This is a genomic window from Acinetobacter brisouisimilis, from assembly GCF_000368265.1.
GTDB lineage: Bacteria > Pseudomonadota > Gammaproteobacteria > Pseudomonadales > Moraxellaceae > Acinetobacter.
The window spans coordinates 41,492-133,318 of record NZ_KB851217.1 but is presented as its reverse complement, the minus strand read 5'-3'; the positions used below and the strand labels follow the sequence as shown (position 1 = coordinate 133,318).

67 protein-coding genes and 11 pseudogenes are annotated in these 91,827 nt (G+C 39.1%); 38 read left to right on the top strand and 40 right to left on the bottom strand.

Features of this window, described 5'->3' with window-relative positions; all coding sequences use genetic code 11:
• Positions 1-376: 376 nt before the first annotated feature.
• From F975_RS01375 to F975_RS15425, 4 genes and pseudogenes are all read left to right on the top strand, one after another.
• Positions 377-943 carry a recombinase family protein gene (locus F975_RS01375; protein ID WP_004749647.1) on the top strand — a complete coding sequence of 189 codons (567 nt, stop codon included), beginning with the start codon at positions 377-379 and terminating at the stop codon, positions 941-943.
• A 198-nt stretch (positions 944-1,141) separates the two neighbouring features.
• The gene (locus tag F975_RS15975; protein WP_228127397.1) at positions 1,142-1,345 is read left to right on the top strand and encodes an MBL fold metallo-hydrolase; all 204 of its coding nucleotides are present in this window, start codon (positions 1,142-1,144) and stop codon (positions 1,343-1,345) included.
• A 6-nt stretch (positions 1,346-1,351) separates the two neighbouring features.
• Positions 1,352-1,441 (top strand): MBL fold metallo-hydrolase, encoded by a 90-nt coding sequence (locus F975_RS15970; protein ID WP_228127399.1) that lies wholly within the window; start codon positions 1,352-1,354, stop codon positions 1,439-1,441.
• 430 nt (positions 1,442-1,871) lie between these two features.
• Positions 1,872-2,533: pseudogene (locus tag F975_RS15425) on the top strand (IS6 family transposase).
• A gap of 111 nt (positions 2,534-2,644) precedes the next feature.
• On the opposite strand, the gene F975_RS01360 reads toward F975_RS15425, so the two are convergent.
• On the bottom strand, positions 2,645-3,544 hold the full coding sequence (locus tag F975_RS01360) for a LysR substrate-binding domain-containing protein (protein ID WP_004749645.1): 900 nt from the start codon (positions 3,542-3,544) through the stop codon (positions 2,645-2,647).
• A 575-nt stretch (positions 3,545-4,119) separates the two neighbouring features.
• Between F975_RS01360 and F975_RS01355 the strand changes: the two are divergent.
• A pseudogene (locus F975_RS01355) lies at positions 4,120-5,431 on the top strand (ISNCY family transposase).
• Positions 5,432-5,813: 382 nt separating this feature from the next.
• Here F975_RS01355 and F975_RS01350 read toward each other — a convergent pair.
• The 6 genes from F975_RS01350 to F975_RS01325 form a co-directional block, all read right to left on the bottom strand.
• On the bottom strand, positions 5,814-7,073 hold the full coding sequence (locus tag F975_RS01350; protein WP_004749641.1) for an OprD family outer membrane porin: 1,260 nt from the start codon (positions 7,071-7,073) through the stop codon (positions 5,814-5,816).
• 86 nt (positions 7,074-7,159) lie between these two features.
• Positions 7,160-8,509 carry an MFS transporter gene (locus F975_RS01345; protein WP_004749640.1) on the bottom strand — a complete coding sequence of 450 codons (1,350 nt, stop codon included), beginning with the start codon at positions 8,507-8,509 and terminating at the stop codon, positions 7,160-7,162.
• 110 nt (positions 8,510-8,619) lie between these two features.
• Positions 8,620-9,321 carry a fumarylacetoacetate hydrolase family protein gene (locus F975_RS01340; RefSeq protein ID WP_004749638.1) on the bottom strand — a complete coding sequence of 234 codons (702 nt, stop codon included), beginning with the start codon at positions 9,319-9,321 and terminating at the stop codon, positions 8,620-8,622.
• A 31-nt stretch (positions 9,322-9,352) separates the two neighbouring features.
• On the bottom strand, positions 9,353-9,991 hold the full coding sequence (maiA, locus tag F975_RS01335) for a maleylacetoacetate isomerase (RefSeq protein ID WP_004749637.1): 639 nt from the start codon (positions 9,989-9,991) through the stop codon (positions 9,353-9,355).
• Positions 9,988-11,208 carry a 3-hydroxybenzoate 6-monooxygenase gene (locus tag F975_RS01330; protein ID WP_004749636.1) on the bottom strand — a complete coding sequence of 407 codons (1,221 nt, stop codon included), beginning with the start codon at positions 11,206-11,208 and terminating at the stop codon, positions 9,988-9,990. Before F975_RS01330 ends, maiA begins: the two co-directional genes overlap by 4 nt.
• A gap of 25 nt (positions 11,209-11,233) precedes the next feature.
• A complete protein-coding gene (locus tag F975_RS01325; protein WP_004749635.1) occupies positions 11,234-12,271 on the bottom strand; it encodes a cupin domain-containing protein in 1,038 nt (345 codons plus the stop codon).
• Between the two features lie 149 nt (positions 12,272-12,420).
• Here F975_RS01325 and F975_RS01320 point away from each other — a divergent pair, with 149 nt between their 5' ends.
• The 6 genes and pseudogenes from F975_RS01320 (at position 12,421) to F975_RS15410 (ending at position 16,466) form a co-directional block, all read left to right on the top strand.
• The gene (locus F975_RS01320) at positions 12,421-13,320 is read left to right on the top strand and encodes a LysR family transcriptional regulator (protein ID WP_004749634.1); all 900 of its coding nucleotides are present in this window, start codon (positions 12,421-12,423) and stop codon (positions 13,318-13,320) included.
• A 127-nt stretch (positions 13,321-13,447) separates the two neighbouring features.
• Positions 13,448-14,043 (top strand): annotated as a pseudogene (locus tag F975_RS15420) (transposase).
• Positions 14,044-14,065: 22 nt separating this feature from the next.
• Positions 14,066-14,186: pseudogene (locus F975_RS15965) on the top strand (IS5/IS1182 family transposase); the annotation flags it as partial.
• 300 nt (positions 14,187-14,486) lie between these two features.
• Positions 14,487-15,449: a glycosyltransferase family 2 protein gene (locus tag F975_RS01310; protein WP_004749632.1), complete on the top strand. Its 963-nt coding sequence runs from the start codon at positions 14,487-14,489 to the stop codon at positions 15,447-15,449.
• A gap of 157 nt (positions 15,450-15,606) precedes the next feature.
• A pseudogene (locus F975_RS15415) lies at positions 15,607-15,787 on the top strand (IS982 family transposase); the annotation flags it as partial.
• A 38-nt stretch (positions 15,788-15,825) separates the two neighbouring features.
• Positions 15,826-16,466: pseudogene (locus tag F975_RS15410) on the top strand (IS1595 family transposase).
• Between the two features lie 3 nt (positions 16,467-16,469).
• Here the strand turns inward: F975_RS15410 and F975_RS01305 are convergent.
• The 4 genes from F975_RS01305 to F975_RS16115 are packed head-to-tail and all read right to left on the bottom strand — an operon-like array spanning position 16,470 to position 19,405.
• Positions 16,470-17,429 carry a glycosyltransferase gene (locus F975_RS01305; RefSeq protein ID WP_004749631.1) on the bottom strand — a complete coding sequence of 320 codons (960 nt, stop codon included), beginning with the start codon at positions 17,427-17,429 and terminating at the stop codon, positions 16,470-16,472.
• The gene (locus F975_RS01300) at positions 17,426-18,541 is read right to left on the bottom strand and encodes a DegT/DnrJ/EryC1/StrS family aminotransferase (RefSeq protein ID WP_004749630.1); all 1,116 of its coding nucleotides are present in this window, start codon (positions 18,539-18,541) and stop codon (positions 17,426-17,428) included. Before F975_RS01300 ends, F975_RS01305 begins: the two co-directional genes overlap by 4 nt.
• The gene (locus F975_RS16120; RefSeq protein ID WP_004749629.1) at positions 18,534-19,004 is read right to left on the bottom strand and encodes an acyltransferase; all 471 of its coding nucleotides are present in this window, start codon (positions 19,002-19,004) and stop codon (positions 18,534-18,536) included. The genes F975_RS01300 and F975_RS16120 overlap by 8 nt, the downstream gene beginning before the upstream one ends.
• The gene (locus tag F975_RS16115) at positions 19,001-19,405 is read right to left on the bottom strand and encodes a sugar 3,4-ketoisomerase (protein WP_004749628.1); all 405 of its coding nucleotides are present in this window, start codon (positions 19,403-19,405) and stop codon (positions 19,001-19,003) included. The genes F975_RS16120 and F975_RS16115 overlap by 4 nt, the downstream gene beginning before the upstream one ends.
• A gap of 205 nt (positions 19,406-19,610) precedes the next feature.
• Here F975_RS16115 and F975_RS15955 point away from each other — a divergent pair.
• The 4 genes and pseudogenes from F975_RS15955 to F975_RS01280 form a co-directional block, all read left to right on the top strand.
• Positions 19,611-19,929: pseudogene (locus F975_RS15955) on the top strand (IS982 family transposase); the annotation flags it as partial.
• Positions 19,930-20,470: 541 nt separating this feature from the next.
• Positions 20,471-20,617, top strand: a complete 147-nt coding sequence (locus F975_RS15680) for a hypothetical protein (protein WP_004749626.1) — start codon at positions 20,471-20,473, stop codon at positions 20,615-20,617.
• 95 nt (positions 20,618-20,712) lie between these two features.
• Positions 20,713-22,395, top strand: a pseudogene (locus F975_RS01285) (NRAMP family divalent metal transporter).
• A 523-nt stretch (positions 22,396-22,918) separates the two neighbouring features.
• Positions 22,919-24,328 carry a carbohydrate porin gene (locus F975_RS01280; RefSeq protein WP_004749622.1) on the top strand — a complete coding sequence of 470 codons (1,410 nt, stop codon included), beginning with the start codon at positions 22,919-22,921 and terminating at the stop codon, positions 24,326-24,328.
• A gap of 637 nt (positions 24,329-24,965) precedes the next feature.
• On the opposite strand, the gene F975_RS01275 is transcribed toward F975_RS01280, so the two are convergent.
• The 5 genes from F975_RS01275 to F975_RS01255 all read right to left on the bottom strand — a co-directional run bounded on the left by F975_RS01275 (position 24,966) and on the right by F975_RS01255 (position 32,555).
• On the bottom strand, positions 24,966-26,144 hold the full coding sequence (locus tag F975_RS01275) for an acetyl-CoA C-acetyltransferase (RefSeq protein ID WP_004749621.1): 1,179 nt from the start codon (positions 26,142-26,144) through the stop codon (positions 24,966-24,968).
• 102 nt (positions 26,145-26,246) lie between these two features.
• Entirely contained in the window at positions 26,247-28,022 is a 1,776-nt protein-coding gene (gene phaC / locus F975_RS01270; protein WP_004749620.1) for a class I poly(R)-hydroxyalkanoic acid synthase, read from the bottom strand.
• Between the two features lie 118 nt (positions 28,023-28,140).
• Positions 28,141-28,470: a phasin family protein gene (locus tag F975_RS01265; RefSeq protein ID WP_265596612.1), complete on the bottom strand. Its 330-nt coding sequence runs from the start codon at positions 28,468-28,470 to the stop codon at positions 28,141-28,143.
• 96 nt (positions 28,471-28,566) lie between these two features.
• Positions 28,567-29,313, bottom strand: coding sequence for a beta-ketoacyl-ACP reductase (locus F975_RS01260; protein WP_004749618.1), 747 nt, complete (start codon positions 29,311-29,313; stop codon positions 28,567-28,569).
• A 542-nt stretch (positions 29,314-29,855) separates the two neighbouring features.
• Positions 29,856-32,555, bottom strand: a complete 2,700-nt coding sequence (locus F975_RS01255) for a bifunctional diguanylate cyclase/phosphodiesterase (RefSeq protein WP_004749614.1) — start codon at positions 32,553-32,555, stop codon at positions 29,856-29,858.
• A gap of 874 nt (positions 32,556-33,429) precedes the next feature.
• Between F975_RS01255 and F975_RS01250 the strand changes: the two genes are divergently transcribed.
• Positions 33,430-34,677 carry a glycosyltransferase 87 family protein gene (locus tag F975_RS01250; RefSeq protein WP_228127395.1) on the top strand — a complete coding sequence of 416 codons (1,248 nt, stop codon included), beginning with the start codon at positions 33,430-33,432 and terminating at the stop codon, positions 34,675-34,677.
• 285 nt (positions 34,678-34,962) lie between these two features.
• Here F975_RS01250 and F975_RS01245 read toward each other — a convergent pair whose 3' ends face one another.
• From F975_RS01245 to F975_RS01220, 6 genes are all read right to left on the bottom strand, one after another.
• Entirely contained in the window at positions 34,963-36,162 is a 1,200-nt protein-coding gene (locus tag F975_RS01245) for an MFS transporter (protein WP_004749611.1), read from the bottom strand.
• Positions 36,163-36,370: 208 nt separating this feature from the next.
• Positions 36,371-37,177: a thioesterase family protein gene (locus F975_RS01240; protein ID WP_004749610.1), complete on the bottom strand. Its 807-nt coding sequence runs from the start codon at positions 37,175-37,177 to the stop codon at positions 36,371-36,373.
• Positions 37,178-37,355: 178 nt separating this feature from the next.
• On the bottom strand, positions 37,356-38,666 hold the full coding sequence (locus F975_RS01235) for a DcaP family trimeric outer membrane transporter (RefSeq protein WP_004749609.1): 1,311 nt from the start codon (positions 38,664-38,666) through the stop codon (positions 37,356-37,358).
• A gap of 235 nt (positions 38,667-38,901) precedes the next feature.
• Positions 38,902-39,888: a biotin synthase BioB gene (gene bioB, locus F975_RS01230; protein ID WP_004749608.1), complete on the bottom strand. Its 987-nt coding sequence runs from the start codon at positions 39,886-39,888 to the stop codon at positions 38,902-38,904.
• A 116-nt stretch (positions 39,889-40,004) separates the two neighbouring features.
• On the bottom strand, positions 40,005-41,693 hold the full coding sequence (locus tag F975_RS01225; RefSeq protein ID WP_004749607.1) for an AMP-binding protein: 1,689 nt from the start codon (positions 41,691-41,693) through the stop codon (positions 40,005-40,007).
• A gap of 108 nt (positions 41,694-41,801) precedes the next feature.
• A complete protein-coding gene (locus F975_RS01220; RefSeq protein ID WP_004749606.1) occupies positions 41,802-42,431 on the bottom strand; it encodes a TetR/AcrR family transcriptional regulator in 630 nt (209 codons plus the stop codon).
• Between the two features lie 146 nt (positions 42,432-42,577).
• Here F975_RS01220 and F975_RS01215 point away from each other — a divergent pair, with 146 nt between their 5' ends.
• The 7 genes from F975_RS01215 (at position 42,578) to F975_RS01185 (ending at position 50,578) form a co-directional block, all read left to right on the top strand.
• The gene (locus F975_RS01215) at positions 42,578-43,750 is read left to right on the top strand and encodes an isovaleryl-CoA dehydrogenase (protein ID WP_004749604.1); all 1,173 of its coding nucleotides are present in this window, start codon (positions 42,578-42,580) and stop codon (positions 43,748-43,750) included.
• Between the two features lie 42 nt (positions 43,751-43,792).
• Positions 43,793-45,394 (top strand): carboxyl transferase domain-containing protein, encoded by a 1,602-nt coding sequence (locus F975_RS01210; protein WP_004749603.1) that lies wholly within the window; start codon positions 43,793-43,795, stop codon positions 45,392-45,394.
• Between the two features lie 10 nt (positions 45,395-45,404).
• Positions 45,405-46,199 (top strand): enoyl-CoA hydratase/isomerase family protein, encoded by a 795-nt coding sequence (locus tag F975_RS01205; RefSeq protein WP_004749602.1) that lies wholly within the window; start codon positions 45,405-45,407, stop codon positions 46,197-46,199.
• Positions 46,200-46,216: 17 nt separating this feature from the next.
• A complete protein-coding gene (locus F975_RS01200; RefSeq protein ID WP_004749601.1) occupies positions 46,217-48,211 on the top strand; it encodes an acetyl/propionyl/methylcrotonyl-CoA carboxylase subunit alpha in 1,995 nt (664 codons plus the stop codon).
• On the top strand, positions 48,208-49,110 hold the full coding sequence (locus F975_RS01195) for a hydroxymethylglutaryl-CoA lyase (protein WP_004749600.1): 903 nt from the start codon (positions 48,208-48,210) through the stop codon (positions 49,108-49,110). The genes F975_RS01200 and F975_RS01195 overlap by 4 nt, the downstream gene beginning before the upstream one ends.
• 86 nt (positions 49,111-49,196) lie before the next feature.
• Positions 49,197-49,904 (top strand): CoA transferase subunit A, encoded by a 708-nt coding sequence (locus F975_RS01190; protein ID WP_004749599.1) that lies wholly within the window; start codon positions 49,197-49,199, stop codon positions 49,902-49,904.
• Positions 49,905-49,906: 2 nt separating this feature from the next.
• Positions 49,907-50,578, top strand: a complete 672-nt coding sequence (locus tag F975_RS01185; RefSeq protein ID WP_004749598.1) for a CoA transferase subunit B — start codon at positions 49,907-49,909, stop codon at positions 50,576-50,578.
• A 994-nt stretch (positions 50,579-51,572) separates the two neighbouring features.
• On the opposite strand, the gene F975_RS01180 is transcribed toward F975_RS01185, so the two are convergent.
• The 3 genes and pseudogenes from F975_RS01180 to F975_RS01175 form a co-directional block, all read right to left on the bottom strand.
• The gene (locus tag F975_RS01180; RefSeq protein WP_004749597.1) at positions 51,573-52,013 is read right to left on the bottom strand and encodes a GNAT family N-acetyltransferase; all 441 of its coding nucleotides are present in this window, start codon (positions 52,011-52,013) and stop codon (positions 51,573-51,575) included.
• 63 nt (positions 52,014-52,076) lie between these two features.
• Positions 52,077-52,178: pseudogene (locus tag F975_RS15675) on the bottom strand (transcriptional regulator); the annotation flags it as partial.
• Between the two features lie 99 nt (positions 52,179-52,277).
• The gene (locus tag F975_RS01175) at positions 52,278-54,842 is read right to left on the bottom strand and encodes a bifunctional diguanylate cyclase/phosphodiesterase (protein ID WP_004749596.1); all 2,565 of its coding nucleotides are present in this window, start codon (positions 54,840-54,842) and stop codon (positions 52,278-52,280) included.
• Between the two features lie 326 nt (positions 54,843-55,168).
• On the opposite strand from F975_RS01175, the gene F975_RS01170 reads away from it, so the two are divergent.
• The 3 genes and pseudogenes from F975_RS01170 to F975_RS01160 all read left to right on the top strand — a co-directional run bounded on the left by F975_RS01170 (position 55,169) and on the right by F975_RS01160 (position 61,163).
• Positions 55,169-58,435: a diguanylate cyclase gene (locus F975_RS01170; protein ID WP_004749595.1), complete on the top strand. Its 3,267-nt coding sequence runs from the start codon at positions 55,169-55,171 to the stop codon at positions 58,433-58,435.
• A gap of 331 nt (positions 58,436-58,766) precedes the next feature.
• Positions 58,767-59,369 carry a GTP cyclohydrolase II gene (ribA, locus tag F975_RS01165; protein WP_004749594.1) on the top strand — a complete coding sequence of 201 codons (603 nt, stop codon included), beginning with the start codon at positions 58,767-58,769 and terminating at the stop codon, positions 59,367-59,369.
• A gap of 347 nt (positions 59,370-59,716) precedes the next feature.
• Positions 59,717-61,163 (top strand): annotated as a pseudogene (locus F975_RS01160) (GGDEF domain-containing protein).
• Positions 61,164-61,546: 383 nt separating this feature from the next.
• Here F975_RS01160 and F975_RS01155 read toward each other — a convergent pair.
• Together F975_RS01155 and F975_RS01150 are read right to left on the bottom strand one after the other, a co-directional pair.
• Positions 61,547-65,011: an MASE3 domain-containing protein gene (locus F975_RS01155; RefSeq protein ID WP_004749589.1), complete on the bottom strand. Its 3,465-nt coding sequence runs from the start codon at positions 65,009-65,011 to the stop codon at positions 61,547-61,549.
• Positions 65,012-65,762: 751 nt separating this feature from the next.
• A complete protein-coding gene (locus F975_RS01150; RefSeq protein ID WP_004749588.1) occupies positions 65,763-66,347 on the bottom strand; it encodes a TetR/AcrR family transcriptional regulator in 585 nt (194 codons plus the stop codon).
• A gap of 82 nt (positions 66,348-66,429) precedes the next feature.
• On the opposite strand from F975_RS01150, the gene F975_RS01145 reads away from it, so the two are divergent.
• The 6 genes from F975_RS01145 (at position 66,430) to F975_RS01120 (ending at position 71,505) form a co-directional block, all read left to right on the top strand.
• A complete protein-coding gene (locus F975_RS01145; protein ID WP_004749587.1) occupies positions 66,430-67,131 on the top strand; it encodes an SDR family NAD(P)-dependent oxidoreductase in 702 nt (233 codons plus the stop codon).
• Positions 67,132-67,211: 80 nt separating this feature from the next.
• Positions 67,212-67,829: an FMN-dependent NADH-azoreductase gene (locus F975_RS01140; RefSeq protein ID WP_004749586.1), complete on the top strand. Its 618-nt coding sequence runs from the start codon at positions 67,212-67,214 to the stop codon at positions 67,827-67,829.
• An 86-nt stretch (positions 67,830-67,915) separates the two neighbouring features.
• The gene (locus F975_RS01135; protein ID WP_004749584.1) at positions 67,916-68,593 is read left to right on the top strand and encodes an AAA family ATPase; all 678 of its coding nucleotides are present in this window, start codon (positions 67,916-67,918) and stop codon (positions 68,591-68,593) included.
• 49 nt (positions 68,594-68,642) lie between these two features.
• A complete protein-coding gene (locus F975_RS01130) occupies positions 68,643-69,548 on the top strand; it encodes an AvrD family protein (RefSeq protein WP_004749582.1) in 906 nt (301 codons plus the stop codon).
• On the top strand, positions 69,548-70,597 hold the full coding sequence (locus F975_RS01125) for a zinc-binding alcohol dehydrogenase family protein (RefSeq protein ID WP_004749581.1): 1,050 nt from the start codon (positions 69,548-69,550) through the stop codon (positions 70,595-70,597). Before F975_RS01130 ends, F975_RS01125 begins: the two co-directional genes overlap by 1 nt.
• Before the next feature lie 209 nt (positions 70,598-70,806).
• The gene (locus F975_RS01120; RefSeq protein ID WP_004749580.1) at positions 70,807-71,505 is read left to right on the top strand and encodes a hypothetical protein; all 699 of its coding nucleotides are present in this window, start codon (positions 70,807-70,809) and stop codon (positions 71,503-71,505) included.
• Positions 71,506-71,955: 450 nt separating this feature from the next.
• On the opposite strand, the gene F975_RS01115 is transcribed toward F975_RS01120, so the two are convergent.
• The 6 genes and pseudogenes from F975_RS01115 to F975_RS01090 form a co-directional block, all read right to left on the bottom strand.
• On the bottom strand, positions 71,956-72,447 hold the full coding sequence (locus F975_RS01115) for a flavin reductase (RefSeq protein WP_004749579.1): 492 nt from the start codon (positions 72,445-72,447) through the stop codon (positions 71,956-71,958).
• 196 nt (positions 72,448-72,643) lie between these two features.
• Positions 72,644-73,675 carry a methionine synthase gene (locus F975_RS01110; RefSeq protein ID WP_004749578.1) on the bottom strand — a complete coding sequence of 344 codons (1,032 nt, stop codon included), beginning with the start codon at positions 73,673-73,675 and terminating at the stop codon, positions 72,644-72,646.
• Positions 73,676-73,712: 37 nt separating this feature from the next.
• A complete protein-coding gene (locus F975_RS01105; RefSeq protein ID WP_004749577.1) occupies positions 73,713-74,705 on the bottom strand; it encodes a DUF1852 domain-containing protein in 993 nt (330 codons plus the stop codon).
• Between the two features lie 950 nt (positions 74,706-75,655).
• Entirely contained in the window at positions 75,656-76,384 is a 729-nt protein-coding gene (locus F975_RS01100; protein WP_004749576.1) for an ABC transporter ATP-binding protein, read from the bottom strand.
• Positions 76,377-77,519 carry an ABC transporter permease gene (locus F975_RS01095; RefSeq protein ID WP_004749575.1) on the bottom strand — a complete coding sequence of 381 codons (1,143 nt, stop codon included), beginning with the start codon at positions 77,517-77,519 and terminating at the stop codon, positions 76,377-76,379. The genes F975_RS01100 and F975_RS01095 overlap by 8 nt, the downstream gene beginning before the upstream one ends.
• A gap of 77 nt (positions 77,520-77,596) precedes the next feature.
• Positions 77,597-78,823: pseudogene (locus F975_RS01090) on the bottom strand (efflux RND transporter periplasmic adaptor subunit).
• A 349-nt stretch (positions 78,824-79,172) separates the two neighbouring features.
• Here F975_RS01090 and F975_RS01085 point away from each other — a divergent pair.
• The 3 genes from F975_RS01085 to F975_RS01075 are packed head-to-tail and all read left to right on the top strand — an operon-like array spanning position 79,173 to position 80,927.
• Positions 79,173-79,745, top strand: a complete 573-nt coding sequence (locus F975_RS01085) for a hypothetical protein (protein ID WP_004749573.1) — start codon at positions 79,173-79,175, stop codon at positions 79,743-79,745.
• On the top strand, positions 79,715-80,212 hold the full coding sequence (locus F975_RS01080; RefSeq protein WP_004749572.1) for a chalcone isomerase family protein: 498 nt from the start codon (positions 79,715-79,717) through the stop codon (positions 80,210-80,212). The genes F975_RS01085 and F975_RS01080 overlap by 31 nt, the downstream gene beginning before the upstream one ends.
• Before the next feature lie 19 nt (positions 80,213-80,231).
• A complete protein-coding gene (locus tag F975_RS01075; protein WP_004749570.1) occupies positions 80,232-80,927 on the top strand; it encodes a response regulator transcription factor in 696 nt (231 codons plus the stop codon).
• Here F975_RS01075 and F975_RS01070 read toward each other — a convergent pair.
• The 7 genes from F975_RS01070 to F975_RS01040 are packed head-to-tail and all read right to left on the bottom strand — an operon-like array spanning position 80,924 to position 88,393.
• On the bottom strand, positions 80,924-82,252 hold the full coding sequence (locus F975_RS01070) for a sensor histidine kinase (RefSeq protein WP_004749569.1): 1,329 nt from the start codon (positions 82,250-82,252) through the stop codon (positions 80,924-80,926). The two genes, F975_RS01075 and F975_RS01070, sit on opposite strands and share 4 nt — an antisense overlap.
• Positions 82,253-82,280: 28 nt before the next feature.
• Complete coding sequence (locus tag F975_RS01065; protein WP_004749567.1) at positions 82,281-83,330, bottom strand: SAM-dependent methyltransferase; 1,050 nt, start codon at positions 83,328-83,330, stop codon at positions 82,281-82,283.
• A gap of 8 nt (positions 83,331-83,338) precedes the next feature.
• Positions 83,339-84,118, bottom strand: a complete 780-nt coding sequence (locus F975_RS01060) for a DUF1295 domain-containing protein (RefSeq protein ID WP_004749565.1) — start codon at positions 84,116-84,118, stop codon at positions 83,339-83,341.
• 27 nt (positions 84,119-84,145) lie between these two features.
• The gene (locus F975_RS01055; RefSeq protein ID WP_004749563.1) at positions 84,146-85,345 is read right to left on the bottom strand and encodes an SAM-dependent methyltransferase; all 1,200 of its coding nucleotides are present in this window, start codon (positions 85,343-85,345) and stop codon (positions 84,146-84,148) included.
• Positions 85,346-85,351: 6 nt separating this feature from the next.
• Positions 85,352-86,137, bottom strand: coding sequence for a DUF1365 domain-containing protein (locus F975_RS01050; protein ID WP_034425511.1), 786 nt, complete (start codon positions 86,135-86,137; stop codon positions 85,352-85,354).
• Between the two features lie 19 nt (positions 86,138-86,156).
• Positions 86,157-87,422, bottom strand: a complete 1,266-nt coding sequence (locus F975_RS01045; RefSeq protein ID WP_004749561.1) for an NAD(P)/FAD-dependent oxidoreductase — start codon at positions 87,420-87,422, stop codon at positions 86,157-86,159.
• Complete coding sequence (locus tag F975_RS01040) at positions 87,419-88,393, bottom strand: acyl-CoA desaturase (RefSeq protein WP_004749560.1); 975 nt, start codon at positions 88,391-88,393, stop codon at positions 87,419-87,421. Before F975_RS01040 ends, F975_RS01045 begins: the two co-directional genes overlap by 4 nt.
• 929 nt (positions 88,394-89,322) lie before the next feature.
• Between F975_RS01040 and F975_RS01035 the strand changes: the two genes are divergently transcribed.
• The 3 genes from F975_RS01035 (at position 89,323) to F975_RS01025 (ending at position 91,623) form a co-directional block, all read left to right on the top strand.
• A complete protein-coding gene (locus F975_RS01035) occupies positions 89,323-90,582 on the top strand; it encodes a M20 family metallopeptidase (RefSeq protein ID WP_004749558.1) in 1,260 nt (419 codons plus the stop codon).
• A gap of 18 nt (positions 90,583-90,600) precedes the next feature.
• Entirely contained in the window at positions 90,601-91,218 is a 618-nt protein-coding gene (locus tag F975_RS01030) for a trimeric intracellular cation channel family protein (protein WP_004749556.1), read from the top strand.
• 159 nt (positions 91,219-91,377) lie between these two features.
• Positions 91,378-91,623 carry a TIGR03643 family protein gene (locus F975_RS01025; protein WP_171063126.1) on the top strand — a complete coding sequence of 82 codons (246 nt, stop codon included), beginning with the start codon at positions 91,378-91,380 and terminating at the stop codon, positions 91,621-91,623.
• Positions 91,624-91,827 lie beyond the last annotated feature (204 nt).

Genomic DNA, 91,827 nt, shown 5'->3' with positions numbered 1-91,827 from the left:
CATAACTTCATAACTTCATAACTTCATAACTTCATAACTTCATAACTTCATAACTTCATAACTTCATAACTTCATAACTTCATAACTTCATAACTATGTCAGCTTACTATTTTTTAGCTGGTTAAATTTTTAATCTTTATATTCGATTAAATATAAAATAATCATCTATTTTATGAAATTAATCTTATTTAAATATGGATATTTTTTAATTTTATATTTATAGTTACTTTAGAGTATACCCTAAAGATACATATTTTTATCCAAGCAAACAATGTTTCTTTTAAATGTTTTTTGATCATACGTGACATGTTATTTTTAAATCTATTATTTATAATAGATAAATTGGGTTGTTTTTAGTCTATTTGGAGCGAAGTGCATGAAAGGTCAAAAAGTCGGCTATGTCCGAGTCAGCTCAGTCGAGCAAAATACTGGACGCCAACTTGAAGGCATCGAAACTGACCGACTGTTCATAGACAAGGCTTCGGGTAAAAATACAGACCGCCCAAAATTTCAAGAAATGTTGAACTATGTTCGGGAAGGGGACATGGTGGTGGTGCATTCCATGGATCGTTTTGCTCGAAGTCTTAAAGACTTGGTTGAAGAAGTAGACAAATTGGTTAAGCGCGGTATTGCAATTCAATTTATCAAAGAAAAAATTACCTTTACTGCCCAAGCCACGCCGATGGATAACCTGATGTTGCAATTGATGGGAGCTTTTGCTCAGTTTGAACGTGAAATTATTTTAGAACGGCAAAAAGAAGGCATCAAGCTGGCAGCGGCTCAAGGTAAATATAAAGGTCGGGTACATAAACTCAAATCTGATCAGGCGGATGCTTTACGTCAGGCTTGGGCAGAAGGTAAATATAGTTCGAAGGCTGCTTTGGGGAAGGCTTTTGGAATTAGCCGACAGGCTGTTTATCGGTATTTAAAAGCCGATAAGTGAGTCAATTGAAAGTTGCGACTGAATAAGTCATACAATTAATGATAAACTATTTTCAGACTCTGTATTTAAGAGCTAAACAAGGAAAAGTTATGAATAAAAAAATAGTAACAGTAGCTTATGGTCTTACTGTACCTTTACTATTTACTGCTTGTGTTCATACCCATACATTGTGTTTCACAAGACAAAACCAAAGTAGTAATGAGTAATCATGAATATTTGCACCTTGCCAGTACTCATCCTGCCCATATTGCTCAAAATAAAGATGAAATGCGTGTAATTTTATTGGGAACAGGCAGTTCTGTCCCAAGTGAACAACGTTTTGGTATGTCCACATTGGTACAAGCTGGAGGATATAATCTTGTTTTTGATGCGGGGCGAGGGGCAGTCATTCGTTTAACCTAGGCGGGTATACCGTTAGGAAAGATAGATGATGTTTTTTTAACCCATTATCATTCCGACCATGCCAATGGTCTTAGTGATATGGTGTTGATTTATTGATCCATAAAGTCGCAGAGTTTCAAGATACGCATGCCTTGCCACAAGTGTATGCTCACTATACCAATCATTTGACAGGTAGGTGAAATTCTTAATCAAACCTAAACTCACAGTAGATAGTCACATTGTAAATGGAGTTTCATCTAGAATTATTGGTATTTCTGATGAGGTGTTAATCCAACGGACTAAGGTCAATTATCAAGGTCCATTGGTCGTGGAGCGAGACTTGATGAGTTTTTTATTAACGCCCACTAAAATAGAGACTTACACACCTTAATTTTTCTAAGTCATCTTTATTTCAATCTCGACAATGACTAAGCCAAAAAAACAAAGTTTTTTATGTGAATAAATTTTATGTAACCCCCCTGTTTTTGTGAAACTATTGTAAATGACCTTTGATGGTCAGCTTAGTTTTTAGCTAACGGCTCAGTATATGAACCATAGTCGGCATTTTCAAGGCGAAATCATTGCTTGGGTTGTGCGATGGTATTGTAAATGTAAATATGGCATGAACTATCGTGAACTTCAGAAAATGCTTGCCGAAAGTGGTGTGAATGTTGATCACACCACTTTTATCGTTGGGTTCAATGTTATGTTCCTGAAATAGAAAAATACTTACGCGAGTATTAGTGTAACCCTACAGATCTGAGCGGTGGTCTTATCTGTATCGTGTAGTCGATCAACTAGGTTATATGATTGATTTTTATCTTTCTTCTAGATGTAATACCAAATCAGCATATTGTTTTCCTGGAAAATTTTTAAATAATCTAAATAAATGGAAAATTCTACATGTGATCAACACGTACAAAGCACTCCACATATGGAGGTGCTTTGTCATGAATAAAACGGGAAGGAAAATGTCCATCAGACCTTGAGTACAGGCAGATTAAGCACAAAAACAACCTGATCGAATATGATCATGGCAAGCTAAAGCGCATCATTATGGTCACGTTAGCATTCAAATCGATGAAGTCGGATGCCACAATTAAAGGCGTTCAAGTCATGTGCGCATTAGGTAAAGAACAAGCTTCATCATTTTATGATGATCAGCCTCAGGGTGAAGTGTATCTAGTTAATAGAGTTTTCATTCTCTAAATTTTTTTAAAGAGAACCTCATCGACTCAAATTTCTATTCGCAACAGTACCCTAAAAATGCCCTCATTTCTCTGCGAGCTCATCGCATCTTTCAATAACATGAGTTTCTGGCTAAGGAAGTGCGCTGAATAAATCAAATATTACTTTTCTTAACCACTGGTTACTGCTCTGATGATGACAAGAAGTATGCCAGTATTGCCGTACAGGATAAGTCGGGAAGTCTAAGGGCGCTTGTAATATTTTTAGATTACCCCGCGAGAGTAAAACTTCACTGAGATAATAAGGAATCGTGGCAATAGCATCAGTTTCCTGTACCACCAGCCCAACACCAAGATAACTGGGCAAAGTCATTAAAATATTACGCTTTAGACCTCGGCTGATTAATTCATTTTCAATGTGATAATGACCAATACTGGTATCCACATCGACATGCGACTCACGAATGTAGGTTTCAATGTCTAGATGGTCAGATTGAATTCGTGGATGATCCTTGCGGCTAATCACCACATAATATTGGGAAAATAATTGTTGCTGATAAAAGCCTTGATCAAACTCTGGTAAAAAGCCAATGGCTAAATCAATTTCACCATTCGCCATCTGATAGCTGGTTTCACGGCTGATTGGGCGGACTTTTAATCGAATAGAGGGAGCATATTGTTTTAAGTATTTGGCGAGTTTTGGCAACAACACTAAATGTGACACATCGGTCATGGCGATACTAAATAACTGATCAGACTGATTCGGAGTAAAATCAACTTTAAAATTATTCACACTTTCAATCTTGCCAATAATTTCACTGATTGGAGAAAATAATTGCTTAGCCAACTCGGTTGGCACCATTTCATTGCCCACGCGTAAAAATAGTGGGTCATTAAAATGTGTTCTAATTTTATTAAGACAGTTGCTCACTGCTGGCTGACTCAGTCCCAATGTTTCAGCCGCTGCAGAAACATTCTTATACTTGTAAATATAATAAAAAATCTCAAGAAGTTTGCTGTCTAGCTTAAACATGTTAATTATTCCATAATCACAATATGCTTTTCTTAACTGAAAATTTCGAAATACATTCATTCAGAAGGATGATTGTATCGAATATTCATATTATTACATGCCTTTTTTAGTACTGTAAGTTATATCTTACAAGCATAGAGGATAATGTCCCATATTCAAGCTGGGTCAAATTTCTTATTCTGAACTCATAGAGGAACAGGATGTTCCGGAACATCAAACAAAAATAATAAGTTCTCGCATCAGGAACGTGAGGGATGACAGGAGTTGACCCTAAACGTAAATATGGGAAAGCTGTATTATATTGGTTTTAGAAAAACTTAATGAAATTTATAGCTACTAAATTGGATTTTTGAATAACCTATTTAAGTCTGCGATTTAATGGACTTCTTTGATAAGTCAAAAAACATGCTACTTTAATGTAAAATTATATGGATGAGTTCACATTTTTAATATTAACATAATAGATCTTATACGAAATGCCTGTGTTAGAAACCATTTAAAGTGTCTGTATTCTCACCAATAAAAATCTCTGGTCTATGATGCACATCAACATCATGGGCTGGATATGAATTGAGATGCTGATCACTATGTCTGACAAGGAAATACAACGTCTTGTGGTTCTGCAAGACGTTCGAGATCAACGTATTACACAAGTCCGTGCTGCTGCAATTCTAAATCTTTCAACCCGTCAAATTACCCGATTATTACAGAAGCTCAATCAAGATGGTGTTTCAGGTCTGGCACATGCCAACCGTGGTCAACATGGTCATCGTCGCCATGACGACTTGTTAAAATCAGAATGCCTTTCCATTATTTCTGAACATTTTCTTGGCTTTGGTCCAACATTGACCCATGAAAAGCTGATGAGCATGTTTGGCCTGAATATCCCGGTAGAAACGGTTCGGCGCTGGATGACTGCAAATGACCTCTGGATTCATCGATCCAAGCGACAAAAACGTCCATATCAGCCTCGATATAACCGTGATTGCTTTGGTGAGCTGATCCAGATCGATGGCTCATATCACGACTGGTTTGAAGGACGAGCTGCCAAATGCTGCTTGCTGGTTTATATCAATGATGCCACTGGAAAGCTGTTACATCTGCTTTTGTGAGGCTGAAACAACCTGAGCCTACATTGAGCAATACGGCAAGCCTCTGGCTTTTTACAGTGACAAACACTCCGTATTCAGAGTCAATCAGGAATCCAAGCAAGACAGCCAGATCACGCAATTTAGACGGATTCTGAATGAGTTAAACATTGATATTATCTTTGCCAACTCACCACAGGCCAAAGGTCGTGTGGAACGTGTCAATAGAACACTCCATGATCATTTGATTAAGGAAATGCGTCTGGAAGGCATCTGCTCGATTGCCCAAGCCAATGCCTGGCTGCCCTGCTTCATTGAGCAGTTCAATCAGAAGTTCGCCAAATGTGCGCGAAACTCAAAAAATTTACATCGATCATTAACCGAATCTAATCTTGAACTGGATGATATTTTTACTTGGCAGGAACCACGCAAAGCCACGCATAACCTGACCATCACTTATGACAAGTGTATTTATATACTTGAGCCAACAGCACTGAATCATAAATTTGTTGGGCAATACATTTCATTTCTGGAGTATCCAGATGGAACTGTCGCCATCATGCATGAAGGACGAAAGGTCAACTACAGCATCTTCAATAAACTGGCTGGACTGCAGCAGACTGAAGTGGTTGAGAATAAAAGATTAGGTTCAGTCCTAGCCCATATTCAACAGCAACATGAAGAGTTGGAAAAACAAAATAAATGCTCTCGAGCCAAGAAAAGTATGCCAAGTCGTAAAGCTCAGAAAGCTGTTATTGAGCAAAGAAATTTAAATCCTGTTCTTGACTCTTGCAGTTAAAAACAGGGCATTTAAAATGGTTTATCGCATAGACATTTTAATTGGTGAATAACACAGTTATTTATTATTTTAATTCAGTATTTTATATGAAATACAGATTCTAAAAATTCGAGATTTTTATATGAATCTTACCATTCTACGCCGAATATTTGATCAATTCCCCTCATTTTGGGTTAGACTCTTTTATTAATATTATATAATCCATTTAGCTGACACAGAATTTTGAACACTTTCGACGGATAGGTGGCTCAATCAACACAAAGGGCCCACCTAATGGCTAAGGCGTGCTTTTAGTTAAATTGAAATGGAAAAAATTATTTTTACAAAAAGGTATTGAGGCAATCCTAAATTGAATCACCTCAATATATACATCATTTAAAGATTAGAACTTCTTACAATAATTGATAAAGAAACGGTCTTCACCAAAATCATTACCCGTCTTAATACCATAATCAATACGGATATATTGTAAAGACAAGCCCTTCAGATAAGGCTGCTGGAAAGCATAATTCACAATCACATCCGATTCGCTTTCCATATTTTTACTGCCGTTTGCAGCTTTAAAGTGATTGCCATACACATATTTCACCATGGCATTTAAACCTGGTACATAGTCTTTAAAATCATAACCGTAGATGAAGTGGTAAGATCTTTCGTCTTTCTTAAAGAACCCTGTGGTATTCCAGTTAATAAAATAGGTTTCAGGCAAGAATCCATCTGGAATCGGGTACGCTGATTTGCCTGTAATTTCTTGATAGCCCAAACCAAAGGTGTGATTTTGCACTTTTAACGTTTCAAGCAAGCCAATATTTTGAGCTTCAATATCAAAGCTATTGCCATCATTTTTGGCATAAAAATATTTAAACTTACTGTTTAAGGTGAAATTCTGTTGTTTCCAGCTGTGATCCAAGCCCACATAGTGTTTGTTAAACAGGTTTTCCATGTTGCCAAAGTAGTATTCGCCTTTCAGTGTTGGCGTAAATTGATAGCGCAAATCGATATAATTCAAGCCATCAGAATATTTGGTAACGCCATTGGCGGTAAATGCAAATTTGTGAAAACCTTCCTGGTTGCGCGGGGAAACTTTTTCGACCCGTCCGACTTCGACATTAAAACGGTCCGTGATTTGTGACTTGAGGTTTTCGCCCCAGTAGGAGGTGAGTAACTGGCGGCTATAATCAATTGAGGTCACAGGCAAATCTAACCAGAGTTCACCGACTTTCAGTAAGGTTTTGTCATAACCAAGTTTCAGTGTGGCACCATGTTTTAAATAGTCAGAGGCTTGAGATTTTGTCTGTGTGTCAAAAGGCAAGACAGTATCGGCTACATGTCTGTCATTACTTAAGCGTACCGCATATTGAACTGAAGCATCGACCCCAATAGTCAAAGGTTTATCAGCGATCTCTAAAGGTGTATCATGCATTTTGGAAGTGTAGAACAGAGAAGCCGACTGCGACCAGCTACCCGCATCCTTGATGGCAGGGTTTTCATAGTCACGGTTGATGTAGGCATTTTTAAGCGTGAATTTCCATTCATCCTCGTTTGGCTGCATAACACTATCGGCTGCATAACCTGATGTAGCGACGACAAATAATGAAGGAATTGCCAAATTTTTAAATCGTAATTGATAAAATAAGCGCATAAAGCATCCCTGCTTTCTGTGCAGCGAAGCACAGAAAGATCTTATTTAATTGTTAATGTTGAGCGAAGTAAACGTAAGTTATTTAATCAAGACAATTCGGAAACAGTCTGTGTCTGTTCTTTTTTTAACCGCTGAATCAAAAGTAACGAAATTGCCGCAAGTACCGCAGGTATCGCAAGTAAACTCATGATTTCAAGACTGGATAAGTTTAAAGACATCAGCCATCCTCCTACGACTGAGCCAATCACTGAGCCAGAACGACCGACTGCATTTGACCAACTGACTCCTGTTGCACGACAGTGGGTTGGATAAAAACCTGAGGCAAAGGCATTGGCACCCACTTGAGAACCACTAATTCCGACACCTACCCCAAACATTGCCAACATCAGGAGTAGTGTATTGGCCTGTTGAATGCCCATGCCCAAACCAACCAGACATAAACCACCCAATATATAAGCAGCACTCAGGATCTTGGTCGCATCTTGCTTATCCATCAGTAATCCCAAGACAATCGCACCAATGGTTCCTCCTACCTGAAAAATCGAAGTCAGCCAAGATGCGTTGGATAAGTTGAAACCTGCATTGGTGAGTAAGGTTGGCATCCAGCTAGAAATCATATAAATGATGAGTAGACTCATAAAAAAGGTAAACCAAATCAAAACTGTACCAAGTGCATAACTTTTGGCAAACAAGTCTTTAAGGCTTGATTTTTCAACTTCGTTGACGGTAGGAATGAGAGTCGGAATCGCGGTTTTTGCAGGTGTAATTCGAGCAGCAATTTTTTCAATTTTATCTGTGGCTTTCTTTTTTAGAACCAAAAAACGAATCGATTCCGGTAAAAAATATATTAAAAAAGGAACCAGCAATAACGGTAAAATTCCTCCGATCAGCAAGATTCCATGCCAGCCAATATGCGGCAATAATTGTGCCGATAGAATCCCACCAAAAGCCGAACCAATGGTAAACCCACAAAACATCATGGTGACTAAATTGGAACGACGTGATGTCGGGGCATATTCAGCCGTAAGGGTAATGGCGTTCGGCATGGCACCGCCCAAACCCAAGCCCGTGATAAACCGCAAAATAATCAGGGTATGTAAATCTGGAGAAAATGCAGAAAATACCGTCGCTAAACTGAAGACGATAACTGACCCCAGCAAAATGGGTTTGCGACCCAGTTTATCGGCCAATGGTCCAAAAATGAGAGCGCCTGCCATTAGGCCAAATAAACCTGATCCAAATAAAGGTGCAAGATCCGTTGCTTTGAGTGCCCATTCGGCTTTAAGTGCTGGGGCAATAAAACCAATTGCAGCCGTATCAAAACCATCAATTGCAACAATCACAAAGCATAACCACATAATGCTTTTTTGCAGCAATGACAGCGGGTTGGCATCAATAAAACTCTGAATATCGACTTTCATCTTATTTTGAGACATAGAACATCCTCACACCATGCAACATGGTGTTTTGCAATCCTTAGCAAAAGAGTACCCGACTGTATTTTTTATTCAGGTCAGGCACTCTATTTAAAAATCAAACCATTGATTTATTTAACGTTAACTGTAATTCCTGTTAATCCTGTAATATCAGCACGCATGACATCACCTTTCACCACAGCACCAACACCTTCAGGCGTTCCAGTGAAAATCAGGTCACCTGCTTTGAGTTCAAATAAAGTCGACAGATTGGCAATCGTCTCAGATACATTCCAGATTAAATGACTAACATCACTACGCTGTTGGGTCTCACCATTAACTGTCAAATGGATGTCAGCTTGATTGAGTTCACCTGTTTGAGTAATTGGATGAATTGGACCAACTGGTGCAGAAAAATCAAATGCCTTACCAATTTCCCATGGGCGACCTTTTTCGCGCATTGCCATTTGTAAATCACGACGGGTCATGTCCAGACCAACGGCATAGCCATAGATATAATCAGCAGCATCTTCTACAGAAATGTCTTTACCATCTTTACCAATCGCAACCACCAATTCAATTTCATAATGATAGTTGGACGTCTGCGCTGGATATGGAATATCAACTGCTTCTTGGTTTACTGGAACAATCGACTCCAGATCATTAGGTTTACAGAAGAAAAATGGTGGCTCACGATCTGGATCAAATCCCATTTCACGGGCATGTGCAGCATAGTTACGACCAACACAGTACACGCGGCGCACAGGAAATTTCTGGGTTGAGCCATCAATAAACAAACCCGCATGGGTCATCGGCTGAAAAATAAACGACATATCTTGTGTTCCTTGTCTCATATTTACTGTATTACAACGCGTCAGGTTGCTGTTTTGGCGCGGCATTTTGGAATGCTTCCAATGTCATACAGTGTTGATAAATTTCAAAAATATTAGGGTAAGATGTCAGATCCACCTGAAAACGCAGCGCTGAATCTACCTGAGGAATTAAGTAAGCATCTGCAATGGTTGGCTGGTTGCCATAACAAAACTTGCCACGCTCTGGATCTTGACTCAGCATGTTTTCTAAAGCTGAAAAACCACTGTGAATCCACTTTGCACACCATGCCAATACTTGTGTTTCATCCAAAGCGAGATCCTGACGTAAATATTCCAGAACGCGCTTGTTATTTAATGGATGAATATCACAACCAATTAAGGCAGCCATCGCACGAACTTTAGCCTTAGAAAATGCATCTTTTGGCAATAATGCAGGTTCAGGGTATTTTTCCTCCAGCCATTCAATGATAGCTGGGCTTTGCGTTAAATAACCTTGTTCGGTTTCCAGTACTGGTACAAAACCTTGTGGATTTATAGCCGTGAATGTACTTTGACGATGCTCATTTTTTGCCAAAGAAATAAACTCTTTGGCATAGCCTAAGCCTTTCAGATTAAAGACTATTCGGACTCGATGTGAACTTCCACTACGGAAAAACCCATAAAATTTCATGCCGCATGTCCTTGATAGTTTTTCACTGCATCCAGACAGTTACTCACGTTCCAGCCATACAACCATTCCATCGCATCATAGAAACGTTCTGCTGAACGACCACGCCACAAATCATTACGGACTAAGCGTTTTACACCCGAAGCATGGTAGAGTTTGCCCATTTCACGTGAAGACAAAACGATACGTGCTGTACGTGCTACACGGGCTTTTTGATACATATCCAATGCAGTCAACAAATCATTGTTGTTAACACGTAGTGCTTCGCCAAGGGTCACGGCATCTTCAAGTGCCATACATGCGCCTTGTGCCATGTATTGTGTGGTTGGATGAGCCGCATCGCCCAGTAAAGTCACTCGACCAAAAGTCCAGGTATCAATCGGTTCGCGGTCAGCCGTCGCCCAGCGACGCCAGCTTTTTGGCAGCTCAATCAACTGACGTGCTTTCGGACAGATATCCTGAAAATACGACAAGACTTCTTCTTTAGAACCATCAGTGACGCCCCACTCTTCCTGCTGGCGGCTATGGAAGGTCACTACCACGTTATATTCCTTGCCACCACGCAGTGGATAATGCACAAGATGACAGTTTGGACCCACCCAAATACTGGCAGCATTCCATTTTAAGTCATCTGGAAATTCACTTTCTGGTACTACGGCACGATATACCACATGGCCTGTCACCAAGGCAGGATCATGCACATAAGTTTCACGTACCACAGATTTCACACCATCGGCACCAATCAGAGCCTGACCAGTATAAGACTTACCATTTTGGTCATAGATGGTGACGCTATTTTCGTCCTGTTCAACCTTCTGAATGTGGCAATTGGTAATGATTTCAAGGTCGCCATATTTTTTGGCACCTTCTACCAACGAACCATGAATGTCCGCACGGTGAATCACGGCATAAGGGTTTCCAAAGCGTTGACGGAACTTTTCATCGGTTGGGATTTTACCAATCTGATATTCATCAATAGCGTCATGCATGACCATATAATCAGTATAAACTGCTTTACTACGGGCAATTTCACCAATACCAAGCGCATCAAAGGCATGAAAAGCATTTGGCCCAAGCTGAATTCCTGCACCAATCTCACCAATTTCAGGTGCTTGCTCAAAGACCTGAACCTTAAAACCTTGTTTTGACAACGCCAATGCTGCTGCAAAACCACCAATGCCACCGCCAGCAATTAAAACTGGTTGATCTTGATTTGACATGATTTATATCCTTATAAAATCTAAATTAATGACGTTCACGTACCGAATACACGCCCAGTTTTTTCTGAACAGGTGCTTCATCGGCAATAAATACATAACAAGGCTGGTCAGAAGTATTGATTAAATCAATTTGAGAGAAACAAGGTGCACAAGCTGTATCTGCTTTGCCGAGATCAAAAATTTTCTCATCTGTTTTCACCATGACCTGACCATCAATCACATGAAAGACCTGAGCGCATGAACGTGGCTGTAACTGAACAGTTTCATGTGGACGTAACATCAATGCGGAATAACCAATGATATTTTGGCAATCAGCGCCTGTTTCAGGATTGATATAAGTAACTTCAACTGGCCCTTGATGTTGCTGATCCTCAGCTAAGGCATGAAGCACTTTTCGTGTCTCTTTCCATGAATAGCGCATCATTGGATAAGAGGCGTTTTCACGGATAAAATGACAAGTTGGAACAACACCTACACCATAACGATGCGCATTTCCTGAACTGGTCACTTTCTGAATGTCGCCTGGCTGAACATAGGACGCTTCCATATAGTAGACCAATGGTAAATCCAGCACGTCTAACCAGATCACAGGCTCATTCCCATCATGACCATGTTCATGCCAAAGCCCTGATGGTGTAAGGATTAGATCACCATGTTCCATCAGACATTTTTGCCCTTCAACTGTGGTATAAGCGCCCTCTCCTTCAACAATCAGACGCACTGCATTCGGGGTATGACGATGCGCTGGTGCCCATTCTTTAGGTAGCAATAACTGCATCCCTAAATACATGACTGAGCTGGCTTTCATGTTCTCTAAACCATGCCCAGGATTGGCAAGTACCAAAACGCGACGCTCAGCTTTTTGAATCGGTGTGAGCTCACCAGCTTCTAAAAGTAAGGGCTTAATGTCTTTAAAATACCAGGCTGTTGCAAGGGTCTGAGGAATCGGTTTTTGTGGCGGTAAAACATTACGTAAGCTTGGCCATAAAGGAACCAGATTTGACTGCTTTAACTCGTGCAAATAGCGGGTTGGTAATTCATCCAATGTTGCTAACTGTTCCATAGCTCATCCTTTTTGACATCGATAACAACAATCCATTTTGTTGTATTGAGACTAAATGCTTCATTGATATCTAAGGTAACAACAGAATTTTGTTGAAGCTATGAGCAGAAATTAATACACTGTATTGATATTATCAATACAGAATAATCATGTTAGATATCGACTCCCGTTTATTAAAAATTTTCTTTGAAATCTATAAACATAACAGTGTTTCTAAAGCCGCTGAAAAGTTGGGAATTGGGCAGCCGACACTGAGTATTGCCTTAGGGCAGTTAAGAGAGCATTTTCATGACCCTCTTTTCGTTCGCATTGAAAATAGAATGCAACCAACTGAATTATCTAAACAAATTTATCCAATTGTATTTGAAGCCTTAAACAAGATTAAAGCCATTCAGGATTACAATATTGATTTTGACCCACTGACCTCAAATTACGAGTTTAAACTGAGCATGACGGATATTAGTCACTTGGTCTTACTCCCGACACTAATCAATTACTTACGGGAACATGCTCCGAATGTCCGCCTCGACATTCACCCAATTGACTTGAATACGCCAATGATGATGTCGAATGGAGAAATTGATCTCGCTATTGGTTTTTTGCCACAGCTCGAAGCAGGTTTTTATCAGCAAACACTTTTTCATCAACATTACATTTGCATTGCGAGCCAAAATCACCCTCGATTGGGCAACACCTATATTTCTGATGAAGAATATCGCCAAGAGATGCATGTCGATATTTTAGCAACGGGAGGGCATTATGCTTTAGAACATGAATTGCAAAAACAGGGCGTAAATCGTAATATTCTCGTGCGCCTGCCGAGTTATTTAGGGGTTGGGCTGGTGGTGCAAGACACTGATGCAATTGCAACTATTCCTCATTATCTGAGTCAGGTTTTATTAAACCGTGGTGGCTTAAAAATATTACAACCACCTTATGCATTTCCAAGTTACAGTGTAAAACAACACTGGCATGCGCGCTTTCACCATACGCCGAGTAATCAATGGCTTAGACAGGTTTTCTTTCAATTATTTTCTGGCATCTGCTAATCTTTTAGAACTGGGTATCAACATAAGAAGCATAAGGCTATATACATCAGAAACTCAATGAACGATATTGTGAATAAAGCTTGCATTAATCTAGGCAAATCGGCAATTAACTCTACTCACTGATGATATTTGGCAACAAATTCAGTCCACATGCAGTTTCATGGTTGTTATTGTTCAAAGAACAGTAGAAATATCATGGAAGCCATTTTATAGAAATGACATACAGGTGCAACATGGCGTGATATTTATGAAGAATACAGAAGCTACATACGCGCATCAGTATGCAAGTAGAGCTCGGCATGGTTTCGAGTGAACAATTGGACAATCAAGAGGTGGAAGAATCGCAAAAATTTATCTTGCAACAGACGCGTATGGATTACTGATTGATTTCAAAATCACTGAGGGTGAAGCCCACGATAGCCTTGCAGAGTAGTTGATCTGTGAAATAGGTCAGGCGGATTATCTTATTGCAGATAAAGGCTATGATTCAGAAAAATTAGCAAGGAAGCAAAATATTGTGCCAATCATTCCAATGAAATCAAATATTCAGAGAGAAAATAAAGAGTTTGATAAGTACTTATATTATTTAATGCGTTTAATTGAAAATGCCTTTGCGAGATTAAAACAGTTCCATGCAATAGCCACCAGATTTGATAAACTTGCCCGAAATTATCAGTCTTAATCTACATTGCCTGCATATTGATTTTGTGTAAATTCAAATGAAGGCATGCCCTAAAATTGTTTTTTTATTGATTACTGTCATATCCTGGCTCATCAACATGCCATAGGACTCAAGAATCGCTATTTTGAAAAGCATAGGTGGAAACAGATCTAAAATTCATTTGGTAGTAGATTTAAATGGGGATAGGAGGAGTGTTGTTGACCTACGCATTAATTTTTTTTATTGCTTGAATCTTCTCAAATGAATATATGATTTAGTGACAAGTAAAGCTCTAAGTATCTTAGGTTATTTTCATGAATTTATGTATCGCTATATTCTTATAAAATTTATCATCAAAATACAATGAATAAAATTCAAAAAACTATAGATAATTAATAATAAATATGTAGAATTAAAACTGAAAATCTAAACTTTATGATAATTTCCTAAAAATTTTACGTTATTTTTAGGCCTAATTATTATCCGCAATTCAGGTTAGCATAAAATGGTAGAAATTTCTGTTGTTGTACCTATCTATAATGGTATTCAATATTTAGAAAAATTAGTAAGTTGTCTTAAGGAGACGACGATTAAGAAAATAGAGTTTTTATTAATAGATGATTTTTCTACTGATGGAAGTTATGAATTTTTAGAAAGAAAAATACAAAATGATACTAGGTTTAAATTAATTTGTAGAGATAAAAAAAGTGGAAATGCTGTTTCAGCTATAAAATATATTTTACCGTATTGTAAAGGTAAATACTTTTTTTATTTGTCTCAAGATGATTTTTTTGATAAAGATTTACTTACGAAATTATATATAAAAATAAAAGAGACAAATGCTGATGCCGTTATACCTAATATGATTTGGTTTAAAGAAGGCGAAAATAACAATATGATATTACCACCTAATAATAATTATGAGTGTTTTTTAAATGGATCAGAAGCATTTAAACTATCTTTAGATTGGAAAGTACATGGATTTAGTTTAAGAAAAATAGAACTGTTAAGAGAAGTTGGTTTTGATGATTCCTATTTTATTGGCGATGAAATAACAACAAGGATATTTTATTTTAAATCAAAAAAAATAGTTTTTTGTGATACAAATTTTTATTATAGAATAGATAATATTAATGCTTTAACTAAAAAACTTAGACCAAATGTCACTGATTTTATAAAAGGAGATTTAATTTTATTAAATTTTATTAAAAACAACTATTATCAGGATACTTTATTTTTTGAAAATTACGATAAGTTTTTGAAAAAAACATACAATTTTTTAAAAAACTTAAATAAAGAAAATGTTATTTTTAATAGGTCTGAAAAAGAAGATTTTTTATATAGGCTTAATATATTAGAAAATATGATATTTGACTTATATATTAAAAATGAAAGAAGAGGAACATTTTCTTGGATTAAAATAAAATTTTACATATCAAAATTAAAAAATATTAATAGCTCTATATAGATAATTTAAAAATTCTATGAATTACCTATATAGATATTAATGATAAATTTTTATCTATACTCATCTTAACCCAAATTAAGGATAAGGCAGCCGCTTGAAAAGAAGATGGTTAGAGCCATTTAGAAAGTTACTACACAAGCCAAAGACTCTAGCCACCATGTTTGATTTTACAGAAATTTTCTGTACTGTTGATGATTTTTTAAAAAATTTGAACCCATCTATTGGAAATTTATTAAGCAAGAAAATAAGCGTAAACGAATTCGATTTGCAACTTTATCCCTCTTTGAAATTGTCATGATCGCAAAATTTGTTATAAAATATCTCAAGTAAATAATTTTGGGGCTGTACTAGATTAGCATTATGTTAATCTATGGAAATGAAGCTAACCAATTGTAAATTCAATAAAAAATACAGCTTAAGTTACTTAAGTTTTTGTATTTGAAGTAACTGCACGTTCAGCAGCAGATGTACTGGAAATACACCCCAATTCTGCCGCTCTCTTCTATATTAAAATTCGTAAGATTATTTCTTATTATTTAGAGCAAGAAGCTCTTGAAATATTAGATGGTGAAATTGAACTGGATGAAAGCTACTTCGGTGGCACACGTAAGGGAAAGCGAGGTAGAGGTGCTGCTAGTAAAGTTATTGTATTCGGGTTATTGAAGTGTAATAGTAAAGTTTATACGGTCATTGTTCCTGATACTAAATTAACTACATTAATGACTGTAATCTCTAAAAAATTATACCTGATAGTATTGTTTATACAGATTATTGGCATAGTTATAATGCTTTGGATGTTGCCATTACAGGATTAATGATTCAAGCCATTTTACAAATGGTCATAACCACATCAATGGGATTGAAAATTTCTGGAATCAGGCAAAAAGGATCTTAAGAAAATACAATGGAATTCCTAAAGATTCTTTTCACTTGTTTATTAAGGAATGTGAGTTTAGATTTAATTATGGTAGTCCAAAACAACAGCTAAAAATTTTGCGTATTTGGACCGAAGTTTAGACTTTATCTAGCACAGCCCCTTAATCTTTTAATTAGATATTTTAAAAATAATGGTAAATTCGATGTTTTTATAGCTTTATAAAGTAAATAGTGTACTTTTTCTCCCTTTATAAAAGCATATTCAAGATCTATTTTTGATAATTGAACTTTAATTTTTTGAATAGCCATTTCTTGTAATTTATTGTCTGCAATAAAACTTGAATCTAATAATCGTTGTAGTAATACTGGTTTCATAATTTTTAGCAAATTTTCTAATTTTTGTGCATTGCTTAGATCAGGATCCTGTGTAACATTAGATATACCAATGTCAATTCGATAATCTACTAAAGGTTTGTCTATATATAATAATCCATTCAAAATAGCACTACGATAAGCTAAAACAAGATCCTCATATGCACCTAACTCTTTTATATCACCAAATGTTGTGAATAAAGATTTATGCCAAGCATGAGATGCACCAATAATTAAACTTTCACTTAGTGCACAATCTAGGACAGAATGACCTAATTGTTCTATAGGTGGAATAAAAATATCAAGTAGCTTTCCATCAGGAGTTATTTTATTAACAGAAGAGTAAATAGATGTTGGCTGTTGTTCTGCTAACCTATATGCATCTATTATTTCAGTCACACGATTTGGGTGAGAAATATCATCACCGGCAGCAATTACAAGAAGTTCTGTATCAACTAAATTATTTACAAGATTAATATGTTTGATTAACCCTTGATTTACGGTATTTTTTTTGAAAAAAACTTCATGAGGCCCGTGATATTCTTGTAAAATTCCTTCAATAATAGAAACTGTTCCATCTTTTGAACAATCATCTGAAATAATTATTTTCAAAGGACTATAATCTTGATTTAAAGCAGAAAAAATAGCTTCTTTTATATAGTTTTCCTGATTATAACAAACGAGTACCATTGTGACAGATGGGGATGGACGCTTATATTCAATATTCATCATTTAAAGAAACTCATAATTTTTTCACAAACAAAAAATGCTTTATCTTCACTTAAATATGGTGAAATTGGTAAACTTAAAACCTCATTGTGGATTTTATCAGATATAGGAAATCTCAAATTATTCCATTCAGCATAAGCAAGTTGCTGGTGTGGTGGAATAGGATAGTGAATTAATGCTTGAATATCATTTTTACTTAAAAAGTGATGTAGTTTTTCACGCTGTTCAGAACGAATAACATATAAATGCCAAACATGTCTTAAATTATTAGGAATATCTTCAATTTTAGGTAATATAAGACCACTAATATTTTTCAAATTTGTTTGATACACTTGAGCAATATTACGTCTTGAATTAATCGTATCATCAAGGTATTTTAACTTTACGTTTAAACATGCAGCCTGAATCTCATCTAAGCGACTATTTACACCTTTATATTTATTTATATATTTCTCATGTGAGCCGTAATTTCTCAATGCCTTTAAAACTTCTGCAAGTGTGTCATTATTTGTGGTAATTGCACCGCCATCACCTAGAGCTCCTAAGTTCTTACCTGGGTAAAAACTAAAACCAGAAGCATCGCCCCAGTCCCCAGCTCTTGTACCTTCAATTTCAGCACCATGAGCTTGAGCAGAATCCTCTAAAACTAGAAGATTATATTTTCTAGCTAGTTGAGAGATACTTGGCATATCAGCCAATTGACCATATAAATGAACAGCAAGTATAACTTTTGTTTTTGAAGTTATTTTTTCCTCAACTAATTTAGGATCTAAATTATATGTATTAATATCGGGTTCGACTAAAATAGGCTTTAGATTGTTTGCTGAAATTGCCAAGATACTCGCAATATATGTATTAGCAGGAACAATAACCTCATCACCATCATTTAACTCTCCAAGCTCTTTCCAAGCACGAAGAACTAAAGTTAAAGCATCTAAGCCATTTGCAACACCTATAGCATGTTTAGCGCCACAATATTTTGCAAAGTTGTTTTCAAATAGGTCCAACTCATTACCATTAATATACCAACCTGAATCAATTACACGTGTACAAGCATTGATTAACTCTTCACGATACTGAGCATTAATTTGTTTTAAATCTAAAAAGTTAATCACGTTGAACTTGTCCTATAACTTTTGCTGGATTACCAGCTACAATTGAAAACGGAGGTACATCCTTTGTGACTACAGCCCCAGCTCCAACCAAACTGTATTGACCAATTCTCAGACCAGGTAAAATTGTAGCATTTGCACCAATAGATGATCCCTTTTCAATTAAAGTTGATAGAAACTGATCTGGATAATGTTTTGATTTAGGTTTTTTATCATTAGTAAAAGTGGCATTAGGGCCAATAAAAACATCATCTTCGATATGAATGCCATCCCATAGAAAAACACCCGATTTAACAGTCACATTATTTCCAATAACAACATTATTCTCGATTAAAGTATGAGCACAGATATTACAATTTTTTCCAATTTTAGCTTTTTCTAAAATTACAACAAATTGCCATATACGTGTATTTTCACCAATATTTTTCGTATGTACATCACTTAATGGATGAATGAAAAAACTCATTTTTCAACCTTAACAATCTTTAAAAATTCATCATAATCACGTATATAGTCAGATTCATCATAAAAATTATCTGCTAAAATCATTAAAACACAATCTTCAGAAAAATCTGACATTTCTCGCCATATGCAGGACTCTATGAGTAATCCTTGCGCAGCATTATCTAATAAGAAAGATACTTTTTCTTTTCCATCATCTAACATAAAACGGCAAGATCCTTTCACTGCAATAGCAACCTGTTTAAGTTCTTTATGTGCATGAAAACCACGTGTTACACCTTCTTTAGTATCAAAAATGTAATACACTCGTTTTATTTGAAAAGGAATATTTTTATCTTGTTCTAAAGATATTAGTGATCCACGATCATCACCGTGTGTTTGCAAAGGAAGTAATTTAATATTCATATGAACCCAAGAATTTATCTTATCTATCAATTCAATAAGCCAACCAAGTATTATTAGGCTTAACCTGATAAGTAGATATAGAAAATTTATTTAAACAAAATCATGCTATTATTATAACCCGAATCACGGGTAAGAAATTGACTTGAAAAAAGAGGATTAGAGCCATCAGTTGAGTGACTATACCAAACTCAAGACTCTCATCCTTATGTTCGATAGTACACAATTATTTTGCCTAATTGATGATTTTTTCTAAAATTTGAATCAATTTATTGAAAATTCTTAAAGCAAAACTTTAAATATTTAAGAATTAGCTCCGCACAGCTGGGTATTTCTGAAATTGTTTTTATTGCAATTTGGTATAATGCTCTCATTTTAACAGCAAAGCACTCTTCTTCTCATTAAGGTAAAATCAAAACTATTTATTCAAAAATCTACCTTGTTGCCAACGCATGATTTATCTAATCTACACTCAACTGGCTTTACATACCTCGTATTATGCTTTAATGAAAAAGCGTACAAGTGAACTGCCACCACCCTTCTAGGCAAATCGGCAATTAACTCGTTAGTTGGACTAGACCATAATTGATGAGCATTTTTTCCGATTAGAAATATTACACTTATGAGATGAAACCATCAGTATGTATCACCTTAGTGAGAATTTGATGTGAATCATATTTTTATTTCTATTGCATAAATAATAAAAAATAATAATTATCATCAACTTATTGCAATAAAATCTTCTCGGTAGAATTAAATTTTATTTAAGCGGAAGTATTGACTCGTTAAAATCTGAGGCGTATATTTGCCTCAATTTCCCCATCGGAGTCTAAATCTTGGACAGTAGCAGTTGTAGTTGTCGATCGACTATCTAAACTGACAAGCCAGTCTAGGGTTACTCCTTTCACTGCCTTGTCAGATAAAGACAAGGCAGTACATCGTAAAATGCTTACAGGTATTTCAATTCATCTTTCAGATGAATAACCTCTTTTTTTCAATGTGCTTGCCGAATACGGTCATTTGATATGTCCGTCATTATTTACGTTTCACTTCATTCGGAGGTGCAAAATGTTACGCGCACATTATATTAAAGATGCTCAAGGCAAATTGGTTCAAATCTGGGAAGACGAATCTGTTTCTAAACAGATTGGATCTTCAGTTGTTCCTGCTAAGGCAATTCTTAAAGTTCTTCCTAAGAAATCTATAGCCTCTTAAACGCCATTATTTCTATTGCTCATTAAGCAAGCCGATTAAGGTAAAAAAACCTTAATCGGCTTGTCATATTCAATTTTTAAATATCCAGGAGATGCATGATGAACCAGATTGTACCAAAATCTGAAATCCATGAATTTTCATCTCAAACAGATGCTGTACTTGATCAAGCCCATAAAGGTGATATTCATGGAGCTTTTGGGTCAATTGCACAACATGATCTAGGCGCACGTCAATCTATTGGTCATCGACTACGCACATTGCTTGCGATCATTGGCCCAGGCTTAATTGTGATGGTGGGTGACAATGATGCAGGTGCTTTTGGCACCTATACTCAAGCAGGGCAGAATTTTGGTATTACTTTGCTTTGGACATTATTGTTATTGATTCCAGTGCTGTATGTAAACCAAGAAATGGTTGTGCGTTTGGGTATTGTCACAGGTGTTGGTCATGCTCGTTTAATTTTCGCTAGATTTGGTAAATTTTGGGGAGCATTTAGTGTCATTGATCTATTTTTATTAAATGCTTTAACGATTGTGACTGAATTTATTGGCATTACAATCGGTCTGGATTATTTAGGGGTTAATAAATATTGGGGAGTTGGCATCGCAGCATTTATTTTAATGCTTGCTTCAAGCACAGGTAGCCTCCGTCGCTTTGAAAGATTTGCGATGATATTAGTTTTTGGTAGCCTGCTTTTAATACCTGTATTTTTGATGATTCATCCACTTGTAACTCAGATCACGCATAGCTTTTTTGTTCCAAGCATGCCTGGTGGAAAGTTAAGCGATATCATGTTAATTATTATTGCGATTGTCGGTACTACGGTTGCGCCATAGCAATTATTTTTCCAGCAAAGCTATGTCATTGATAAACGTATCACTCCTCGCTTCATGAGATATGAAAAATTTGATCTTATGATCGGGATCATCATTGTTGTGATAGGTGCTGCTGCAATTATGGGATTATCCGCAGCAACTTTTGCTGGTCATCCAGAGTTTAGCCATTTTACTGATGCTGGTGGGGTTGCTAGAGGCATTGAACATTATGTAGGCCATCTACCCGCTGTTCTGTTTGCTATTGCTTTGATTGATGCATGTATTATTGGTGCAGCAGCAGTTTCACTATCAACGGCCTATGCATTAGGTGATGTGTTTGCAGTGAATCATTCGTTACATCGTAAACCGACTGAAGCCAAGGGATTTTATGCAGTTTATTTTGGCTTAATTGCAATTTCTGCAGGGCTTGTGTTAACACCAGGAACACCGTTAGGACTATTGACGAATTTAGTTCAAACATTGGCTGGTGTTCTTCTACCAAGCGCAACAGTATTTTTATTGCTGCTTTGCAATGATCGAGAGGTTCTTGGTCCATGGGTAAATGGGAAATTAACGAATATTATTACTACAATCGTCGTTGCAAGTTTGGTCATGCTTTCTATCATTCTAACAGCAGCAGAACTCTTCCCGAATATTTCAGATGGTCAAATTCTAAGTATTCTTCTGGGTGGCACTGTTATTAGTGTAATGTTATCGGTTATGGTTCAACTTTATGTGAAATTTAAAGGGTTAAAAGCATCCAAGCCAGTTTTAATTCATTCACAAGAACAAAATGAACAAAACCGCATCCATTGGCGAATGCCCCCACTCAGTAAGTTGGCACCATTCAAATTAGGCTTACTAAATCGAATCTGGCTAGGTGTACTCCGATTATACCTTGTTTTGGCAGGAGGATTGCTTATAGTGAAGCTTGTTCAGATGGCACTACACGGCACTCATTAAATTCGCTCTAAGTAATGAATTTAATGTTTGTTTTGATTAGTGATTTTCGAGTCGTGCATACTCGCTTTAGTGATTGGGCTAAAGCGAGTATGGCAGAGCATCTTTAAAGCGCTGTCACATGATATTGACAATGAATACATCATGCTGGGTTTAAAACAATTCAGTTTTTCCGACTGGATGAGTGTCATGATTTCGTAATTCGTTGACTGCTGCACTATGATCCAGAAAAGAGCCAGTTCTTACATCTTAAAGCCCAAGGATGCATCTTGGTTGTTATCAATCAGTAGATCGTCTTATTTAGTATTTTGATAACTCACTATATATTATGTTGGTTTTCAAAATGATACAGTTAATGATTGGTCAATTAGCATGTAGCAGCCAACTTAATTGAATATTATTGACGATCTGATGCACCAGCCAATATACATTACGTAGTTTACGACTATTTATACCAGTCAAAACCAAGTATCTGAATTGTAATAAATATTTAATAGAATGAAATGATTAGAAGTAAGGGGATAGTATGAGCCAAGTGAAAAACCAACTGTGCGTATTGTTAGTCTGTTTAAGTAGTACCGCCATTTGTCCATTGGCATATGCCGACACATCTCCAAGCAGTACAATACAATCAACAGATACCGCAACAAATAGCGAATCACATTTTCAATTTCCAATTGAAGCCTCTATCAGCCCTTTTGTCGTTGGTCTACAAAGTACTTATATCTTTCAGCATAAAGATGCGTTTAATGCAGCTTATACAGGACCAAACAGTCTGTTACCAACACCTGAACGCAGCTATACCTTTACAGCAACTGCCTTGTTAGGCGCACGCTTGTGGCAAGGTGGTGAATTTTATATCACTCCAGAATTGTATCAGGCACATGGATTATCAGGCTTGACTGGGTTGGCTGGTCCCGTCAATGGTGAGCAGCAGAAAGGTGGCAGTTCACATAGTTTAAATCACTACATTCCCCGTACTTTCTTGAAGCAGACATGGGACTTGAGTGGTGACACTGTTAAGCTTGCTCCCAGCTTGACGCAATTTGCGGACACTGTCACGTCAAAGCGGTTGGTCGTTACGGTAGGAACAATGGCAATCACCGATATTTTTGATACCAGTCCAACAATAGGCGATCCCCGTAATAATTTTATGAACTGGTCATTTCTGACCTACGGTGCATATGACTATGCTGCAGACACGAAAGGCTATACTTCAGGAATTGCTGTTGAATATTACAATAATGACTGGGCAGTGCGTTATGGCCGATTTTTAATGCCGAAGCAATCGAATGGTTTTATCTTGGATGATCATATTCAAAATAGTTTTGGGGAACAGGTTGAATTTGAGCATGATCATAAGCTTGGTGATTTATCGGGTCTGGTTAAAGTCTTGATATATCGTAACGTTGCCAACTTTGGAAACTATCGCACTGCTGTCGATCAAGCTGCAGTGGAAGGCGTAACTCCTAGCATCACGGCATCACAGTCTAAGCATACAAAAGATGGTGTTGGCATTCATATCGAGCAGTATGTGACACCCGATATTTCTTTGTTTACCCGTTTATCAACGAACAACGGCAAATATGAACAATGGGCATTTACCGAAATTGATCAGCAAGCACAATTTGGGCTCACAGGTAATGGGAAACTGTGGGGACGAAACAATGATAGTTATGGTATTGCTTATGCCATAAATGGTTTGTCCAATTCACATAAAGATTACTTAAAAGCTGGTGGCTTAGGTGCTTTTCTTGGTGATGGCACACTACGCTATCATACAGAAGACATCTTTGAAGCCTATTATAATATTGCTTTAAATAACTCTTTACAGTTAACCCTTGACTACCAAAACATCGCTAATCCTGGGTATAACGCAAATCGTCATGGTCCAGTAAATGTGTTTGGCATGCGGGTACATGCTGCATTTTTCTAACGCCCATATTGAGCACAGTAAAATCAAATATTAGCCTAAGTTAGCGATAATATATTCGATTGATTATTAAGTTTAATTACAAGACTGAACCTAGTCGTCGTTTGGTCTTGAATATTCCAACTAGCCTCCCCTTTAAGCCTGACTTTCTTTCCATTCCAAAATGAACCGTACTCAGATTATCGGAGACCAATTTTCCTCAGAATGTGTAAATAAGAAATCAAAATATATTTTAGAAATTAAAGAACTAACTTTTCGCTTACTTCTTGAATATGAGAAAGATTATTTTTCATCTTGGGCTACCCCATCAAACACTTTGATCTTGGTATATAGACAATATATTGCACAAAATTTAGGTTAACAAAAACCAACTGCTGCACAACTCTTGTCAGATCAGTAACGTCTTAAACAACTGGAACGTAAAATAAAGAATGACTATAGGCGAATGAATTTTCCTAAAGCTTCAGCTTTTAATTTACCTAAATCACTTTTATCTATGTTCTGAAATATTTCATCCGTATTACTTATTATTTTATAGATAGTCGGATTTTTTCTATTTATTTTCTTATGCAAAACCTAGCTTCATATTTGGATGAGTATCCAGTGAAGTGATTCACTGGATACAATCAACAAGACGCGATTAAACAGATTCTACCGCCAAGGCAACACCCATACCCCCGCCGATACATAAAGTTGCTAACCCTTTTTTGGCATCACGACGTTGCATTTCATGCAATAAGGTGACCAGAATACGGCAACCTGAAGCACCAATCGGATGACCCAATGCAATCGCACCACCATTGACATTGACTTTATCCATGTTCAAACCGAGTTCTTTTGCTACACCCAATGCCTGCGCTGCAAAAGCTTCATTTGCTTCAATTAAATCAACTTCATCCAGACTCCAGCCAGCACGAGTCAAGGTTTTCTTCACCGCTTCAACTGGGCCTAGACCCATAATTTCTGGTGCAACACCCGACATGGCATAGGCTTTAATACGCGCCAGTGGCTGTAAGCCCAACTCTGCTGCCTTTTCTGCACTCATCACCAATACTGCTGCTGCACCGTCATTAATACCCGATGCATTACCTGCAGTCACGCTGCCATCTTTTTTAAATGCAGGTCGCAACTTAGCCAGACTTTCAGCATTGGTGTCAGCTTTAATATATTCATCACGATCAAAAACCAAAGGTTCGCCTTTGCGCTGTGGTACATAAACTGGTGCGATTTCCGCAGAAAACTTACCTTCAGCCTGAGCTTTAGCCGCTCGTTGTTGTGAAGTTAAAGCTAATGCATCTTGCTCTTCACGGTTAAGCCCGAGTTTTTCTACAATATTTTCTGCAGTAATGCCCATGTGATACTGGTTATAAACATCGGTCAAACCATCGTAAACCATGCTATCTACGAGCTGGGCATTGCCCATTTTCTGGCCATTACGCATTTGAATAAAATGCACACTTTGTGACATCGACTCTTGTCCACCCGCAACAACAATCTCAGCTTCACCTGAAACAATTGCCTGAGCCGCTAAATGAACAGCACGTAGCCCTGAACCACAGACCACATTTAAGGTTGACGCTGGTACCGTAATCGGAATTCCTGCTGCAATTGCTGCTTGACGTGCAGGGTTTTGCCCCACGCCTGCCGTCAAGACATTGCCCATAATCACCTGATCGACCTGTTCTGGCTTAACCGCTGCGGCATCTAAAACTGCACGAATGGCAACCTGACCAAGTTGAGGCGCACTGACACTGGCGATTCCACCAAGAAAACTACCCACTGCTGTACGCTTTGCTGCAACAATTACGACTTCTTTCATTGTGTTTCCTAGAATTTTAAATGTTTTTATTAAATAAAAATCAAATGGTGAATTGCATTTTTCTGTGAAAATGCAACCCACATCAATGACAAATTTGAATGCTTAAAACAGGTTAACCTGCACATAACGACCTGGAGCTGCTTCTTTTACAGGGTAGATTTCTGTGCCTAGAACACGTGCTGGCACTTGCTCTCCTGCATACGGTGCGACCCATTCCTGCCAGCGTAACCACCAGGATTCCGAATGGAACTGTGCACCATCTAACCACTCTTTGCTGTTGGTATAAGGTGCAGCATTGGTATAACAGCCGTATTTGTTACGGTTTGGCGGATTGATAATCCCTGCTACATGACCTGACTCACCCAGTACCAATGTTGATTCACCACCTAGGAAAGTTGCACCCTTAAAGCAGGCATCCGAAAGCGCAATATGGTCTTCTTGTGCTGCAATAAAGAAGTTTGGTGTTTTGACTCGCGACAAATTTAAACTAACGCCATTAACTTTAATTTTGTTTGGCTGAATCAAATCATTGTTCAAATATAGGGTACGCACAAGGAAACTATGGACTTTGGCTGGAATATTGGTGCTATCACTGTTCCAGTACAAAATATCAAAATCCGAAGGATCTTTACCTTTCAGATAATTTTCAATGTAATAGTTCCAATACAAGGTATTTTCACGCAACAAGCTAAAAGTCACAGCCAACTGACGACCATCAAAATAACCCGTTTGTTCATTTAACGCTTCAATACTTGAAACCACGTGTTCATTAATGAATACACCTAAACTGCCTGGGTTATCGAAATCTAGCAATGTCGCTAGATAAGTTGCACTTTTGACATGATTTTTCAAACGCTTACCGACATAATAGGCCTGTGTGGCAGCCAATAAAGTTCCGCCGATACAGTAGCCAATTGCGTTTGCTTCTTTTTCACCCGTTATTTCTTCGATAACCCGTAAGGCTTCGACAGCTCCAGAAACAACAAGATCATCAAAGGAGATATTTCTTTGCTCGAATTTAGGGTTACACCACGACATCATAAATACTGTATGCCCTTGGTGACGTAACCAGTTCACAAATGAATTCTGTTCACGCAGATCAAGCACATAATATTTATTAATGAATGGTGGAATGATCAGAATTGGCGTTTGATGAACTGTTTCGGTCACAGCTTCATATTGCAGTAACTGAAATAATTCATTTTCAAATACCACAGCACCTGGTGTGTATGCTAAGTCCTTACCCAAACTGAACGAGTCATTATTGGTCATGCGTACAGACAAATACTTTCCACTGTTCATTAGGTCATCATAAAACGTTTCCATACCTCGAACCAAGTTTTCACCTTGTTCGTTAATCGTTTGCTGAATCACTTCGGGATTGGTCCACAGGAAATTACCTGGTGCAAAAGCATTAATCATCTGACGGGTAAAAAAATGAATGCGGTAGCGAACTTTATCAGGAATACCATCCACGACATCCAGCATGTCCTGAACTAATTTGCTGAAATGCAAATAAGACTGGGTTAACAAGTCATAATTTGGTTCATCTTGCCACAATGGACTGGTAAACCGACGGTCACCACTTTCAGGTTTCACAAAGGGTTCCACCTGACTCCCCATTACGCCACGTAGCATGACATTTTGGTAAATCTGCATCTGGCCTTGCCACCATTTGCATTGCATTTCCATCAACCGCGTCGGATTCTTGGCCAAAGCTTCAAAGAACACAGTCATGTCTTCATTATTGACCTTTGCCAGTGCCTCATTTAATGGGTTTTTACCGTAATAAAATTCTTGTACTTTTTCCCACATATTTTCATGTACATTAAAAAAATTCTGTACATTCTGATTAAACTGAAGAATATTTTGCTGCATTTCACCTCTCCATTTGGTTAATGACCTTACCTTTGCATCAGCGACACTATGAAAAACGGGGAAGTGACTGGCACTTCCCCGCGTGTTGAGCTTGATATGTCATGGTCTGAGATTGGTGTTATTTAGTGTTTGGCATAGATTCGCTAACCAACTTGTCGAATTCAGATTTGAATTCAGCAGTTAGGCTAGCCAGTTTTTTGCCATCTTCAATCATTTGCTGGCTCAGCTTGGTCATGGTTTCCATTTGTTTGGTACAACAGCCGACCATGCTTTGCATGTCTTTAACTTCACTGTTTGCAAACACTTGTGACAAAGTAATGTCTGCATATTGACGCGCAGCATCTAATTGTAAATTGGTTAAATCAGCAAAGTTTTTAGCAACCAGACTGTTAAATTTTGCATAAGGTTCAAACATGTTTTTATATTGACTATTCATGTTTGCAAACATTTCGCCATATAGCATGAGCATTTTCTCCGTAGAATTATGATTTAGGATTATTACATTATTAAAAAAACATCGAATGAGTCATCAAGATGACACACATTATTGCATATACAACCCACCGTTCACGGATAGTGTTTCACCCGTAATATAAGCACCATTATCGCTTACAAGATATAAAACTGCTGCCGCAATTTCTTCTGGTCGAGCCAAACGTTGCAATGGAATCTGATCTTCAATACTCTTGACGACTTCTTCACGCATTGCGGTGACCATCGGCGTTGCGGTATAACCTGGAGCGACTACATTAACACAGATATTAGAACGTGCGCCTTCTTGTGCTAACGCTTTGGAAAAACCGATAATTCCAGCTTTTGTCGCTGAATAGTTTGCCTGACCAAACTGACCTTTCAAACCATTCACCGAACTGATATTCACAATACGGCCATTTTTTTGTTCTAGCATTTTTAGGAATACTGGCTGTGTCACTGTGAATAAAGTTTTTAAATTGGTATCAATGACTTGTGTCCACTGTTCGAAGGTCATTTTTTTGAAAGTGGCATCGCGGGTGATACCTGCATTATTGACCAGTACATCCACACGACCTTCTGCCTCAATTGCTTCGTTAATCGCTACCGTTGCTTCTTCATGCTTGGTCAGGTCAGTCAAAACGAAACGTACATCACTTTCATTAAAACCTTCATTAATTAACCATTGCTTTTCACGGTTTTCCTCACGTGGAACAACCGTAGCAATAATTTTGTAACCTGCAGCAACTAACTGGCGACAAATTTCACTACCAATCCCACCCAAAGCGCCAGTAACAAGTGCAACCTTTTTTTCAGACATACATTTTACCTTTAAAATCATTTATTTAAGTATTTAAAAAATAGATATTTATTTATTTTTTGTCGGTGTATAAATTAACCTTTAAGTTATTACGTCAGTATTACAATCACTACTTATTTTTATCGAAAAATGTAACTATTTTCTACCAGCACCTCTCAATCAAAACTTCTGCAGTATCTTAAATGAACTTAATTACTCTTTTCCTCATAACGATTGATGGATTATGATTTGCATTGTCAATGGGTCACAACTCTCGCAGTTCAACCATTTTTGGCCCTTGCGATTGTCGCCATTCAGGCATTAGTACCAGACAATATTCTTTTACTTTTAGAGATAATATGATCTCTGCAGATTGCCAGATTCAGGCGCTAAAGATTGATATTTTGCACAAACTGCAATCACAGGAGGATCTTGAGCTATTGAAAGATATGCTATTCAAAAAGATGGAAATACAATCAACCTAATGAATATAAAAAATATTTTTATGTTAACCAATCTAGATTCGGCGACAACTGTCGTGTTAACAATAGATACTCAACTATTTAATCCTGAGTCCGATGAAACAATAAATATTGCTCAAGCTCATGAATTGGCATCGGTTTAGCAAACAAATAACCTTGGTAATCATAACAACCATATTTTTCTAATACATCACGTTGAGCTTCAGTTTCTACACCTTCAGCCAGCACAGAAATTCCAAAAGTTTTTGTCAAGACAATGATAATTTTGGCAATTTCAGCATCGTTGGAATTGACCACAATATCACGTACAAAACTTTGATCAATTTTTAATTGATCAATTGGAATTCGTTTTAGATAGGCAAGAGAAGAATAGCCTGTACCAAAATCATCCAGAGAGAACATTACCCCGTAATGCTTAAGAACCATCATTTTTGCAATAACATCTTCTATACCCAGCACTAAGGCGCTTTCGGTGAGTTCCAGTTTAAGTAAATGTGCTGGAGCCTGTGTGCGTTCCAGAATTTCGATCACATCTTGGACAAATTCATCACGAGCAAACTGGCTAGCGCTTACATTCACGGCTATGCTGAGTTTGGCTGTTTTTGGATGTTTAGCCCATTGACTTAATTGCTGACACGCTGTTTCTAGCACCCACTTGCCCAGTGAAATAATAAAGCCATTTTCTTCTGCAATGGGAATAAACAGGGCAGGTGAAATGATTCCTTTGGTTGGATGTTGCCAACGTAATAAGGCTTCTACGCCAGTCATCTGTTGCCCACGATTCACTTGTGGCTGGTAATACAGCACAAGCTGATTTTTTTCGAGTGCCTGACGCAACCCAGCATCAATTTCGGCGCGTTCCTGAACCTGAGATTGAATCAGCGGATCAAAGAAACGATAAGTATTTCGACCATAGTTTTTTGCTTCCGACATTGCTATGTCTGCACGTTTAAGTGGATCCTGAACATTTTCATGCGCCTGCATCCCAAAGAGGCTAATCCCGATACTGGCAGAACTGCGATATTCTGAGTTTTCAAAAAAATATGGCTGAGCAAGTACCTGTAAAATACGTTTTGCGACCATTTCCGCTTGCTGGATGGCTTCTGATTCAGATGCACTTGTCTGATCAAGCAGTACCGCAAATTCATCGCTCCCAAGGCGGGCAATCATATGATTTGCGCCAACACACTCTAACAGGCGAGCTGCCACTTCTTGTAATAAGTGATCCCCTGTTTCATGACCTTTAGTGTCGTTTAAGGCTTTAAAATTATCCAGATCAATACACAGCAATATGCCAAGCCGCTTTTTCATTTCTGCATCTTGTATGCTCTGTTCAAGATGTTCTAAAAACAGGCGGCGATTTGGCAACTTGGTCAGAGAATCATAAAATGCCAGCAGGCGTACTTTTTCTTCTGACGCTTTATAAGCAGAAATATCGGTAATCGATGCGACATAATGGGTTGTTTGACCTTTTTCATCACGGACACTGGCAATCAGGATGTACTGTGCATACATATCTCCATTTTTACGTTTATTCCAGATTTCACCCTGCCAAGATCCTGTACTACGGATATGATCCCACATGGTGTCATAGAATTTTTTGTCATGCGTGCCAGATTGTAAGATTCGAGGGGTTTGTCCAATCAATTCTTGCTGACTATAACCTGTAATTTCTGTAAGAGCCCGATTGCTACGCAAAATTTTTAGGTTTGGATCAGTGATCAGCATCCCAACTTGGGAGTCAAATGCAGCCGCTGCAATACGCTGATTTTCTTCTGCTTTTTTACGTTCGGTAATATCGCGTGCAGAGCAGAAAAATACCTCGTAGTCATCAATATGTACCCGTACTAAACTGACTTCTACGGGATAGGCTTCACCTTGAGCATTATAGTAAAAAGTTTCAAAGCGGACACCTTCAGGCGTGCGAATACCATTTTTAATAAGGTCTTGAATCTCGGCTTTATTATAACAGGCATCCCAATAGGATGGCGTCTGACCAATCACTTCTTCTGGCGTATGACCGATCATTCGAAAGAATGACTCACTCGCTTCAGTGAGCCTTCCTTGTGCATCCAGAACATGAATACCATCATGTGCATTGCGCAATAATATCTGACTACGACGATTGGCAAAAAAACTCGCCTGAATTTGACGCCAAAGTAACCCAGCTGCAATCGTCGTCACCGAGAGGAAGATAAATTCTAACAACACGGCTTTGATCACGTCGTTATACCATTGCGCCAGATAATCTTGTTCAGCGAGGGCAACTACGACAAAAACAGGCATACCACTTAACTTACGAAAGGTACCAATACGCGGAACTTTATCTGTGGTACGTCGCGTATAAATGGTGCCAGACTGTATGCCAGAGTGAACCAGCCGAGATAGTTCCGGTGGACCACCAACAAATCCCACCTGACCATTCACGGTTTGGAGCAGCGGATTGCGTGCGATAATGCGCATATCCAGATCTTGAACCAGCACTACACCTTTAGAGCCTACATTCAGTTTCGTAATCAGATTATTAAAGTAGCTGGCTGGCAATGCGGCAGTAATAACTCCAGCAAACGTCCCATCAGGCTGGTTGTAACGTCGTACAAATAGATGAATCCAACCTTGACCATTAGGGTCTCTTATCAGTTTTGTGACAAACAGCTGATCCTCATTTTGCTGTTGGGCATCTTTAAAAAAACTATAATTTGCATAATTCAGTCTACGACTAATATCACTATGACCAAACTGGACTTGACCTTTTTCATCTGTGATATTAATTCTCGCCACATAACTGATCCAGTCTTGTTGTCTTTGAATTAAGTTATTAATTTCATTATTATTTATATATTTTTTATCACGTAATTCTTTTTTCTACATAAGCCTGTAGCGTATACAAAGATAGATCGATTTCTCTTGAGCTGACACTAATACTTTTTTCAAGTAATAAGGTTAAATTTTCTACATTAGTCCTAACTTCAGCTTCTTTGCGTTCACGTGAAGTGTGCAAAGTATAAGCCAATAAAGTGATTATGAAAATATTCATGATCACTACAGTGAGAACAATAAAGACAAAAATAGATTTGTTTTTTTGCAGCATATGCTCTCTGTGAGTTAGTTAGAATTCTATTTACGCTGTAATAGTGAACAGCACCCCAAAAATTAATCTTTTGGATCAAAGGTCAGCTTTAAAATCATGCAAAATTTAAAAAAATATACATGACAATGTCATTATACATTAATAAATAATGTAATGAATTTCCAATAATTAAGCTAGTCTTGTTTGAGCAGATATGAATATGCTTTATAAGGCTTTTAGGATCGAAAAAATCTACACTTCCTGCGGATAAAATTTGGATAATTTTTAAACGTTTTTTTGTACAACTCGCTGTATAGAAATTTAAGAATTTTATGGCTAGGGTAAAACTCAATTCACATACTAGTCGTTATGCGGAATAAGAAGAAGCCTAGGGACAGCCTAAGTCACTAAGCAAAAGAGCTGGTTGTGATCTACAAACCAACAATATATCACCCGTAAAAGCTATCAGAGGAGAATCAATAAAATTTGCGTAAAACTATACGAAGTATTAATTAATCCTTAATTTTCATATTGGATTATACCGGAGCAAATTATTTTCTAACCTACCAACTGATGCATGGACTAATGGCAAAATTTCGAACTTATTATTATGTGCTGATTACATTAATTATTTTAATCTTTGCATATTCAACAGTTTACAGAGTAGCTTGGAATGATATCCAGCGCACAGATTTTACCGTGTATACAGAAGCCGGCAAGGCGATTCTATATCAACTGGACCTTTATCATGTGCAAAATATTCGTGGCTGGCGCTATGTTTATTTGCCTCCTTTTGCTATTTGGATGGTGCCATTTAGTTTAATGCCTTTGGCTTTAGGTGCTTTTATTTGGTATGTTCTGGAAATTCTAGCGATCTACTTTAGCCTTGTCTTTTCCATCCGCATGCTCGGCATTGAAACTAAAGAAAATACCCGATTTTTGTATTTTGCCTTACCTTTATTATCCTTATGTGTCTTGCTATTGTCTGGCATTATGCGTTGTCAGGCATCTGAATTTGTTATTTTCTTTTCTATTGCAACTTTTTATTATAGCCAAAGAAATCAGGTCGTTTTATCAGCAATATCATTAGCTTTTGCCACATTGATTAAAGTTTTTCCTGCCAGTTTAATCCTGTATTTTATATTTAAGAAAAAATGGAATTATGCTTTTGCCTTTGGAGTTGCATTACTTGTTCTGGGGCTGTTATTGCCTTCTTTACAAATTGGTTTTCATACTACAATAACCGATTATATGAACTGGTTCCATGTGGTTGGCTCAAAGGCTGTTGAATCAAATGTAGACCGACAGTCAAATACTGATCTCTATCAACAGTTGCTTGATACGACCAAGTCACGAAATCAATCATTTGAAGCCCTGTTCTTGACCTTATCTGTTCCAGCAGCGTGGGTTAATTATTTCGTTGCAAGCATTGCTTTATTTTCTTTAATCTCTATGTATCGTTTTTCCATGCGTATACAAAGCCAGTTAGATCAAATACGTTTGATTAGTGCTTTTCTGATTTGGTCATTACTGATTACACCTATTGCAGAAAGCCATTATTTTGGTGTGCTTATTTTGCCGTTATTGACGCTGTCCTATATGATCTTGACGAGTCAATTGCCTGTAGTACAACAGCGCAAACTGATTACATGGGGTGTACTTATTTGCGTTGGCTGCATGATTCTGATTAGTTTTCCTGTTACGGAGAAATTACGACCACTATGCTGGTTATCCATGGCGATGTGGTATGTATTGATCTATGGTTTTAAAAATCCCGATCTCATCGCTGAGACGAGTTACAGCCAAGATCGTCTTTATGAAAATGAAGTATAGTTTTTAATTTTTCTATAACTCACAGAATACATTTACACAAATTTATTTTATATAAATCAATATTTTTAAATATCACTTAAAGCCTCATCCCTGATGAGGCTTTTTTATTTTATTATCAGGTTGCACACTGATGATTTGATCAATGTTTCACGCTTTATTCTATACACGGTGTTGTTGTTCATATTTTCATCTAAAAATTAATTTGTTTTTTAGATTCCATCCAATTTCGTCATGCTTTTTATCAGACATAGGAAATTTGCTTAAGCAGAATACCTTCAAATCAAGCTATGATTTCAGTATTTTCAGGATTGGCTGCCAGGCCAATCCTATGAGTGCGACGATACAAAAAGTTGCGCCTGCGTAGAATGTAAACGCTGCTCCGAGTCGATCCCATAACAGCCCAGCCAGTACACTCGCGAGTAGCATAGCCAACCCACTGACAAGATTGAAAAACCCATATGCTGTGCCGCGCAAGTCGGCGGGTGCAGTATCCGCAACCATTGTCGCCAGCAAACCCTGAGTCATCCCCATGTGGACACCCCAGAGGGCGACACCAGTCAGCATAACACTCCAGTGAGTATTGATTGCCAATACCAGATCGGCTGAGATTAATACAATCAATCCAAGTGCCAGCAGTACCTTATGGTTCATACGATCAGACAATTTTCCAAACGGATAAGCAGACAAAGCATAGACCAGATTCATCGCGACCATGACCAGTGGTATGAAGGCAACTGGTACACCGCTTTGCTGCGCACGCAAAACCAAAAAGGCCTCGCTAAAGCGAGCCAGCGTGAACACTGCCCCAATACTCACCACCCACCAATATGAACCACTTAGGCGTTTTAGGTTTTCCCGCTGAATGGGATTGGTGCGTTTAGGCGCCTCTTGGTGTTCTGGCTCTCGTATACCAAATAACAGCAATGCGACCGCCATCAGCCCTGGAATTACCGCGACCCAAAACACCGCACGGAAATCATTGGCCCACAGCAACATCAAGGCGGCTGCTAGTAAAGGCCCCAGAAATGCACCTACAGTATCAAGAGCCTGACGCAAACCGAACGCCGCGCCACGTATTTGTGCTGGTACAATGTCGGCGATTAAGGCATCGCGCGGAGCACCGCGAATGCCCTTTCCAGCACGATCTAATAGCCGAGCGGTCAACACAAGCCCAATCGTGGATGCTACAGCAAACAGCGGTTTAGTGAGTGCGCCTAGCGTGTAACCAATCACAGCCAAGCCTTTACGCTTGCCGATATAGTCACTGATGACGCCCGAAAATATTTTAATGATAAGTGCGGTAGCCTCGGCCAAGCCTTCGATCAGGCCAATCGCGAGTGCACTGGCTCCTAGTACCGTGAGCATGAATACGGGCAGGAGGCTATGAATCATTTCAGATGAAATATCCATCAGCATGCTGACAAAACCGAGTACCCACACGCCTGATGGTATTTGTTGCCTAGTGCTTTTTTGAGGTATTGTCATCGTCAAATTCATCCTGCGGCATCAATAGTCCATCACCGAATGCCGACACACAGGTTAATCTACAATAAAAACGACAGGTTAACAGCCCAAAGATTGTTTATTTATTAATCTACACCTAAGTGGGGCGAATTAATTTATTATTTTTACTTAGACTTAAAAAATACGGCACTGTTTGATTGTATCGAATCATACCCAAAAAAATGAATGCCTAAGCATTCATTTTTCGCAAAGTTAAAATCTGCTCGCTGCGACCAAAAGGGCCATGTACATCATGCAAGATACTACTGGTCAGGCCAATGCCATCATGACCGTATTGCTGTACGACTTCCAAGCCTAGCCATTGACCTTGTGGCCAGTGGTACAAATGAATTTGCAAGTCCAAATTAGGAAATGCCCACTTTGCTTCAGATGTCTGATCCCGAGGTACGACACCATTGGCAGTATCAACCATCCCCATAAGACGGACAAAATCGGTTGTATTGCACCCTTCAACCATATGCGTATCATTATGCAACCAGACAATGCCCTTACCTGACCGGCGTCGTTCGTCGGCACGTGCTTCCAGAGTTTGAATAAAGCCACCCGGCCAGGACTGCATGCCAGTCCATACCGGTAATTTTTCTGGATGCGCGACCTTGTCATCTTCCAATCCGGAAATCTCACTGGAATCCTGCGTCATCATGCGCCAGACGCGCGCCACAATACAGGTTTTACCTTGGGCCTGCATGGTTGATTCAATCAGTTCAATAGTTTTTCCCGGGCGCAGCAGCCGGGTTTGTATAGAAAACTCGCCAAAAGCAATCAACCCCCAAATATCCAGACTAATTCGACCAATGCGCATATCGGTTCTGGGCATAAACTGTTCAAGTTCAGTACACATAATCCCCGTGGCCGGTGCCATGTGCTGTTCATGGGCATTCCATGCGCCCTGACTATGAAGGGTAGAACGATAATGTGCAGTCGTTATGCCTTGTTCATCTTGTTCACGGCCAAGTAACTGGTAATAGGCTGGCATAAATATCCTTATTTTATTGATCGATTTTCATATAGTTCTACAAGGTCGTGCAGATCAAAAATTTACCTGTGACCTTGCATTTTGACTGTTATACGATAATTTGTGGCTTGGTCATTCTTTTTGGGAATCGAACAAGCCAGCAAATTAAATAATTTTGAATATAGCAATGCTGATTCAATTAAAAATCATAAATAATGGTCGCATTGATTCGGTTATCTAGACCATCTTTATTGTCAAACGTCTGGCGTTGCCCATACATATATTCAATGCCAATATTGACTGGTTTAACAGGGTTATAAAAAGCATTAATCCAGCCTTCAATTAATTGTTTATTCTGACTATGGTCATCGTGGACTAATCTTGCAAATGAATTATTGGTATTTGCACGCATGTAACCAAGACCGATGCTTGATCTGATTTTTGGCGTAAACTGCTGGGTCAAACCAACGGTGACAGCATCAAATTCATTTGGTTTTATATCTCCATTTTTATCAAATACATAAGCATAGTTCGTCCATAATAGGTTTTTAGTATCACCAAAAATATGATTGTAGTCAGCACGAAGTAATGTCGTTGGTGTTAACTGAATTTTCCCACCTAAACCAACACCCCATGCAATAAATTCATCATGATTTCCATACGTAGTTGCTTTTTGAGTGACAAAAGCTCGCCCAGAAACTACAGAACCATTATCAAATTTATAATTTAGTCGTCCTGTCAATGAAGGAAGTTTTAGTTTTGCATTAGGGTCAGTTTGAAAATTTTGTGTTCCTGTGGTGGTGACTGTTTCAGGTTTAGGATCTTCCAAGCTGACTGCAAAATTCATGTGTGGATTAATCGCATTGGAATATTTGAGCTGCGCTATACGTGTTAAAGAACCACCTACTGACAATGCAGCATCTACAGTTTCAGGAAAATATTCTACGGCATTAAAGTTAGACCATGTCTGACCGATTAACCAGTGATCATAAGTGATATAGGCATGACGTATGCGAAATGTATCTCGAGTACTGCCTCCCAAGAAGTCCATTTCTATCTTGCCACCTATATCGTGCCCCAAGCTTGTCGGTGCTTTAAAATTAAAACCCAAACGGGTGGCATTCAGCGAACTTTGAAATTTATCGGCATTGTTTGTTTCTGCAGCGGTATGTTCTAAAGGTACTGTGCTGATGTTATTAAACATTGCGCTAGGGCCTTTGACCTGATACGTGGCATCCGCACGAATATTGCCATAAAGTTCGAATTCAGCACCGCCCTTGGTCGTCAGATGCGTGAGATTTAAAGGAGATGCAGAAGTCGCTTTTTTTACTTTGGCTAATTCTTCTTGATCTGCTTCTTTTTGTTTTTGCATCATAACTTTCAATTCTTGAATTTCTTGCTCAAGTTTGGCAATTTGTTCTTCCGTTACCGCAGCATAAGTTGGAGAAACAAATATTAATGTTGCAAAACTCAATGCGCTTTTGAACAGAAAATTAGTCGATCCTTTCATATAAAACTCCATTTTAAGAATAAGCTCCGTTGCTTATTGTTTTGATTTATTGATATTCCATGCATAAATATGTGCTAAATCAGTGATGATTGGTTTTCTTTAAAAACAAACAACCCTATGATTTATCTAATTTATTTTTAAGTTGATGCGAATATCTAAAAATTAATTCATTGCAGAATATCTATTCAATACAATCAGTTATAAGATAAATTTTATGAAAATTAGCATGTGGAACCTAAGCCATTGCATCAATACCGAGCTGAGCAATGGTTGGTCGAGTTTTTTCCACCTGCAATCCTAATTTTTTAAATAACTGCTGATCTTGTCCTGCACCTGCATTTGGTGTAGTCAGCAGTTTTTCCCCAGAAAACAGCGAATTGGCACCTGCCATAAAAGCCAAAGCCTGATCCGAATCGCTTAATGATTCACGTCCTGCAGAGAGACGGATGTAACTGTTTGGCATGAGAATACGTGCCACGGCAATGGTGCGTATCCATTCTGTCACATCGAGTCGCTCTAGCTCTGCCAAGGGAGTACCTGCTATTGGAACCAGCATGTTGATCGGGACAGATTCGGGATGAATGGGCAAAGTCGAGAGTTCATGCAACAAACCGATACGATCCTGCTGGTTTTCCCCTAGCCCAACAATGCCGCCACTACAAACTTTCAGACCTGCCTGACGTACATGATCAAGAGTATTTAAACGGTCATCAAAACTGCGGGTGCTAATGATATGAGAATAATATTCACGAGAGGTATCTAGATTATGGTTGTAGTAATCCAGTCCAGCATCTTTGAGGCGTTCTGCCTGCGACGCATTCAACATGCCCAGAGTCATACAGGTTTCCAGTCCTAGGGCTTTGACCTCTTTTACCATTTCAAGTACATATGGCATGTCACGTTCATGTGGATTTCGCCAGGCTGCCCCCATACAGAAACGTGAAGAACCAGAAGCTTTGGCGATCTGCGCTTCCTGAACGACTTTTTCTACCGCAATACGCTTCTCAGCTTCCAGTTGAGAATCATAATGGGCAGATTGTGAACAGTACTTGCAGTCTTCCGGGCATTTCCCAGTTTTGATCGACAGTAAAGTGCTCACCTGTATCTGGTTAGGCTGAAAATATGCACGATGCACTTGTTGCGCCTGAAAAAGCAGATCCAGAAAGGGTTGTTCATATAAGTGCTGGATTTCTTCACGTGTCCAGTCATTCCTTGGTTGCATACTTTTTCCCTGAATATTGATAACTTATTATTAAAATTGGCAATTCCCCCTTTATTCCGTAGCATGTACTACAGAAATAAAGGGATTAGATTGACTCAAAAGAGCTAAAGGATGAATTAAGCCACTTCTTCCAGATTTAATTCCTTACGCATCAATTCACGTAATTTAAATTTTTGTGTCTTACCAGAAGTGGTCATTGGAAACTCGGTGAAAAACCGTACATAACGCGGCACCTTGTTATGCGAGATATGTTCTGCACAATAACGACGAATGCATTCTTCCGTTGTGGTGTGATGACCATGTAAAATAATGCAGGCGCATAGTTCTTCACCATATTTGGCATCTGGTACACCAATCACCTGTACGTCAGAGACATCCGGATGAGTATAGAGGAAATCTTCAATTTCTTTCGGGAACAGGTTTTCACCGCCACGAATCACAATATCCTTGATACGGCCTTTGATTTTGACAAAACCCTGATCATCCATTTCGGCAATATCACCCGTATGCATCCATTTGGCAACATCAACGACTTCTTTGGTTTTATCTTCATCTTCCCAGTAACCGAGCATCACGGAATAACCTCGTACACAAAGCTCACCGAGTGAACCGCGCGGAACCACTTTGCCCTGCTCATCCACAATCTTGATTTCCAGATGTGGATGCACACGCCCTACCGTACCGACTCGACATTCAATTGAATCATCAATATGCGTCTGGGCACTGACCGGCGCTGTTTCTGTCATGCCGTAGCAGATGGTGATTTCCGACATATGCATGCGTTCTATCACGCGCTGCATGATTTCACGCGGGCATGGGCTTCCTGCCATAATACCGGTACGCAAGCTGGACAGATCGAAATCTTCAAAGCTGTCCTGTTCTAGCATGGCAATAAACATGGTTGGCACACCATAGGCTGCCGTGCACTTTTCCTTCTGAATCGTTTTGAGGGTGTCAATCGGGTTAAATACAGCCGCCGGATACACCATAGTCGAACCATGTGTTAGGCAGGCCAAGTTACCCATCACCATGCCAAAACAATGGAATAATGGCACAGAAATGCACACACGATCTTGCGGAGTAAGATGAATCGCTTCACCGACAAAATAACCATTATTTAAAATGTTATTGTGGGTCAGCATGGTGCCTTTGGGGTTGCCTGTCGTGCCGGAAGTAAACTGGATGTTGATCGTTTCATCAAATTGCAGTTCATTGGAAATGCTGACCAGCTCATCGAGCTGCTTCTGACTTGGGGTAACCAGTAGGTCGTCAAAACGGTGGATACCCGGATGTTCTTGCTGATCAATTTTAATGACATGTTTGAGATAAGGTAGACACTCTGAGAATAGGACTTTATTGACAGCGTGCGGTAATTCAGGAGCAATATGGGTAAGAATAGCCTGATAATTCGTGGTTTTAAATTGCGAACCAATAACCAGTCCTTTGCAAGAGACCTTATTCAATACATATTCCAACTCATTACTTTTATAAGCTGGATTGAGATTGACTAAGATAATGCCCGCTTTAAAAGCTGCAAACTGTGTAATCGTCCATTCCACACAATTTGGCGACCAAATCGCCAAACGGTCCCCTTTCATGAGTCCTAATTTGAGCAAACTACAAGCAAAGGCGTTCACCTGTGCTTGTAATTCCTGATAAGTTAAACGCTTATTCTGATACACACTAATCACTGCATCATTATGGGCATATTGCTGGCAAGCTTGATCAAACTTCTCACCAATTGTCATGCCCAATAATGGCTGACTACTCGCACCATAGGCGTAACTTAACTTTGACTGTGTCATTGAATCCATCTCCTTGATTCTTTGTAATTCTGATTTTTACTGCACACTTTAATTTTGTTGTTGTGACTATTTCCAAACTGTCATCTATTTCTTTTTGTGATGATTAAATTAAATTTCCTCCTTTACGCTGACTGCATTGACACAAAAATCGGCGATCTGTTTGACAAAATAATCACGGTAAGACTGATCAAACATTACATTCCGAGATGGATTTAAAGGTTCAATTACCACAAAAGTCATGGTTCCCACGACACATAAAGCTGCTGTATTCAAATCTTCAAATCCAAACTCACCGGTCACTTTCCCTTCGGCAAGAATCTCTTTCATGCTCTGCTTAATAAATTGTTTACTGCGAAACCGCTCATGTTCAATCGCAGGATCAGCCGGTTCGAACATGAGCGAATACGCCAGTTGAGGGCTATTCAATGCTCGTTTTACAAATGCCGTTACTGCCTTGTGCAGTTTATCTTTCGGTGTAAGCGGACCCGCTGCAATGACATCTAAAATCTGTACCTCTTGCTTAATCGCTTCCGATAACACTTCAACGAGGATCTGCCCTTTATTTTCAAAGTAACGGTAGACCAACCCACTGGAAACACCGGCACGTTCGGCAATCGCGTGGATCTGTGCATCTTTCAATCCCCCCTGTGCAATCAATTCGCGAGCGGATTGCAAAATCGCTTTACGATTTTGTTCCATTCGGTCTTGCATCAATGAAGATCTCTTATAACCACTCATAGGCTTATTCTCAACCAGATAAAATGAATTGTAAATCATTTTGTGAATATTGATTCACTTTTTAAAAAAAAGATTGTATTGTAAAAATCAAGCACAGCAAAAATGCTTATGGAACAACAAATATAACCTCCAGGATGAATGAAGAAATGAATCTTAAAAGCTTAAATTTTGGTCTCGATGAAACGTTAATCGCACTTCGTGATTCAGTTTCCGCTTTCTGCGCAAAGGAAATTGCACCCATCGCCCGCCAAGTTGACCATGACAACCACTTCCCTGCCCATCTCTGGAAAAAGTTTGGCGATATGGGCCTACTCGGCATGACCGTAGGTGAAGAATATGGCGGCACCAATCTGGGATATTTGGCCCATATTATTGTAATGCAAGAGATTTCTCGTGCATCAGCAGCAATTGGCTTATCTTACGGTGCACATTCTAACCTATGTGTGAATCAAATTAATCGAAATGGTAATGAAGAACAAAAACAGCGTTTCCTACCAAAACTGGTTTCTGGTGAATATGTTGGCGCTTTAGCCATGTCTGAACCGAATGCGGGTTCGGATGTCGTCAGCATGAAACTACGTGCAGAACAAAAAGGCGATAAATTTATCCTGAACGGTTCAAAAATGTGGATCACCAATGGCGGTGATGCAGACGTCTTGGTGGTATATGCCAAAACCGACATCAATGCGGGTTCGAAAGGTATTACAGCTTTCCTGATTGAAAAAGATATGCTGGGCTTTAGTCATGGTTCACATCTCGACAAACTCGGGATGCGTGGCTCGAACACCTATCCGCTGTTCTTCGATAATGTTGAAGTCCCAATGGAAAATGTTCTTGGTGGCATCGGCAATGGCGTCAAAGTCCTGATGAGCGGTCTGGATTATGAACGTGCCGTATTAAGTGCTGGTCCACTCGGCATTATGGATGCATGTATGGATGAAGTCATTCCTTACATTCACGACCGCAAACAGTTTGGACAAGCCCTTGGTGAATTCCAGTTGATGCAAGGCAAGATTGCCGACATGTACTCAACTTGGCTAGCGTGTAAAGCATTAGTTTATGCAGTGGGTGCAGCCTGTGATCAGTTGGATCATGACCGTGGTCTACGTAAAGATGCCGCCAGTGCTATTTTATATGCAGCAGAAAAAGCTACATGGATGGCTGGTGAAGCAATCCAGACCTTGGGCGGTAATGGTTATATCAATGAATACAATACTGGACGTCTATGGCGTGATGCCAAACTCTATGAAATTGGTGCGGGAACTTCTGAAATTCGTCGTATGTTGATTGGCCGTGAAATTTTTAATGAAACGGCATAACTCGAATCAACCCGAAAAATAAAATAGCAAGGAAGTTTCTCTATGAATCAATTAAAAAGCAAAATAAATATTCGAAGTGAAGACTTTAAAATTAACCAGCAAGCCATGCAAACACTGGTAGATGATCTTAAAAATGTGACACAGCACATTGCTCTGGGTGGAGGCGAAATCGCCCGTGAAAAACATCTGGCACGCGGCAAATTATTACCACGAGAGCGAATTGATCACTTGATCGATCCAGGAACAGCTTTTCTCGAAATTGGTCAATTAGCTGCCTATAAAGTCTATCAGGATGATATTCCCGCAGCAGGTGTAATCGCAGGTGTCGGACTCATACATGGTGTGACTTGTATGATCGTAGCCAACGACGCTACGGTCAAAGGCGGAACCTACTATCCGCTCACAGTAAAAAAACATTTACGTGCACAAGAAATTGCCGAACAGAACCATCTACCCTGTATTTATCTAGTCGATTCGGGTGGTGCTTACCTTCCACTTCAGGATGAAGTGTTTCCGGATCGCGATCACTTTGGTCGTATTTTCTACAATCAAGCCCGTATGTCGAGCCAAGGCATCGCTCAGATCGCTGTCGTGATGGGGAGCTGTACTGCTGGTGGCGCTTATGTTCCGGCCATGTCAGATGAAACCATTATTGTACGTAATCAAGGTACGATTTTCCTCGGCGGCCCGCCTTTGGTAAAAGCGGCAACAGGTGAAGTCGTCAGCAGCGAAGATTTAGGGGGTGGGGATGTGCATACGCGATTGTCTGGTGTAGCAGACTATTTGGCAGAAAATGATCGGCATGCCATTGCACTTGCCCGTAATGTAGTAGCCAATCTCAATAAAAAACCTCAAAAAATAGACGAAAATATTGAAGCACCTTTATTTGATGCCAAAGAGCTCTATGGTGTGATACCTAGTGATGCACGTAAACCGTTTGATGTTCGTGAAGTCATTGCACGAATTGTTGATGGTTCACGTTTTGATGAGTTTAAAGCTCGTTTCGGCTCGACCCTAGTGACTGGCTTTGCCTCACTGTACGGTATGCCAGTTGGGATTATTGCTAACAACGGAATTTTATTTGCAGAATCGGCACAAAAAGGCGCACATTTTATTGAGCTATGTACCCAGCGGAATATTCCGCTGTTATTCATTCAGAATATCACTGGTTTTATGGTGGGACGCCAGTACGAAAATGAAGGTATTGCCAAGCATGGTGCCAAACTGGTGATGGCGGTCGCTAATGCGAATGTGCCTAAGCTCACTCTAATTATTGGCGGTTCTTTTGGTGCAGGTAACTATGGAATGTGTGGTCGTGCGTATTCACCACGTTTCTTATGGACTTGGCCAAACTCACGTATTTCTGTGATGGGCGGGGAACAAGCCGCGAGCGTACTTTCAACATTAAAACGCGATCAAATTGAACAGCGCGGTGAAACTTGGTCAGCAGAACAAGAAGATCAGTTTAAACAACCGTTCCGTGATCAATTTGAGAAGCAAGGCCATCCTTATTATGCCTCTGCCCGCCTGTGGGATGATGGTGTAATTGACCCGATACAAACCCGTCATGTGCTCGGTTTAAGTCTGGCTGCAGCCTTGAATGCACCCATCCATCCAACTAAATTCGGCGTGTTCCGCATGTAAGAGGTGTCACATGAGCTATCAATTTTTACAACTTGAACACCGTGACCAAGTGGCTTATATCTGGTTGAATCGCCCAGAATTGCATAATGCGTTTAACACTCAGGTGATTGAAGAATTACATCACTGTTTTACCCAGCTCAATGAGCGTGATGATGTGCGTGTGGTCATTCTGGCGGGACGTGGTAAAAGTTTCTCTGCGGGAGCTGATTTAAACTGGATGAAACATGCCGGACAAGCATCTCAGGCAGAAAATGAAGCAGATGCCTTGAAACTGGCAACGATGTTACATAGTTTGGCCACTTTAAAACAGCCAACCATTGCCCGAGTGCACGGAATAGCCTTTGGTGGAGGTATGGGTCTAGCATCAGCCTGTGATATTTGTATCGCCAGCACAGATGCTAAATTTGCAACTTCTGAGGTGCGTTTAGGTTTAGCACCTTCGACCATCAGCCCATATGTAATTCGCGCCATTGGCGTTCGTCAGGCATCACGTTACTTCCTGACCGCAGAACGCATTTCAGCAGAGCAAGCGCTCAATATTGGTTTGGCACATGAAATCACAACAGCAGATGAACTAGATCACAAAGTTGATGAAATCGTACAAGCTTTGCTATTGGGTGGTCCAGAGGCCCAAGCCGCATCGAAACAGCTGATTCAACTGGTCGATCAAAAAGAATTAACGCAGCAACTTCTTTTACAGACTGCACAACATATTGCTCATGTTCGCCAAGGATCTGAGGCGAAAGAGGGTTTAAATGCCTTTTTGAATAAGCAAAGCCCGACGTGGATTACTCCATCAGCATAAAAATAAGGAATAAGGATATGTTTGAGAAAATTTTAATTGCTAACCGTGGTGAAATTGCCTGCCGTGTGATCCGTACCGCGAAAAAACTCGGAATCGCCACAGTGGCTGTTTATTCAGATGCCGATGCACAATCGCAACATGTCAAATTAGCTGATGAAGCTGTACATATTGGGCAGGCTCCTGCAACACAAAGTTATTTACAAATCAATCGAATTATTCAGGCGGCACTAGATACTGGTGCACAGGCCATCCATCCAGGATATGGTTTTTTGTCCGAAAATGACCAGTTTGCCCTTGCTTGCCAGAAAAATAATATCGTGTTTATTGGCCCGCCAGTGGATGCAATTTTGGCAATGGGTTTGAAAGCAACCTCGAAAGCGCTGATGGAAAAAGCTGGTGTACCTTTAACCCCTGGCTACCATGGAAACAATCAAGATGCTGCTTTTCTGAAAGCACAGGCTGACCAGATCGGTTATCCAGTCCTGATCAAAGCCAGTGCCGGCGGTGGTGGTAAAGGTATGCGTCTTGTGGAACGCGCTGAAGATTTTTTGAGCCACCTTTCCTCGTGTAAAAGTGAAGCCAAATCCAGCTTTGGTAATGATGATGTATTAATTGAACGTTATGTGCTACAGCCGCGTCATATTGAAGTACAAGTATTTGGTGATACCCATGGCAACTATGTGCATTTGTTTGAACGTGATTGTTCAGTACAGCGTCGCCACCAGAAAGTGCTGGAAGAAGCACCTGCACCACAAATGCCGTCCAATAAACTAGCCACCATGCGTCAGGCTGCAATTGATGCGGCACGTGCCGTAAATTATGTTGGTGCTGGTACAGTCGAGTTTATTGTAGAGCAAGATGGTACAGCGTATTTTATGGAAATGAATACGCGTTTGCAGGTTGAACATCCAGTCACAGAAATGATCACGGGTGAAGATTTGGTAGAGTGGCAACTGCGCGTTGCCTTTGGAGAACCTTTACCTAAACAGCAACATGAATTGCAGATTCATGGTCATGCAATTGAGGCGCGTGTTTATGCGGAGGAACCAGGAAAGGGGTTCTTGCCTGCTATAGGTAAAATCAGCTATCTACACTATCCTGAACAAAATGCAGCGATTCGTGTTGATAGCGGAATTGTTGAAGGTGATGAAATCACGACCTATTATGACCCGATGATTGCCAAATTAATCGTTTGGGGCAAAAATCGTGAGGCTGCACTGATACAGATGCACCATGCCTTAAGTCAGTTTCATGTAGACGGCTTGGGCAACAACATTGCTTTTCTCGACCGTTTAGTACTCAGTAATTCTTTCAAACAAGCAAAACTAGACACGAACCTTATCCAGCGCGAGCATAATTTCCTATTCAATATAGCGCTAAAGATTGATGCTAAACTTGTGATCTTTGCTGCATTTATTGAACTGTTGACACTATTTAAGAAAAACACACAAACTGTTTCAGCAGTCTGGCAGGCACAGCCACTTTGGCGCTTAAATGTCAGTAGTCAATATCATATCGAATTGAAACATGGTCCTGAGACAATCAAAGTACAGTTTACTGTAGAAGAAGAAGGTTTTACTGCCCAGTACCTGCAACAATCTTACCGAATTTCGGGTAACTTGTTAGATCAAAATACCGTACATGTGCATCTGGATAACCAACAACAAAAATTGGCTTTTAGTCAGCAAGATCAACACTTCACCCTGTTTAAATCAGGTCAAAGTTATCAGTTTGAATATATCGATCCAGATTATGCTCAAGAAGATAGCGGCACAGATGATAGCAACCTGAAAGCCCCTATGCCGGGCGTGATTACCCAAGTGCTATTTACAGCAAATGATGAGGTGAAAAAAGACGACGTGTTAATGACACTGGAGGCGATGAAAATGGAATACTCCATTCGAGCACCAAGTGATGGCATTATCACCTCTGCTTACTTCCAAGTGGGAGACCAAGTCAAAGCTGGAGATGAACTTTTGGAATTCCAGCCTTTTGAGGAGGCTGTAGCATGAGTGAATTTGTCAAAATTGTCGAAGTCGGGCCACGCGATGGCCTGCAAAATGAAAAACAGCCTTTAACGATTGGCCAACGCTGTGACTTAATTCTTGATTTGATGAAAACTGGTCTGCGTTCAATTGAAGTGGGTTCTTGTGTTTCTGCCAAATGGGTACCCCAGATGGCATACAGTGATGAACTATACGCGATGTTACCCCAAAATGCGGATATCAGCTTTAGTCTGCTCACGCCGAATATCAAGGGATTCGAAGCAGCCAAAGCGGTTAATTGTCAGGAAGTTGCTGTGTTTACCGCAGCATCAGAAAGCTTTACCCACAAAAACATCAACTGCTCGATTGCTGAAAGTTTTGACAAGTTTGCCGATATTTTTCAGGCTGCCAAAAGCAGTAATATCCGTGTGCGTGGCTATGTCTCTTGTATGGTTGACTGTCCTTATGAGGGCGCGATTGATCCTCGTCAGGTTGCACAGGTGGTGAAAAAACTCTATGAGATGGGCTGCTATGAAGTCTCTCTCGGAGATACCATTGGCACAGCAACCCCAGATCGGGTGAAAAAAGTCTGGCAGGCTTGTCTGGCGGAGCTTGATGCTTCGGTGTTGGCTGGACATTTTCATAATACCTATGGCATGGCCATCGCCAATATTTATGAATCCTTGCAGCATGGAATCAGGGTGTTTGATTCCTCGATTGCCGGATTGGGAGGCTGTCCTTATGCCAAAGGAGCATCAGGCAATGTTTCTACCGAGGACCTATATTACCTGCTCTCACATATGGGATTTGAAACCGGACTGAATCTGGAGGCCCTGATGCAAGCGAGCCAGAATATTAGTCAGGTGCTACAGCGAGACAATCCATCCCATTATGCCAATGCTTACTGGCAAACTCGCTGCGCTTAAACAATACGGTTTCGTACTCATAGCCGTTATTGATGAGGAAATGCTCAGCACAATGCTGGAACAATAAAATAAGTAGAGAAAACAATATGTCAAATAAAGTATTTCAAAGTGCAGCGGATGCACTCCAAGACATCGTAAATGATGGTCAAACATTTGCAGTGGGTGGTTTTGGCTTATGCGGGATTCCAGAAGCCTTGATTGCTGCCTTAAAAGAAACTGGTGCCAAAGAACTAACCTGTATTTCCAACAATGCTGGTGTCGATGGCTTTGGTTTAGGGCTTTTACTGGAAACCAAACAGATTAAAAAAATGATTTCGTCGTATGTCGGTGAGAATAAAGAGTTTGAACGCCAGTATTTAAGTGGCGAACTTGAGGTTGAACTGACTCCGCAAGGCACACTGGCAGAAAAGCTGCGTGCTGGCGGTGCAGGTATCCCGGCTTTCTTTACTCAGACTGGTGTGGGCACTTTAATTGCAGAAGGTAAAGAAGTGCGTGAATTTGACGGCAAAGAATATATTCTAGAACATTCTTTAACCGCAGATGTGGCGCTTATCAAAGCTTATAAAGCAGATAAAGCCGGTAATCTGGTATTTCGTAAAACAGCACGTAATTTTAACCCGATGTGTGCCATGGCTGGGAAAGTGACTGTGGCAGAAGTCGAGCAACTGGTCGAAATTGGAGAATTGGATCCAGATGAAATCCATTTACCGGGCATTTATGTCAATCGTATTATCGTGAATGCGAATCCTGAAAAACGCATTGAACAAATGACTTTAAAAGCGGAGGTTGTGTAATTATGTCTTGGACTCGTAATGAAATGGCACAACGTGCCGCACAAGAACTACAAGATGGATTCTACGTCAATTTGGGGATTGGCCTACCCACTCTGGTCGCTAACTATATTCCTGCCAACATTAATGTCTGGTTACAGTCAGAAAATGGTTTACTCGGCATAGGTGAGTTTCCTACTGCTAAAACAGTGGATGCCGACTTGATCAATGCGGGTAAACAGACTGTTACTGCGAGTCCAGGTGCTTCATTTTTCTCCAGTGCAGAATCGTTTGCCATGATCCGTGGTGGACATGTCAATATCGCAATTCTGGGTGCAATGGAAGTCTCTGAAACTGGTGATCTGGCGAACTGGATGATTCCGGGTAAAAAGGTTAAAGGTATGGGGGGAGCAATGGATCTGGTGGCTGGCGTACAGAAAGTCGTCGTTTTGATGGAGCACTGCGCCAAGGATGGGACGCCAAAGATCGTCAAGCAATGTAGCCTGCCCCTCACTGGTAAATCTGTGGTTAGCCGAATTATTACCGATCTTGGTGTAATAGATATTACTGCTCAGGGTGTTGAGTTGATCGAACTTGCGGATGGTGTGAGTTTTGAACAGATTCAACAAGTTACTGGTGTGCAATTAATTAATAAATGTCAGACCCATCATGTGCATGCACAAACGGTCTGTGTTTAGTGCCGTCTACACAAAATAGCTGAAAGTTGCCGCAAGTCTTGCCTAACCACATGCCTTGTGGCCCAAAATAAATCGTGGTTTGAATACCCAAAAAATATTGTAAGTTAGCTTAGTTGATCAAAATAAAAATAATCTAATATATTGAGTCAATTAATAAAAACAGTAGGTTAAATTAAAAATAAATGTCTAAAAAATAGATGTTTTTCAACATGATAAAGGTATGTAATCCACAGTTTTCAGCATTTCTGCATAGGCTGATTTTTAAGGAGAAATGTAGTTTTGAACGTAATCCGTAAGTAAAAGCTCATACTTTTGCAAATATGCAGTTTCTTTCTATTACATCCTCAAAATAGGCATTTTCGGAAGTTTGTTACATATTCATTTGTAAATTATGACGCACAAGAAAAGGGAGAAAGGTTCAACAATTGACCACTAAAACAGCAGCATTCACCGAACAAGTTAAAATTAAATTGAATGATGCAGGGTTTGAGCATTTGCAGCAGTCAGATGATGCCAAATCTACTATTTGGGTCGATTAAAATAAGTTACATAGTGTTAGATCAGGAAGGTTTAAAATTACAGCCTACGTATGGCTACAACTCGAACATTACTGCATTTCAAGAACTGCCAAATATTTTTTATTCTGTCAAGATGGCTCATTTATCCAATCGGAATGCCGTTAGTTACCTGATTTCGTGTATGCATAAACTGTTGTATCATGACTAATGGTTGCCCTTTTGGGTGACAAGTTATCAGGATATTTCTCAAGTTGAGGACTATCTCTAATTACAGCCACATTTTGAGCATCTGATGGCGCTTGAATTCATTATGGCTTAGTGACCATATGTGCAATTTTTAAAGTACCATGGATGTAAGTGAACAACTAAATCCTAATAAAGATTTTGCTTATGACACTAATATCATAACCAGAAGTTAAATTTTCTAAGATAGAATACGAATCATGTGAAATGCGGATGTTAAAAACTGCATTTTACTAAGCTATATTTTTTCGATATTGAATAAAACCAGCATTGACCGCTACCTGATCATATAAGATTCTTGCTTGGTAGTTGGTTTCTTGAGTTAACCAATAGACTCGAGAACAATTTTTCTGATGAGCTTCGGCATATACTGCTTCTATCAAAATTTTCCCGCAGCCTTTGGCACGATTATCTGTTTTTACAAATAGGTCTTGAAGATAACAGTAATTCCCTTCTGTCCAAGTACTACGATGAAAAATATAATGTACTAGCCCAATTAACTCTTTATCTGCCTCAAGTACAAAACATCCCATCTCTTCGCATTCATCTAGAAGACGATTAAACGTTAATTGAGAAAGCTCTGATGTTAAATTTACCTTATAAAAGTTCTGATATCCTTCCCAAAGGCTTAGCCAGTTCTTATAGTCTTGTTTTAAAAGTTTTCTTACTTGCATCATCCTATCTCTTTAATTTTATTTAAATTAGTATAATACAGCTTATATGAAAAAGAGCACAATTAGTTTAGGATCTTTCCTGCATCTTACCTTGATCTTTTTACGCCTGATCGCTCCTGCTTCTTTCATCGAAGCAACCAAATCATCAAATAAGTCGTTATCTATGAAATTTTTCTTTCTCTAATTCGCACAGGCTCATGGTTTACTTTAAAAACCTGTTAAGCCTTGACCGAATTTCATCGAATTCGGGTTAAGAGAGCAGCATTACGATGGAGAATAACTTGTTTTTAAATTCTCAAGAGGGCTCGGATGAGCATAATAATACCCTTGTAGCATGTCACAACCATTTTGAGTTAAAAATATAGCCTGATCAGCTGTTTCTACTCCTTCAGCAACAACTTCTAGTCCAAGCTGATGAGCAAGCGTGATAATCGCTTGAACAATAGCGGCATCCTGACTGTTATGGGGAATATGTTTGATAAAACTTCGATCTAGCTTTATTTGGTTGGCAGGAAGGCGTCTTAAATAACTCAAACTAGAATAGCCCGTACCAAAATCGTCGATTGCAACTTGAATTCCTAAAGAGCGGATAGTTTTCAAAATTTCTATCGACCTATCAGCTTCTGCGATGAGCATACTCTCAATGACTTCAATTTTGAGTAAGTTTGCTGGTAAATTGCTGGCTGATAATGCTTTTTGCAGTTCATGCAGAAAACCATTACGACGAAATTGTAAAGGAGAAATGTTCACTGCAACATGTAAGGCAGTATTATTTCGTATGTTCCAGTTAGCAATATCCAAACAGGCCTGCTGAAGTATCCATTGACCAATTGCCACAATTTGCCCCGTTCTTTCGGCAAATGGGATGAAAGTGTCTGGTGACATGAGCCCCTTTTGTGGATGTTCCCAACGGATTAAAGCTTCAACTGCTTTAACTTGTCCTGTTAACGGATCAACGAGAGGTTGATAATAGATTTTAAATTGCTTTTCTTTCAAAGCATCTATCAGGTCATTGCGTAAACTAAGATAATTAATTTGATTTAAATTTTTCTTATCCGCTTCATACCAATGCCATGTATTTCGCCCTCGTCTTTTTGCTTCGTTCATTGCCAATTCAGAATGATGCAATAGATCGTTTGGATGTTGTGTATTGGCTGTATTATCTATAATGCCAATACTGGCAGTAATATAAATTTTCTCTTTTGCAATATAAAATGGCTTTGATAATAAGGAGAGTGTGTTTTCTACAAATTGAATGACATCCTGCTTTTCATTAAATTGTGTCAGCATAACGATAAACTCATCACCCGCAAAACGTGCCAAGAGATCTTTCTCTTGCATGAGGCTTTGCATTCGGATAGACACGGCTTTAATTAATTGATCACCTATGAAATAGCCTAAGCTATCATTTAAAAGCCTAAAATCATCAAGGTCAATGTAGAGAATAAATAAAGGGTGTTGAGTGTTTTTTACATGCTCAAACGATCTTTGTAATTGTGTTTCAAAGTATTGGCGATTGGGTAGATTTGTTAAAGTGTCATGAGTATGCAAATGGGCAATATGTTCTTCCTGTATCCGCTGTTTTGTAACATCTTGTTGAATTCCAACAAAATGAGTGCAATTTCCTAATTCATCCAAAACTGGAGCTAATATTAATTTATTCCAAAAACTACTCCCATCTTTACGATAGTTTTTTAATGTCACTTCTATTTCATGTTTTTCTCTGAGTGCATGTCTAATTTTACGAATAGCCGATGGATCTGTATCTGCACCCTGAAGAAACCGACAATTTTTGCCAAGAACTTCTGCTTCTGTATAGCCCGTTATGTTCAGAAATGCGGGGTTTACATAGACAATCGGCATATCAGCATCAGCATCGGTCATAATTATACCGTTTGGACTCGCTGATACACCTCGTTTTAGCAAGCGCAAATTATTCTCTGTGATATGCCGAGTTGTAACATCTTGAGCAATACAGAATATCCCTGTGACTTGTTTGTCTTGCATAATGGGTAAACAGGTCAGATTGAGCCAGTAAGTTTTGCCATATGCATTTGGGTAGGTCTGTAGTTCAAAATGCTGTGTCTTTCCTTGGAGTGTCTGATTAAAAGCGGACTTTGCAATTGATTGATATTCAGGGTGTATCCAGTGGCTGTAATGTATTCCCCAAATTTTTTCTTCTGAGAAACCAGTAAGTTGCAATGAGGCAAGGTTTACACTAACGAAATTACCTTCGAAATCTAATTCAAAACATCCATCAGGATGATGCTTGAAAAATGAATCATGCTTGTCATTTATAGCCAAACGTCGTTGGCGTTCATTCTGCAAATCAAGTGCTAAAGTGATTAATGCTGCTGCCCGATGAAGTAACCGTATGCTTTCATCAGTTAGTTTTTTAGGTTGATAATAATAAGTTTCAAACGTGCCATATAAAACGCCCTGAGCGTTAATAACAGGGGTTGACCAGCAGGCAGTCATATTTTTTTCTTGAATTAAATTTTGGGCTGAAACCCAGTTTGGGTCTGACTTAAAATTTTCATGAATAACCGAAGTAAGGTGATTAAAATTGATCTTTCCATAAATGGTAACATCTGGACTGATTCTAAAATGCTCTAAAATTTTTTTATCTTGTGTCGTGAAGTAGGTGCCACCATTAATAATGTGTAGGTTCTGCTCTGTTTCTGAAAACAATACGATAGAAACGATCGCATTGGTGATGCGATTTTCAAGCCACTTGATAATCGCATACAAGATCGTTTTTAGTTCGGTATGTAGACCAATCAAATCAAAAATATACTGGGTATCATGATCATTAACTTTACTTGTCATATAGCTCTCCCAAACTTATTTTAGAAATCCATCATTTTTTCTTATATGAAGAGTCACAGCTAATTAAAGTATCAGTATAAAAATGACTTTTAGCAACTTATTGATTGTAGCTTAATCATAACTAAAAAGTCGAACCATGTGAACAGGTGCGATTACAATCAATTTAGTCACTTAATTGTCTGTTTTACATAGGATGTTATGCTAATCAATTAGACCAAATTCTTGATGTTTGTTATGGTTAGTGATGATAATTTGTTAACACGTACTAATTCAACCTCGATTTACTTCATGAATGAAGATTAATCAGACATGAGAGAAACCAGAATATGCATGTGTCATTCAATGAAGTGATTGAATTTGTTGGAAAGGATAAAATTCAGGATTTAATGGATAGCTTTTATCAAGCGATTGGCGTTGCGAATGCTGTTGTTGATATGGCAGGTAATGTTGTTGTTCAGACTGGTCGGCAAGATCTCTGTGCCAAATTATATCATAAAAGTATAAAAACATGCTCTTCTTGTTGTCTGGAAAATGACGATGTACTCGTACAGCAGATGACTAAAAATGAAAAATATACAGTTTATCATTGTGCAAATGGGTTAGTGAAAACAGCCGCTCCAATTTTTGTAAATGGTGAGCATGTGGCTAATATCGTTACTGGCCAATTTTTTACAGAGCTGCCTAATTTAGAAGCATTTCATTCGCAAGCGTTAGAATTAGGTTTTAATCCTGAAGACTATCTCGCATCTATTCAAAAATTGCCAATAATCTCTTTGAAAAGAAGTCAGTCAATCACTGAACTTTATGTGAAATCCATTTCAACTTTGATTACGCATGGTTTGGATAAGTTATCTGAACAAAACCGTCAGCTTGAGCTCAATAAAATTAATGATGAACTAAAACAGCAGCTCAAAAGCAATATGGCAGATTTGGTTCGAATAGAAGCACGTGAAAAAAAGATTATTGATGCTTCACCTGTACCCAAGATGTTGGTCAATAGTCAGGAAAAAATTGTCTATCTGAATCCAGCATTTACTAAAGTCTTTGGTTATTCTGCCGAAGATATCCCTGGTTTAGAGGCCTGGTTTGAAAATGCTTACCTGGATATTCAGTACAAAAGCGCAGTGAGAGACTTCTGGAAGCTCAACTTGCCCTTGTTTTTATATGGTCAAAAGACCCTTTCTAAACTAGAAAGAACGATTCAATGTAAAGATGGCTTTCAGCGAGATGTGCTGGTTGATCTGGCTGTGATTGATCAGTATAAAAATGAAAAAGTCATCATGATTGTATTTAATGACGTGACTGAGATTCACCAAGCCAATGCGATAGTGAAACAAAAAAATCAGTTTTTACAGTCCATTCTTGAAGCGGAACCAGAATGTGTCATGATCATTGATCATGATCATCATCTTGAAGAGATCAATCCTGCAGGTCTAAGCTGTTTTGAGGTTGAGGATATTGCTCAAATTAGAAATGTAGGAGTTCTTAATTTTATTGAAGATAATTTTAAGGAAGATTTTAAAATATTAAGCCAAAAAGTTTATAAAGGACAATCTGGGGTACTCGAATTTTCAATTTTAGGTGCGAAGAAAACTAAGCGTTGGTTAGAATGCCATGCAACACCAGTGAAATTAAATAATAAAAATGAATCAGTTTTCAGCATGTTGGCCGTAAGTCGAGATATAACAGAGCGTAAACATACTGAACTTGAGCTATCTCACAGAAATCATTATTTGTGGCTCAATAATTTGGTTTTGAAGAAGCTAGGTGAAAACCTACCAATGAAAGTTATTCTTGATGAAATGATGACCAGCATTGAAGATTGTCATTTAGGAACCTACAGTTCCGTATTACTTGTCGATAAAAATAATAAATATCTTATTCATGGTGCCGCTCCGAGTTTACCTCGAGATTGGGTAGAGAAAATTTCCAGAGTTCCTATTGGTGAAGGAATAGGATCGTGTGGAACAGCCGCATATCGCGGAGAGCCTGTCATTGTTGATGATATTTCAACCCATCCCTATTGGGCAGCCTTTCGTGAGGATGCCTTGATGAACGGATTACGAGCGTGCTGGTCTCAACCCATTAAAAATGCTGCAGGAAAAGTTTTAGGAACTTTTGCAATTTATTTGCGACATGTAGCTGTACCAACGGCAGCACAGATTTCATTATTAGAAGACTATGCGCAGTTAGCTCAGTTGGTGATAGAGCGGTCACGATTAACTGAAGCCCTGTTAGAAACACAGCATTTGTATCAATTAATTGCTCATAACAGTACCGATGTGATCTGGGTACTAGAGCTGCCTAGCCTACGGTTCAGTTATGTCAGCCCATCAGTCAAATATTTACGGGGATGGGAAGCTGAAGAAGTCATGGAGCATTCAATATATCGAACATTCACTCCAAATATGCTTGCAGCTATGCAAGAAGCTTTAAAAGCACATTTAAAACGCCTCGCAGATGGTGATAAAACCGCCCGAATTGGTTCAATAGAACTCGAAGTATTACATAAGGATGGACATGCTATTCCTGTAGAAACGGCATTCAATATGATATTGAATGATAAAGGTGAGCCGATTCAGATTATCGGCGGTTCAAGAGATATTTCTGAACGTAAAGCTGCAGAAGCTATTATCAGGAATATGGCTTTCTATGATCGTCTGACGAATTTACCTAATCGACGAATGCTTGAAGATCGTTTGCAGCAGCTCATTAGCTCCTGTCAAAGATTACATTCTAGAATGGCGATGCTCTTTATTGACCTTGATAAGTTCAAACCAGTAAATGATCAGTATGGCCATGCGGCTGGTGACTGGCTATTAAAACAAGTTGCACAGCGTATGCTGTCTGTACTCAGGAAAACAGATACCGTGGCCCGAGTGGGTGGAGATGAATTTGTTGTTTTACTTCCAGATGCAAAAATTGCTGAACATGCTTTAAATATTGCAGAAAAAATCCGTCTTGAACTTGAGCAACCTTTTGTCATGAAGACGGGCATTACATTAAACATTTCATCGAGTATCGGTATAGTCATGTACCCTGAAAATGCTGATAACTCACGAGATTTGTTACGATTTGGTGATGAGGCAATGTACTATGCCAAAAAAGGCGGTCGTAATAAAATTGAGCTATTTAAGAATCCAGCTAAGGAAATAATTCCTCATATTGTTGAATTAATTTGGCGTGATGAATTCATATGCGGTCAGTCGGATATTGATGCAGAACATCAGAAAATATTCAAAAAAGCGAGCCAGCTTCTGCAATTATCTGCACAGTCTGATAAGAGACAAACAGAAGCGATGGATGCACTTGATCAGTTATTAGATGACGTGGCTCATCATTTTGCACATGAAGAAATTATTTTAGCGCAATTTGACTATAAAGAGTTACAGCATCATGTTGAGCAACATGCACATTTATTAGAACAAGCACAGCTTCTCAAAGAACAAGCCGAACACGGTGAAATTTCATTAGAAGGCTTAGTTGAATATGTGATTTCAGATGTAATCGTTGGGCACTTACGCCTAATGGGAGCTGATAAAAAATTCTTTCCCCTATTTTCCAAAACAAAGATTAATACTTTGGATGTTTAATATACATTCTTTAACTTGATAAGGTGTGTGATTTATAGAGATTGCTAGATTGAAATGACCTCTATAAATCATATGTTTCGCCTGATCTGGATATTTCTGGAAATGTTGTCAAAGTTATTTAGGGTTTCACATAAAATTCACTCATCAACAACTATTATCAAAATCGAAATTTCATCTTTTAAAGAAATGCTTAAATTATTCTGAGTCATATGAAATATGGTAATACTTACTAGATTTTAATCTAATTGCATTATGTAATTGATATTAAATATCTTTTATTTTTTGCAAATAGTATTTTTTACTGGCATTTAAAATATCATTGGATAAATCAGTGGCTATCAAATTCATTTCTAAATCTAAATTACCTACTGCTTTTGGCAATTTTGAAATTATAGCATTTCAGGATCAAAGCACTGGTGAAGAACATGTTGCTCTTGCTAAAGGGCTAGAGACTACTCCGACAAGACCTGTTTTGGTCAGAATGCATTCTGAATGTTTAACTGGCGATGCTTTTGGTTCATTAAAGTGTGACTGTGGTCCACAATTACATTCAGCAATGAAAATGATTAATGATGAAGGGCAAGGTGTAATTTTATATTTACGTCAAGAAGGCCGTGGAATAGGACTAACCAATAAAATTCGTGCATATGCGCTTCAAGATCAAGGGCACGATACTCTTGATGCAAACTTGTTATTAAACTTACCTGCTGATGCTCGTCAGTATGACATGTGCGCTGTTATGCTAGATTATCTACAAGTTAAAGAGGCAAGGCTAATTACGAATAACCAACTTAAAATCAATGCATTGGAAGATTTAGATATCAATGTAGTTGAGCGCGTTCCTTTAACTGTAGGTTTAAATATTTTTAATAAAGGTTACTTAGAAACAAAGCAAAAACGTATGTCGCACATGTATGAAAAGAATGATTTTTAGGATAGGTTACGGGGGAAATCTAGGCCCTCATGGCATATCGAGCATTCATCATTTCAACTCGACATTAGTGTAAAATCCATAACGACTTGGACACCTATTCTCATCCCAAAAGTTAGACACTTTAATAAACTCACTCATAAATGATCATTTTTTCTTATTTTTTGCTTTTTCTATGACATTTTGAACTTTTAATGATCAGTAAAACCTCTTAAAATGCAGGCGGAAATTTTAGCATCATCTGCAATCGCTTGCAGAAAACGGACTTCACACAGCATTGCTGGATGGTTTGAATTTTCTTCATTCCTGTACATTATACAGGCCAGCCAAAGGCTTTAAAGGATATTGCAGTGCCCAAGTCGATTCGCCCATTGAGTCATCATACTGCTTTGCTGCATTTTGCCATTTTTGCGATTGTTATTCTTGCCTTTTGCCTGTTAGGTATTGCCACCCGTCCAGTCGATTTTCTGGCTTCTTTCTGGCCCGCCAATTCGGTGCTACTGGGGTTGCTGATTCGTTTTCCTCATACGCGCCATCTACTTGCATGGCTCGGTGCGATTACGGGCTACATGTTGGCAGACTTGGTCACGGGTTCAGCCTTTATTTTAACCGCAGTACTGACCATGGCTAACCTGATTTATGTGGCCATCGTCTTATGGCTTTACCGTCACTTTACTGAACAAATTCATAAAACCCATTATGGATATTTATATTTATTTCTACTGGTCTTCTGTGCGGTGGGCAGTGCATTAGGGGCACTATTTGCCGTCAGCGTTGTGCCTTTAGTTAACACTACCTTTATGCAGAACCCGTTTATTTATGAATTTAGCGACTGGTTTTCGGCAGAAATGCAAAATGCTATTTTGGTTTTGCCTCTTATAATCAGCTACCCACCACGTAGGATTTTAATCCAAGCATTACTGCGTTTAAAAACACAAGATTTCCCATGGAGTACCTTGCTGCCAGTGATTGCCTTAATCTGTTCTTTACTGATCAGCTATTATGACCAAGGTCCTGGCTCCTTACTGTTTCCGATTGCTGCCTTAATTTGGTGTGCGCTGAGTTATGCACCTTTCCCACTGGCGCTGATTAATACTATTGCTTGTACTGTCATTATTTATCATACCAGCCATCAGCATCTGATTTCGCATAGTGTGGGATATCTATCAAGCATTTTATCCATTCGCATGGGTGCAATCATGATGGCACTTGCACCGCTCACTGTATCCAACATCAATGCGGTACGCAGCAAACTGATTCGGGAATTAAAACACAATGCCAGCCATGATGAACTGACACAAAGTTTTAACCGTCGCCAGTTTTATCAGGCAGTTAAAGATGCCATGAGCACTGCCCAACAAAAGCAACAATCCTTTGCCATTTTAATGCTCGACATTGATCACTTTAAATCGATCAATGATCGTTACGGTCATCAGGCTGGCGACTTTGCCTTACAGATTTGTGCCAATACGATTAAAGAACATTTACGCAAGTCGGATATCTTCGGCAGACTGGGGGGGGGAGGAATTCGCCATCATGCTCAATAATGTCGGTAGGGAATCAGCTTTTAGCGTTGCTGAACGTATTCGTTTTCATCTGGAAAACAAACAGTTCTATGTTGGAGAAGATCAGGAAATTTCTATTCAAATCAGTATAGGCATTAGCTGGAATATGCCGCATAAAACATCAACACTGGAAGAGTTGCTGCATGAAGCCGATCAGGCACTTTACCAAGCCAAATGGACAGGTCGAAATAAGGTTGTTGAGCTTACTGATTTTTATTCAAATAAATGCTGATCATACTAAAAGCATCGAAAAAACAATCAATCACAGTATAGCCAGATGCGAGTATTGACCAGCATCTCAAACTGTCTGCTAAGAAAATTGCAAAAGTAAATATTCTAAAAACGGACATTTTTACTTGAGATAAACCTCATATTTCTCTACTTTTTAGAAACCGTTTAAGGTGTTTGTATTCTCGCTATTTTTTTCACGATTTGTCAGTTTTTAGCAATGTTGTATCAATTATTGCATTCGGAGATTAACTGTGAGTACGTAAAGCTGCTTCTCGGTTATTCATTCCAAATAAGCAGTATCAGCAATGCTCATTTTCTGTTTTTAATATGAATATTTGCATCATTATGCACTTATAAAAGTATAAAAAAAATCACCCAGAAATTTTACTGGGTGAAAATTGGCAGGACGTATCCTTTTTCCTTAATTAAGCGTACTGCTGCATCACAAACGTCTGCATCATAAACCGTTCCACGCCCATGCAAGATTTCTACAAGGGCAGCATCCACACCTAAAGCAGCACGGTATGGACGATGGGTAGACATGGATTCAATCACGTCGGCCACTGCCAGAATACGTGCTTCAAGACGAATCTCATCCCCTTTTAAGCCTTTAGGGTAACCAGAGCCATCCATCCGTTCGTGATGTTGACCAATAATTTCGGCGATCGGGATATTAAAGGGAACATCCTTGAGAATTTCATAACCAGCCTGCGCATGACCTTTCATCATTTCCATTTCTAAATAACTCAAACGTGAAGGTTTGGTTAGAATTTCGGAAGGGATGGAAATTTTACCAATATCATGCACGAGTCCAATTTCCTCCATTTGGAAGCAACGCTTTTCATCCCATCCCATTTCTTTGGCAATCGCACTGGCAATCAGTCCAACACGGTATTCATGACCTGCAGTATAGGGGTCACGCATTTCCATCATGGTTGAGACTGCCCGTAATGTGCCATACATCGTCGCTTCTAGCTGTTTAACCTGCCTAGCAATTTGCTCTTCAGCCTGTTTTTGTTCGGTAATGTCCTGAGCCATCACAATCGCTGCAGGTAAGCCATCATCCCAAATGATGCTACGGGCATGCAAAGCAAATTCTCGTATCTGCCCATTTTTATGTTGCACAGGAACTGTATAGGGAATATTCAGATGAATTGTGACCTGAAATTGATCATTAGTCTGATGAATTCGTTCAATATTTTCTGCTGTAGCATTAGTAAATTCAAGGAAATTATGATCGGTGAGTTCTGTGGAAGACCTACCCAGCATTTCGGCATAACTTGGGTTGACGTAGAGATAGCGATTGTCTCGCAGTACATACATCCCGACCAAGGTTTGTTCCACCATACCACGGAAACGCTGCTCGCTGTCTTTTAATGCCTGCTCAGTTTTTCGGATTATTGTCAGATCGATCCAAGCGAGAATCACATCATTGCCGACAATCTCCAGCGTGCGCTGTGCGATGCGTTGGCTACCATCTTTTGCAATTAAGGTAACTTCAGGAAGCTTTACTTGTTTGCCATTCTTCGCTAACTGCAAGGCTTCTTCCCAACTCTGTTGTATGAGCTGTTTTTGTTCTTCATTGGGTGCTACTTCTTTCAGCCAAACTTCCCGATTTTGAAAATCTTCGAGGTTATATCCTAGCCATTTTTCATAGGCTAGATTGACAGCTAGAATATGTTCATCTTGTATAGAAATAATCTGCATTGGTACAGGAGACTGCAAAAAGACTTGCTGAAAACGGTTCTCCATCTGCTGTGAATAAGTTTCAGCAATTTTACGATGCTGTTCCGCTGAAAACCGTTCTAGTGCAGATGAAATATCTCTAGAGAGGTTTTGCAATAATTGAATCTGTTCTTCATCAAATTCAACCTGACCTGTAGTATACAGTCCAACCATTCCCAAGAAATGGCCTTTAAGCAACAAAGGGGTCAATGCGACCTGGCGCACCTGCTCTTGGTTTAAATATTGTCTCCACATTTTATATTCTGGAGTAAAATATTTATGAGGGGGACTGAGCAGATTATAGGTATAAACATCTACATCTGAACTTGTATTTTTTACTTGCTTCAGCGGAGGATTTTCGTCCTGCTGTAATACTTTATACAAGATTTCTAGCATGTTCTCTGCAATATTATGGTGGAACTGAACTAGCAATGGACTATCAGCTTGATCATCAACTTTAAGTGCAATCAAAATTTTATCAAAACTGCCAAGCTGTAGCAGAACCTGCTGTAATTCTGCAAACATATCATGTTGATTCTGACTATGGGCAATTACCCGATTGGTTTCACTGAGCAAACGATAGAGATAAGTCAAACGTGCTACACGGCCCTGTGATTTTAGTCGGGTATGAACGTCGGTGATTTGACTAGTAATATGGTCAATTAAACGTTGTTCTTCAGGCAGAAAGGCTAGTGTACTCTGTGTCTGATTATACCAGACAGTTAAGGTTCCGAATCGCTTGGTATCATTGGCAAATACTGACTGCAGACATGATGTTTGCAGAGGAGTATCTGCGCCAAAAATACCCCATTCACTGTTAATCTGCAGATAAACCTGTTCTGGAGAGGAAAAGCCAGAAGGAATGATTTCCAATGCTTTATTCAACAATTCAGTCATGCTGATATGGGTATTGTTACAGAGTTGATTGATCTGGTTCAGACAACGTACTTCTGTTACACGTTTCTGAACGCTTTGCAGTAAAAGTTGACGCTCTGTAATGTCTCGTACCACCATGACCCAGACAGGTTTTTTGCCTAGGCGTTCTGTAAAAGGTGCCACATGACACTCTATGGTTTTGTTATTGGGCAGAACTAACTGAGCTAAAAACTCTTTAGGATTTTGATCTAACTGAGAGCAGATTGGACAGTCCATTACTGGTACATTCGGGTCATGCAATAATTCATGCGCTGACAACCCAGTGAGTTGTGCTGCAGATGTACCGTGTGCTCGACCTGCTGCCAAATTTGCCTGCTGAATCGTTTGGCTGGAATTTACAATATAGGTGGGATCTGGAATGGTATCATAGGTGCTAGCCGCCTTTGATAGCATGCTGAAAGGCTCTTTAATCGTCGATTCTACTAGCGCAAGATACATAAACCAGTAAGAATAAACTTTCAGAATATGGCCCAATAGGTTCACATCTGCATATACGGAAACATATTGGGTAAAGGCAAATTCAGAGGCCATCATAGTGAGCATGGAGAGGCAAACGCCAAATGTCAGTTGCACCGATAAGTATTTTCGGCGTTTCCAAACTAAAACTAGAGCAATCGCTAAGATCCCAATAATGAGATATTCGCTATAGATTTTAAAAGGTGTCAGTCCCTGTCCCTCAATAAAAGCTATTGGGAAAAAACCTTGCATCACCGCTGTGACAATCGCAATACTCAACAGACCAAAAAACAAATTGAGTTGGACTGGTTTGATGAGCCGAGTCAACATGAATGGTGATGCAAGCATCGCAAAGGCCTGCAACAGTCGGGCACCAATCCATAGCTGTACTGCCTGATTAGCGCTGCTCACTGGAAAGATATGCATACCTTTGTAAAGTAGGGTATGAAACAAATCAATAAATCCACACCATCCAATGGCGATCGCAATAAAAACTACAAAATAATTTTTAGTAAAATGTCGTGAAACCAAGGTCACAATAAGAGCAGTGAGTGCGATAATAATTGAAATGAGTTCCGCCACTGTATGTGTGAATATGAAACCAAAACTTTTATTGGTCCACCAGATCAGTAAGGCAAAAATCGTCGGAGGAAAAATCATCATATAAGGAGAAATAAACGACTTAAGGTCGAATACATCCAGTGAAAATAAGTCACGAGATGATTTAGGCATAATATCCCTCTGTGAGATTCACATATCATTTTATGTAATTGTATGAGGTCGTTCAAAATTATATGTCAGCCGAACGACTATATTTTAACGGTTTTGTTGCAAAAATATTTAAGTTATTGATTTTAACAAAAAATATTTTAAATTAAAAAATAAATTAAAATATTAAAAATCATATGCTTAAAATATATTCAGAAAAACCCAGATGCAAGGTGAGAATTAGAATTTATTAAATTTCAATCTGCCTGTCCATTTCTAAAACTCGGTTAGATTATGCAAAGCCCGATCAAAATATAGATATGTGAGTCTAGAATTTTGGTGGCTACTCACTATTTAGGATTATTCTTGGCATCAACGGCTCAATGAATTTTTGAGCTATTTCTAACGATGTATTTTGAACTAGCTTGGGCTTTGATTCCTCAAGTATGTTGATGAGCATGTACATGTGCCGCATCAATAAATTCCCATTTTAGATCAGTATCAGAAGAAATTAAGTCTGAACTCATATAAATAAATCAAAGGTGTTATTCTGAAACCAGAATGGCCTATACCGATATTTCTAAGTTAAACACAGAATTTAATTTCGCTACTGGATTGTTATTTCTATACTCAGTTTCTTGGCAGAGAGAAATATGACGTTGGCTTAATTACTCTGATTTTTCAAGCTGTTGTTGAATATTAGCTAGCGCAAAATCCAAAAGTTATTCTCAACTATTTTTCACTGATTCCAACTAGCTTAATTTATCAAAAATACCTACTTTGAAATCAATCGTTTGGTTGCTTTAATAATCATTTCTCTGCGTTTTTCATGATTCCCCATGTCCTCTAATGGAGTAAACATTCTCGCAACTTGAGGCAACATAAACCAACTATTTGCAATTGCTAAAATCAAAAATGCTAAATAGCTTGGTTCAATACTATCGGTTACTTTTCCTTGTTGCTGTGCCTCAGAAACTGCCTGAATTTTATAATCATAATTTTTTCTGCGAATGTCTTCATTTGGGACTTCTCCATCATAAATTAATCCCTCCCAAAGTAATAAACGACTAAGTTCAGGATGTTCACAATGATAATCATAAGCCCGCCCCGCATATTCAGATAAGTCTTGTTCTGATATGGATTGAATAGGCACTAATTTGGCAACTTTAACCAATTCATTGCGCAAAACAGCATCAAATAACTCTCTTTTAGCACCAAAATAATTATAAATTCTTTCTTTATTTACCCCCGCAATTTTTGCAATTTTGTCAATCGTTGTGCCATCTGGCCCATGCTTTGCAAACTCGCTTACAGCTGCATCCAAAATCTTCTGTTTGGTCCCTTCTGTATCCCAAGGCATAATTTTTCCTCTTGCAAACCATAAAAAAATATATTATAAAGCACATATCCAACTAATTCGTTGGAATTTTTGGAACTTTATAATGAAAAACAATATTATAATTTTCGGCTATGGGCTAGGTATTTCTAGAGCGCTGGCTTATCGATTTGGTCAAGAAGGCTATATCGTTGGGTTGGTTGCTCGTGATAAAAAAAAATTAGAAGAACAAGTATTAGAACTTAGATTAGCAAATATCGATGCCCATTTTTTTTGTAGTGATTTAAGCCAAACGGAAAATATTCCTGAGCTTATTCATCAAATTAAAAATAAGTTTGGTGAAATTAAGAATATTCACTGGAATGCATTCCATGATATTGAAGGTGATTTACTTACGATAAATCCTTTTGATCTCACGAAAAGTTTTCACTTACGCGTCTCAAGTTATATCGCTACTGTTCAAGCTTGTATGGATGACTTGAAAAATAATAAAGGGAGTGTTTTGTCAACAAATGGTGTCTTTGCTCTTGATTTGAATGAAGTTGACCAGATTGCTAAAGAATATGCGGCCTTATCAATTGCAGCGACCTCACAATATAAAACTACAAATTTACTGGCACTTTCCTTGAAAAGTTCACAGATCTATGTAGGTCAAGCCATTGTGAATGGATTTGTGGAAGGTACTCCTGGGGCCGAAAGTAAGCTTTATACAATTTCGCCAAAAACTGTTGCTGATCAATTTTGGGATTTACATCAGAACAAGAATCAAACAACTGCCTTGTGTGGAAGAGCACTTCAAGTAGCGTAAAAATTTACTATTCATAAATGATAAAAATGAATACAAATAAAAATTTAATCTTTTTTAATGTGTGAAATCCAGAGGATATTATGAAACTATTACACATCAATTCATCAACTCGCGGAGAAAATAGTCAATCTTTATTGATTGCTAAACAGGTGATTGCCAAACTTCAAGACAAGCATCCTGATTTGGTCATTGATGAATTTGACCTATTTGCAGAAGCTCTTCCTGCATTCGATAAAAATGCTGTTGGTGCAAAAATGGCATTATTTACAGGTCAAGATGCAAACTCTACAGAAAAGGCAGCATGGACAGAAATTAAAGCTGTCTATGATCGCTTTGCCTCAGCAGATATTTATGTCTTCAACGTTCCATTATGGAATAACAATATTCCCTATATTTTAAAACAGCTGATTGATGTGGTCACCCAACCTGGTTGGTCATTTGGCTTTGACATGAATCATGGATATTCTGGCTTATTAACAGGCAAAAAGGCTTACCTTGTCATTGCGAGTGGTGTGTACTACGAAGGTATCCCAGAAAACTTTGGTTCTGACTTTGCGACACCTTATTTACAAGATTGGCTAAAATTTATTGGTATTACAGATATTGAAACCATTCATATTTCACCTACCGTTTTAAATAATGACTATGAAAAAACAAAAGGTGAAGTGATTGATGATCTTGAAAAACTAATTGCCTAATAACAACAAATCAACCATGAAGTCTGTTAGAACGCTAATAGGCTTCAAAAATTCAATCTAATAATAAATGCTATAAGGTTATACAAATGCGGATTGGTTTAACGGGAACATATTCATCAGGTAAAACGCTAACCTCCTTAATTATCAGCGAATATTTAAATTTGCCTCGTACAGAAGCGAGAACGATGCGGGAGATCCTACCTTTTGCTGCACCAGGAAAAACATTAGAAGAAGTCACATCTCCTCAATTGATTCAGATGATCATTACTCGTCATATGGATCGAGTTATTCATGAATATAAGCTCAAAGATCGTTTCATATCAGATGGCTGTTCTTTACAAGAATGGATCTACGGTAGTGTACGTGTTAAATATGGGATGAATCCTAATCAGTCGATTCACTTAAAAGACAATGAAACTGTTTCAAAAACCACCGAGCTGGCTTATTTTGAAAATATTATGAGTGAGCTAGGAAAAGTATTTAAGCGCCATGTACAAGATTCTTTTGACCTTTTTATTCATTTACCCAATGAGCTATCACTGGCAAAAGATGGTCATCGACCTGTAAATGAGTTATTTCGTTCTGCTTCAGATGAGCTTTTAAAAGATACATTTGACGAGCTGGATATGAAATATCACATTATTGGTGGAAGTCTGGAAGAACGTGCGGATGCTATTGCAGAACTTTTAAAAATTAAGCCTGTAAAGAGTATCCAAGAATCTATAGAAGTTGCAAATCAAAAATATAAAACACTCATTATGTAAGTATCTATATAAAAGCAAGAAAAAATTCTTAGATAAATAGGGGGAGATAATGAACTTATCATTTTTTAAAGATGTTGATGAATTTTTAGGTGATAAAAAGACACGTTATTTTGGAGTAGGCTATCTCAATAGCAATCATGCAATCTATGATTTTTCTAGCGAGCCTAATGATCTGAATATCTTAAAATTCTCTTGTTTTGGTCGAGTTGTATTGCCTCAAACTTGGTCTATTAAAAGCAATGGTAATCAAAAACCACATTTAAGTACGATTGATATTATTGAATTGTCTTTACTCACTTTTGATCATCTTATTCAGACCGTCTATAGTAACTTGCCTAAAATTTCTTATAAGAGTCTCATTTATAAGATGATCATTAGGGCAGGCAAAAGCCCAGTGGAGTCTGATTTTGATCAGATCAATATTCATGGAAGTATGGACAAGATCAATCAAGAGACCAATGCCTTGAACATTGATATCTCTAATATGAGAATTGAAATTCGATACTCTAGTGATCTCAATAAGATTGACTATTCAGCACCTACAGTCGACCTGAAAACACCATTGGATATTAATGATGTGATGATTAATGTCGATGAAATGAAAGCATCTGCTTTGGTGACCAATAATCAACTCATGAAAGAAAAGATAGAGCCATGGTCAACTTCATGTCTATTTTCCGTAGGCTTGCAGTTGGGTCAAGTTTTACTTTATCAGTTAGATTCAATTAGTCGGGCAGAAAGTAATACCCTGTGGATGAAAAAGACAGAAATATTCTTTCTTTCAGACAAGCCCAATCTTGATGATTCACATCCGATTTTTACACGTTTAGATAATGTCAGACGCTATAAAACATCAGATGGTGATTGGAGAAAAGCTGATATCTATTCAATTTTTGGTAATACCAAAATTATTTGTAGCGTTACTCATAAACTTCCTCTTACATCGATAGCATAATGAATAGTAAATTTAATCATGCAGTTGCTATATGTAATCCTTTGGAACTTGAAAATCCAGATTCATTTCTGGATGTTCAGGTTCCATACCCTAAAGCACTGCCACATGATGTGATTGTTCGTGTTGAAGCAGTCTCTATTAATCCAGCAGATATGCGTGCCCGACTGAGAAAGAAAAAAGATAATCAGATAAATGTCCTAGGTTGGGATGTGGCTGGAATAATTGTTGAAAAAGGTAATGAAGTTTCAGGCCTTTTTCAGGTCGGAGATGCTGTTTACTATGCAGGTGACATTAACCGCTCAGGTGGGAACTGTTCATATCATGCAATTGATTCTCGATTAGTTGCATTTCAACCCAAAACTATTAGCATTGAAGATGCAGCAGCATTACCCTTAGTTTCACTAACTGCGTGGGAGGCACTATTTGAAAAATTAGCTCTCGCTATTAATACCAATTTAACCATACAGCATAATAAGCCAACATCTTCACTACTTATCCTTGGTGCGGCTGGTGGTGTTGGCTCTATGGCGATTCAACTTGCTAAACTTGTTCCTAATTTAGCTATTATTGCTACGACATCTCGAAAGGAAACCACTGAATGGTGCTTAAAATTAGGTACGGATCATGTTATTGATCATAGTCAGGAATTAGCACCGCAATTATCAAAAATTGGTTATCCAGAGGTGGACTATATTCTGATTTGTAACTCACCTGATACTTATTTTGATATTTTACCGAGTATTACACGACCTTTTGGGAAAATTTGCAGTATTGTTCCTTTCCTTCAAAGTCAGGACTTTAATTTATTGATGAGAAAAAGTTTGTCCTTTCATTGGGAGTTTATGTTTACTCGATCTAGTTTTTCTACCCATGATATGGTGAAACAGTCCGAAATCTTAAATTATATTTCAGAACTAATTGATCAAAAGAAGATTATATCGCCTAGAGTAACTTCACTTAGCCCAATGAATGCATCAAAAATTAGAAAGGCTCATCAATTAATTGCTTCAAATAAAACCATTGGAAAAATCGTAATAGTCAATAAATAGAGAAATATTACCTATGGTCGGACTTCAATAGATGTATCAACCCTACTCTGTTTTTATAAAAGGCCATTCATTTATAAAAGAAAGTTTCAAACCATAATAAAAATTTCTTTTATTTCATTTTGTTCATGTTTGTATCTCTTATAAAATTGAATTATAGCAAGCTGTAAATTTTTGGGATAAAGTCAAGCTTTTAAAAATGGTTGATAATTGTGAAGAATGCACTTTCCGACAACAATCAAATTAAAGTGGTTTCTACTTTCTCTGAACTTGTCAATTCGCATTTTCAAGGAGATATGAACGCCATTTGCTGGTATCGAAATTTGATTGGTGATTTTAAAGAGATTGTGGCAAAACTTCACTTAGAAGAAAATATTACAGAAGTTTCTGTGGAAGATCTTTTAGCATTGCATCTTTCAGAAAAAGGTAATCTAGCAAGAGAAATTATTTTAAGTGATCTACAGCTATTAACTGATTTCGGAGTATCGCCTTCTCTGAATTTACTTAAAAGTTATGAACGGGATGAAGAGCTAGATTTCATTTCAACAGATGTGTATTCCTATCATATTGATCGCTCCCCCATTGAAATGGATACTTTTTTATGTACCTATCATGGCCCTGCAAGTGATATTTTGCCTCATGATCAGGTTGAGCAAATGATTTGGGTTCCAGAAATCAGGGAAAAACTCAAAAAACTACATGATGATCCAGAAGCTGAGTTTGAAACTTTCCTAGAAGATAATTTCTTTGATCTGCATTACCAGCCAAAACCTGATGCAAAACCAGTGAATTTGGGCTCTGGACATCTTTGGCGCTTGGCAGTAGATCATCCAAAGCAACAGGTCTTACCCTGTGTCCATAGAGCACCTGCTGAAAACGAAGGTGAATATAGATTATTATTGATCTGTTAAGTATCAATAATATAGATAGTAGTTAAACTTGATTCCTATAAAGTTGGACTGTTGCATCTGCTCATTTCTTGAATGCTCTAGAGAAATGAGCAGATCAACGTCACCTAACTGATATGCAGTACTGAAAAACGCATGGCAAATATGCATTTTTATTTAATGGTTTATACTTACAATTACTGTATAGCTAGTCCATATCATAAAATTCTAGCGGCTGGCTAAAAATCCAGCCAGAAAGTGACCCTGTAATATCTGTATCTAAAAAAGCCCCGACGCCCCTTCTCATCCCAATACTGTATTTTTGAATACAAATCAGGTGACGGTATCATTTTTATGATGGACCATTCATAGATTAATAAAAGTCACAATCATAGTCACTCAGATGTCTATTGTTAAAAAATTATTCATTCTACTGCGTGCTGGCTTAAGAATTTGATATAGCCAAAAGCTGATTTAAGCAATTTCTGCTTGCCCCACCTGATGATAAGCACGATTAAAATAAACTAAACTTTGATCTTGTTGACTTTGTTGAATCGCAACAACACGACACATAAAAATCGTATGTGTTCCAACCTCTTGAATTTGATCAATCTCACAATCAAAACTCACCAAAGCATCCTCTAAAACAGGTGCTCCTGTTTCCAGTTCTGTCCAAGTCCCATGTTTAAAGCGTTCTTCAGAACTCAGTTTCGATGCAAACACATTAGAAATATGCTCATGCTGTGCACCTAAAACATTCACGGTTAAGATCTTATTTTCAACAAAATGCTCATGTGACCGAGAAGATTTATTCATACAGACCAACAATGTCGGTGGTGTATCCGTAACACTACACACGGCAGATGCAGTGAATCCATAACGATCAGACATGTCTGCCGTGGTTACGACACTGACTGCACTGGTTAAGGAAGACATTGCATTTCTAAAGTCTGCTGCTTCAATCATCATTTTGTTCCTAAATTGAACCGTAACTTTTTTGTTTAGATTAGCTATACCACGTGATTCGGTCACATAGGCACATCTGAATAAGTTCTGAGGAGAACGAATACTTACTTTGGATAGGCTAAGGGTTACTCGTTGGATGATGAAGATTAAATTCTATTCAATCCTAAAAGTAACCCCTTAGAAATCACACGAGAAATTACTGCCCTACAAGCTCTTTGCGAATGATTTCTGCACCTGCACTTAAGGCATTGAGCTTACCGCGAGCCACTTCACGCGCTAAAGGTGCCATACCACAGTTGGTTGAAGGATAAAGCTTATCCGCATCGACAAACTGAAGTGCTTTACGCAGTGTATTGGCTACTTCTTCTGCTGTTTCAATGCTGTTGGTTGCTACGTCAATTGCACCAATCATCACTTTTTTACCGCGAATTAATTCGATCAAATCCATTGGTACACGTGAGTTTTGACATTCAAGTGAGACAATATCAATTTTAGATTTTTGAAGTTTAGGAAATGCTTCTTCATATTGGCGCCATTCTGAACCTAAGGTCTTTTTCCAGTCGGTATTGGCTTTAATGCCGTAGCCATAACAAATATGAACCACAGTTTCACACTTCAGACCTTCAAGTGCACGTTCCAAGGTTGCAATACCCCAGTCATTCACTTCATCAAAGAACACATTAAATGCAGGTTCATCAAACTGGATGATATCAACCCCAGCAGCCTCTAACTCCAGTGCTTCTTGGTTTAAGATTTTGGCAAATTCCCAAGCCAGTTTTTCACGGCTTTTGTAGTGACCATCATAAAGCGTGTCAATCATGGTCATCGGGCCAGGGAGTGCCCATTTGATTGGTTGTGTGGTTTGACTACGTAAAAACTTGGCATCTTCAACAAAAACAGGCTTTTGACGAGATACCGCGCCCACCACTGATGGAACGCTGGCATCATAACGATTACGGATACGAACCGTTTCACGTTTCTCAAAATCCACACCGTCGAGGTGCTCAATAAACGTGGTCACAAAATGTTGACGGGTTTGTTCGCCATCACTGACGATATCGATGCCTGCATGTTGCTGTTCCTGCAATGACAAACGTAATGCATCTTGTTTGGCTTCAACCAGTTGGTCACCTTCGAGTTTCCACGGTGACCAAAGTTTTTCAGGCTCTGCCAGCCAAGAGGGTTTCGGTAAGCTGCCAGCGGTTGATGTTGGTAATAAAATTGCCATTTTAAATCTTCTATCTCTATATTCTATTTCAGGTAAATTAAGCAGCGTTACGCTCTACGTTGTAATTTGCAGCCCATTGCTCAAGAATGTCTTGATAAGGCTTAATAAAGTTTTCTTCCGTCCATTTACCCTGTTTTACCGCGAGCTGACCACGTTCAACACGGTCATAGACGATTTGTGTGAGTGAATAATCTGGGTACTCTAGGCTTGCTTGATAGACTTGTGCCGCTGATGAATTTGCATTGTAAATTTCAGGACGATAAATCTTTTGGAACGTTTCCATGGTGCTAATTGCACTGATCAATTCAAAATCTGTGTAGTCACGCAGTAAATCACCCGCGAAATAGAACGCTAAAGGTGCAACGCTACCTTTCGGCATAAAAAAGCGAACCTTTAAGCCCATTTTATAGAAATACTCGTCGGTACGTGAGTATTGGTCTTGTTTATACTCAACACCCAAAATCGGATGTTCATTGGTCGTACGATGATAAGTTCTAGCAGTTGAAACACTCAGGCAAATCACAGGCTGTTGATTAAACTCTGCTTTAAAGGTATCCGAGTTCACAAGGTATTGATAAAGCTTGCCATGCAAATCCCCAAAACCTTCTGGTGCGTACGAAGTTGAGTTCTTTTTATTATGTTCTTTAAGCACCACGCTGAAATCATAGTCACGGACATAAGATGAAAAACTGTTGCCAATCATGCCATCAATACGCTGATTGGTGTGGTGATCGGTAATTGTGCTTTTCAGCATTTCAATGATCGGGAAAGTTTTACCATTACCTTCGATATCTAAATCTGCAGAAATAATATCAATTTCAAGTGAATAACGATCACCATTCGGATTGTCGGATTGTGCTAAGGTATTGAAACGATTATTAATCATTCGAAGTGTATTACGCAGGTTCTGCTCACGGCTTTCACCACGTGCCAAGTTGGCAAAATTCGTTGTTAGGCGTGTGCTATCTGCTGGCTGATAGTTTTCATCAAAACGAATGCGTTTAATTGAACATGTAAACTCTTTACTCATGGTGATCTGATACCCTAATTTCTAAAATAAAATCTAAATTTCTTAATGATGTGATTTATACCTGAATCACTACATGAATAAAAATGATTTTATCTAACATGAAGATGAGTAAAATTCATGTTTAGGGATTTTGTTATCCTGATTAAAAATGAAAGGTAGAAAATTAGTGACCCTATTTTTGATAAATTAAATCAGTTAAAAAATTAAATTATTTAAAAATAAATAGCTAAGTAAAGCTCTGACTTGTATCGGGTAAAATTATGGAAAATGGAATAGGTAAAAAAATAGAATGGATTTCAAAAGATGCTAAGGAAATAGATATACACAGAACATGACAATTCAATCGAAATCCAAATCTTGTACTTGCGTTGTACATATAAATATAAGACTTTTCTACTTATGAACTTATTAACTTATGAACTTATGAACTTATGAACTTATGAACTTATGAACTTATGAACAGTATACTTAATTAAATCAGTAGCTTAATTTATTTAAGCAACATAAAAATCATAGAAATCTGACTTTGAAACATACAGTTTTTTTAGATCCAGTTATGGAAGTGACTACCAATAAAAATGTTGAAAATCGGAATTTTGACCCTGTGAAGAACTGCTTCCAACGGTAATATTTTCTTAACCTTGTAAGCTGTCTCGCACAAAAGATAGAGACAATACCCATATTCAAAATCAATTGAATCCCTTACTCTGAAGCCATAAGGAACAGGAAGTTCTGGAACATAAAACAAAAAATGATAAGTTCAAGCATCAGGATGTGAAGTACGACAGGAGTCATACTTAAAACGCAAATACCCAAAAGCCTCGACAGGATGTCGGGGTTTTTTCTTTTCTATCAATGATTCAAACTCATAATTTTATTTCTACCAGAATTTTAAGTCTTTCCATGCTCTATATTTGATCATGCTGGCCTGGACCGCATTTGCATTTCTGTCAGAGATGAGCCGACGATGCTGTGTTATTTAGTGAATCGCTTTTGATGTTGCCATCAACCAGATTAATTGTTCGATCACAAGTTGCCGACAGGCGTGGATCGTGGGTGACTAGCAGCACTGCACAACCTCGCTCACGATGAACTTTACGGAACAACTCGAAAACCTCAGCAGCTGTTTGAGTATCAAGATTACCTGTAGGCTCATCGGCCAATAATAATGCTGGATCAGTGATCAGTGCTCTGGCAATCGCCACCCGCTGTTGCTGACCACCTGAGAGTTCATTTGGTTTTCTGTCGGCAAACTTTTCCAGACCTACCGCAGCCAATAATTCATGTGCTTTTTCTAGTGCAAATTTATCGGGTTTTCCCCGTGTCAGCATCCATGGCATCAGCACATTATTTAAGGTAGTAAATGCCTGAATCAAATGATGAAACTGAAAGACAAAACCGATGCTGTTACCGCGTAATGCAGTACACCCTGCATCATCCATGTTACTTGTAGGCTGGCCCAGCAGATAAAGTTCACCACTGCTCGGCTGATTGAGCAGGCCCAGAATATTCAATAAAGTGCTTTTTCCAGAACCTGAAGGTCCAATCAGTGCTGCAAAGTCGTTGCGGTCTATACACAGGTCAATCCCATGTAGAACCTCAACCTCATTGAGCTGGCCAATATTGTAAGACTTGCGTAGTGCTTCTAGGCGTAGGACTTCATGAGCTGGGTTAGACATGGCGAATCGCCTCCACGGGATCGAGAGCTGCTGCTCGGCGTGCTGGTACAGCTGCTGCGAGGATGCCGGTGAGCGTTGCCAACAGTAATGCGAGCATTACCAGTTTGATTGGCACGGGAATATAAAATAAACCTGGGCCAAAGTGATTAAAGGTCCACACCAGTGCATAACTCACCGCACTACCCATGACTGAACCCATTAAACCAAACATGGCTCCCTGAAAAAGGAAAATACGTAAGATTTGCTGTTGGGTTGCACCTGTCGCACGCAAAATACCAATTTCCCGAGTTCGTTGTACCACACTGACTGACAAGACACTGGCGATTCCAAAAGCTACGGAAATAGCCACAAAGATAATAATCATATTGGTTGACAGGCTCTGGGCTGAAATCGCATTCATTAATTGTGAATTAGTTTTAATCCAGCTGTCAGCCTTCAGTGAAGTTAAGCGCCCAATTTGTGCAGCAATCTCATCAGCTTTGAAAATATCTGTAACAGTCAGATCGATGACAGTGATTCCCCCAGGAAGGTTAAGTAATGATTGCGCCTGTTTTAAGTCGAGATAAACATAACGCGCATCCAGTTCACGCACCCCTAGCTCAAAGATTCCAGCAACATTCACCACTGTACTATTTTGTTGACCTGTATCCAGTCGCAGCTTGCTCCCTACCTGTACCCCCAAGTCATCGGCTAACTGGCTACCGATCAGTACATTGTCCGCCCCCACTCGTAGCTGACCACTGATCAGATAGTTTTTGAGGGGAATAATTTTTTGATAACGCGCTACATCAATTCCGACGAGCGCTACAGATTCGAGCGCATCACCACGTTGGGCAAATGCAGGACCTGATACTGTAGGTGATACCGCTGTCAGTCTAGGCAATTGATCTAGGGTTACCATCACTTCCTGCCAGTTGTTGATTGAACGCAGGCGTTGTGCACGCTTATCTTCCCGCAATAATTGTAAAGTGCCAGCTTTTGGGGGGAGAATTTGGTTCACCTGATCTGGTGATAGCACACGGATATGCGCTTGAGTGCCTAAAGTGCGCTGGATAATATTCGACTGCAGACCTTGTACTAAAGATGAAACAAAAACGATTACTGCGACACCCACCGCGACACCGACTGTGATCATGAAAGACTGTGCACGTCCTTCACGCAAAAAACTGACTGCGATCGTCCACTCTATCCAGAGTCGTCCAAGAAAGCTGTTCAATTGAATTTCACCGGTAATTCATTTTTGCTGTCAGCAGCATAGGCGTGAGCAAAAGGAATTTTTTCTAGTTTCAGGCGTACGCGCGTACCATCAGTCAGTGAAGAAACAGGGTTAGCCAAAATATGATCCCCTGCCTTTAAACCCGCAAGGACTTCTGATATGGCTAGACCACGTAAACCCAAAGTGATCGGCTGATGCTGTATTTTTCCGTTACGTACCAAGAGTACGGTTGCCTGATTACCTTGTACATTGGTTAAGGCATCATTTGGGATCGCCAGTGCTCGGTCACGTTTTGCTGTTTCAATATTCACAGAAACAGTCATATCCTGACGCAAAAATTCAGGCACAGGGTCAACCGCCAAGCGAACTTCTACCGTACCGCGCTGCGGATCAATGCTCGGCGCAATAAAATTAATACGGGCAGGAAATGGTTTATCTGGGTAAGCGTCAGCAATGACGATAGCATGCTGCTGTAATGCAAGCTGTGGTAAATTGCGCTCATCGAATGGTACACGTATTTCTGTGCTGCCATCCAGTGCGATGGTGAGGAGGGTACGGCCATGCTGTACCAGATCACCTGGTTCCACATTACGTGTCAGTACTGTACCTGCCACTTCAGCGCGGACTTGGGTTCTAGCCAGTTGTGCCTGCAGCGCAGCCAGACGTTCACGGAGCAGTTTCTCCTCAACATTGCCTGGGGCTAATGCCGTTGCTGCCAAGCGTGCTGACTCAAAGTTATTACGAGCCACCCGTTCAGCTTTATCCGCTTGTTCCTTTGCTTCAGTCGATAGGCTTCCAGATTCGCTCAGGTTGCGCCTGCGGTTTGCTTCACGGATCGCTTGATCTAGCTGGACTTTAGCATTGGCCAAATCAACTGCAGCCTGTGGGCGTCTGCTGGTCGCCAGTTCGGTAAGTGCGGTCTCTGCCTGTTTCACCTGAGCAACAATCTCATCGGATTTTAGGACCAACAGCAAATCTCCACGTGAAACTCGGTCACCTTCCTGTACAAAGCGTTTGAGAATGACGCCCGTAATTTCACTCCCAACCTGAGCACGCGATACTGTCATCACTCGTCCAGTTGCTACGACTGTTTGTACGATGGGCATCGAGACAACACTGTAGCTTGGTAATAGCGGCCCCTGCTACCAGCGTAATGCAGCAAAACTTGCAGCAATAATCAACACTGCAATAATCACGACATACTTATAGCTGACAGTGTGCAATGAGCTTCTCCAGATTAGATTAAAATGGGCATATATATCTGCAAAGTACCCCCCGTTCAGGTGAGTTGTATTGCGTTATACTCTTTTGAATATAAAATGTTCTTGAGCTGATTGATAATATATTTTCACGTTTAAAACGGTTTTTTTTAAATAAAAAGCGAACTAAATATCTCTAGGCTGGGTGCCGTATCGGGAAAGTTTCTCGATAAGTAAAATTTACACAATCATTATCATCTCTGTGAAATTTTTTGATTTATTGGGTCTCATGGCATCAGACCAGACAAAATAGCTATTCACATTAGTTTCACATCGTTTTTCTTACATTAAATAAAAACGAAGGAATAGTGTGATGAAAAGACTAAAAACCCTCATGGCAACGACTATCGCAGTTTTAAGTTTGACTGCGTGTAAAACTGTTCCAAGTTATACCAATGACTATGCTAATGCAGATCAAAATATAAAAGGTATTACCTTAAATGACGAACAGGCCTACAGTATAGGTTCACATTTTGTAGCCGCATTCAATACTTTGGGTACACCCGTTTTTGTTGATCGCGCAAGTAGTCTCTATGCGGATCAATTGTTTATTAATGATACTTTATCTCAGTTTGCGAACAAGAAAGACTTAATCAAGCATTTTGAAGGCATGAATAGTCAGGTCAGCAATGTCAGTGTCAAACTGATTAGTGCTACACATCACGAGGATTCTGCATATATTCATTGGAAAATGGCGTATGACTTTAAAATTTTTGGTAGTAAAAGAGCCATGAAGTCATATGGCATAAGTGAAATCAAAATCAATCAAGCGAATCAAATCATATTTCAGCAAGATTTTTGGGATCCAGCAAATGGTCTTTACAGATCAATGCCTGTAGTTGGAGGAATTTACGGATGGATTTTGCCTTTCAAAAATACACGCTAATACTCACGGGAATGATATTGCAATGCTGCGTATCATCGAATGCTGCAACATTAAAACAATGTAGTTCAGCCCCTATCATGGTCAGTAAAAATAATGTTGGGCATGTGAACTATTTTGCAGAGAGCTGTCAGAAAGCTTGGGACAATCAAAGCATTCAACTTGATTTTTCTTATGAACGCGACATACCAGGATGGGCTTTTAAGCAGGCTGCGACGTATTTTTTAAAAAAGAACGTTACAGACAATACTTCACTAATCACATTAAATAAAATTACTGAATGGTATCAACCCGTCAAAAAAGGAGATTTATATCGTTTAAATTACCAGCATAGCAGCAAAAAAATGACATTGTCCCTCAATAATAAAGTCTTGGGACAAATTAGTGATCCTCAAATAAATCAATATTTTAAAATATGGTTTGGGCATGCACCTTTTAATGCTAAATTAAGACAACAACTATTAAATTAATAGGATTCATGGTTAACATATGAATAATCACTTTATTCTGATGGTTGAAGATCATTTTGATTTAGCAGCAACGGTTTGCGAATTTCTTGAAGCGCATGGCTACATTATCGATCATGCTCGCAATCTTGATGCAGCAAAGACTTTTCTTAAATCTCAGCCTTACCACTTATTATTATTAGATATCAATTTACCCGATGGTTCTGGCTATGATTTGTGTCACTGGATCCGCAATCAACAAAGTCTGGATATCCCTGTGCTTATGCTCACAGCGCGCGATACGCTTGATGATAAACTGAAGGGTTTTGCGGCAGGGACTGATGACTACTTGGTAAAACCTTTTGATTTTAATGAGCTTGTTGTACGCATACGCGCTTTAATTAAACGGTCTTTAGGTGAGGTGTCAAACAACAAACTACAAATTCATGATCTGATTTTGGATAGTGCTAAACAGACGGTATCTCGAGCTGGGCAGATCATTGAACTTCCCCCGATTCAATTTAAATTACTCAAAATTTTGATGCGTAACTCTCCTAAGGTCATTACCAAGCAAGAAATCATGATCGAGCTATGGGGGGATGAGGAACCTGAAAGCGATGCTTTACGTAGCCACATTTATAGCTTACGTAAAATGATCGACAAACCCTTCCCTCAAAAGTTACTTCATACTGTTTCAGGCGTGGGGATTAAAATCTCACTCGAACCTAGTGAATATTAATGAAAATACACCACCACAATGAGCCCCGTACTTGGTACTAAATTGAGATCAGGATGTGCAGATAGATAATACTCTCGATCAAACAGTTCGACTCTCCAGCCCAGCTGTTTACAGAGTTTTTCGACCAGCTGCAAACCAATCCCGTGACCTTTAACCTCAAATGTAATTTGTGAGCTATTTAATTCTTGCGCCTTGGCATCATTTGGAAGACTAATTCCAATTCCATTGTCTGCAATGACTAAATTATGTTTTTGCTGAATAATATGGATTTCTGAACCTTGCGAATAATTCAGCGCATTTCTTAGAATATTACTGAGTACCATCTTGGTCATGGATGGGTATAAATTCCGAGGTTGCTCTAATTTTTCACATTGCACATGGATCAACATGCCTTTGCTTTGACTCACTGTCTGCAATGACTCGACCAAGTCCTCAATAATTTCAGATAATAAAATTTGCTCCGAGGATAAATTCTGAGTGGTATTACGTGCAATCGCCAACAAGGTATCTACCAAAAGTTGCATATCATCAATCGTATTACTCAAACGCTTAAATGCTTTATCGTCACCATAACGTGCCTGACATAACTGTACATTTCCTTTCAGAATTGTCAGCGGTGTGCGTAATTCATGACTCACATCACCTGTAAATTCCCGTTCGCGCTGAATAAATGTACTTAAAATATAGTGATATTTTTCTAAAGCCTGCTTAAGATATTCCGCGTCCATATTGCCATTGGTATAAATATCTTCAAATGGAGATGCCTGAGTATTTTGATGTTCCCAATCAATATGCTCTAATGCATTTGCCAGTCGGGTAATGGGTGAAAAATAGCGCCTAGCCCGTCGGTTTGACCACCATAAAAAGCTATATAGAACAAATAGGCTAAACATAAGAGGCGCTAGGCCAAATAACCACACCAATTTATTTACATTGCTTTCACCAAATACCAGTAATACGTGCTGTCCATTTCGCTCACCATAAACGGTCATTCGCTCTTTACCATCTACCCAGATGCGGTGCACACCCATGTCTAGTGATATATTCTGAAAGCGCTGAGGAGGAATACGCGTATTCCATCGATAACCATATAGATTCTTTGTGTCTGGCAAATCTGCATTCGGGTTGCGATCTATACGCACCCAGTAATGCTCCATTTCTTGCTCTAATGCAGTTTTTAATAGCGAACCTTTGATGACCCAAGCACTGCAAGCAATCCCGACAACAATCGATAAAGCAATCAGGCCAATTTGCAACCAGTAATAACGATTGAATATTTCTGTAAGGGCATGCTTTTGATGGTTGTGTGCTTGGGATTTCAGCATATAAGTTTCCTAAATGAGAGCCAGACGATTAGCTGTTTTTATTTTGAAATAAAAAATGGCCAATCACCCATTCTTGACCTTGTTCGAAACCAAATAGTTCCGCACAGGCCATGAAAAAAATTCTCCAGCACTGCCACCATGCATCCGCATCTTTTCCATAAACCTGATCAAATATTGGTCTGAGTTCGGTCTCCTGCGCATCCATATTACTGAGCCATGCATTTGCTGTTTTTTCATAGTGTTGACCTGACCACTGCCAATGCTGACTCAGTTCCAGATGCTCTTGGAAGTGTAAAAAAGTGGACACTGAAGGCATTAAGCCACCTGTGAAAAAATATCTAGACATCCAGTCATATTCTGACTTTATTTCAAATGGATAATGTAGAAAACGATGGCAAAAAATATGACACCACAATAACCCATCTGCTTTGAGCCATCCGCTAATTTTTTCAAATAAGCGTTGGTAATTTCGAACATGTTCAAACATCTCTACGGATACTACACGATCGAAATAATTAGATGTCAGTTCCAATACATTTACATCACACGTCAACACTTCAATATTGGTTAGCCCTTGAATCTTAGCTTGCTCCAATATATGTTTGCGCTGTGTTTTAGAATTAGAAACCGCAGTAATATGCGCATTCGGATAACGTTCAGCCATCCACAAAGTAAATGAACCCCAACCACAACCAAGCTCTAAAATTTTTTGACCATCTTTTAACTGTGCTCGTTCGCTATAGAGCTGTAATGAATAATTTTCTGCTTGATCTAGTGTCGTAGTTTCATGCGGAAAATAACATGCGCTATATTTTAACCGCTTGCCTAAAACTGCCTGAAAGAACTGGGTTGGGAGTTCATAGTGTTGTTCATTGGCTTTATCTGTCTCTATCGCAATTTTGCTTTGTTTTAACAGATTAAGTACGTCCATATAACGCTGTGCAGCCTGTTCAGGATCATAACGCCCTTCCTGAATCAGGCGTTTTTTACTTAATGCACGAATTACAGCTCGAATTGCTGGGTCAGGAATTAAACCACTTTCAACGAGTTTTAAAGATTTCTGAATAATATAATCCATGTGTGTACCTATTTTTTGGGTTTCCACGGAATGAACATTGATGTTCGCTGCTGATAATCGAGATAATTCTGCCCCCGATTTTTAACTGCCTGTTGTTCGCTAAACGGAATGCCCGTGATGTAATACAAAAACAACCACATCAGAAATGGATAAATCCACAACACGTAGAGTCCTGCTGCCAGTCCTAATATGGGATAAACAAACCAATGTATCCACTCAAAGAAATAATTGGGGTGACGGGAATAGCGCCAAAGCCCCTGATCCATGGTTAAACCGTGATGTTCTAGCTGTCGTTTAAAGGCATATAATTGCTGATCAGCAACTGTTTCTCCTATAAAAGCAACCACCAAAATAACGACTGCGATCGCTAAAATGATAGGATAATCAGTCCGCCAATCTTGTTCAGCCGTCGTCAGTAATGCCCACATTGGCAAGAAAAATAAGATGACTAGTCCTGCCTGAAATATAAAAAACAGCAGAAAACCAATATGCTGAAACTTTCCCATTGCCTGACGCATATTGGCATAGCGTGTATCTTCCTTGCGTTCGGCAATATAGCGACGGAGTAGATGAGCACTCAGTCGGAGAAACCAGATACCACTACAGATGCCAATAAACATACGTATCGGCAATGGAGCAACATCTGTCAAAGAAGCAGTCAGTAAAATATTTAAAGCAAGGCAAGCACTCCAGGCAACATCTACTATGCCAACGCGGCGGTTGAATGTTGCCCAGAGCCAACAGCACAGCATAATCACAAGGTTCAAGATCATGAGTTCAACTAACATCATCTTCTCCTGTTTTGATCAGGCAAATTAGTAGCTGCTGGCTTCAAACAGCATATGCACATCGCTAATCACGCCTTCTTTAAAGCCTCCCTCGCAATAGCATAAGTAAAAGTCCCACATTCGAATAAAGTTTTCATCAAATCCGAGATTTAAAACCTGATCTTTTACAGCAAGAAAACGTTCACGCCAATGATGAATAGTTTGAGCATAACTCAAGCCAATATCATCTAACTGTTTCAAACGCAGCTTTTGTTCTGAAGCTGTCTGGGTCAGCACACTGATGCAAGGAATAAAACTACCTGGGAAAATATACCGTTTAATAAAATCAACGGTTTTGAGCGCTTTTTGATAACGCGCATCTTCAATTGTAATGGCCTGAATAAGTGCTAAACCTTTCGGTTTGAGTAACTCACGACATTTTTTAAAATAGGTTGGAAGATACTGCTCGCCTACTGCTTCAATCATTTCAATCGAAACCAATTTATCGTACTTACCTTCCAATAAACGATAGTCTTTCAGTTGTACATCGATGCGATGACTTAACCCAGCCGCATGGACACGAGCGATCGCTTCTTGATATTGCGCTTCGGAGATCGTAATGGTTGTGACTTTACAACCATATTGTTGCGCTGCATATATAGCAAAACCGCCCCATCCACTCCCGATTTCCACCAAATGATCTAAAGGTTTTAATTGTAATTTCTGACAAATCAATTCTTTCTTTAATTCCGAAGCGGCATCTAATGACATGTTGTCATGCTCAAATACAGCACTGGAATACATCAGTGAATCATCCAAGAACAGTTTGAAGAAATCATTACTTAAATCATAGTGTTCAGCAATGTTTTTGCGACTACCACTGATGCTGTTTTTACGAGTTTTATACCAGTTTTTCAGTACAAACTGACTCACTTGAGCAAGCGCATTTTGGTTGAGTTTGTCTAGAATCTCGCGATTTCGTGCCAAGATTTGAATCAGTTCAACCAGATCATCACTTTTCCAGTCTCCGCGAATATATCCTTCGGCAGCACCTAAAACACCATGTTTAAAGATTAATTCGATGAGTTCAGGATTATGCACCTCTACAATGGCATGCAAATCCGAAGCCTCTCCTAATGTGCCATTCCAAACGCCACGAAAACTGATCTGTCCATGCCGCAACTTAAGTAGGCTTCTCAACAAAAAAGGTAGCGAATCTTGCTCACCATAAAGAAATGCTTTCATCATGAGGTATTAATCCTTATTTTTCTTTGGGTGACGGTAAAATGGAACTTTTTTCCACCACAACTGAAAGGCTTGTATATAGATTGAAGCCATCATTTTAAAAGGCTCAAGGCTATGTCTCAGAGCATAATGATGTTGTTGTGAAGGAAATGTGATTGGATTTAAACGAAAGCGCATTGTGGCATCAAAGATCTGTTTGCCTGTTTCAAACAACTGCATATGAATGACATTTAACGTCGCAGAAAAATTAAATCGCCAACGATAATCAATCTCCATCGGCATAAACGGTGAAACATGGAATGATTTTTCGAAATTAAACTCAAAACCTTGGAAATCACCATGTGACGTGAGCTGATTTCGGCAGTCGTGTAGGTAAACCTTGCGTTCATTCCACGGGGTATTGGTGATTTCACTCAAAATAAAGCGTGGCTGCTTTTGTTCTTGATCAAAAATGAAATAAAACACCACTGAATTAAACCGAAAGCCCAGACAGCGCGGCAAAGCCAGTATGCGTATTTGTGAAGTTGCAGATAACATGACATCTGCATATTGCAATACGGCTTTTTGTACTTTTTCTCTCAGTGTGCCGTGGTAGGCAGTTAAAAAATCTGCAGCATACAAATTGAGTATGTTCCAGCGATGTGAAGACCACAGCCATGAATTTGCAGTTATCGTTTCAAGTTGATCTGGATCAAACCACAAATAGCTTAATTTAGACTCAAAAGCATGCTGTTTGGGTACATAGCGCCTATGACGTATGGTTGCCTCTGCGATTGCAAGCGAAGTATTCAATATTTGATCGCTCCATGCAAAATCACAATAATTTTTCTAAATAATCGACTACACGTGCAGCACTTCGAGCGCCATCTTCATGAAACCCCCATCCCCAGTAAGCACCACAATAAGAGCTGCGATTTAGCCCTTGCAGTTCATGCCAGCGAGATTGAGCCTGAATCGCTTTTTGATCAAAAACAGGATGGCGGTAATACCGTTGCACCAATATCTTTGCTGGATCAATATCCATATTTGGATTTAATGTTGCGAAGATTTGCTCTTTGCATTTGAGATTCTGCAAATTATTCATCCAGTAGGTAAAACCATAATGAATTGCTGACAAATCATTGGACGATCGATTCGCTGGTGTGACATGCACATGCCAACTTGCCCACTGTGAACGTTGCTTCGGCATAATCGATGTATCATGATGAACTACCATATGGTTATCTTGATATTTAAAGTTTTGTAAAATTTCTTTTTCTAAATCAGTTGGATCTTTTAATAATTTTAGACTGTCATCTGCGTGACTGGCAAAAATCACCCAGTCAAAAACTTGAACGCCTGTATCCGTTTCTAGCAGTACATGGTCTGTATGCCGACTCACGTTTTTAATCTCTAGATTTTTCCATTGGATTGCAGGACATTGCTGCTGAATTGCACGAATGTAACGATTTGAGCCATTCTTAACAGTCTGCCATTGCGGGCGCTCTTTTAACTGTAGCATCCGATGATGCTGGAAAAAGCTCACCACAAACTTATACGGAATATTACCGACCTGATCGACAGGTGCTGACCACAACGCACCACACATCGGATACAAATGTTCTAGACGGAATTCCTCTGAATAACCATGTTGGTTTAAATAGGCTTCTATTGTCATTTCAGGATCATGATTGATCACAGATCGTTCTTTATTATCTTGATAAAAGCGTAATAAATCTGCCAACATACGACGAAATTTTTTGTTGAAAAAGTTTTGAGGACGAGTCAGTAAAGACCATTTTTTGGAAGGATTGTATTGTAATCCCGTCACACGATTATTGACTGAAAAACTCATGTCACTGGACTGAGCATCAACACCAAGCTGGGCCAACATCTCACTAAATAATGGATAATTGTAGTCATTGAATACAATAAACCCACTGTCAACAGTAATCGCCTGCCCCTTAATTTGAAAATGGTGGGTGTCAGTATGCCCACCAAAATAAGCATTTTTTTCAAAGACGGTGACTTCATGTTGAGCTGACAGTTTCCATGCAGCATAAAGCCCAGAAATACCCGAACCTATGATTGCAATTTTCATGAAAAATCCCCGTTTTTTAATTTTTTTGAACTGATATTGATTTCTGACAAATTGCGGCGGCTGGCGACATAAATGCGTTTTGGAACAGGTTTTAAACCCCAGACTAAACCGAACCAAGACAGGATTTTTAACACATAATAAGTCACATCAATCTGCCACCAGTAAAAACCCTGACGGGTACTCCCTGCATAAAAATGATGATTGTTATGCCAGCCTTCTCCCAAAGTAATAATAGAAAGCAATAGGTTATTTCGACTCTGATCCTGAGTATCAAAATCCTGTGAACCATATAAATGTGCCAGAGAATTAATACATAATGTGGCATGAATCAAACATACCGTTGAAATCACAAAACCCCACACCAGCAATTGCGGGCCTGTTGTTTGAAAATCTGGATACGCGAACGCCAACCACTCGCCCAATGCATAAATGGCAGCAGCCGTGAGTAATACGATAGGAAGGCTGAAGCGATCTAACCAGATCAATTCTGGATATTTGAGCCAATCTTTAATGACTTCTTTGCGAATTTTAAAATTCTGATCATTCAGAAACCACCCTATATGGCTATACCAAAACCCATATGTGGACGAATGCGGGTCGTTTTCTGTATCGGTAAAACGGTGATGATAGCGATGATGCGCAGCCCACCATAAAGGACCACGCTGAGCACTCATTGTCCCAATTAAGATAAAAATAAACTGAACGAATCTGGACGTTTGAAAAGTTTTATGTGACAAGTAACGATGAAAAAATGCGGTAATAGCAAACATTCTAATGACATAAAAAAACAGCATAAAGCATACTGCAAACTTAGACACACCGACCCAAAGTACTGCTAGACACGCAATATGCAGCAGAATGAAAGGCAAAATGCGTAGCCACTGAATTTTATAAGCGCTGTTTGGATGCACTGATTGTGTTTGTACATCACCTGACCAGCTATCTATCCAGCGTAGAAAAAATTTAAGCATCGTTTCTTCCGGATTTTAAGTATTTCTTTGTAGGATTCATTCTAGATATAGCAAAATGAAATTTATGTGAAGTAAATCTTTTTGATTTTATTCATACTATTATTCAGGCCGAGAAAAATAGCATGATCAATAGTGTGATTTTTGATCAGGTGTTATAAATCATTCAGAAAAATGAGCCACCACCGATTTTCCAACCAGCTTTGAATGAGATGAAATGGCTAATTAGCAGGTGCTTATGACCGTAAGTTATCCCTTGAAGAATTCAAAATTGAAGCAGTAAAGCAAGTTATGGAGAAAGGTTCGGGTAGCTGAGGTTGAAGGTCGTTTAAGTATGACTACACGCGTCATGGGTGGCCAACATTTTTAAAATCACAATCTGGATGCAGCAGGGTTGTCGTCTGCACAGTATACGGCTTATGTCATGATCATGCTGTGGCTGAAATTTTTTTCAGTGATTAAAATGAGAAAAGATCAAGACAAAATATAGCTCAACAGCTAAGCCAAACCTGATATTTTTGAGTAGATTGGGATATTCTAAAATTTGGAATACAAACATAGTTCTAGTGATCAGTGTTATCGATGAGATGATGAAAAGGTCTATCAAAAGATCGTGATGTGTGTCTAAAATTTTAGTGGTTATTCCGTCATAGTGGTGCAGAATATAAACAGAAGCTCAAAGCTATATTGCCTATAGCGGTTTTTTTCAGATGGATGAAGAAAACCAGATTTGGACTCATTTCAGTGTCCAAATTGGCGAGAACAAGACCGACCACGTGCAGTAAAAATTAAAAGTAATGGACTTCATTGGAGTAAAACAATCCAGATTATGTCTGAAGCTAAAAGAATATGATGATTTATCTACATGGCGCAGGGCTTGATCTGAAGATTTAAATCTTGTTGTTACCCACTCATTGTTTAAGGATGATTTTATGAATCGTACAGCAATAACAGCTATCTTAAAAAATCTGGATCAGCTCATACCTGAACTGGAAACCTTGTACAAAGACGTACACGCTCATCCTGAATTGTCGATGCAAGAAACCCGAACTGCTGGGCTTGCCGCAGACTGGCTGCGCAAGGCAGGTTACGAGGTGACAACCGGTGTTGGAAAAACAGGCATTGTCGGTCTTTTGCATAATGGCGATGGTCCAACAATCATGTTACGCGCCGACATGGATGCCCTTCCGATAGAAGAAGCCACCAAACTTCCGTACGCCAGTACAATCACCCAGATGGATAACCAAGGAAAGCCTGTACCTGTTGGGCATATGTGCGGTCATGACATGCATGTCACGTGGCTCGTCGGTGCTGCTGTTTTATTTGCCCAAACTCGTGATGTCTGGAAAGGTACCTTGATGATCGTGTTTCAGCCTGGTGAAGAAACTGCCGAAGGAGCGAGAGCGATGATAGAAGATCGCCTGCTAGAACGTTTTCCGAAACCTGCGGTGGTACTTGGTCAGCATGTCATGCTGGGAGCAGCTGGAGAAATTGCAGGTAGTGCAGGCCCCATCACTTCAGCCGCAGATAGCTTGCAGATCAGACTTTTCGGTCGGGGTGCTCATGGCTCTATGCCACAAGCTGCCATTGATCCAGTTGTTATGGCTGCATCTACTGTTCTTCGACTACAAACCATTGTGGCGCGTGAGGTGGCAGCAACCGAAGCAGCCGTGATCACCGTCGGTGTATTGCAGGCAGGGACAAAAGAAAATGTGATTCCTGACGAGGCAATCATCAAACTGAATGTTCGGACTTTTGACGCGGGAGTTCGCACACGTGTTTTAGCTGCCATTGAGAGAATCGTAAACGCAGAGGCAGAAGCTTCGGGAGCTCCACGCAAACCAGAAATTACCCCACTAGATCAATATCCTCTCAATGTGAATGATGTTGATGCAAGTAATTGCGTTGCCGAAGCATTCCGCGCCTATTTTTCACCAGCACGCGTTCACCATACTGGGCCATCACCTGCGAGTGAGGATTTTGGCTGCTTTGCTACAGTTTGGCAGGTTCCATCGGTATTTTGGTTTGTTGGAGGTACAGATCCAGCAGCTTACGCCAAGGCAAAAGCCGAAGGAACATTAAACCACATGCCAGTCAACCATAGTCCGTTATTTGCTCCCGTGTTGCATCCTACTTTGGAAACGGGTGTCGAAACTTTAGTCGTGGCAGCCCTTGCCTGGCTAACAACATAAAGAGCTTGGAGACTTAACATGCAAACGCTGCTGTTAGTGCTTGATCTGGTTGGGACATTTGTCTTCGCGATTAGTGGAGCAATCGCAGGGGTAAAGCGACAGCTTGATCTTTTTGGAGTTCTTGTACTTTCCTTTGTAGCAGGGAATTTCGGGGGAATTACCCGTGATGTGCTCATCGGGTCTGTTCCACCAAATGCCATTAATGATTGGCGGTATTTGGCAGCCTCCCTGCTCGCAGGCATCATCACATTTTACAGGTCTTCGATCATCGACAAATTAAGCAGCCCTATGCTGATATTTGATGCGGCAGGGTTGGGGCTCTTTGCTGTTGCTGGCACACAAAAAGCACTGACTTTTGGTTTAAACCCTATCATGGCAACATTGTTGGGTATGCTGACAGGTATTGGTGGCGGAATGGTGCGTGACATTCTTTTAGCGGAAGTACCTACAGTGATGCGTGCTGATGTCTATGCAACCGCAGCTCTGGCGGGTTCAAGTATTGTTGTCATCAGCCCATTTCTCCATATTCCGTCTGCGGCTGCTACCACTGCTGGTGCATTGCTTTGTTTTGGGCTGCGTTTAATGGCGATTCGTCATGGCTGGCACTTGCCTATCGCACAAAAACCCAAAAAATAAACAGAACCTGACGCAGATTTTTGAGATGAAAAACTGATTTTTTCAAATTCAATTGCATCAAATAAAGACTTAGGTTATCTATAGGCATTTGTAAAGCAAATCAAACTCAACAAATTTTCTTGAATATATGGGAATAATCCGATGTTCAGTAGTGTAAAAATGATCTATGCTGATCTATCTCGTGTGATTGAAATGGCATGGGAAGATCGAACACCTTTTGAAGCAATTCAACGTGAGTATGGCTTAAATGAGTCTGCGGTGATTGAACTGATGCGCCAGAATTTAAAATCAAGCAGCTTTAAACTTTGGCGTAAGCGAGTCACAGGGCGTAAAACAAAACACTTGCAGTTACGTTCAACAGAGATCAGTCGCGCCTACTGTAGTCGTCAGTATAAGCACGCATGATCAGATGAGCTTAAGCCTGTACATTTTGTTCACGGGCTTATGCACTTTTTTAGATGCGCAGATGATTAAAGTAAAAAATACTCTTACCCTTCAAATCAGTTTATATTTTAAATAAAATTAATGTCTTAGTTGCGAGCCGCTGGATGGTATTTTCCACCTCATAACATTCATAACATTCATAACATTCATAACATTCATAACATT

Bases quoted from the DNA above. Each gene is read 5' to 3' on its own strand.
- F975_RS01240 (WP_004749610.1), bottom strand. From the start codon at position 37,177: ATGCCAGCCTATTACCAGTTACTTGGCCGTGAACAAGATGAACAAGGC.
- F975_RS01280 (WP_004749622.1), top strand. From the start codon at position 22,919: ATGAGCCAAGTGAAAAACCAACTGTGCGTATTGTTAGTCTGTTTAAGT.
- maiA (WP_004749637.1), bottom strand. From the start codon at position 9,991: ATGAAATTTTATGGGTTTTTCCGTAGTGGAAGTTCACATCGAGTCCGA.
- F975_RS01055 (WP_004749563.1), bottom strand. From the start codon at position 85,345: ATGATGAAAGCATTTCTTTATGGTGAGCAAGATTCGCTACCTTTTTTG.
- F975_RS01145 (WP_004749587.1), top strand. From the start codon at position 66,430: ATGAAAAACAATATTATAATTTTCGGCTATGGGCTAGGTATTTCTAGA.
- F975_RS01155 (WP_004749589.1), bottom strand. From the start codon at position 65,011: ATGCCTAAATCATCTCGTGACTTATTTTCACTGGATGTATTCGACCTT.
- F975_RS01105 (WP_004749577.1), bottom strand. From the start codon at position 74,705: ATGAGTAAAGAGTTTACATGTTCAATTAAACGCATTCGTTTTGATGAA.
- F975_RS01305 (WP_004749631.1), bottom strand. From the start codon at position 17,429: ATGATGAATATTGAATATAAGCGTCCATCCCCATCTGTCACAATGGTA.
- F975_RS01025 (WP_171063126.1), top strand. From the start codon at position 91,378: ATGATCTATGCTGATCTATCTCGTGTGATTGAAATGGCATGGGAAGAT.
- F975_RS01185 (WP_004749598.1), top strand. From the start codon at position 49,907: ATGTCTTGGACTCGTAATGAAATGGCACAACGTGCCGCACAAGAACTA.
- F975_RS15975 (WP_228127397.1), top strand. From the start codon at position 1,142: ATGAGTAATCATGAATATTTGCACCTTGCCAGTACTCATCCTGCCCAT.
- F975_RS01040 (WP_004749560.1), bottom strand. From the start codon at position 88,393: ATGCTTAAATTTTTTCTACGCTGGATAGATAGCTGGTCAGGTGATGTA.
- F975_RS01100 (WP_004749576.1), bottom strand. From the start codon at position 76,384: ATGTCTAACCCAGCTCATGAAGTCCTACGCCTAGAAGCACTACGCAAG.
- F975_RS01070 (WP_004749569.1), bottom strand. From the start codon at position 82,252: ATGCTGAAATCCCAAGCACACAACCATCAAAAGCATGCCCTTACAGAA.
- F975_RS01310 (WP_004749632.1), top strand. From the start codon at position 14,487: ATGGTAGAAATTTCTGTTGTTGTACCTATCTATAATGGTATTCAATAT.
- F975_RS01235 (WP_004749609.1), bottom strand. From the start codon at position 38,666: ATGAAAGGATCGACTAATTTTCTGTTCAAAAGCGCATTGAGTTTTGCA.
- F975_RS01375 (WP_004749647.1), top strand. From the start codon at position 377: ATGAAAGGTCAAAAAGTCGGCTATGTCCGAGTCAGCTCAGTCGAGCAA.
- F975_RS01265 (WP_265596612.1), bottom strand. From the start codon at position 28,470: ATGTTTGCAAACATGAATAGTCAATATAAAAACATGTTTGAACCTTAT.
- F975_RS01045 (WP_004749561.1), bottom strand. From the start codon at position 87,422: ATGAAAATTGCAATCATAGGTTCGGGTATTTCTGGGCTTTATGCTGCA.
- F975_RS01215 (WP_004749604.1), top strand. From the start codon at position 42,578: ATGAATCTTAAAAGCTTAAATTTTGGTCTCGATGAAACGTTAATCGCA.
- F975_RS01130 (WP_004749582.1), top strand. From the start codon at position 68,643: ATGAACTTATCATTTTTTAAAGATGTTGATGAATTTTTAGGTGATAAA.
- F975_RS01250 (WP_228127395.1), top strand. From the start codon at position 33,430: ATGGCAAAATTTCGAACTTATTATTATGTGCTGATTACATTAATTATT.
- F975_RS16120 (WP_004749629.1), bottom strand. From the start codon at position 19,004: ATGAGTTTTTTCATTCATCCATTAAGTGATGTACATACGAAAAATATT.
- F975_RS01085 (WP_004749573.1), top strand. From the start codon at position 79,173: ATGAAAAGACTAAAAACCCTCATGGCAACGACTATCGCAGTTTTAAGT.
- bioB (WP_004749608.1), bottom strand. From the start codon at position 39,888: ATGCAACCAAGGAATGACTGGACACGTGAAGAAATCCAGCACTTATAT.
- F975_RS01030 (WP_004749556.1), top strand. From the start codon at position 90,601: ATGCAAACGCTGCTGTTAGTGCTTGATCTGGTTGGGACATTTGTCTTC.
- F975_RS01035 (WP_004749558.1), top strand. From the start codon at position 89,323: ATGAATCGTACAGCAATAACAGCTATCTTAAAAAATCTGGATCAGCTC.
- F975_RS01110 (WP_004749578.1), bottom strand. From the start codon at position 73,675: ATGGCAATTTTATTACCAACATCAACCGCTGGCAGCTTACCGAAACCC.
- F975_RS01140 (WP_004749586.1), top strand. From the start codon at position 67,212: ATGAAACTATTACACATCAATTCATCAACTCGCGGAGAAAATAGTCAA.
- F975_RS01075 (WP_004749570.1), top strand. From the start codon at position 80,232: ATGAATAATCACTTTATTCTGATGGTTGAAGATCATTTTGATTTAGCA.
- F975_RS01080 (WP_004749572.1), top strand. From the start codon at position 79,715: ATGGATTTTGCCTTTCAAAAATACACGCTAATACTCACGGGAATGATA.
- F975_RS01205 (WP_004749602.1), top strand. From the start codon at position 45,405: ATGAGCTATCAATTTTTACAACTTGAACACCGTGACCAAGTGGCTTAT.
- F975_RS01150 (WP_004749588.1), bottom strand. From the start codon at position 66,347: ATGCCTTGGGATACAGAAGGGACCAAACAGAAGATTTTGGATGCAGCT.
- F975_RS01180 (WP_004749597.1), bottom strand. From the start codon at position 52,013: ATGCAAGTAAGAAAACTTTTAAAACAAGACTATAAGAACTGGCTAAGC.
- F975_RS01175 (WP_004749596.1), bottom strand. From the start codon at position 54,842: ATGACAAGTAAAGTTAATGATCATGATACCCAGTATATTTTTGATTTG.
- F975_RS01245 (WP_004749611.1), bottom strand. From the start codon at position 36,162: ATGACAATACCTCAAAAAAGCACTAGGCAACAAATACCATCAGGCGTG.
- F975_RS01170 (WP_004749595.1), top strand. From the start codon at position 55,169: ATGCATGTGTCATTCAATGAAGTGATTGAATTTGTTGGAAAGGATAAA.
- F975_RS01325 (WP_004749635.1), bottom strand. From the start codon at position 12,271: ATGGAACAGTTAGCAACATTGGATGAATTACCAACCCGCTATTTGCAC.
- F975_RS01350 (WP_004749641.1), bottom strand. From the start codon at position 7,073: ATGCGCTTATTTTATCAATTACGATTTAAAAATTTGGCAATTCCTTCA.
- F975_RS16115 (WP_004749628.1), bottom strand. From the start codon at position 19,405: ATGAATATTAAATTACTTCCTTTGCAAACACACGGTGATGATCGTGGA.
- F975_RS01135 (WP_004749584.1), top strand. From the start codon at position 67,916: ATGCGGATTGGTTTAACGGGAACATATTCATCAGGTAAAACGCTAACC.
- F975_RS01275 (WP_004749621.1), bottom strand. From the start codon at position 26,144: ATGAAAGAAGTCGTAATTGTTGCAGCAAAGCGTACAGCAGTGGGTAGT.
- F975_RS01210 (WP_004749603.1), top strand. From the start codon at position 43,793: ATGAATCAATTAAAAAGCAAAATAAATATTCGAAGTGAAGACTTTAAA.
- F975_RS01200 (WP_004749601.1), top strand. From the start codon at position 46,217: ATGTTTGAGAAAATTTTAATTGCTAACCGTGGTGAAATTGCCTGCCGT.
- F975_RS15680 (WP_004749626.1), top strand. From the start codon at position 20,471: ATGTTACGCGCACATTATATTAAAGATGCTCAAGGCAAATTGGTTCAA.
- phaC (WP_004749620.1), bottom strand. From the start codon at position 28,022: ATGCAGCAAAATATTCTTCAGTTTAATCAGAATGTACAGAATTTTTTT.
- F975_RS01320 (WP_004749634.1), top strand. From the start codon at position 12,421: ATGTTAGATATCGACTCCCGTTTATTAAAAATTTTCTTTGAAATCTAT.
- F975_RS01115 (WP_004749579.1), bottom strand. From the start codon at position 72,447: ATGATTGAAGCAGCAGACTTTAGAAATGCAATGTCTTCCTTAACCAGT.
- F975_RS01060 (WP_004749565.1), bottom strand. From the start codon at position 84,118: ATGTTAGTTGAACTCATGATCTTGAACCTTGTGATTATGCTGTGCTGT.
- F975_RS01345 (WP_004749640.1), bottom strand. From the start codon at position 8,509: ATGTCTCAAAATAAGATGAAAGTCGATATTCAGAGTTTTATTGATGCC.
- F975_RS01330 (WP_004749636.1), bottom strand. From the start codon at position 11,208: ATGTCAAATCAAGATCAACCAGTTTTAATTGCTGGCGGTGGCATTGGT.
- F975_RS01065 (WP_004749567.1), bottom strand. From the start codon at position 83,330: ATGGATTATATTATTCAGAAATCTTTAAAACTCGTTGAAAGTGGTTTA.
- F975_RS01095 (WP_004749575.1), bottom strand. From the start codon at position 77,519: ATGATCACAGTCGGTGTCGCGGTGGGTGTCGCAGTAATCGTTTTTGTT.
- F975_RS01125 (WP_004749581.1), top strand. From the start codon at position 69,548: ATGAATAGTAAATTTAATCATGCAGTTGCTATATGTAATCCTTTGGAA.
- F975_RS01360 (WP_004749645.1), bottom strand. From the start codon at position 3,544: ATGTTTAAGCTAGACAGCAAACTTCTTGAGATTTTTTATTATATTTAC.
- F975_RS01195 (WP_004749600.1), top strand. From the start codon at position 48,208: ATGAGTGAATTTGTCAAAATTGTCGAAGTCGGGCCACGCGATGGCCTG.
- F975_RS01260 (WP_004749618.1), bottom strand. From the start codon at position 29,313: ATGTCTGAAAAAAAGGTTGCACTTGTTACTGGCGCTTTGGGTGGGATT.
- F975_RS01190 (WP_004749599.1), top strand. From the start codon at position 49,197: ATGTCAAATAAAGTATTTCAAAGTGCAGCGGATGCACTCCAAGACATC.
- F975_RS01340 (WP_004749638.1), bottom strand. From the start codon at position 9,321: ATGTCGTTTATTTTTCAGCCGATGACCCATGCGGGTTTGTTTATTGAT.
- F975_RS01225 (WP_004749607.1), bottom strand. From the start codon at position 41,693: ATGACACAGTCAAAGTTAAGTTACGCCTATGGTGCGAGTAGTCAGCCA.
- F975_RS01220 (WP_004749606.1), bottom strand. From the start codon at position 42,431: ATGAGTGGTTATAAGAGATCTTCATTGATGCAAGACCGAATGGAACAA.